The following is an 87,738-nucleotide window of genomic DNA, read 5'->3' as shown; positions in this document are numbered from 1 at the left end:
CGGGGATTGATTCGCTTTCCACCATGGATAAATAGGAAGCCATCATCATAGAAGCCGTTCTCTTTGTTGGAATCAAGAATTACTTTGATGATACGTCTTGCTTCTTTAGTAAGATAAATCATACGGTCACCAGCGGAGGATTTTGTATGCTCCACGGCTTCCCATCTGGCAGGATACCATGATCCGTCTGGGCGTTGCCGTTCCTGCTTCTGAACCATTCGTTGAATATGTAGGTATTTTCCGTCCGGGGAAATGTCTGATTCCTTTATTGCCACAAGCTCTCCCAAGCGTACGCCTAACTGAAAGGCTAGTGGAACGGCAAGGGCAGAAGTACAGCCCCTTTCCTTAAAGTCTAACCATGCTTCACACTCAATCAATGGACGTTCATTGGTGAGAAATACCTGTGTCCCATCTTCTGGCTGTTTAACTTTCTTTAACAGCTTTTTGTCTACAGTAAATTGATTGTAGGGATTTAGGGGGATAAGTTCATGGTCAACGGCATAATCAAGGCATTGGCGGATAATCATGGACATGTTATAATACTGGGTTTTGGTTAGTTCTTTGTCCCTGACCATATTTAATGCCCATTCCTTTAGTGTGGCTTTTGTAAAGGTTCGAATATCCATGTCAATGATAGGGTCGTTAGTATAATAAGCGTTCCAGTCATTGTCTATGCGTCTGATATAGCTTGTGGCGGTTGTTTCTAGACCTTTGATATTCAGCCATAAAGGATAGATATTCCTTACGGTGGATAACCGTCCCTGTTCTTTCTGGCTTTCTTCCTGCTGTTGCTGTTCCAGATAAAAGTTGATGATCTTTCGCTCCAGTTTCTCTTTCGTTGTAGCGGTAACGGGCTTTCGCCCTTTTGGTTTTGTGGAATCAGGAAGATACGAAAGAAAAACTCCTTTGTCATTTGTCCAGATATGGTAAAAGTTTTCAATGTGCTCTTGTAGAATGGCATTCTCTTTTTTAAGTTGTTTTTTCATGTCAATTAATTCGAGAAGCTCTTCTGTACTTAAGTCCATTATATCACATTTAGACAAATATATCCATCTATTTTGTTGTGTTTCATCTAATTTATTGTTAAAAATACACAATTATTATCACCTACTCGGTGCTAAGTAACTAGCAATTTTGTATTTGTTATATTCAAAATTAAAGGCCTTTAAAATTGTTTAATCTAATCTATTCTATGTAAACCCAGGAATTAGGGTAAAATTGAGAAAGTGGAATCGTCATTCCATTTTTCTGTGAAACTGTAGCTTTAATTCTTCCGTTTTTTATTTCATCTATAATTTGTGGGAGTGGTCCCCCGGTTATCTTTGATAATTCAGTCGCAGTTACATATATTTCTTTTATGTTGCAAACCTCCATTCATTTAAAATATTGTAAAAGATTCAGGATCATCAAAAGGATTCTTGAATATTTCCCCTGTTTCAGGGTCCCATTGTGGCTCAAAATCCGTACCTTTACGGCTGGTGTTGATAGGAAACTGCTTGTTTCTTTTTTCTCTTAGGAGATGAATCCTTTCATCAGCATGGACAAAAGTCTCTGGTTGTTCGTCACTTTCATACCATTTTAATAGTACATGCTCATTTTCAAAATCGAAATCTACTTGCTGTTGTGGATCATAGTATCCGCTAACGGTTACTTCTGCCCGGTTAAGGCCTTGTGAAGCATAGTATAAATGGCCTTTAGATTCTATAATTCCGTTATCCATGGATTTTGAAATGTATTTGGTTACATATTTTGCACTGGCTTCTAAATCCCGTATCGGTTCGAGGTTACAGAAGCCGAATTTCTTTCTGTACGCTTCCCAGTCATAAACAGGTTCATTCTTTAGTAGTTTATAGCGTATGTAGTATGGAAGTTGTTCTTCCAGTGTAAATTGCCGTAAGTGCTCTTCTGGTAAGCCCATTAGAAAACCGTGCATATGCCAGTTAATACCGTCTTTATGCTGTTCGGGGACTAGGAGATACTTTACATTTATCTTGTGCCTTTCCCTGTATTTTCGAATGAACCGTGCTAAATCTCTATGAAATATCTTCAATTTAGATCGGTCATATTTTTTCGGGTCAAGGGTAAAAGTAAGAAACCATTCCCAGTTATTGCATAATGCCAATTCATAAATTGTTGACCTGGCACGGGAGAGATTACACGCAAAACGTTGTTTCTTTGCTTCATCGGTAGGGGGCTTGTTGCAGACTGTTTGGGTGCCTGGTGGGTCTGGCCCCGTTTGGGGTGGAGGTGGGGATTTACCAGCCGTATCGGTTTTGGTGCTGTTATCAAAGGCACCATTCAGACCGGATTGTCTTATCCTGTTTTTGCAGACGGTTAGCTTCTTCTTTCTTCCACCGTAATTTTTGACTGTAGCAGAGTAAGGGGCTTTATACTTTTCAGTGTTGTTTAAAATTAATGGGAAAGATGATACTTTTCTCATGTTGATTTCTCCTTTGTAAAATAAACGTGCGTTCGCTAGAACGTTTGTTCTGAAAAAGTGGTATGAGCAGGGGGGTGCTTTATGATACTTAGTCAAGTAGTGAGGGATAAATGCTCATATTATAACGCTGGGGAGTATGGCTCGCCTTACGGCTCACCAGCCAAAACCCTTTCGTGGGGTGGGGCTTATGGCTCCGCCACGCCCCACCCCACGAGGTCTTGGCTGTTAGGTTCCATATTCCACAGCCCTTTTAATGTAAAAATCCATCTTTTCTATGTTCGTGACGGTAGGAACTACGATCTTTCGGAAGTCTGAGCCGTTGGTCAAAATATAACCAGTGCCCAACCCACGGTCATTGTCTATATTTTCGCTAAAGTCACTATATACCATATTAACTACCGTCTTATCAGGATTACCGAGCGTAATAATAGTATTGAAATTTTGGCGAGCCTTTGAGAAATCTTCGGCATATAAAACCTGCTGAGATAATAGAATATGAAAATTGAAGCTCCTACCTAAATTTAATAAAATCGCTAAATTTTTTCGATATTCATCCGCCTGCTTTTTGTCTAAAAAATTTAAAAATGAACTCCATTCATCAAACATCAATAGACGCAATGTCCTACTGGTATCTAATCCTGCTTGCCGATGAAGAAAGCCATTATAAAAGTCATCAAACCCGGTCATACATGCTTCAAATCTGTGATATCGTTCGCAATTCTCGAGGAAAGTGTAAGATTCGTCCCCTTTAAAGTCACAGATGGTAATTTCGGAAGTGGGCAGGTATAGCCCTATTCTGGCTAGTATCTGCTTGACCAGATAGGTCTTACCTGTGCCCGTAACCCCAGAAATTGCCATATGAGGATTTTTTGTGATATCCCAGGGGACATAAATGGAGTGGTGCAGTTTCAACATGTCCTCGTCATACACCAACGGGATAATCTGTATTTCTATCAAAAGTCCTTATCCCTCCTATCCCCCGGCTTCTGTGGTCTGGTACTGGAAAACTGGTTTTTCATATCAGATAAAGCCCAATTTTTAGCACTTTCTGAATTAATGGGCAGTATGAAAAGCTTTAGGAACTGAGAATCCCTTTGATCGATCCTTGCAAGGTAGAGCCAGAAATCTTCTTGGTTAAAACGATTCTGAATTGCTGATTTTAGGTCAGACATTTCAACTGTAGACTGAGCCTTTTTTTCTATGGTATAAATTAGCATAGGTTCAGCTAAGTCGGTAACTCTGATATATTTCTCGGCAGAATAGATGGAATTTATTGTCGTAGGAATGATTCCTAAAGGCATTTTGTATTCCATAAGTATGGGCAGGATAGCCCTTGCTACTCGCTCATAAAGCTCCATGTACCGCATTGTTTCCTCCTGTTGAACCATGTCTTGCTGGTTTTTTTGACCATGGGCATAGTCGATAGCACACCAACCGACAAACAGAGTAATCAACACTATAATTGGAAGGATTTTTATTACTAAGTAATAACCCATAATTCCTCCGCCAACCATGACAGTGGCCATGGCAAGCACTATAAGTACTTTATCCATTAATGAATTGCTATTCCAAAACTCTAATAATTTTTTTATAGCCTTTTCCATAAATAAAATTCCTCCTTTGTTAGTGAGGTGGTCTGCTTTCGGCAAACCACCTATGTAGTTGAGTTAAGCTAACAAATCTTCATCCTCATCATTAACCAAAATTATAGAATCGGAAGAAGCCGTCAACCGATATTCACCGCTCCTGAAGTCTTTGTAGAAGCGAGCGTTAAAGCCTTTGAACGTACAACGGACAGCATTTGCGTCTTGTAAAGCTTCCATACTAATAGCTGGTTTCAAATCGCCTACCTTAACAGATAATTTTTCATAGCCGTTACGATCCAAGACAACTTCATATAAAATGCCAATCTGCCGATCAGTCCGTTTTCGGTTCTCCTTATCATACTCCATAATTGGAGAATAGCCGATGAGAATAGCAGAGTCCGAACCGCCATTCAAAAGCGATAAGTTCAGGCTTAACTTGTCTGGTGTCATGTTTTTACCTCCTTTCATTCAGGCTGGTGTATACACAGCCCATCATTATCTATGTAAAACATCATTTTGAAAGATGATGTGTACTTCTTGATATAGTCAGTTTAACACCTAAAAAGCCAAACTAGAATGCATGCAAAAGCATAGAAATTGCCGAAAAAATGTTTTTCCGGCAATTTCTATCGTAAAATAATTATTCATCTACTGATTTCAGCATGTTACATATTTCATTTCTAAAATCTTCTTGATACGATTCAGGAATATGAGTATTAATTTCTTCATTTATAAGAACTATCAATTTTAAGATGAACTTATATTCTTTTGTATTTTGAACTTCTTTGATATCTTTATCTGTGTCAGCTTTTTTGAACAGATCCGATATTGAAACACCAAAGTATTTGCTAATTTCTTCTAATTTGCAAATACCAATATCTAAGTGACCATTCTCCAAATTCGAGATTGATGATGCTTCCACATAGTGCAGACGCTCCGCCAACTCTGCTTGTGTAAGTTTTTTCGCTTTTCTTAAGCGTCTGATATTACCTCCAACTAAATTTCGGATATCGTTTGTATTATTTTCCTTTGCCATTGTACATTATTGACAAGCGCTTGTTTTTCCTCTCTTGTATGTTTCAGCTGATATAATAATAATAATCTATATATTATGGAAATAAGACATAAAAAAAAGACAACCAAGTCAGTGGTTATCTTTAGGCTATTTTTCCATAACGGTCAGCATGCTTTCCATAAGAGGTGACATTTTTTCCATATATTAATGCATTCATGGAAAAATAAATAATTTTATATATAAATTAATTCTGTTTATGTATAATCATAGCGGTTACTAATTGTTCTTGTTTCTTTAATGCTCTTAAAAGTTCATAAAGATTTTTGCTTTCTATAGCGTATAAGTCTTTATAAGATACATTATTTAAAGTTTCTGTTATTTTTTTCACATGCTCTTGCTTTTCATCAGATATAGTACCATTTTTGATAAAATAAAAAGCGTGGCTCATATCTACATTTGACAATTCGCCTTTGTCAAATTGAGACTTACATTTCGTTAAATATTTTTTAATTTCGTTGGAGCTACGTTTGTACGGAGGGCAATAAGTATCTTGTTTCATTCGCTTAGAAACGAATACTCTAAGGGTATTGCTCATTTCAGTATCATTATTTATGGGTAAAATAAGCCTTTTGCCTAGAAATATATCTTTAGGAATATTTGTTTTATTACTTAATGCTTCAATCGTTTTATAATCAAAATTCCTATTCCTCATGTATTTACCGTCTTGTTCCTTATATATCATTATGTCATGTGCTTTTTCAACTTTAATTCCAAAAAGATTAAAGAAATTCATACCCTTACCATCTCTGCCCTGTGGAAGAGATGAAAAACTTGTTATTTTTGTTTTCTCCGGTTTATTATCATATGTGAGCCTCCAAATTGTGCGTAGAATATGCCAGTTTATACATACTATTTCTTCTTCTTTAAAAGTTTGTCTCATAAGAACATCCTTTCTGTATTTTTAATTGTTTTATATTAGTATTTTATAAACCTCCCTGCCACTAGACAAGGAGACTGTGTTAGCGAAACTCAAATAATTTAGCAACCGGAATATTCAATACTTTTGCGATGGTAAAAATCACATCAAGGGATACTGCACAGTCGTTATTTTCAATACGGGACATATGTGTACGGCTTATATCAACTTTATCGGCAAGTTGCATTTGAGACAGGCCTTGCTCTTTCCGATAGTATGCAATATTTAATCCAAGCTTCTTGTATTCTTCATGATGTTGTCGTTTCATACGCTATTTCACCTCCTGGTATAGCGTATAAAATTTTTCTCATCAAAGCGACAACGTGTAATATAACTTATATTATACTACAAGTTGCAAATAATGCACTATATGTGATATAATCAACTATATATCATAATATTATAGTGTGTTACTATTATAAAGGAGGGAAATAATATGGGAAAACAAGTAAGAAAAGTTTTAATCTTAACGGGTTTAGTGTCATTATCATTATTTGGTGGTGCAATGACTTCTTATGCATCTGGGCCTGTGGAGACAAAAACATCACAGACAACACTGCCAGCGACATACAATCAACAGTCAGTAAAAGCATTAGGGCAATGGGAACCACAATCGAATGGGACCTGGGTCTTCCGACAATTCACTGGTGGGGTGTTGGTAGACTCGTGGATTGAATCGCTAACAGAGCAAGGGGCATACTACTATGTAGGAGCCGATGGAGTTATGTTAATAAACAGTAGAACACCAGATGGGTACAATGTAGATGCTAATGGCCTGTGGAGGGATAAACTAACTTGTACCGCACCAAGCGTATCAGAAAATAGTACAAACTCAAGTAGTAGGACTAACTATAGATACGACGATGAAGTATCCCCAGAAGCACTTGAAATGATGGAAAGAATGGCAGTCAACATGAATCATGGTAACCTGCACTAAACTAAGTACAAGCAAAGGACTGGATATCATTCCAGTCCTTATATAATGGAGGAAATACATATGATATTAAGTAGACCAAGAAATAAACTTAAAAAGATGCTAGCCATAGCAACAATAACAAGTTTATTGACTAGCCTAGTCGCTGGGGTATCCTTTGCTGGAATAGATAACGGCAATGCGAATGGTGGTGGAGCAGTTGATGTAGGAAACGATCCCGTATACGCTCATAAATTTATGGCCTACGTAGACAACCAGGGATATAGACTATCAATAGTTGATAAAGATGGTTTGAGAGTAGCAAACTCAGTAGACAAGCTAGGAAAGGTGAAGAATCTTTCCTAGCCATTTCTATTTTTGGGGTGATTCCTTTTCTGATTCAAGCTGTCAAGGGCAAGCTTTGTTCCTACGGAACCCTTGACAGCTTTTAGTCTGGTGGTCTTTAATTTTTTTAAAAATAAAAGGTCTTCTAAATATTATGGTTACCAAATACGATTGGGATTTTGTTAACGAAAAATACAATATTTACCAGATATTTAAAATTTTGATATATTTATTATAATAGTCTGGATAGTTACTTATTCTTATGATAATATATTTATATAATTTTATATCTGCTTATAGCAATAATAGGGTGCCATAAAAATAGATATTTAAAATGGGAGGGTAAATAATGTTTGCAGGGTTTAATTTAATAATTAATGAATCATTTTTTGATTCACAAGCAAGATCTTTTCAAGAATATCAGAATATTGGTGAAAAACATCTCAAATCACAAAGCAATGCCGTAGAAAACGCATTGAATGAATATATAGACAATAATGTTGTTAATGGATCAAAAATACAAAAGGATTGGTTTCCAGAAGTAAATACTGACATTTTTCTATCACATTCAAGCATTGACAAAAATTTGGTAAATGCAATTGCCGGTTGGCTAAACGATACATTTAGGCTAAAATGCTTTATTGATTCAAATGTTTGGTGTTATGCTGGAGGTATCGCTGACAAACTTAATGATAGATTTAGTAAAAAAAGAAAAGACGGTGATGGTGGCACTATATATGATCACAAAGATTGTCTAAAAGTTTCAGAACATGTGAATACAATGCTAAATATTGCACTTCAAAAAATGATAGATAAAAGTGAAAGTGTTTTTCTAATTAATACTGAAAATTCAATTCACATCAATAATAATGATATAAGTATTGATGTAACATACTCGCCATGGATATATTCTGAATTAGTATGCAGTGAGATAGTACGAAAAAAGCCATTGTATTTGTATAGATACAATAGAGATGTGAGGCATTCATTTAATGAAAGTAAAGAATTCGCTGCAAAGGATGATACATTAACTATATCATATGATGCACCAACACAACATCTGAAAAAAATAAATGAAAATGTCTTGGTAGATTGGAAAAGTAATTATGATGGAAGGCATCCTTTTCCGCTTGATTTATTGTATAAATTTTATTTTGAAGAAGAAGTTACAAAAGTAAAAAATAAATTAAATTATTATTAAGGGGATAATAAGATGAGTGTAGAGAATGACAAAATTTCAATTCAAGAAATTCACAAAGAGATTGATTTGATTCAATCATGCATAACAAGAATGGCTCAAAATTCATTTATGGTTAAAGGTTGGTTTGTATCACTTTATGCAGTTATCTTAGCATTACTTCCTGAAAAGGTTAATATATTTCTATTGTGCGCAGCGTTAGTAGCTATAAATATGATTTTTTGGTATCTAGATGGATTTTTTCTCAGAACTGAAAAAGTTTATAGAAAAATATATGATTGGGTGTTAGAAGTAAGGTCGAAAAATAATAGAGAACTTTTATATCAATTAAATCCATACGCATTTAAAGGGAGGATTAATGAAACGGAATCTGTATGGAAAGTTATGTGGTCGAAAACATTACGTTGGTTTTATTTTATTCCATTATTATTCGTGATAATTATATTGTTGGTCAATTATTTGCCATCTCCATGCTCGTTTTTCAAGTGTTCATGAAATAAAAGGGAAGGTGAAAGGTAATGTTTTCAAAATTTAATTTAGAGATAAGCGAATATTTTTATAATGCAGAACTGAATAGGCATTTGGAAAAGGGAAGAGAGATTTATAATGAATTTGAAGCAAAGGCTAAAAAAAGTTTAAAAGAATTTATTTATGATAACAGACATATTGATGGAACATCAATGAAAGACAATTGGTTTAATATTGGAAAGGCAGACGTTTTTATATCACACTCGCATAAAGATATTTCTAAAGTAAAAGCGTTTGCAGGTTGGCTATACGAGGAGTTTAAATTAACAGCATTTATTGATTCATGTGCATGGGGATATTGTGATAATCTTTTAAAACAAATTGATGATAATCATTGTAAGAAGAGTGACGGAAAAACATATGACTATGATCGTAGAAATTATTCAACAAGCCATGTACATATGATGTTATCAACTGCTTTATCAGAAATGATAGACAATACAGAATGTATTATGTTTTATAATACTCCTAACTCGATTTCATTGGTAGATGATTTAAATACGATAAAAGAAGAAAAGAAAAAGATAACATTATCACCTTGGATATATCATGAGCTATCAATGACATCATTAATAAGACCGCGTAATCCTATAAGAACTATACCCCTACTAGAGAAAGCAATTGAACATAGAGCATTTAGTGAAAAGAATAGTCTTAATATTGAGTATGATGTTGAAAAATATTTAAAAGATATGTTTTTTATATCGTCAAATGATCTTAATTCTTGGAAGAAGCAGTATTCGATATTAACACATAAGATAGATGGAGATTGTATTCCAAATATAATAGGATATGAAGATATATATCCATTAGATGTACTTTACAATGTTCTGATGGCAGCAAAATAAAGAGGTAGGGAAATATGATAAGAAAGAGTTTTGTTTTTCATTATAAAAATAATGTAAATCCAGCAATAGTAGTAAGGAATAGGGTAGCGCAGGGGGCTATATGATGTATATTACCCTCAATTGCAAACTTCCCATTTATTTATTTATTTAAGGAATATATTATAACAGGAAAGAGTTTTCTTAAGCGTTAACATTTTTGTAATAATTACAGTATTTTGTGGATAGGATAAGACCAAGTATTGCTCTAGGGTAAACTTTGACAGTTTCTAGTGCAGAGTTTATAATATGGGGTAGAGTAAGGGGTAGAGTACAGAAGAGCTTCTCTCAAACCTCCTATATTTACTATGCTTTTGGAATGAAGATAGGGTTCGAGTCCCGTCTCGCGCTCTTTTGAAAACGCAGTATTTATGAGGGTTTCCGAATTTCGGGAACTTTTTTTTGTTTAAATAAAAGTAATCAAGTTTATAGTTAAAGCTTTTGAGTGACCACGAAACACATTCCGATACCCTCAAATCATGAGTGTTTATAAGAAATAATCACCTATAGACATTTATCTCATATTCTATATTAGATAAATGAATAAATAGCTTATTCCATTAACTGGTTCTTTATAAGTACATAGTACTTTAAAGCTGAAATTTTAGAACTTTCAATGGAAGGAGTAAATAATATGAATTTATCATCAAAAGCTAATTTTAAGGATGATTATAAAAATAGTAATAAAAGCTGTGACTCATGCGGACAAATTATAAAATGCGGAGAGGTTAGCCAAGCATTATTATTTAATGGTGCGGCTATAGGAACTACTGTACCAGCCGCTACTATGACACTAGATACCTCTAAATTTTGTAACCCATGTATCATATTTGAATTTTCATCAAATGTAATTGGAACACTTTTTCAAGGAACTTTAAATTTTCAATTATATCGGTCTTGTAAAAATCAACTGCCAATTCCTGTTGGCCCACAATACTATTTTACACAACCGATACCGTCAATTTTTGCTAATATGTTTTCATTTTTTGTTTGTGATTGTAATTCATGTTCAAATGAATGCTGCACCTATAGTATTGTTGTTTCGGCCGGTGGATCTACTCCTGTTGTTGGTAATGTTGGCATTTTCGCAGCAAGGCTGGCCGCGATGATTGTAGATAATCCGAACCATGACGATGACTGTTACCCCTGTAATAATCTTTGTTGTAAAGATAACAGGACTATTTTAAAGTGCGGAGCACCAGGCGGTACATCAATAGCACCAGGCGCTTTGTCCGGTACTGCATCTACCATAAGTACTCTTGCTTTAAATACTTCCTGCTTATGCAATCCATGTGTAAAACTTGAATTTACAAGCACGATAGCTTATTCAAGCCCTACCACGATCGATAGCACCGTTGTAAACTTTCAGGTATTTAAACTCTGCGACAATCAGCTTAACCCAATACCAGTTGGACCGCAAGTAGTTTTTTCAGTTCCTTTTACAACTGTAGTTCCGCCAGCAATACCTGGATTTTCTGGTACTTCAACGTTTTCTTTCTTTGTTTGTGATTGTGACAACTGCACCCATGAATGCTGCACCTATTCCGTGGTAGCAACGACTGCTACGACTGATGCCACTGTTACAATTAGCAACGCAAGGCTTTCCGCAATAGCCGCAGAGAATAACTGCAGATGCTGATAATTCAAAATTTGAAAATTTTACTGTTATAAAAGGCTCTGATGATTATCCGGGCCTTTTATTTTATTGGCAAGTCATCCTCAATTTCTACCAATATTAACGTAACATAGTCGTCTCTGTTTTTAGTGCCAATCTCAAATATAAGATACTCCTCATAAACATTTTTTCCGAGGTTTATCTTATGGTCCTTTGCGTACTGCATAATCTCTGTGTACATTTCACTGATCCTTCGGTAACTTCCCTTATAATAAACCTGGAGATACCAACCCTCTTTTCGCACAAGAGTGTTGTTTTTTTTATCAGCATTATTCGTTTTTGTATACAGATAGGAAAAGCTGTCGAATCTTTTATCACGGATATTATCAATGGTAAGCGATGCTCCCAGAAAATCTATCATGCTTGCATTGCTGTTATTACGGAATGCGATCAGCTCTGTTAAAAAATTCGGGTAAGAGTTGTCATTGTCATTATCCATTAAGGTACTGCATAGCGCTTTCATGCTTTTATGATAAGCCGTCCCTATGGTATTATATTCCACGGATAAGGCCTTTTCTGTTAATTCCTTAAGGGAGTCGATCTCACGTTTCGTGTTTTTTAACTTTTTAATTTCCTTAGACACTTCATTTGACTTTTGTTCCAGTAAATCTACCAGCTTTACGGGATTTCTTTCATCCATATACTTTTTGATTTCTTTTAATGGCATTCCCAGCCTTTTTAATGCAGAGATAATAGAAAACGTATCGAATTGGCGGAAAGAGTAATAGCGGTAACCATTTTCTTTTATGATCTCAGGCTGAAAAAGCTTGATCTGATCGTAATGAAATAAAATATGCTTAGGAATTCCGCAGATTTTTGCAAACTCACCAGTTGTTAAATATTCATTTTTATCTTTTGACATTAAATTACCTCAGTTCTATGCTGCATATTACGAATTTCATGTTTGCAGCCGCAGCATTGGCACAAACCTGATTATTTCTTTGACATATATATGTTTTATCTCTACAAAGCAGGTATTAAAAAAGCAGGAAATATCAAACAATAAAGATAAGTGATTTTTTGGAGTTTATTTTTCTTGACTATAAGACAACCTTATAGTTTATAATAGTCAAGCAGCCTTTTCCTGTCAAGGATTGTAGCTGAAATTATATATGTATTTATACAGTAAAGGGAAAGGAGTCATGTTATGAAATTAATGTTAAAATATCTGAAAAGATATCCGAAGCTAATTCTGTTAAACACCATAGGAATCTTTAGTTTCGTAGTAGTACAACTGGGCATTCCCACGGTTATGGCGTGGATGATTGATAACGGAATAGGCAATGGTGATATCGCTTATATTAAGAAAATGGGAGGAATCATGCTGATTGTCTGCATTCTTGGAGGTGCAGGCACCATTTTATTAACTTTCGCTTCATCTAGAATTTCAACCTATATGATCCGGGATATCAGAAACGATGTTTTTGCACAATCGCAGAAATTTTCCCATACAGAATATAATAAATTTGGTGTGTCTTCCATGATTACCCGAACAACGAATGATGCATTTCAGTTAATGCTGTTCTCCAATCTGTTGTTTCGGACTGCACTTTTGGCACCGGTCATGATTATTATCAGTGTTTTTATGACGATCAAAACCAGTATTAATCTCTCTATGGTTATTGGAGGAAGCTTTCCCTTTATAGTGGCGGGCGTCATTATCATTGCCAAATTAACCAATCCGCTTTCCGAGAAACAGCAAAAAGGCATGGACCGGCTGAATCGGATTTCAAGAGAAAACTTAACTGGGGTACGTGTGATCAGAGCTTTTCGAAAAAGTGAATATGAATCAGAACGTTTCGCAGAAACCAATGACGACTATGCCACTAATTCGAAGAAATTATTTAAAATCATGTCATTTACGCAGCCGGCCTTTTTCTTCTTATTGCATCTTGCAATGATGGCCGTGTTTTGGATATCAAGCTTAATGATAGATAAAGGAACGTTACAGGTCGGACAGTTAGTAGCTTTCTTAGAGTACCAGTTTCATGCTATGTTCTCTATCATGCTGTTTTCCATGGTATTTGTAATGTATCCAAGGGCGCAGGTTTCTGCAAACCGCATTCAGGAGTTATTAGATGAAGAGCCGTTAGTAAATAATCCTTCTGAGGGCATTACAGCTGATAATAAAGGTGTGGTTGAATTTGACCATGTTACGTTCCAGTATCCGGATGGTGAGCTCCCGGTGATAAAGGATGTATCTTTTACTGCGAACAAAGGGGAGACCGTAGCATTTATCGGCAGTACGGGCAGCGGAAAGAGCACATTGATTAATTTAATTCCAAGATTTTATGATGTGACAAGCGGTTCCATCAAAATTGATGGTGTGGATACACGTAACTATGATTTAAAGGCGCTCCGTCAAAAGATTGGCTTTATCCCTCAAAAAGCTTTTTTATTTAAAGGAACCATAGAAGATAATCTTAAATTCGGCAACTCCAATGCGACGCAGGAAGAAATAGATCATGCAATTGAAATCGCGCAGGCAAAAGAGTTTATTCAGAATAAGCCGGACAAATTACAGGAATTTATAAGTGAAGGTGCAAAAAATGTATCAGGAGGACAAAAACAAAGGATCTCGATTGCGAGAGCATTGGTTAGAAAGCCTGAAATCTACATTTTTGATGACAGCTTTTCTGCGCTTGACTATAAAACAGATGCTACCTTACGAGCCGCCCTTAAGGATGAAACAAAAGAATCCATTGTATTCATTGTGGCACAAAGAATTAGTACCATCATGAATTCAGATAAAATAATCGTTCTCAATGAGGGCGAAGTGGTAGGTATGGGGACCCATAAAGAATTATTAAAATCGTGCAATGTATATTATGAAATTGCGGATTCACAATTAACAAAGGAGGAATTGGAGCGATGAGAAAATTATATCCATATATAAAACCATACTTGAAATTTTTTATCGTGGCGATTCTCCTTACCATCGCATACTCCGGCTTCTTATCAGCAGCGCCAATGGTGGAGGGTTTCATTACGACCAGACTAAAAGATGATGTTGTGGATATCGCGAACAAAGTTCCTGGGGCCGCCATCAGTTTTTCCTATATTATTAATATCTTAAAACTGCTGCTTGCCATCTATATCGGAAACGTACTTAGCAGCTTTGGCTCCCAGTATTTTTTGACCAATGGTATACAAAATACAATGCGTGATTTAAGAAATGATGTCCAGAGAAAGATTGCAAAGCTGCCAATCAGCTATTTTGATAAACGTTCCGTCGGAGATATTCTCAGTATCATCTCAAATGATATCGATACCATGTCAAATGCGCTGCAGCAGAGTTTATCAAGAATACTGAGTGCTTTCTTATCCATTATTTTAGCAATAGTTCTAATGTTTTATATTAATCCGATGATGGGTACGGTTGCAGTTTTACTGATACCGGGAAGTGCTTTGATTATGAGGTATATCATGAAGCGTTCTTCCGTTATGTTTAGTAAACAGCAGGCTGCACTTGGTGATTTAAATGGTTACATTCAGGAAAGGTATACCGGGTTAACCGAAATCAAACTATATGGAAAGCAGGAAGATTCCATAGAACAGTTTAAGGAGATCAACAATAATCTTTGTGAAAACGGATTTAAGGCACAATTTATATCAGGGTTGATGTCACCGTTAATTTCTTTCATTACGTATCTTGCAATTGTAGCTGTCTGCATATTAGGTGCAACATTTGCAATTACAGGTGCCATAACGGTTGGACAGCTTCAGGCATTTATCCGATATATGTGGCAGTTAAATGAGCCGCTGGAGCAGGTGTCACAATTATCTGCATCCATTCAGTCTGCAATTGCAGCTTCGGGTAGAGTATTTGAGTTTCTTTCTGAAACAGAAGAGGTCCCGGAGGCTTCTGCTCCGGTAAGAATCGAGAACTTAAAGGGAAATGTTGCCTTTGAAGATGTCTCTTTTGGTTACAACAAAGATAAAATGCTCATTGAGCATCTGAATATTAACGTAAAGAGCGGTCAGATGGTAGCAATCGTAGGCCCGACTGGCGCCGGAAAAACCACGCTTATTAACCTCTTAATGCGTTTTTATGACGTAAATAAAGGCGCAATTAAGGTTGACGGTGTGAAAATTAAGGATATGAAACGGGATGATCTTCGCTCTATCTTTGGTATGGTGTTACAGGACACCTGGTTATTTAACGGAACGATCGCAGATAATATAAAATACGGAAAAGAGGATGCAACGCAGCAGGAGATTGAAAATGCAGCAAAAACAGCAAATGTAAATCATTTTATCAAAACACAGCCAGATGGCTACCATATGATATTAAATGAAGAATCCTCAAACGTATCAGTCGGTGAGAAACAGCTTTTAACAATAGCGAGAGCGTTCCTGGCAGACCCTGCTATTTTAATCCTTGATGAAGCGACAAGCTCCGTAGATACAAGACTTGAATTAATGCTTCAGACAGCAATGAAAAATATCATGAAGGGCAGAACAAGCTTTGTTATTGCACACCGTCTTTCTACGATTAGAAATGCGGATTTAATCCTTGTTATGAATAACGGATCAATTATTGAACAGGGAACCCATGATGAATTAATAGCTAAGAAAGGATTTTATGAAAAACTGTATATGAGTCAGTTCCAAAATCAAGCTTAAATATAGTTCATGTTTTTTAAAAGCAGGCTCCCGTAATTGAGAGCCTGCTTTTGGTTTATCTGATATTCAATTCATCCAGTACGTCCAATACGTCAAAAAGCCCGTTTATGGAATAATCCGCAAGACTGCGGTCAAAACCAAACCTGTCATCAATGATGGAGGCAACGGTCATTCCCGCTCCATGACCGGCCATGATCCCATAGGTAGAATCTTCCACCACCAGGCATTCCTTTGGCTCGCGCTTTAAGGTGTCTGCCGTATGGAGATAAATTTCGGGATTAGGCTTGCTTTCCTTAAATTCCTCACCGCTTACAATGTAGTCAAAGTCACCTTTTATTCCGCAGGACGTGAGCACATCTTCGATCCCTGCCCTGCTGGTAGAAGATGCCAGTGCCACCTGATAACCTCTGCGGTGAAGCTCCTTTAAAATCTCCGGGACTTCCTTTCTTAAAATGGAAGGGTAATCCGGGCGGCAATCAGCCCAAAGTCCTGTATATAGCTCTTGGAACGTGAGGGAATTCACATCCTCTCCGATCACGTCACTTACAATCTCCATCGTCCTTTTTGTGGTGGATCCCACCACGGCAAACAGCGCCTCTCTGTTGATCTGGGGGTACTTAAGCTTCAGCTTCTCATACATATGGTCCAAATATATGATCTCGCTGTCGATCAGAACCCCATCCATGTCAAATATAACTGCTTTTATCATTGGTCAAATTCCTTCCTCAAAGTCCTCAGACGCTTCTACCGGCTCATATTTGTATTTTCCGATCTGCGTTTTTCCTATTTCAATCATCTCATCTGCCAGCGTGTCTGCTTCCGGTATCTGGCCCATCATACAGCGCATTGCCAGTTCTACGGTCATGCCCAGGTTCGTTCCGTAAAGTACCTTTATCCGTTCATCCCCAATGCTTAACATTACTGCATTTTTAAAAGGGGAGCCTCCCAGAATATCGCATAGGACAAGAACTTGTTCGCAGTCCTTTAAGCGGTCAAAGGCGGCCTTTAGATTCTCCTTTAGCTGTTCCTCGCTATGCTCCTCCCTAAAATCTACCGGTACGATAAAATCCTGATGGCCGGTGAGAAGTTCCACTGCGCTTGAGATTCCGGTTGCAAATGTTCCATGGCCTGAAATAATGATTCCAATCATAGTTTCCTCTTTCCTGCCCTCGTTTTATGGGCATATAGGTATGACTTCCGGGCATTTCACGATTTATTTCTAATCCCTGTATACGACAAAGTCAAATCGGTGTGTGTTGCCCGGATAAGTTTCAATGCTGTAGTCGATAGGGCGTTCATATTGGTCGTAGGCGATGCTTTCCAGCATGTGCACCGGAGAGCCTTTCTCTATGTGAAACAGGTGAGCCTGTGCCGGGGCGATGATTTCTGCCCGTATGGATCTGACCGCCTTGGCCGGATAGATGCCATACACTTCTCTCATAATGCGGTAAAGAGAGTCTGTTCCGTAATCATAGGCTTCAATTCCTGGAAACAGATCCATGGGAACAAAATTTTCAATAAAAGTAAAAGGACGTTTGTCCGCATAGCGCATGCGCTCCAGATGAAGGCAGTGCTGTTTGGGATCCAAACGCAGTTTCTCGTAAACCGGGACATGGTAAGGGATGATTTCCTTCTTCTTTAAATCGGTTCCAGGCGCCATACCGATCATGGCCAGTTCTTCACGGTAGCTGACAAGCTGCATCAAATAGATTCCCCGGTCTGTATTTGATCTTACAAAGCTTCCGGAGCCACGCTTTCTCACCAGCATTCCAAGTTTGTTTAAATCTCCGTAGGCCTGCCGGACGACAGGGCGGGAGATGCCGAATTTGCGGCATAATTCATCCTCTGTGGGCAGCTTTTGTCCCGGAATCAGGGTTCCGCTTCGGATTGCATTAATCAGGCAGCCCTTTAACTGCTCATACAATGGAACCGGACTATATTTATCAATTCGTATAAATTCAAACTTCATGTATACACCTCCATAACAGGAAATCCCATTAGTACAGTATATCATCGGGAAATTTTACCTGCAATGTTATTTTAACGGATATCCATATAGATGTCCACTCGGTGCTTTTAACGGTATCAGAAGCCGCCTTTTCCATGTGGTTTTTTGCTGCATAACGGAAGGGGCCATACAGGAGACGGTAAATTCTTCCAGCTCTTCCTGTACGGCCCCCGGCAGAATTCGATTTGATTCCTTCCGTGAGTTACATGATTTTAAAGAAAGACAATACGATTGATACAAGGATGATAAGAATAATCAGCATCAGTGTATTAACATGTTTTTTCTTAAACAGCCAGTAAAGGGTAAATACAAACCCTAAAGGCAGTATGTTCGGCATAATGGAATCAAAGATTGCCTGTATGGATACGCCGCCGGGAGCTACCAGCGTTTCGGCAAAATGAAGGGATACGTAGCTTGGGATCAGCCCGCCTACCACCATCATGCCCAGGATGCCTGCTGCCTTTGTAATGGCGCTGGCATTGGAACTGATTAAATCAACGGCCCCCACACCCATGTTATATCCCATACGGCCAAACCACAATCTTGATATGGCGCCTAAAAACCAGATAGCGATATAAAGGATAGGACCCAGTACAGAGCCGCCGCTTGCAAGGGAACAGCAGATGGCTGCTGATATTGGAAGCAGGGTGAACCAGAAGATTGCGTCTCCCAGTCCGGCCAGAGGGCCGAATAGACCGGTTTTAATGCTCTTGATCAGAGCCCTGTCCTGTCCGTTTTCTTCCAGGGAAAGGACAAGACCTTGAAGAAAGGTTGCCATGTGGGGTTCGGTATTGATAAAGTCCATGTTATTTTTCATGGCATCTGAGATTTCTTCCTTCTGGTCACCGTAAATCTTCTTTAATCCGGGAAGCAATCCAAGACAGAAACCGGGAGCCTGCATACGCTCAAAGCTGAAGCAGGACTGTTCTAATATAGAAAGCATGCTCATCTTATTGATATCTTTTTTGTCCAATTTATTTCTAGATACCGTCATCGTCAGCACCTCCTCCTACCGTTAAGGCGTTCTTTTTGATAGTTTCATCATTGAGATAACCAATGAATGCAACGGCGATTCCTGCGATAGCTACCGGAAGGATATTGTCCAGTTTTAAGAAAGTCATGATTAAGAAGCCAATAAAAAGATATGCCACGTTCTGCTTCTTAAGCATTACAACCAGGAGCAGGGTAAGACCGACTGCAGGAAGCAGGCCGCCGGATATTTCGAATCCGTGGATCAGCCATTCCGGGAACATGTTTACAAATCCTGCGATCTGGTTATGTAATGCAAAGGCAGACAGAAACGTGATCAGAGCGTAGATTCCCGCTTTAATTACAAGTCCAAGAAGAACGATCTGTGTAAATTTCTTTGTGTCTGCGTTCTCGCATGCGTGATCCAGGGGACGTAAAAAACCTGCAAAGGTAGTATTGCAGATAATTCCGACCCACTGTGCCAGCAAAGCGAAGGGCAATGAGAGTCCCAGAGCTGTTTCTGCGCTCTGTCCAGTGGTGAATGCGATGACTGTTGTCATCATGCCTGCCATCAGAGGATCAGGCGGAACGGTACCGCCTACGGTCAGCAGTCCCAGATAAGAAAGCTCTGCAACGGCGCCCGCAGCCAGACCGATCTGAACATCACCCAGGATTATTCCGGCGAAGAAGGCGACAACGATGGGACGGAACCAGAAAAAGGCTTCCCAGCAGGCGTCACAGGCACAGATAAAGGCCAGTAAAGCCAGCAAAATCCCCTGGATTAAAGTAATTTGCATAAAAAACCCTCCTTTTATTGAACCGCAGGTTTCTTCCTGCGGTTTTCATCATTATTGCTTATGCGATTCCAGGCATAAAGGTATGCCTGCAGGGTATTTCATCTCATTCTTCCTAAACCTGACGAATAGTTTTACTTCAACTCAAAATCATGCTTTTTATCTCCGGGAGCGATCTGGATATACACATCGATGCCTTTTCCCCGAATCATTCTCAAGTCTTCTAAATCCTGTTCATCCAGATATACATGAGGCTCATTGGACACTTTCTTTCCCGGAGCTACATGCATGTTGCCGATGCATAGCTTATCGATGGGAACTCCTCCCTCTGCCAGGACTCTTGCAGACTGCGGATTTCTTACTACTATAAATATCTTCTGGCTTGGCGCTGCTTTATGGATGACTTCAATTGTTTTTTGAAGCGTAAAGAATCGGATCCCCACGCCGGTGGAATCGGCGGTCATCTTCATCAGAGATTGCTGGACCGGATCACCTGCAGCCTCATCGTCTGCTACTACGATCAGATTACATCCGATGGCTCCCACCCAGGAGCATCCCACCTGACCATGTACCAGCCGGTTATCGATCCTTGTTAATAGAATGTTGGGCATATGTTTGTCACTCCTTTTGAAATTTTGTATCCCCTTGATATTTTGTACTATTTTTCATATTTTCACTCTCTTTTATTAAAAAAGTATAAATAATGTATAAATAAATAATAGTATCATGGGGAAAGTTTGTCAATATGTAATTACAATTATTTGTATGTTTCCGATACATTATTGACTATACTTAGGGATATGATATAATTATTGCACAAAATACTTTCTGACTCATTTTTACTAAAACGAAAAAAGGAGCGGTAACAAAATGAATGAAAAAATAAAAGAAACAATGATGACGTATGTGGAAGAGTCTCCTGAGGTAATGCTTAATAATATTAAAAACCGGAAGAAGCTGGCAGCTCCGCTGATCGCAGAATATGAAAAGGGAGATTACAAAACCGTCTGGATCGTGGCTTCCGGGTCCTCCTATAATGGTTCGTACTGCGCCCGCCAGTTTATGAGGTATTATTTAAAGTCTGAAGTAAAGATCATATCTCCCTTCACCTTTCTTAGCAGTGAACATGATTTTACGGACAGGGACTTTGTTTTTGTTGTTTCACAGAGCGGATACAGCACCAATTCCATAGACGCGCTGAAGATGATCCGCGAGCAGGGGCGCACCTCAATCGGAATTACAGGAAGTATCTCCAGTGATATGAAAGATTATGCGGATGTGCTGATTGATTATGGGGTTGGAGTGGAAACCGTAGGTTATGTGACAAAGGGTGTGACCTCGTTTGCCTTGTTTCTGATGCTGTTTACCCTTGAAGCTGCCGTAAGAAAAGGACTGAAGACAGAGGAAGAGGCAGAATCGGTATGCCGGGATATGGAGAAGGCGGCCCGGATTCATGAGACGGTGCAAAAGGAAACCTTGAAATTCTATGAGGATCATTATAAGGAATTTACCTCCATGGTAAATGCTTATGTGTGCGGATTAGGCGCTAATTACGGCACGGCACTGGAAGGTGCATTAAAGTTAGGTGAGACGGTAAAGATCCCTTCTGCAGCTTATGAGACTGAGGAATTCCTCCATGGACCCAATCTTCAGATGACTCCGGAATATACGGTATTTCTCATTGACGGAGGAAACAGCAGCAGCCGGATCCAGACCATTTTTAAAGCCTGCAGGGAGGTAACTGACAGGGCGTTTTTAATAACCAATCAGCCTGGATACACCGGAGAAGGGATTTTAAACCTTCCGGTGGAGCTGCCGGAGCTTTTAACCCCCTTATGCTTCCTGCCGTTTTTCCAGATCCTTGCATATCAGGCAACGACAGCCCTAAACCGCTGGAAGCAGCATCCTCTGTTAAAGAAGATGAAAGATACTGCCGCATGTAAGACGGAAAATTATGAGAGTCAGGATGAGGAAGATTGATTCTTAAAGGAGACTATTTATGGGGAATATTAAGATCAGCCAGAAAGAACTTGCCGCTTATTTTGACCACACTCAGTTAAGAGCCTGGGCATCCCATCAGGATTTTGTGACGCTCTGCGAGGAAAGCATGGAATATGGCTTTAAGATGGTAGCCATCAACCCGGCGCAGGTGGTCCGCTGCCGGAAGCTTTTAGAAGGCAGCCCTGTCCATGTGGGTGCTGCGGTGGGATTTCCGTTAGGTCAGACAACCATAGAAGATAAGCGGAATGAAGCAAAGACAGCCATTTTAAACGGCTCTGATGAGATCGATTACGTGATCAATATTACTGAGCTAAAAGAGAAAAATTACAGCTTCATAGAAAAGGAAATGGCAGAGATAACGGAAATCTGCAGAAAAAACAAGGTAATTTCTAAGGTGATTTTTGAAAACTGCTATCTTACAGACCAGGAGAAAGAGGAATTGTGCAGGATCGCGCGGAACGTGCATCCGGATTATATTAAGACCTCCACTGGTTTTGGAACTGGCGGGGCGACCTTTGAAGATGTGGCACTGATGAAGCGTATGGTAGGAGATGAAATTAAGATCAAGGCGGCAGGAGGTGTAAGGACCCTGGATACTGCCCTTCAGATGATAGAGCTTGGAGTCAGCAGAATCGGTTCTACGGCAAGTGTTTTTATCGTGGAAGAGCTTAAGAAACGTATGTAAGCCGGAATGCCCCTTGAGAAGTATTTTTTAATCCCTGAAGTGAAAAGCTGTTAAATGACCGATTATGCTCTGCTTAATGGGTTATTTAACGGCTTTTTTAACACCTTTTAATAAGATAATGGGAAACAGGCATTGCTTTTGTCGCGGGAAAATATTATAATACGGAAATGCTAAATTTCTTTACTGATATACCAAGGAGGCACACATGGTTCATGTTAAAAACATATTTAAAATTTTTGCCGGTGATATAAAACGCATTGCGATTAATCCGGTAGCAGTCATTATTGCGCTGGGACTCACACTGATTCCAGCTTTATACGCATGGTTTAACATCGCAGCAAGCTGGGATCCTTATGCCAATACAAAGGGTCTTAAGGTTGCGGTTGTCAACCTGGATAAGGGGGCTTCAATTGACGATATATTTGACACGGATATTGATGATTCTTCCATTAATATTGGTGAAATGATTCTGGATGAGCTTAGAAAGAATGAACAGATAGGCTGGCAGTTCGTCAATAAGGAAGAAGCAATCGATGGAGTGGAATCCGGGAAATATTATGCGGCAGTTATCGTTCCCGAGGATTTCAGCCAGAAGATATCAAGTGTCCTTACCTCTAACATTGAGCGCCCGGTGCTTGAATATTATGTAAATGAGAAGAAAAACGCCATTGCCACAAAGATCACCGGCAAAGGGGTGGAGAGCGTACAGCAGCAAATTAATGAAACCTTTATTAATTCTACCTCAAAGGTGGCTGGGAAGGCATTAAACAAATATTCAACCAACTGGGATACTGACAAGGAAACGGACAGAGACGATGCTGTCAGCACTCTTACGGATGTAAAAACAGATTTGAATCAGCTGGTAGATACCATTACCATGCTCCAGTCCACTCTCCGCACCGTCAACAGCTTAAATGGCGGCATGAAGGGAACTCTCCCGGATGTGAGCAAAATGATCGATTCCGGCGGACAAACGGCTGAAAGCGCAAAAACCCTGATCGATTCCTCCAGAGGATTTTCTGATACAATGACAGGAGGTATTAGAGATACCCTGGATAATATCAACCAGGTACAGGAATCCGTGTATGAGTCTTTTCAGGTAATCGGCAAGCTGACGGACACATCCGCTGACGGAGCAATTGATGCATTAAAAGCCACGGAAAATCTGGTCACAGGAAGCATCAACCAGTGCAATAGCGTAAACAAGGTTTTAGGGACGATTAACCAGAAGCTTCCTATTCCCTTAAAAGATATAACAACTCTTCAGCAAAAGCTTTCAGATACCGTTAAGCAGCAGCAGGAACTGGTCAGGAAGCTGCAGGCTGCACAGCAGACTGTAAAACAGACAAAGCGGCTGCCGGATACCATGGAGAAGGATATCGGAGACACTCTTGACGGGGTCACCAACTCCATATCAGACGTTCTGAACTTTTATACCGGTAAGGTGGAGATTCCTTTAAAAGACAGCCTGGATAAGACTTATGATGCCCTGGGTACTACTGCGGGAGCTTTAGACAGCATTGGAAGCATGGTAGGACAGATCGATACCACCCTTGACAGCGTAACAGCCTCATCCCAGAGTCTGATCGAAGCGTTGGACAGCGCCGTCAGCCTGATGAACAGGAGCCAGAAGCGGGTGGATGATATGATCGACAGCGTGAACAAGCTGGCGGATAATGAGAAGTTAAATAAGATCATGGACATCATGAAGAATGACCCGGATCAGCTCAGTGATTTTATGAAGATGCCTACGGATATGGTTACCAATAAAGTCTACCCGGTAGAAACTTATGGTTCCGCCATGGCCCCGTTCTATACCATTCTGGCCATCTGGGTGGGAGGACTCATTTTGGTGGCTCTGCTAAAAACCAAGGTGGAAGAGAACAGATCCACAGGACTTAAGCTGTATGAAACCTATTTTGGAAGGTATCTTACCTTCATGCTGTTTGGAATCGCCCAGGCGCTTGTGGTGGCTTTGGGAGATTTGTATATGTTAAAGATCCAGTGCCTTTATCCGGGAAAATTTGTGCTGGCAGCTGTGGCAGCCAGTATTATATTCACCAATATCACTTATTCCATGACGGTTTCCTTTGGGGACGTGGGCAAAGCGATCGTAGTAGTCTTTATGGTCATTCAGGTGGCAGGCTCCGGCGGCACGTTTCCCATACAGGTAACTCCCCGGTTTTTCCAGATGGTATACCCATTGCTTCCATTTACTCATCTCATCAATGCAATGAGAGAGTGTGTGGGAGGTACTTATGGGAATGATTATTGGAAAGATATACGAAATGTACTGGTCTATATTCCTATATCACTGTTGGTTGGAATTGTATTGCGGAAGAAGGTGTTAAAACTGAATGAATTTTTTGAAGAAAAACTCAGCCAAACAGGGATCATGTAAGATGAGAAAGGAAAAAAAACCGCCGGGAATCAGACGGCGGCTGGCCTGGGCCGGCGGGGTGGTACTGCTTTTAATCGTTCTCGGTGTTTGGGTATGGAACTATCTTCCGATTCATTATGCAAGATTTTACCTGACCCGTTCGGCACTGCAAACCAGGGGACGGTTATTGGATCTATGGGGCAAAGACAAGGAGGGAGAAGAGGCAGAGGAAGACTCTCTGAAGCTCATAGCGGATGAAGTGGATTGGAATGGCCGTTCTGTGCTGATACTACCGGGAGGGTTTGGCATCAACTGGAAGGAGCAAAGGGATGAAAAACATACCTTTACCCAGGGAAGCCTTGACGTGTATTTTCTTGGGGCCATAAGGGACGGAGTCCATTATTGGGCTGACAGAGATAATGCCGTAATATCCATACCTGGGATGAAAGGACCGACCATAAGAACCAGCCAGGATATGTTAAAAGAGGTTATTGGTTTTTCCATTGTCCCGGAAGAGAGAAATCATTTAAGAGATCAGCTCGAAACCTTAAAAAAGGATACCATCCACATGATGAACCAGAGTCATATGGAATTTGTCAGAAGGGATAAGAGCGGCGTAATCATTAAAGCATCAGCCCCTTCCGGCCTCTTTGACGCCTATTTAAGCAAGATAGGAGAACTGCTTAAAGAGGGGCCGGGAAAAGATATGAAAGAATGGGGACAGATGTTAGAGGAACGGAAGACCCAGGGAGAGACTCAGGAAATACTCTTTACCATTGACAAGGGGCTGCATATCACAGAGATCAAAGTGGAAGGCCTGACTGATATGAGCCTTTTACTGGAGTCTAATGGAGGGCTGTCAGCGGCAGGAAGCGTAATGCTTCGCGAACGGAAGCTTGATATGAGCGCAAAGGTCTATTTTGGCAATGGGAAGGAAGGGAAAAGGGCATTCCAGATCCCTGAGCTGAATATTACATATCATAATGAAAGATTTGAGCTTGGACTGAAGCTGAGCGGAGGATATGAAGGCGGTAAGATCTCTTCTGATGCTCTGGAATATGGGAGACTGTCTGAGACAGCTGAGGAATCCTCCGGTGACGGATTGCAGAAGGCCAAGGACGAGTTTCTAAAAAGAACCGGGCAATTAGGCCTTGACTTTTATAAGTAAATAAAAAAATCTATTGACAAATACAACTGTAACTTTTATAATAACAGTAAAGATACTGAAACTCACAAAGTTACAGTTATCCCAGGCAATCATCCAAAAAGCGGGGATATTTAAGAAAATTATGATAAAACTATAAAAAAGAGCACCGTCAGTTGGAAAACATTGCAGAGGATGTACGGTTCATTATAGGATCGGCGCATTCCCGGATTTTGAGTAATGTAGATAATTATGAATAAAAGGCGCTTTTCGTGAATACACAAAAAGCAAGTCAAGAAGGAGGAACATAATATGGCAGTTTTAACATTAACACAGGAGAATTTTCAAACAGAAGTGGCAGATAACAGCGGCATTGTGCTGGTGGATTTTTGGGCGACCTGGTGCGGTCCCTGTAAGATGTTTGCACCGGTGATAGATGAAATTGCTGAAGGGAATCTTCCCGGTGTTAAGGTAGGCAAGGTAGATGTTGACCAGCAGCCGGACTTAGCAGGACAGTTTAGGGTTATGAGCATTCCAACCCTTGTACTCTTTAAGGATGGAAAGGCGGCAGTCACTTCCGTAGGAGTAAAATCCAAGAAAGAAGTTCTTGAAATGATCGAGAAATTAAGATAAAATACAGCAAAGGCCACGGGTCTTCCGGTTACCGGAACGTCTGGTGGTCTTTTTTTACAATTTTTTACTGCTTCCGGTTGACTTCTTTTTCGTATAAAATAGATAACATAAGTAGTTGTTGACATTCCCCTATACAGGAAGGATTATACTAAGTTAATCAGTACAAATAAACTCGTAATCGAAGAGGGAAACTATTAATGGACACATAGATAAGGCATATGCTTATGGGGGTTTCAATGAAAGAAAAAAAATTGTACTCAATTGGGGAAGTGAGTAAGATCTGCAACATATCTACAAAAGCTTTGAGATTTTATGATAAGATCGGTATCATATCTCCGGATATGATCTGCAAGGAAAACAGCTACCGGTATTATAACAAAGAGTCCCTTCTGACTGTTCCGGTGGTGAAATACTACAAGCAAATGGGATTTAAACTGGAAGAGATGCAGGGGCTTGTCGAAGGAAATAATTATTATTACCTGGAACAGAATTTCCGGAATAAGATTGACCAGTTATGCCTTCAGGAGCAGCAGATCCATAACAGCTATATAGCGGTTAAGGACTGGTATGAGCTGATACAGGAAGCCAAGTTGGTGCTCCAGAATGATGTTAATGATGTTGCCGTAAAGTATATACAGCCTGCGACCTATTGCGGCATGGAGCAGGACTTTGACTACAATTACATGGAGTCCATTATCAATATAGAATGGACCAATCACTTAGAGTCAGCTGAGAATGAGATCACAGGGCCGGTAATTTTAAAATTTGATTCATTTGAGGAAAAGATGGCAGGCAAATGCAGCCGCACCAGAATCATGCAGCAGGCCATTCATCCATGCAGGAACTGCTTGAACCGCCAGGTCTTTGGAGGGTTCATGGCTGCGTCGGTTTATCATATCGGAAAGCATGAAACGATTGATGAAGAGTATGAGAAAATACTTAAATGGGCGGGGAAAAGGGGCTATAAGTGCGGGAAAGAAAGCTTCGAACGGTATGTGGTGGATTACTGGACCACCAGAAACCGGGAAGAGTTTGTTTCAGAGATCATTGTTCCGATATACAGAGAATAAGGGAGCATGTTTTAACGGCCGGCTTCCCTGGATACAGTATTCAGAAATGTGCTGTACCAGGGGGGCCCTTTTTTTGTTTTCCGGGCTGGAAGCGCTTCTCCCAATATTTGGAGCATAAAAAAGTTTAAAAACCTGTTGACATTTCCCCTAGGGGGAAGATTTATACTAAATGCATAGAAAAACACAGAGCGACTACGTAAAATTAGTAACATTAACTGGCGTGATGTGTTTTCTAAACGTTTTCAGCTGAACGTGAAGAAAAAAGCAGAGAAACATGCTAACTTGAATTTTGTGCAGCACCAATTGGGGAAGGAAAACTTAAATGACGGAAGCACGAAAAAAATTTAAAGCAATTGGCGTTACAACAGGTTTGATATCCGGTCTTATGTATGGGTTATATACCACATTCGTTTTGATTGCCGGTTATTACAAGCCTCTTGCCGGAGCGGTTGGGTTGTTTGCTGCTCCCTATGTAACCTCGGGCCTGAATGATCTGTTTGCAGGCATCTGGCTGACCGCTTATAACGTAAAGACCGGAAGAATCCGGGAAATCGGAAGAAGCTTACGCCTGTTCCCGGGAAAAATTATTCTTATCGGCTCTCTGGTGGGCGGACCCATAGCAAGCGGGGCATACCTCATGGGACTTGCCATGGCAGGAGCTTACGCAATACCGATCTCCGCCATGTACATACTCTTTGGAGCATTGTTTGCAAGGATTTTTCTAAAGCAGAAAATCGTGCCGAGAGTAGGCATTGGAATGGTGATCTGTGTGGTTGGAGCGATTGTCATCAACTGGGTAAGGCCGGAAGGCAGCACTAATTTTACCCTTGGGATCATCTGTGCGTTTGTTGCGGCCATCGGCTGGGCTTTGGAAGGTGTATTCGCAGCTTACGGAAGCGCCATGCTGGATACCGATGTGGTAATCAACATCCGCCAGCTATTATCCGGTATTGTGGATTTGATTGTTATTCTGCCGATGGTGGGAGGCATGGGACTTTTAAAAGGCACCCTGTTCTCACTGCCGCCGGTCATGTGGCTGCTGGTTTCCGGACTTTGCGCCGCAATCTCCTATTTGTGCTGGTATAAATCCAACAGTACAATAGGCTGCGCCATGGGAATGTCACTGAATATTACCTACGCGTTCTGGGGTGTGCTGTTTTGTATCCTGTTCTTAAAACAGCCATTGACCCCGACTATCATCATTGGTTCCATTATTATCATTTTGGGCGCGGTTTTAGTATCCGTAGACCCATTTGAATTGCTCATGAAAAAGGAGGAAGTAAGCAATGAAATTTGATGCATTAGGAATGATCGAGACTAAGGGCCTGATCGGTTCAATCGAAGCTGCAGATGCAATGGTAAAGGCAGCAAATGTTACTCTGGTAGGAAAAGAATTTGTCGGCGGCGGTCTTGTTACCATTATGGTAAGAGGTGATGTCGGTGCGGTAAAGGCAGCGACCGATGCAGGTGCTGCTGCAGCCCAGAGAGTTGGAGAACTGGTTTCCGTTCATGTAATTCCTCGTCCTCACGCTGAGGTTGAAACCATTCTTCCGAAAGAGAAAAAGGAGTGTAAATAATGAGTAACCAAGGAATGACATCTGCATCCGCGGATGCAAAAATGGCGGCAGTCAATAAAAAATTCAGGACAACCGGTATGACAACCGGTGCATTATCCGGACTGACATACGGGATCTATACCGTACTTGTCCTGGTGGCCGGATATTATGAACCTCTTGTCAGTGCGGCAGGACTTTTAGCAGGACCATATGTGTGCTCCGGCTTAAACGATCTTTTCGCAGGAATCTGGCTGACTGCTTATAATGCAAAAAGCGGCCGTATCCGTGAGATGGGAAGAAGCCTTAATACATTCCCTGGTAAAATGATTGTCATCGGATCCATTCTCGGAGGTCCCATTGCCAATGGCGCTTATCTGGTAGGTCTTGCCATGGCCGGTGCCTATGCGATTCCGATTTCCGCTTTATGCAGTTTATTCGGAGCAATTTTTGCATGGATCTTCTTAAAACAGAAAATCACCAAGAGAGTCATGATGGGTATGCTGGTATGTGTGGCCGGTGCCATCATCATCAACTGGACAAAGCCGGAAGGCAGCGATAACTTTACACTGGGAATTATCTTCTCCTTTGTCGCAGCTATCTGCTGGGCCCTGGAGGGTGTATTTGCCACTTACGGTGGAGCCATGATCGATACCGATGTTGCAGTAAACTTACGCCAGCTGATTTCAGGTGTTTTGGATTTATTCGTGATCCTTCCTATCGTTGGCGGCCTGGGACTTCTTGGCGGAACACTTATGGCAGGAATACCAGCCATCTGGCTTGTAGTATCCGGCTTAAGTGCCGCAGTATCTTTCCTTTGCTGGTATAAGAGTAATTCCACCGTTGGATGTGCTGTGGGAATGTCCTTAAATGTAACCTATGCGTTCTGGGGAGTTTTCTTCTGTATCCTGTTTTTGGGACAGGCAGTGACACCTACGATTGTAATCGGTTCTTTTGTAATCGTATTTGGTGCGATTCTGGTAACCATGAATCCACTGGATTTATTCAGGAAAGGGGAATAAGGAAATGTTATTACCTGCAAGAACAGCGGTTTTAAATTATTTATATGGAGTAAAAAATGCGGATATTGCCCAGATCATGGAGGCTTTAAAGCCGCTTTACGGCGGAGAGCGCCAGTTTACCAAAGATCGTTACATGGATCATGTCATGTCTTTGGAAGCAAACGGTATGGTCAGCTTATGCAGCTATGACTTAGATCAGAACGGGGAGCTGCGCATGCGTTACGAAATCAATGATGACGGAAGAAGCGCAGTTGACAAATATGTGGATAAGAAATACCGCAAATAGCATAGAGGAGGTTTACAAAGGTGAGATATTACGGCGAAGAAGCTTTAGGCCTGGTAGAGACCGTTGGACTGGTTCCTGCACTGGAAGCAGCAGACAAAATGCTTAAGGCAGCAGATGTAGAATTGATTTCCTATGAAAACGTAGGTTCCACCCTGGTGACCATTATGGTAAAGGGTGATGTGGCAGCAGTACGTTCCTCCGTAGAGGCAGGTGCAGAAGCGGCAGCAGCAATCGGCAAGCTGACAGCAAAGAATGTAATGCCAAGGCCGATCAAAGAAGTCGGAGACATTGTATCCGTACACGATATAGACGCATAGAGAAAGGAAAACAGTATATGGAAAGATATGAAGCCATAGGCTCAATAGAAACATTTGGTCTGGTATTTGTTCTCGAAGCGGCGGATGCAATGTGCAAGGCGGCAGATGTGGAACTCATCGGCTATGAAAATGTAGCTTCCGGTTATATTTCTGTTTTAGTACGGGGAGATGTGGGAGCCTGCAAGACGGCTGTAGAAGCTGGAATTAAGGCAGTAAAGGATATGGGAGCGGATGTTTACAGCTCCGTAGTCATTCCAAGACCTCATCCCCATCTTGAAAAAATCATCAGACGATATGCCTTAAGCATTGCTCCTGAACAGGAATAGCAGGCATCCCGGATGAAGGGAGAATCGAAAATGAATTTTGTAGATAAAGACCTGCTCTCCATACAGGAGGCAAGGATTTTAATGGAAAGTGCACGGGAAGCCAGAGAGACCATGCTTACCTTCCCCCAGGAAAAGCTTGATCTCATTACAGGCACCCTGGCTGCGGCAGCGAAGGAACTGGCGGAGGAACTGGCGGTCATGTCCGCAGAAGAGACCGGATATGGACGTTTCCAGGACAAGTACGTGAAGAACACCTTTGTCTGCAATTTCCTGCCGGAGCGCTTAAAAGATATGAGGTGTGTCGGCATCTTAGAAGAAGACTCACGGCTTAAAACCATGTCAGTAGGCGTTCCGGTTGGTGTGATTGCCGCCCTGACGCCGGCAGTGAGCCCGGTTTCTACCGCGATTTATAACATTTTAATCGCTGTTAAGTCCGGCAATCCCATCGTTATCGCGCCTCATGAAAGGGCAAGGAAGGTAACGGGCAGGCTGATCGACCGGCTGATGGAAGCAGGAAAATGCTGTGGGCTTCCGGAAGGAGCCATCGGGTATCTAAAGACAGTGACAAGGGCAGGAACCCTGGAACTGATCCGCCATCCGGCGGCAGCCATGGTAGTCAACACCGGAGTACCGGAGCTGTGCCGCGAGGCAGCAGAAAGCGGAAAACCTTATATTTACGGCGGTACGGGAAACGGACCGGTCTTTGTGGAACGGACTGCCGATGTAAGACAGGCGGTAGAGGATATCATTGCAAGCCGTACCTTTGACTACGGGATCGTGTCTGCGGCCGAGCAGTATATGGTGGTAGACAGCCTCATTGCAGCAGAAGTAAAAGCCGAGATGCTTAAGAACGGCGCCTACTTTATGAATGGGGAAGAGGAGAAAAAGTTGATCGACCTCCTTTGTCTGGAAAGTGGGAAGGCGGATACGGAAATCATGGGAAGACCTGCAACAGAACTTGCGGTCAGAGCAGGATTTACGGTGCCTGATTCCACAACGGTGCTGGTTTCCGAACAGAAGTATATTTCTGACAGGAATCCGTTTGCAAAGGAGCTTCTGTGCCCCGTACTGGCTTATTACATCGAAAATGACTGGATGCACGCCTGCGAGAAATGCATGAGTCTTCTGGTTAACGAAAGCCATGGACACACCCTGGTAATCCACTCCAGGAATGAAGAAGTAATACGCCAGTTCGCCTTAAAGAAGCCGGTGGGCAGAATTCTTGTCAATACACCTGCCACCCTGGGCAGCATGGGAGCAACTACGAACCTGTTTCCGGCCATGACCCTTGGAAGTATTACGACAGGCGCCGGAATTACGGCTGATAACGTTTCACCCATGAATTTCATCTACATCCGGAACGTGGGATATGGAGTCCGGGATGCGAAAGAATTCCTTGGGCTTACAGGAAACGCTTCGGGCGTACATGGGAAAGCTCCTGAGACAAATGGAGGAAGCGAAGATGCAAAAGCGCTCCTGAAACAAATTTTAGAAACCTTGTCCAGGGAGCTTGATGATAAGTGTTGAAAGAAAAGCGTCTTTCAACCTTGAATTTGTGAATCAACTGGATATGCAAGCATATCCGCTTGATTCATTAGGCGACAAATAATTGAAAGAGAGGGAAACCAGATTGGATATTCGTGAATTTTCAAATAAATTTGTGGAAGCAACGAAGAACATGACACCAGAAGAAAGAGCTTCTCTGATGAAAATGTTTGAAACTGTTTCCGATGAAATCAACAAAAAAGAGCCTGCTTCCCAGGCGGCAGTAAGCTTTGAGGGAGGAATAGAGATACCGGATGGCATTACTCCCAGACTCCAGAATTTAAAGGAAAATTATTTAAAGCATAAACCATCGATTACAACATACCGTGCAAGGGCTATTACCAAGATCGCAAAAGAAAACCCTGGTATGCCAAAGATCATGCTTCGTGCAAAATGCTTCCGTTACTGCTGCGAGACAGCTCCCCTGGTCATTCAGGACAACGAGCTCATCGTAGGTGCTCCCTGCGGCGCTCCCCGTGCAGGCGCATTCTCTCCGGATATCGCATGGAGATGGATGGTAGATGAGATCGACACCATCGGAACACGTCCTCAGGATCCATTCTATATTTCCGAAGAAGACAAGAAAATCATGAAAGAAGAGCTGTTCCCATACTGGTCCGGCAAATCGGTTGATGAGTATTGTGAAGATCAGTACCGTGAGGCAGGCGTTTGGGAATTATCCGGAGAATCCTTTGTATCTGACTGCTCCTATCATGCCATCAACGGCGGCGGAGACTCAAACCCCGGCTATGACGTAATCCTTATGAAGAAGGGTATGCTGGATATTCAGCAGGAAGCCAAGGACCATTTAAATGAACTGGATTATGAGAATCCTGATGATATTGAGAAGATTTATTTCTACAAATCCATTATCGATACCACAGAAGGCGTTATGATCTACGCAAAGAGACTTTCCGATTATGCAGCAGAGCTTGCAGCAAAGGAAACCAATCCAAAGCGTAAGGAAGAACTGTTAAAGATCTCTGAAGTAAATGCTTACGTTCCTGCTCACAAGCCAAGAACCTTCTGGGAGGCAATCCAGGCAGTATGGACCATCGAATCCCTGCTCGTAGTGGAAGAAAACCAGACCGGTATGTCCATCGGACGTGTGGATCAGTATATGTATCCATTCTACAAAGATGATATCGAATCCGGACGTATGAATGATTACCAGGCATTTGAGCTTGCCGGCTGTATGCTGATCAAGATGTCTGAGATGATGTGGATCACCAGTGAAGGCGGTTCCAAATTCTTCGCAGGCTACCAGCCATTCGTAAACATGTGCGTAGGCGGTGTGACCCGCAGCGGACACGATGCCACCAATGAATTAACCTACTTACTTATGGATGCAGTCCGTCATGTAAAGATTTACCAGCCATCACTTGCATGCCGTATCCACAACAAGTCCCCGAAAAAGTACATGAAAAAGATCGTAGATGTGGTTCGTTCCGGTATGGGATTCCCAGCCTGCCATTTTGACGATGCCCACATCAAGATGATGCTTGCAAAAGGCGTATCCATTGAGGATGCTCGTGATTACTGCCTGATGGGCTGTGTAGAGCCTCAGAAATCAGGACGTCTCTATCAGTGGACATCCACTGCTTATACCCAGTGGCCGATCTGTATCGAGCTTGTCTTAAACCATGGAGCTCCCTTATGGTATGGCAAGCAGGTTTGCCCGGATATGGGTAACTTAAGCAGCTTCAAAACTTACGAAGAGTTTGAAGCAGCTGTAAAAGAAGAAATCAAATATATTACAAAGTGGACCGATGTTGCTACCGTAATTTCCCAGCGCGTTCACAGAGACTTAGCTCCAAAGCCACTCATGTCCATCATGTACGAAGGCTGTATGGAAAAAGCCAAGGATGTATCCGCAGGCGGTGCGATGTACAACTTCGGACCTGGCGTGGTATGGTCCGGTCTTGCTACCTATGCAGACTCCATGGCAGCAATCAAGAAGCTTGTATTCGAAGAGAAAAAATATACATTAGAGCAGATAAACGAAGCGTTAAAGGCTGACTTTGTGGGATATGACCAGATCCGCACCGATTGCCTTAATGCTCCAAAATACGGAAATGATGATGATTATGCAGATTTAATTGCAGCTGACCTGGTTGACTTTACAGAGCATGAACACAGAAAATATAAGACCTTATACTCTGTATTAAGCCATGGTACCTTATCCATTTCCAATAACACCCCATTCGGACAGATGACAGGCGCTTCTGCCAACGGCCGTAATGCATGGCTGCCTCTTTCTGACGGAATCAGCCCGACCCAGGGTGCAGACTTCAAAGGCCCGACTGCAATCATCAAGTCCGTATCCAAGATGTCCAATGACAGCATGAACATCGGCATGGTTCATAACTTTAAGATCATGGCTGGCCTTTTGGATACTCAGGAAGGGGAAGAAAGCCTTATCACCCTTCTTCGTACGGCCTGTATGTTAGGAAACGGCGAGATGCAGTTCAACTACCTGGATAACAATACCTTAGTTGAGGCTCAGAAGCATCCGGAGCTGTACCGCGACTTAATCGTCCGCGTAGCCGGCTATAGCGCATTCTTTGTAGAGTTATGCAAGGATGTACAGGATGAGATCATAAGCAGAACCATGCTGACACATTTCTAAAAGAAAGTTGAGATCAATCACAATGGACCATGGAACGACAGGAGAGATTGAGCGTAAAGCGTTTATCTTTAACGTGCAGAAGTACAACATGTATGACGGGCCGGGAATCAGAACCCTGGTATTCTTTAAAGGCTGTCCGCTCCGGTGTAAATGGTGCTCCAATCCAGAAGGAATGGTGCGGAAATTCCAGGTGATGTATAAGCAAAATTCCTGTGTAAACTGCGGGGCGTGCGCTGATGTGTGCCCCGTAGGAATCCATGTGATATCCAAAGATACGGGAAAACATGAAATCCAGCGGGAAAAGGATTGCATTGGATGCATGAAATGCAAGAATGTCTGCCCCAATGCAGCGCTGACCATTGCCGGAGAGGTTAAGACCATTTCAGAGCTGCTTAAAATCGTGGAAGAGGATTCTGCCTTTTATGATATTTCAGGCGGCGGCGTAACTCTTGGCGGCGGTGAAGTGACTGCCCAGCCGGAAGCAGCCTTAAATCTGTTAATGGCCTGCAAGCAGGAAGGGATCAATACGGCAATTGAGACCTGCGGTTATACAAATACGGAAACGATTTTAAAAATTGCAGAGTATGTGGACTTATTCCTGTTTGATATCAAACATATGGATCCTGTCCGACACAATGAACTGGTGGGTGTGAACAACGAACAGATCCTTACCAATTTAAAGGAACTGCTCCACCACCGTTATAATGTGAAAGTCCGCATGCCAATGTTAAAGGGCATCAATGACAGCCGGGAAGAGATCGATGAGGTCATTAAATTCTTAATGCCCTTCCGTGACTACAAAAATTTTAAAGGAATTGATTTACTTCCGTATCATAAGCTGGGCGTTAACAAATACAATCAGCTTGATATGAAATATCCCATTGAAGGGGATCCAAGCTTAAGTCCGGAAGATTTAGACCGGATTGAAAGCTGGATGAAGGAATATCAATTTCCGGTTACTGTGGTGAAGCACTAAGAAAGGGGAAAAGGCCATGAATGAGATGCAGCGTGTCATAGAGGAATCCGTTCCTGGTAAACAGGTGACCATCGCCCATGTGATCGCATCTCCCATTCCGGAGGTGTATGAATGCCTTGGCATCGATGAAATGGGAGCCATCGGAATTCTCACCCTGTCCCCTTTTGAAACCTCAATCATTGCGGCGGATATTGCAGCAAAGGCAGCAGATGTGCAGGTGGGCTTCTTAGACCGCTTCACAGGCTCTGTGATCATTGCCGGCGATGTGGACAGTGTGGAAACCGCTTTGACTGCGGTATGCGATACCTTAAAACGCGGGCTGGGTTATATGGTGCCTGCGGTAACCAAAACATGAGAAAGAAAAGAATCATGATCATCGGCCCCGGCGGCAGCGGGAAAACTTCCCTGGCTCATGCCATAAACGGTTTTACCGGTCCGGCCAGAAGAACCCAGAACATGGTGTATGGGGAGAAAACCTTGGATGTACCGGGGGTTTACTTAGAAAGTCCCTGGATGCATAAGCATATCATTGCGGCTGCACAGGATGCCTCCCATGTACTGATGCTGGTAGACCAGTCCTCATGCCGGGAAAGTTACCCGCCTGGATTTGCAAAAGCGTTCCGGGTTCCCGTCATCGGTGTGATTACGGGAAGCGGAGAAAAACCGGAACATGACGGCTGGTGTATCCGTCAGTTAAAAAAGGCCGGGATTCGGGAGCCCTATTATCATATTAATCTGTCTGAACGGACAGGCCTTCAGGAATTAATGGAGGCATTAAAATAAAAGGAAAGGAGGGAAATGTAACGTGGAGCAATTTGTAATGAATACAAAGGTATATATGGGATCTTCCTGTCTGGATAAGTTAAAGGATCTTCCTGTGACAAAGGCTTATATTATCTGTGACCCCTTTATGGCCCAGTCCGGAAAGGTAGACTGGATTACAGAGCTTTTACAGGAGAAGGGGAGCAGCTATGAAGTGTTTTCTGAGGTAGTGCCCGATCCGACCATTGAAGTCGTTTCAAAAGCCATAGGCGGAATGAAGTGCTTTGGTCCTGATGCAGTGATCGCCCTAGGCGGCGGCTCTGCCATTGATACGGCAAAAGCAGCAAGCCATATCTACAGTCAGATGGGAAATGAAAGACTGTTCTTAATCGCGGTTCCAACAACCAGCGGAACCGGAAGTGAAGTAACTAATTTTTCTGTAATATCCGACCCACAGGCCCAGGCGAAATATCCGCTGCGTTCCGATAGTATGGTGCCGGATGCAGCATTTCTTGATCCCCGTTTTACGGTGTCGGTTCCGCCTCACATTACAGCGGATACGGGGATGGATGTTTTAACCCATGCCCTGGAAGCCTATGTTTCAACCAATGCAGGTGATTTTACCGATGCCTGTGCGGAAAAAGCGGTGAGACTGGTGTGGAACTACCTGACACGTACCGTAGAAGAAGGAAGCGATATGGAAGCCAGAACTCATATGCACAATGCTTCCTGTCTGGCTGGAGTTGCGTTTAACGGAGCTTCCTTAGGGCTTTGCCACAGCATGGCTCATGCTCTGGGAGCGCGCTTTCATATTCCGCACGGAAGAAGCAATGCCATCCTGCTTCCTCATGTCATCAGCTACAACGCTGGCCTGGAAGACGCCAGCGAACAGAACGCCTGCAGCAGGTATGTGGCAATTGCCAATATGCTTGGAATTGCAGCCGGAACAGAAAAAGCCACGGTACACGGCCTGGTGCGTCACATCAAAAATCTGATGAACAAGATCAAAATACCGCAGCAGATTACAGACTTAAAGATTGATAAAGACGAATTTGAGCAGGCCGTACGGGAAATGGCGGAAAAGGCCCTGGCAGATAACTGCACATTGACCAACCCAAGGGTGCCTACGGTAGAAGAGATTGAAACCATCTATCGGAAACTGTGTAAGGGGGGTTATTAATGAAATTCATCACGGAAGATGATTTGAGGATTTTATTCAGAAGAGAACCCTTTACTTCATATGATCTCCCTGCGGGAAGCAGACTGACACCCGGAGCGCGCCAATTCCTGGTGGATAAGAAGATTCTCATAAGTGACGATCCCATGATGGTAAAACGAAAAAATGAGAAACCTGCAGAGAAAAAAGAAGAAGCACCGGAAAAAGAGATCTGCCGGGACCGTTTCTTGTTAAAAAAGAAAACGCTTCAGGCGCAGTTTTTGGAAGTGGGCCTTGAACTGTTAAGCCGGGACGTTCTTCTGGCAGAACAAGTATTTGATCTGGAACGAAAACTTTCCAACCTTAAAAAAGAGGGCAGGGAAGAGGAAACCGGATTGAAACCCTGCACCGGATTTCATGAGGATAATCTGCAGGAACCTTTTGAGGATTGCTTTGAAATAACAGGTTTTCATGCACAGTCAGAAAAAGGGAAAGAAATCCTTCTTCTGCACCGCCTGCGCTGCTGCACTAGAGAGCTGGCGGCTGAAGCAGGAAGCGAAAACTTAAACCCAGTCATTAACCGCTTATCACAGATGATATGTCTGGAATATGGAGGAAAAACATGTCAAAGGAAGTAATAACATTTGATGGCTGCAATGAGCTGGTGAGCCAGTTTGAAGCAGTTGTTAAGCAGCCCCTTAAGGGAAGCTCCTCTATTTACTATACCGGTGTCGATCTGGGAACGGCGTGTGTGGTACTGGCTGTTTTAGATGAGAATTACAAACCTGTGGCAGGCGCTTACCGGTATGCGGATGTGGTCCGGGATGGAATGGTCGTGGATTACATCGGCGCCATCCGGATCGTTCGGGAGCTTAAGAATGAACTGGAAGAAAAGCTTGGCACAGAATTGATTTATTCGGCGGCTGCCATTCCTCCGGGCACCGATTCTCTGGACTGCGGAGCCATTAAGAATGTGGTTCAGGGAGCCGGATTTGAAATAACGGCCCTTCTCGATGAGCCTACGGCGGCAAATGCAGTTTTAAAAATTAAGAATGGTGCAGTCGTGGATATCGGAGGCGGCACCACTGGAATCTCCATTTTAAAAGATGGAAAGGTGGTATATGTAGCGGATGAACCAACAGGTGGAACACATTTTTCCCTGGTGGTCTCCGGTGCTTATCAAATGTCCTTTCAGGAGGCAGAGGTTTATAAGAGGAAAGAAGAACACCATAAAGAACTGCTGCCGGTTTTAAAGCCGGTTGTGGAGAAGGTGGCTTCCATTATAAAACGCCATATTGAAGGACACGATGTTCAGGAAATCTACTTGGTAGGCGGTACCTGCTGCCTGACTGGGATTGAAGCAATCATTGAAAAACAGACAGGAATCAGGACAAGGAAGCCTGAGAATCCAATGTTTGTAACCCCTCTGGGAATCGCATTTTCCTGTACGCAGGAAGAGCTGGCATAAAGGATGTGGACAATATGGAATACCGTATAATTAAATCACCGTCACAGGGAACCATCGATATTTTAAACCGCAGGAAGGGCTCCGGCACTTCCACACCCATAGGACCAGTGGATGCAGTGGGGCTGGTACAGGGAAGGATCATTGAAATGGTTTGTGCCGCAGATGTGGCAGAAAAAGCAGTAGGTGTTACGGTAGAAGACATCAGAGGAAGCTGCCCGCAGAACATGATCATGCTTGCGATTTTTGGAGATACGGCATCGGTAGAGGCAGCTATGGATGAAATTAAGCAAAGAGAGAAGAGAGGGGTGGAAGAATGGTAGCGGCCAGATTGATTGATAACATATGGGCAACCAGAAAAGCGGAGTCCTTAAATGGGTATAAATTTATGCTTGCCGAGATCATTGGAGGCACACGGGAAGGCGAGCGGCTGATCGTAGCAGATATTATCAGCGCGGGAATCGGTGACCGTGTGATCATTTCCACCGGCTCTTCTGCCAGGCGGATGCTGGGAAGCGATGAGATTCCAGTCGATGCCGTAGTAATTGGGATTATTGATGAAGATTGCCAATTTATTTAGAAGGGAAGTGATCATATGAAGCAGTTGATTTGTGCAAAAGATGTAGAAAAGTTAAATGCTGAGGGAAAAAAGGTATTTTACGTGGAAACCGGAAGTATCATCACACCGTCTGCAAAGGATGCAGCAGATTCGTTTGGCATCAAGTTCTGTGATAAGGCTAAAGAGCAGACACAGGCTCCTGCTGCTTTCGCAGCCATGGATATGGACAGCGAGAAAATTTATATGGTACTGAAGACTTTAATGGAAAAGGGTTTTTTAAATGATATTTTAAAACCCTATGAGTCTGAAAGCCATGGAAACGGTCTCAAGGTGGTTCGTGGAAGTTCTGTGAAAATGGATGTATTTGATACAGGCGATCCATCTGTCAAGGCTTACTACCAGGAACTTGTAAGCAAAGACGAATCCCATATCAGTGCAGGTTTCCTTGTGATCGACCATTCCAGTTTTGAATGGGAATTGACCTATGAAGAGATCGATTACGTAATCGAAGGAACCTTAACCGTTACCATTGACGGAAAGACCTATACGGCAAAAGCCGGAGATGTGCTCTTTGTACCGTCAGGCTCCAAGGTAATCTGGGGTTCCCCAGATAAAGCAAGAGTATTTTACGCAACGTATCCGGCAAACTGGGCTGATTTGGTTTAAGGAGGTAAACAATGCAGGCACTTGGCTTTATAGAAACAAAAGGCGTGCTGGCGGCTATTGAGGCGGCAGATGCCATGTTAAAGGCGGCAGACGTGTCTCTTTTGGAAAAGACCAAAGTCGGCGGAGGTCTCGTCGCTGTTACGGTGACCGGCGATGTGGCGGCAGTAAAGGCAGCGGTGGACGCCGGAGCAGCAGCGGTAGAACGCATAAACGAGGCTGCTTTAATAACACGCCATGTTATCGCCAGGCCTCATGATGAGCTGACGGCTGTAATCGGCGGAGGTACTCCTGACGAACCGGAAAAAGAACCAGTTCCGGAAATCGCAGAAGAACCAGCGGCTGAGGTACTTGAAGAGATACCGGCAGAAGAACCAGTTGAAGAATCTTCCAATGAACCGGAAACGGTGGATACCATAAAGCGGGAAACCGTGGACTTGTGGATGAAGCAGGACGGTCTGGAAGAAACCATGAAGATACTTGAAGATATGAAGGTAACAGAGCTTAGGACACTTGCCAGAGAATATCCGGAATTCAGTATAGCTGGACGGGAGATTTCAAAGGCAAATAAAACCCTGCTGCTGGAAGAATTCGGGAAGTATTATGGACAGAATGATTAATATTTTTAGAAAGGGAGAACGGGAACATGGAGAACTTTGATTTTGATTTACGTTCCATCCAGGAAGCAAGGGATTTAGCCAGATGCGGTGAAGCAGCCGCAAAAAAAATTGCCGGATTTACGGCAGAACAAATTGACACCATTCTTAAGAGTATGGCAAAAGCAGGAGAGGAACACGCTCTTTGCCTGGCAGAGATGGCTGTAGAAGAGACTGGTTTTGGAAAGGTCATGGACAAGGCATATAAGAACCATGCAGCTTCCACGCTTTTATATGAAGAAATAAAAGATATGAAGACAAGAGGAATCCTTGCAGAGGATACCGTGAATAAGACCATTGATGTGGCAGAGCCGGTAGGCCTTGTAATGGGTATCATTCCATCAACCAACCCAACCTCAACCGTATTCTTTAAATCCATGATTGCAATTAAATCAGGAAATGCAATTGTATTTTCTCCCCATCCTTCTGCTGCAAAATGCACCTTAAAGGCTGCCGAGGTTATGCGGGACGCTGCAATTGCAGCAGGAGCACCGGAGGGAATCATCGGCTGTGTATCCATGCCTTCCATGGGATCTACCAATGAACTGATGAAGTGTAAGGAAGTCTCCGTTATCATTGCAACCGGCGGCCCGGGTATGGTAAAAGCTGCATACAGCGCAGGAAAGCCAGCCATCGGCGTAGGTGCAGGAAACTCTCCGGCTTACATTGAAAAGACGGCAGATGTGAAGCAGGCGGTAAAGACAATCCTTGCCAGCAAGACGTTTGACTATGGTACCATCTGTGCTTCCGAGCAGTCTATTATCTGCGAGGAGAGCAATCACGCAGAAGTTGTAGCAGAGTTAAAAAGCCAGGGCGGTTACTTCATGACAAAGGAAGAAACTGACAAGGTCTGCGCCCTGTTATTTAAAAACGGCCATAACATGAATGCCAAATTTGTCGGCCGTTCTCCTCAGGTGATTGCTCAGGCAGCCGGAATCCAGATCCCGGAAGACGCCAAGGTGCTCATCGGAAAACAGGAAGGTGTCGGAGAGGGATATCCATTATCCTACGAAAAGCTGACAACCGTACTTGGTTTCTACACAGTAAAGAACTGGGAAGAGGCCTGCGGCTTAAGCATCCGCCTTTTACAGAACGGAATCGGACATACCATGAGCATCCATACCCAGGACAGGGATATGGTTCTTAAGTTCGCTGCAAAGCCTGCTTCCAGAATTCTTGTAAATACAGGCGGAAGCCAGGGTGGAACCGGAATCAGTACAGGTCTTCCAATTTCCTTTACATTAGGATGCGGAACCTGCGGAGGAAGCTCTGTTTCAGAAAACGTGAGCCCGAAACATCTCCTTAATGTGAAAAAGGTTGCTTTTGGTATTAAAGATTGCTCTACTATTGCGGCAGATGATCCAACCTTTACCTGGAAAAACAAAACCCAGGCTGCTTCCTTTAGCCCTGCTGACCTCGTAGCTTCTTTTGATAAAAAAGAAGGTGTGGCCTCTTCTGCCTGCCAGGGAGGAAACGATGACAATGAGAAGCTGGCAGCTCTTGTAAAAGAGATCGTACTGGCCATGAAAGGCCAGTAAAAACAGCAAGGAAGGAGAACAGGAATGGATAAGTATGAAGCGGTAATCAAACTCTTAATGGAAGCCGTGAAATCGGAATCCGGAACAGATGAGTTTCGAATACCAGTTGGCGTTTCCAACCGCCATGTACATTTGTCCCAGGAAGACTTGGAGTCCCTTTTCGGTAATGGATACGAGCTGACCAAGATGAAGGAGTTATCCCAGCCGGGTCAGTATGCATGCAAGGAAACGGTTACCGTATGCGGCCCTAAGGGAGCCATTGAGAAGGTCCGTATATTAGGTCCGGTCAGAAAACAGACTCAGGTCGAGGTTCTGGCAGCAGACTGTTTTAAGCTTGGAAAGAAATCTGAGCCTAAAATGTCCGGTGAATTAGCAGGAACGCCAGGGATCACCCTGGTGGGACCAAAGGGTTCCGTCCAAACAAAAGAGGGCTTAATCATCGCCCAGAGACACATTCATATGACTCCTCAGGATGCCTTGAAGTTCGGCGTTCATGACGGTCAGACAGTAAGCATTCAGACAGAGGGGATACGCGGGGGTATTTTTCATCATACGGCAATCCGCGTAACCGATACATCAAGCCTGGAATGCCATCTTGATACGGAAGAAGCAAATGCCATGGGACTTGGCAGTTCTTCTGGCGTAACCATTGTAAAATAAGTGAACCATTAAAAATTAATTATAAATCAGGAGGATTTAAAAATGAAATATGATGCATTAGGAATGATTGAAACAAAAGGTTTAATTGGATCCGTTGAAGCAGCAGATGCTATGGTAAAGGCAGCAAACGTTACACTGATCGGCAAGGAATTTGTAGGCGGCGGTCTTGTTACCGTCATGGTAAGAGGCGATGTAGGTGCTGTTAAGGCTGCAACTGATGCAGGAGCAGCAGCAGCTCAGCGCGTAGGAGAACTGGTATCTGTACATGTAATCCCACGTCCACATGCAGAAGTTGAAACAATTCTTCCAGGTACAAAAGAAGCATAATTAATAATTTGATAAGGTCTGTTTTTTACGGGTTCTTCCTGCAAAAGACAGGCCTTTTTTCAAGGAATTTTTTACTTGAATCGTGTTAAAAAATAAGTTTTTTGATGTGTCAAGTTAAAATTCCGTATATAATAGACAAAATAAGTTTTTTTAGGTATAATACCAGTTATATGTGCAGGATGCAGAAAGCAGGTGTAATTATGCGGCATAAAAAGAGCGTAATGAGAAGTTTCATGATGGTGACCCAACTGGGGATCAGCGTCATGGTACCTGTATTTGTCTGTATTCTTGCCGGTTACTATATTGACCGGTATGCTGGGACAAAGCTGACATTATTATTTATGGTTCTGGGGTTTCTGGCTGGGGGATCCAATGCTTATAAGCTGGCAAAGGCTACACTGGCCATGAATGAAAGGGAGGAGAGGGTTGAGGATCAGAAAGAGCGCGTGGAGCGGCAAGCGGAGGCTAAACCCAAGGTGCATAAACCGAAGCAGCCAAGCCGCGTGAAAGAACATGATGATGAGAAACTTTCGTAGACAGGAGGACTTGTAATGGGGAAGGAAACAAAGAATCTGATGCTTGAGGTTTCTGCCGGAATTGTTGTTTTCACGGCAGTGGCTATGCTAGGGGCATTATTTATGTATCCAAGTCGTGCTGTATTTGCAGGACTTATTTTGGGAATGGTGTTAGCCCTGGCCATGTTTTTATCCATGGCTATGGTACTTGAACGTTCTATGAAGACGGATGATCCAAAGGCTGTTCAGAAGCAGAGTATTATTAGTTCAGTCCTTCGCTATCTGCTGCTAATTGTCATACTGATAGCAGTTATTGTCCGGTTTTCGAACTGGTTCAATCCGGTCGCAGTAGTAATCGGAGTCCTCGGACTCAAGGTTGGAGCATTTTCTCAGCCTATTATCCACAAGATCGTGGTCAAAAGAACAAAGGGAGAGTAATCTCCTTTGCGGTCAAGTGGGATCTCTTAAGAAAGGAGGCTTAAGCGTATGGTCGTTGCGAGTGCCAATAAAGTAGACTTTATGATCAAAGGCGTTACAAAGTTTCAGGCGTTTGGTCAGGAACTTTGGGTTACAACCACGGAAATAGGCCTTAGCATTGTGACAATCGTAATCCTGATTATCGCAGTGATTGCCAACCGAAAAATGAAGCGGGCGACAGAAGTACCCGGCACCTTCCAGAATATTGTGGAGTTTGTCGTGGAGGCGCTTGATAACCTGGTAAATGATACTATGGGTCATAACGCAAAAAAATTTGTTAATTATATTGGAACGATATTTATTTTCATATTGTTCTGCAATATTGGCGGCTTATTTGGTCTTAGGACGCCAACCGGAGATTTCGGTGTGACATTTATGCTTGGTTTGTTTACCTTCGGCATCGTGCAATACCAGGGAATCAAGAATCACGGGATCGGTCATTTTACAAGTTTATTTCAGCCGTTTCCGATTTTGTTCCCGATTAACGTAATCGGTGAGATTACCAACCCATTATCCCAGGCGCTACGTTTGTTCGGCAATATGATGTCAGGCGTTGTTATTATGGGATTGTGGTATGGGATGATGCCTATCTTTGTAAAGATCGGTATCCCATCGTTTTTACATGTATATTGTGATGTATTCTCAGGCTGTATCCAGACGTATGTGTTCTGTATGCTGACTATGGTGTATGTCAACGATAAAATGGATTAAATTTCAATAATATTAAATTCAGGAGGAATTTTTTTATGAACGGATTTTCAGGACAGGATTTTATCTTAGGCTGCTCAGCAATCGGTGCAGGTCTTGCGATGATCGCAGGTATTGGACCTGGTATTGGACAGGGTATCGCAGCAGGCCATGCAGCAGCTGCCGTTGGACGCAATCCGGGCGCAAAGTCTGATATCACATCTACCATGCTTTTAGGACAGGCCGTTGCCGAGACAACAGGTCTTTATGGTTTCGCTGTTGCTGCGATCCTCATGTTCTTAAAGCCATTCAGCTAAAGGGCAGAGTGGCGGGAGGCATAGGCCTGCCCTCAGAATGGGGAAAGAATAAAGAGCGAAAGGAGGCGAAACCTTGGATCGATTATTGGGATTTGACCCACAGCTGCTTTTCGATTCATTTGTAACAGGCATCAACGTATTCATCCTGTTTTTTGCGTTATCCTATATGCTGTTCAATCCGGTGCGGGAAGTGCTGGAAAAGAGAAAACAGAGGATTGCGGGAGAACTAAAGAACGCTGCCGACGATAAGGAAGCTGCGAGGGCAATGAAGGAAGAATATGAAGCCAGACTTCTTGAAGTTAAGAAAGAGGCAGAAGGAATCTTAGAGGATGCCAGAAAAAGAGCGAAACAGCGTGAGGCAGAGATTATTACAGAAGCCAGGGAAGAAGCGGACCGCATTGTTACGCGGGGCAGCCGTGAGGTGGAACTGGAGAGAAAGAAAGCGCTTGATGATATGAAGGAACAGATCATATCCATCGCTTCTGTTATGGCCGGCAAGGTCGTAGCTGCTTCCATTGACACTACGGTGCAGGATGCCCTGATTGACGAGACATTGAAAGAGATGGGTGAAAGCACATGGCAAAGCTAGTATCAAAGGTATACGGCGATGCATTGTTTGAGGAAGCTCTTAATAAGCAGGAAGTGGACGCTTTGTTTGAGGAAGTGAAGAGCCTGCAGGTGATCTGGCACGAGAATCAGTCATTGGCGGAGCTTCTTAATAATCCGAAGATTGTAAAGGAAGATAAAATCGGCATTATTAAGAATATTTTCGGCGGACGCGTATCGGATGACCTGATGGGTTTTCTGGCAGTCATTGTCGACAAAGGCAGGCAGAAGGAGATTCCGGCAATCTGTGAATACTTCATAAACGCTGTCAAGGATTATAAGAAGATCGGCGTGGCCCATGTGGCCAGCGCTGTTGAATTAAATGCGGGTCAGAAAGCCCGGCTGGTAGAAAAGCTGTTAAATACAACTCAGTACGTAGATTTTGAGATGGATTATCAGGTTGACCCGTCAATCATTGGCGGAATGGTGATCAGGATCGGGGACCGGGTGGTGGATTCCAGCATTAAGACGCAGATTTATGAACTGCGCCGCAGCCTGTTAAAGCTGCAATTGACCTGATTTCCACGTTACCGCTCATGCTTTTTTACATGAAGGTAAACCTGAGTTTAGGAAATCAGTTGTCCGGAGAACCGTTAAGTGAAACGGACACATTATAAACTTAGAAAGAAGGTGCAAACCTTAATGAATTTAAGACCAGAAGAGATCAGTTCTGTCATCAAGGAACAGATTCAAAGATATTCCACGAAACTGGATGTTTCTGATGTCGGTACAGTCATTCAGGTAGCGGACGGTATTGCCCGCATCCATGGCCTTGAGAATGCCATGCAGGGAGAGCTTCTTGAGTTCCCGGGAGAAATCTACGGCATGGTGCTTAACCTGGAAGAGGATAACGTTGGTGCGGTTTTACTTGGTGCCGGTGCTATCAGCGAGGGTGATACCGTTAAGACTACCGGACGAGTGGTGGAAGTACCTGTTGGTGATGCATTGACTGGACGTGTTGTGAATGCTTTAGGACAGCCCATTGATGGAAAAGGACCGGTCCTGACAGACAAATTCCGCAAGATTGAGCGTATGGCTCATGGAGTTATTGACAGAAAATCAGTAGACACTCCCCTTCAGACCGGTATTAAGGCTATTGATGCCATGATTCCTATTGGAAGAGGACAGCGTGAGCTGATCATTGGTGACCGTCAGACAGGAAAGACAGCGATTGCCCTTGATACGATCATTAACCAGAAGGGCCAGGGAGTTCACTGTATTTATGTTGCCATCGGCCAGAAGGCATCTACGGTTGCCAACATTGTTAAAACACTGGAAGAGTACGGCGCCATGGATTATACCACCATCGTCGTATCTACGGCATCAGATTTAGCCCCTCTTCAGTATATTGCCCCATATTCCGGATGTGCCATTGGAGAGGAATGGATGGAAAACGGTGAGGATGTATTAGTTGTTTACGATGATTTAAGTAAACATGCAGCCGCTTACCGTACCTTGTCCCTGCTGCTTAAGAGACCGCCGGGCCGTGAAGCTTACCCGGGCGATGTTTTCTATCTGCATTCCAGACTGCTGGAGAGAGCCTCAAGGCTTTCAGAAGAACTGGGAGGAGGTTCTTTAACAGCCCTTCCGATCATTGAGACACAGGCAGGCGACGTATCTGCGTATATTCCGACGAATGTTATTTCTATTACAGACGGACAGATTTACCTGGAGACAGAGATGTTTAACTCCGGTTTCCGTCCAGCCATCAACGCAGGTCTTTCCGTATCCCGTGTGGGCGGCTCTGCCCAGATCAAGGCTATGAAGAAGATCGCAGCTCCTATCCGTGTGGAACTGGCGCAGTACCGCGAGCTTGCAAGCTTTGCTCAGTTTGGTTCCGAGCTTGATAAGGAGACAGCAGAACAGCTTGCCCAGGGCGAGAGGATCAGAGAGGTATTAAAGCAGGGCCAGTATCAGCCGATTCCGGTTGAATACCAGATCATCATTATCTTTGCGGCGACCAAGAAGCTGCTTTTGGATATCCCTACCGGGAAAATCCTTGATTTTGAAAAGGCTTTGACCAGTTTCATTGACACCAAATATTCTGAAATTCCCGCAAGCATCCGCGAGACAAAGCAGATCACGCCTGAGACAGAAGAATTGCTGGTAAAGGCAATTAACGAATGCAAAGCAGGTGTTTTTTAAAGGCAGGTGAACAATCATGGCATCCATTAGGGATATCAAACGAAGAAGAGACAGTATTTCCAGTACCGAACAGATTACAAAAGCCATGAAGCTCATATCTACCGTTAAGCTGCAGAAGTCCAAAGCTAAGGCAGAGGAATCCAAACCCTATTACGAAATGATGTATGATACCATAGGCTCCATGCTGCGCAAGTCCGGCAGCATAGACCATAAGTATTTAAAGGCAGGCGGTTCTAAGAGGAAGGCAGTCGTTGTCATCACTTCAAACCGTGGACTGGCAGGAGGCTATAACAGCAACATTGCCAAGATGGTTCATGGGGATGAGAGGCTTACGCCGGAACTTACGGATGTGTATGCCGTTGGGAGGAAAGGGAAGGAAGCACTTGGAAGAAAGGGATATACGATCGCCGAGGATTATTCCGAGGTGATCAATGAACCGATCTACCGCGATGCTGCCGATATTACCTTGGAGCTTCTGGATGCATTTGGACAGAACCGGATAGGTGAAATTTATCTGGCTTATACATCCTTTAAGAATACTGTGACCCAAATACCGACTCTTAAAAAGCTTCTCCCGGTTGAAATGGAAAAGGGAAGCGAAAAAACGGATCTGACTTTAATGAATTATGAGCCGGATGAGGATCAGGTATTGGATTCCATTATTCCTAAGTATATGAGCAGCATGATCTATGGCGCTTTGCTGGAAGCCGTTGCAAGTGAAAACGGAGCCAGAATGGCGGCCATGGACTCTGCGACCAATAATGCGGAAGAGATGATAGAAGAACTTGGACTGGCATATAACCGGGCAAGACAGGGGTCTATTACCCAGGAACTTACCGAGATCATAGCCGGGGCCAATGCGATTTCATAAGGCGAATCGAACTTCATTTTAGCAGGAACGAGAGAAATATAAAAGAAGGAGAAACAAGATGGCAGGACAAAATATTGGTAAGATCACTCAGATCATCGGTGCCGTACTGGATATCAAGTTCAGCCAGGGCAAGCTGCCCGATATCAATGAAGCCATTGATATCACTGCAAAGGATGGCAGCAGACTGGTTGTAGAAGTATCCCAGCATCTTGGCGATGATACGGTAAGATGTATCGCCATGGGATCCACCGATGGACTGGTACGTGGTATGGACGCGGCGACTACCGGCGCTCCGATTACCGTACCGGTTGGAGAGGAGACATTGGGACGTATATTTAACGTTCTGGGTGATCCGATCGATAATAAACCGGCACCGGAAGTAAAAGAGCATTTTCCGATTCACAGACCTGCTCCCACCTTTGAGGAGCAGTCCACGGAAATGGAGGTTCTGGAAACCGGTATCAAGGTCGTTGACCTTCTCTGCCCTTACCAAAGGGGTGGTAAGATCGGCCTTTTCGGTGGTGCCGGAGTAGGTAAAACCGTATTAATTCAGGAGCTGATCCGTAACATAGCCACAGAACACGGCGGATATTCCGTATTCACCGGCGTTGGCGAGCGCACCCGTGAAGGAAATGACCTGTATCACGAGATGCAGGAATCAGGCGTTATTAATAAAACAACCATGGTGTTCGGACAGATGAATGAGCCGCCGGGCGCCCGTATGAGGGTAGGTCTTACCGGCCTTACCATGGCTGAGTATTTCCGTGACCAGGGCGGAAAAGATGTACTGTTATTCATTGACAACATTTTCCGTTTCACCCAGGCAGGTTCCGAGGTTTCCGCTCTGCTTGGACGTATGCCTTCCGCAGTAGGCTATCAGCCGACTCTGCAGACCGAGATGGGCGCTCTTCAGGAGAGGATCACTTCCACGAAGAATGGTTCCATTACATCGGTTCAGGCAGTTTACGTTCCGGCCGATGACTTAACGGACCCGGCTCCGGCCAACACATTCGCTCATCTGGATGCAACCACGGTTCTTGACCGTTCCATCGTGGAGCTGGGTATTTATCCGGCGGTTGATCCCCTTGGTTCTACATCCAGAATTCTTGATCCCCGTATCGTAGGTGAGGAACACTACCGTGTTGCCCGCGGGGTTCAGGAAGTGCTTCAGAAGTATAAAGAACTTCAGGATATTATTGCCATGCTGGGTATGGATGAGCTTTCTGAGGAAGATAAGATCACGGTGGCCCGTGCAAGAAAGATCCAGAGATTCTTATCTCAGCCTTTCTTCGTTGCAGGACAGTTCACCGGGCTGGAAGGCCGCTATGTGCCGCTTTCTGATACCATTCAGGGCTTTAAGGAGATTTTGGAAGGTAAGCATGATGATATTCCGGAGAGCTATTTCTTAAATGCAGGCAGCATTGAGGACGTTCTTGCCCGTGTGAAAAAATAGGGGGTGGGAATATGGCTGATTTATTCAAACTGCAGATCATTACTCCGGAAGGTCAGTTTTACGAGGGAGAGGCTTCCATGGTGGAGCTTACTACTACGGAAGGGGATATCGGCGTATACCGGAATCATATCCCCATGACTGCCATTGCTGCCCCGGGAGTCTTAAAGATTCACGAGGAGGGCGGAGTGAAGAATGCGGCCCTGATGTCTGGTTTTATTGAGATTTTACCGGAGAAGATCGTCATTATGGCGGAAGTTGCGGAATGGCCGGAAGAAATCGATACAAGCCGTGCAGAGGAGGCTAAGATCCGTGCAGAGCGCCGCTTAAAAGAACAGAGCGGAAAAATTGATAATGCTAGAGCGGAAGCTGCTCTGAGAAGAGCTCTTATAAGGCTTTCACTTACAAAGTAATGAAAAGGGATTTGGACCTTTTAAAGCAGGTTCAAATCCTTTTTTATTGACCTTAAGGGAAGCGTTATGGTATCATTATTGCGGATAAAACGTCAGGAATTTGGGATAATCCGGCACTTATGGATTAAACATTTCTTTTGTGGTATACTATTAGGCAGATTATACAAACAGGGGGATAGTATTATGAAGAAAACATCATTAGTGATTATGGCGGCGGGCATTGGCAGCCGGTTTGGCGGAGGAATCAAACAACTGGAACCAGTTGGACCAAGCGGTGAGATTATTATGGACTATTCCATATACGATGCACTGAATGCCGGATTTGACAAAGTTGTGTTCATCATAAGAAAGGATCTGGAACAGGATTTTAAAGAGATCATTGGAAAGAGAATCGAAAAGATCGCTCATGTGGAGTACGCTTATCAGGAACTGGATGACCTTCCAAAAGGCTATACAAAGCCGGCCGACAGAACAAAACCATGGGGAACCGGACAGGCGCTTTTATGTGCAAAAGCGGTGATTCAGGAACCTTTTGTCGTGATCAATGCGGATGATTATTATGGAAAAGAAGGTTTTATAAAGATTCATGAATATCTGGTAAATGAGATGGATCCGATGTCAAAGCCTTTTGACATCTGCATGGGAGGATTTGTTCTGGGCAACACCTTAAGCGAAAATGGCGGTGTGACCCGTGGGGTATGCCAGGTAGATGAAAGAGGGATCTTAAAAGGGGTTACAGAGACTTATGAAATCAGACGATGCGAGGACTGGGCAGAAGGCCGCAGTGAGGAAGGAATCCCGGTGAAAATTCCTTTGAACCAAAATGTTTCCATGAATATGTGGGGACTTTCCCCTGCGTTTCTTGAAGAGCTGGAGAGAGGATTCCCGGGATTTTTGGCCGGTTTAAAAGAAGGGGATGTGAAAACGGAATATCTGCTTCCTAAGATCATAGATAGGCTTGTTCAGTCCCAGAAAGCGCAGGTAACGGTGCTTGAAACAAGAGACCGGTGGTTTGGCGTAACCTATAAAGAGGACAAGCCCGCGGTTGCGGCGGCTATCCGAAACCTGGTTTTTGAAGGCGTCTATCCGGAGCGCCTGTTCGATGTGAGGTAATAATAATAAACGGTTTTCTGATCGGCTGTCCATCAGAAAACCGTATTTTCATTTAAGGGGATGTTGCACTTTCCCTTTTTGCTATGCATACTATAGTGTTGTATAAGCAGAAAGCAGGGAGTGATAACAGCCGTGCCGATTAACCCGGATTATACTTATGGAAACAGATTTCAGGAACTGGAGCCATATATGCTTTATGGCGATAGGAGTGCCGCAGAGCGTTCCTTTGAAAGAAAAGATTCCATTGTGCAGGATTTGGAATATCTACAAGGAATGTACCCAGGACATATGAAACATTTGCAGGAATACGTAATTTCAGCGTGTGATCATCTGGATTATAAAAACAGTCCCATGTATGACGAATATCCGGATCGTTTGATGATCAACCAGGTCTGCGATTCCATCTGTGACCAAATACGCAGGGATAGTATCCTTATTGATGAACAGGCAGCAGAACCAGTAGATACAGAACAATCGGCTGCAGAGCAGGAAAGAGCAGAACAAATGGAGTGGGGAGCAGACGAGTTGGATGAATCGGATCTGTTGTCCCAGGACCGTGGTTCGTCATGGGATCGGCCGCCGTGGGGTCCAAGAGGACCAAGAGGCCCAAGAGGACCAAGAGGCCCTAGGGGACCAAAAGGACCGTGGGGGCCAAGAGGACCATGGGGGCCATGCGGACCATGGGGGCCATGTGGACCGAGAGGACCGTGGGGACCATGGGGACCGAGAGGACCTTGGGCCCAGAATCTCGATGATGGCTGGTTAGACGGCGTCGTTAACGTGCTTCTGATTAATGAGATGCACCGCAGGAGATGCCGCAGCGGACTTTGCAGATAGGAAGATGGAAAGCAGCTGTTCTTAGCGGGACGGCTGCTTTTTAAGTTTACCCGGTATGAGATGACAATGTCTTAAGGTATTTCTCAGTAAAAGGTTGATACTTGTTGTTGACCGGTATTAACTGTGAAGCGGAAAATACCGATATTTCTATTATTGTGAATCCTATGCGATCTCATCTGTAAAAAATACGGTGCCAAATTACAAGAAAAAAGCCCTTTTTTGTCAGACATCTTTTTCTGTAATTCCTTATTATAAAAGTATAAATATACATGAAACTTTTATAATAAGGAGGTTCTTATGGAAACGGAGAATAAGAAACTGGGACTTTTGGCACTGACTGCACTGGTAATCAGTTCTTCTATCGGAAGCGGAATATTTGGTATTGCGTCGGACATGGCGGAGGGGACAAGTCCTGGGGCGGCTATTGTGGCGTGGATCATCACCGGCGTGGGAGTTCTCATGCTGTGCCTGGCATTGACCAATATTATTAATAAGCGGCCTGAATTAAGTGGGATTTTCAGTTATGCAACAGAGACATTTGGCCCGTTTGGAGGATTCATCAGCGGATGGGGATACTGGTTATCCGCGTGGCTTGGCAATATTGCTTTTGCCACTATTATGATGAGTGCACTCAGCTATTTTATCCCCGCACTTGGGGACGGAAGCAATCTTCTCTCCATTATTGTGGCAAGTGTGATATTATGGATTATGTGTCTGGTTGTAAACAGGGGGATTGAAAGCGCAGCATTTTTAAATGTTATAATAACTGTCTGCAAATTAGTTCCTCTTTTGCTTTTTTCCATTGTGGCAATTATAGCGTTTAAAACGGACATATTTACTATGGATTTCTGGGGAACTGTTTCAGGAAAATTTTCTTTCAAAGATGTGATGTCTCAGGTAAATTCCAGCATGATGGTGCTCATGTGGGTATTCGTGGGAATTGAGGGCGCGGCAATGATGTCAGATCGTGCGAAAACAAAAAAAACGGCGGGGAAAGCCACCGTACTTGGTCTGGCAGGACTTTTATGTGTCTATCTTCTTTTATCTCTTTTGCCCTATGGATTAATGAGCCGCGGTGAGATATGTGAACTAAAGCAGCCTACCATGGCATATCTCCTTTCTTATATCGTAGGCCCGTGGGGAGCGGCTTTTATCAATATTGCAATGATTATATCAGTCGCGGGCTGTTGGTTGTCATGGACTATGCTTCCTGTTGAAACTACATTGCTGATGGCACAGCAGAATCTTCTACCGAAAAAATTTGGAGAAATAAATGCCAAAAATGTACCAACCTTCTCTCTGGTCTTTATGACTGTTCTTTCCCAGATTTTTATCTTTACCCTGTTATTTACGGATAAAGCCTATAATTTTGCTTATTCTTTATGTACTGCCGCAATCTTTATTACATGGATCCTGGTATGCGTATATCAGATGAAGCTTTCTTATGAAAATCGCGGAAAAAGGGGGGAGGCCGGACAGCTGGCAGTAGGAATTATCGGAACCATCTTTTATGCATGGGCAATTTGGGCTTCCGGAATCGGATATTTTCTGCTTTGCATGCTGGTTTATATTATCGGTATTTTCCTGTACGTGAAAGCAAGAAAAGAAAACGGAGCAGAAAAGGTCTTTTCAAAAAAGGAAGGGATCGTTATACTGTTCATTCTTCTGGGGGCCGCCATTTCTGTTTATATGCTGATAATCGGTGGAATTGCTGTTTGATTACCTGACTGAAAAACACCATTTGGAACTCCTTCGATGATTCTTCTGGATCAGGAGTGAGTCATAGTCTGAACATGGACAGGCAGTCCTTAAGCTGAGGGTACTGCGAAGCGGCCTGGGTTCACCAGTAGTACTACCAGCCGGGGGACTGTGAGCGCCCGGTTTACCTCAAAGAAACATCCAGGATAATGGAGGTTCGAATGAGTACAATAATTTTTATATTTGACATCGTACTGATCATAATTTTTGCCTGTTCCGGTACGCTTAATGTAACTGCATACTACAAACACAAGCATGTCAGGGATTTAGAGACCGGCGTGCTTATGTTCTTTTACTGCCTGAATTCCATGATTATTTTCATGTCTGATTTTCTTCTTAAAGTGCCCCTTTTCGAAGGGGCTTATCATGTGCTGACCTACTTCGGCGTTAAGGTTATCTGCGGAATTGCAATAAGCGCCCTGTATCTGTGTCTGACATCTTCTTTTCTTGAGAAAAAAATCGGGTTCCTTCATGCCATTGTTATGATGCCGCTTATATGTGTTACGGTATATGTAGGGAGCTTAAATGGTTCGGCTACGCAGCACTGGATATTTTACACAATCCGTCAGATATATCTGGCAGGCTATGTTCTTTATTATTTTATCTATTATGCATATTCCAAGGACAGAGAGTATCAGATGCGGATCAGTAAATATCGGTCCCTTTTTCTTGTTGGCGGTATTTTTGCTGTTCTGGTTTTCGTCGAAGACAGTACAGTTATCTTTAATTTTCAGTATGTAGTCAATATTCTTGACTTGAAAGTGTTTACGGAACATAATTTGAGCGAAGATATATTTTTTGCGATTCTGGCAATCATCGGAGTAAAGAATGGATTTTCACAACTGACTCAAAGCATAGAGCAGGCAGAAGCAGCTCCGTGTAAAGCCGGGTCGGAAAAGGAAGTCCCATTGGAAGAGGAGCCTTTTATCACAGCTTATGGACTGAGCAACCGCCAGCGTGATGTGCTGTTTCTGCTGATGAAAGACTGGACCTATCAGAAAATGGCAGAAGAACTGGGACTGTCTGTGGGAACCGTAAAATTTCATGCCCATGGAATTTATGAAAAAACGGATTCCAGGAACAGGTCGGAACTGATTCATAAATATAAGGAATTTTATGAAAGCCGGGGGCAAAATCCATTAACCTGAGTTCTGATTTTTGCTGTTTTCATACAGAACGCATAACTCCTGCCGGGATTTTGTGCCGGTTTTTTTCAGAAGGTTATGGACATGGGATCGGACGGTAAATGCTGAGATAAGAAGTTTGGCGCTGATCTGCTTATCGGTGGCATGGTTTAACAGCTCTGTAAGGATAGTTTGTTCCCGCAGAGTAAGATGATAGGAGTTACAAAAAGAATAATAGAAAGCAGGTTCGTCATTTGGTGAAGTTTCAACCCCCAAATCCGACTCCTGGAAATTCACAGCAGTTTTGCATGCATGCAGAGCTGCTGTTTTTTGCAGGAAAAAACAGATATAGATCAGGGCGGTGGCAGCAAATAAAAAATCAATGGAAAGAATACGGGAGAAGGAAATCATGCCATAAGTGGGAAAAGCAAAAATCCTGATAAAGGTTTCCAATATACCGGAAAGGGAAAAAATGATAAAGGCCTGGAAGACTATGGGATGAAAAACGGATAAAGGTTTCTCTTTCTGAGCAGTACCTGTCTTATTGGCAAGAGCATGAAACGAAAAACTTCTGTAAAGCAGGAAGATGGGGAATAGAGAGTTATAAATAAACAGGGCGCCCTTGCTGCTTTTTAAGGTGGGAACCACCAGCAGAAGAAAAATAAATGGATACAAAGCAATGGATTCATAGAAGGGAACTTTTAAGGTATGATTCAGCAGACAGCTCAATTTTAACAGGCAGATGGAAACGGATATGGAAATAACCGTACTCCAGATGGGCATAGAAATATAAGCATCCTGGTAGATCCGGGTGAATTCGGGAATAAATTCTGCCATAGATACAACAAGCTGATTGGCGAATAAAAAGAAATAGAGTGCAGACAGCCAGGCAGAGATACCGCATCGTTCACTTAAATAGCGGTAGAAAGCCAGAAGGCACACTCCGAAATATAAAATTAAAAGTGTATTGTCATACAAGTAAAGTATCAATTTCATGATTCCTCTTGAAATTTTTTCTTTCAGTATAGCGTGTAAGAAAAATCAAGTCAAGATAAATTGTGAAAAATGTACAAAGTTTATGGAAGGTTTTGTCTAAAATGTAGGGTATTCATAAAAATAGATGAAAAAGTTTATTCCAAACCCTGATTTTTGGTGCTATTCTCTGATGGACGTGAGAGCCGAAGAGCAAAAACGTTGTAAAGGATGCCAATGATAAACAATTGGATGAAGAGAAAACATAAAAGGAGGTTACTGATTATGCAGAGTATTAATGTAAAAAGTGAAATTGGTCGCTTAAAACGAGTATTGCTGCACAGACCAGGAAAGGAATTATTAAATCTGACGCCGGATACATTGGAGAGGCTTCTCTTTGATGATATTCCTTTTTTAGAGGCTGCACAGCAGGAGCATGATGCATTTGCTGAGACATTGAGGAACAATGGGGTAGAGGTGCTTTATCTGGAAGATGTTATGGCTGAGGTGTTGGACTTAAACGATGGAATCAGAGATGAGTTCATAAAACAGTGGATCAATGAGGCCGGAATATCCACCGAATTGTATAAGAAAAAAATTTATGATTATATGATGCAATTTAAGGATGACAGCAAGGCGCTGGTACTTAAATCTATGGAAGGAATTGTTTTAAAGGAACTGAATTATACAAAAAGCGGTTCCCTGGTAGACCTTATGAGTGATTCTTCTAAACTGGTGATCGACCCTATGCCGAATCTGTATTTCACCCGTGACCCATTTGCATGTATTGGGAACGGGGTCAGTTTAAACCGGATGTATTCTGTAACTAGAAACAGGGAAACCATTTATGGAGAGTATATCTTTAAATACCATCCGGATTTTAAAGATAAGGTTGAAAAATATTACGACCGTTACAACGCGTTTCATATTGAAGGCGGGGATATTTTAAATATCAACGATAAAGTTCTTGCTGTGGGAATTTCCCAGAGAACGGAGCCGGATGCACTGGAATTGCTGGCAAAGAATATTTTTGAAAAGGAAAACAGTACAATCAAAACCATTCTTGGATTTAACATCCCAAACAGCCGCGCATTTATGCACCTGGATACGGTGTTCACCCAGATTGATTACGATAAATTTACCATTCATCCGGGAATTCTGGGTCCCCTCCGGGTTTATAAAATTGAAAAAGGAAACTGCGGAAGTGAAATCACGGTAGAAGTCCTTCATTCTGATCTTGAGACGATTCTGGAAGAAAGTCTTGGCGTTGATAAGGTAGAACTGATCAAATGCGGCGGAGAAGATATGATTGCAGCAGAAAGAGAGCAGTGGAACGACGGCTCCAATACCCTTTGTATTTCGCCGGGAACTATAGTTACCTATCAGCGTAACACAAAGACCAATGAATTACTGAGACAGAGGGGGCTGAAGGTCCTTGAAATTCCAAGTGCGGAACTGTCCAGAGGCAGAGGGGGTCCTCGCTGCATGAGTATGCCGCTGGACCGTGAACCCGTTAATTACTAAATATTACCTGAAAATATAACAGAAAAAGGAGATAAAGAGATGGCAGTAAACTTACGAGGCCGCAGCTATTTAAAATTATTGGATTTTACACCGGAGGAGATCCGCTATTTGATTGATCTGGCTAAGAATTTTAAGAACTTAAAGAGAACCAACACTCCCCACAAATATCTTGAAGGAAAAAATATCGTTTTATTATTTGAAAAAACATCCACAAGAACCCGATGCTCTTTTGAAGTGGCGGGCAATGATCTTGGAATGGGAGTTACATATCTTGATCCGGGCGGTTCTCAGATGGGGAAGAAGGAAAGCATTGCGGATACGGCAAGAGTCCTTGGAAGAATGTATGATGGGATTGAATACCGGGGATTCAGCCAGGAACTGGTTACTGAACTAGCACAGTATGCGGGTGTTCCGGTTTGGAACGGATTAACAGATCAGTTTCACCCCACCCAGATGCTTGCAGATCTTCTGACCATTGAAGAGCACTTTGGATTTTTAAAGGGAATCAACTTTACTTTTATGGGAGATGCCAGAAACAATATGGGAAATTCCTTAATGGTGGCATGTGCCAAAATGGGGCTTAATTTTACAGCCTGTGCGCCGAATGATCTGTGGCCGGCCGAAGAACTGGTTGAAGTGTGCCGGGAGATCGCGGCAGAAAACCAGTGTACCATAACGCTGACGGAAGATGTGGAAGAGGGAACTATGGGAGCCGATGTCGTCTATACGGATATCTGGGTTTCCATGGGAGAGCCTGATGATGTATGGGAGACACGCATCAAGCTTTTAAGCCCGTATCAGGTAAATGAAGCGGTTATGGAGAATGCGGGAAACCAGGCCATCTTCATGCACTGCCTCCCATCTTTCCATGACAGAAAAACCACCATTGGAGAAGACATTTATCAGAAATTCGGCCTGGCAGAAATGGAAGTAACAGATCAGGTTTTTGAAGCCAGGTATTCCAAGGTTTTTGATGAGGCAGAAAATCGTATGCATACCATTAAAGCAGTTATGTATGCAACACTTTGCTAGAAAGGTTGACCAGGATGAAAAGAATTGTAATCGCCCTGGGCGGAAATGCGCTGGGCAATACATCGGAAGAACAGTTGGAGCGGGTAAGAATTACGGCGGCGGCAGTTGTAAATATCGTAAAAGCGGGATATGAGGTGGTCGTGTGCCATGGAAACGGTCCCCAGGTAGGAATGATAAACCTTGCTTTTGAAAAGGGTCATGAGGCGGGAATTGTACCGGATATGCAGCTTCCTGAATGTACGGCTATGAGTCAGGGATATATCGGTTATCATCTTCAGCAGGCCATTGATCAGGAGCTTGTTAGAAATCACATTGAAGATACGGTTGTTATTACGATGCTGACGCAGGTGATTGTGGATGAAAGGGATCCGGCTTTTGAGAATCCTACGAAACCCATTGGAAGATATTATGGTGAGGCGGAAGCAAAAAAACTGATGGAGGAAACCGGCCGGAAGTATGTAGAGGATTCCGGACGGGGATACCGCCGGGTGGTGGCGTCTCCGCAGCCGGTAAGCATCTATGAAAGAATTTCATTAAATACGCTGATTAATGCCAATCATGTAGTCATTGCCGGCGGAGGCGGCGGCATCCCTGTAGTCAGAGACGGGGATGGTTCCTACCATGGAGTGGCTGCAGTGGTTGATAAGGATCTGGCAGCTGAAAAACTGGCGGAGCTGGTGGAGGCAGATGTATTTGTCATACTGACCGCAGTGGACCGGGTTTCCATTCACTTTGGAAAACCAAACCAGGAAGATCTTTCTCAGATTACTCTTGCACAGGCTGAGCAGTATATAGAAGAAGGCCATTTTGCTGCAGGCAGCATGCTTCCCAAGGTAAAGGCTGCTATGAAATTCATAGAGCAGAAAAAGGATGGAATATCTATTATCTGTTCTCTGGAAAAAGCAGCAGAGGCTTTAAACGGAACAACTGGAACAAGGATTGTCAGCAGATAAGACGAAAGAAAAGATATCCCCCCCCATTTTATTTACGAGGACAGTGAGCTGGGCGAACATGCGTGCATGTTCAACAGACGGCGCCTCTGTATGCAGATAAAATGGGATATCTTTTCCTGATGTATGAATAAAACTACTTATATTACAGAGAAACGGATGAATATACAATAACTTATAAATGTATTTCGCAAAATCTGGAAGGATTTGACAAGATGAAAGAGTATATTGAGCTGCAGACGCAGTTCTGTTCAAAGATTGATATTAAAAAAATATGCACTTTTGATTACGAAACAATCACGGAAAGAACTTTGCCGTTGTATCACAGAAGTCCAAGATTCATTTTAGTGAGAGAAGGAAAAGGCAGTATTGAGATAGACAGAAAAAGGTATGAATTAAAATCAGGGGTACTGCTTTCCATACTGCCTTGGGAATGTACGCAAGTCGTAGAGGTGAAGGAGTCCTTAAATTTTGAAATTGTTAAATATAATTATGATGTGGTGGCGGAGAATCTAAAATCTTCTTCCTGCATATGGGATCCGGTTTCCGTATTAAAGAGACTGGAAGAATCTCCCTATGCATATCTATCGAATGAAAGGAAAAAAGAGATGGAATACCTCTTTTCTAAAATCAGGGAAGAGGTGGGAATTGAATCTGTAATGGATTTTCGGGAAAGAAGGTCCTATCAGGAAATAAACATTATTATGCTGGTTTCTTCTTTGATTATTGCATTTTGCCGTGTGATAGATAATCGGGATAAAATAATAAGTATGAAAAACGATTTGGAAGACAACCGGATGTTGATTCTGCGTTACATCTACATGCATCTGGGTGAAAAGATCACCTTGGAAAGAATTGCAAAACAGTTTTATTTAAGCAGATCATCGGTCCGGATGTATATCTATGAAAAAACAGGACTTGCGTTTCAAGAACTGGTGAGTGAAATGCGGATTATGAAAATAATCAATTACCTTTTGTATACGGATATGACGTTGGAGGATATTGCGCCTATTCTGGGATATGTAGATGCGGCGCATATATCCAAGGTGTTTTCCAGCCGGATGGAAAATAAGGTCAGTGAGTATCGGAGAACCTATCAAAAAGTTTTGAACATTACTAATATAGAAGAAAAAAGGCTGGCGTACCAACTTGTGGAATATATTACTAAAAACTATCAGGAGGATATTCAGGCACTGGGAACGTCTGAAAAATTCGGCATTTCCATAGAAGAGATGAACCGGCATTTGATTATGCAGGTAGAATGCAATTTTTCTGATTTTATAAACCGGCTCCGGATAGATAAGTCATGTGAAATGCTTCTTGATACGAATAAATCTATTACGGATATTGCCATTGAAGTAGGCTATGGCACGGTAAATACATTTCGCAGGAACTTTATTCAACTCAGACATGTTCTGCCCAATGAGTTCCGGACAACCCAGGCAATGCTTGTCAACTAATGGAGGCACCCTGCGGGTCTGCCTCTATGCAACAAGAGCGTTGCGAAAAAGTGGAAAGGTAAGAGGGAAAAGAATGGAATACCAAAAAGAAGAATATGTAACTTGTGATCATCTGATTAAAATGAAGTTTAAAATAGGGAAAATCGTAAAGTGTACGGAAGTAACCCAGTCAAACCGGCTTTTATGCTTTCAGGTAGAGATCGGGAATAAGATATGCCAGATTCTTTCCGGTCTTAAGGGATATTATAAAACGGAAGAAGTCATTGGAAAAAAGGTAATGGTTCTGGAAAATGTGAAGACCACCAGGCTGGCAGGGATGAAATCAGAAGGCATGCTGATGGTGGCGGAGGACCGGGCGGGGAAACTGGCCCTGATGGTTCCTGACCGGGATATGGAAACTGGAGTTGAAATTCTTTAGGAGATGTAGATAGAAGGGGAATGCCGTGAATGAATTAGAGAAAGATAATATAAAAAGCAGGCGCCAGAAGAAAATCCTTGAACTGATCAGGCGACACCCCATTATGACCCAGACAATGCTTAAGGATTGCTTAAGCCGGGAGGGAATTCATGTGACTCAGGCTACCTTATCCCGGGACATTCGTGAAATGAACCTTATAAAGGGAGTAAATGGAGAAGGATATTTTCAAAGCAGAATCGTTCCCAAGCGCCAGATATCCCACAGGCTTTTTGTACTGTTTTCCATGGCAGTTAAGGCTGTGGAGCAGTCAGGGAATGTGATTGTCATTGCCTGCGAGCCTGGAATGGCTGCCTCGGTCTGTTCCATCATTGATGAACTGGGCTGGAACGAAATCATAGGAACCATTGCCGGGAATGATACCATTTTTGTTATTACAAGGGAAGGTACATCACATCAGCTGGCTGAGCAGTTTAAGAATATTAACAGTTAAGAAGGGATGGAATGTTTATGGACAAGTTTTTAAGTATTTTAACCTCTGAAATGGGCAGGGCATTTGAAGCCTGTGGTTATGAAAGAGAAAAGGCAGCAGTAACCTTGTCTGCTCGTCCGGATTTGTGTGAATACCAGTGCAGCGGCGCCATGGCGCTGGCAAAGAAGGTTCGTAAGGCTCCGTTGGAGATTGCAGGTGAAATTGCGGGAAAATTAAAAGATTCCGGATTGTTTACCAGGATTCAGGTCCTGTCTCCAGGATTTATAAATTTTAACGTATCAGAAAAATTTTTAACTTCTTACCTCAATGAGATGCTGGGTGACAGCCGTATGGGCTGTGAACAGAGCAGAGAAAGAAAAACTATCATAGTGGATTACGGAGGCCCGAATGTGGCAAAGCCTCTTCATGTAGGACATCTCCGTTCTGCTATTATCGGAGAAAGCGTAAAACGGATCGGCCGGTATATGGGACATGAAATGATCGGTGATGTACATATCGGGGATTGGGGACTTCAAATGGGGCTTATTATTACAGAACTGAAGCATAGAATGCCGGATCTGGTTTATTTTGATGATGAGCATATAGGAGAGTATCCTAAAAAAGCGCCGTTTACCATTGCTGATCTGGAAAGTCTTTATACAGCAGCCAGTTCAAGAGCGAAAAAGGATGAGGATTTTAAGGAAGAAGCCAGGCAGGCGACCGTTTTTCTTCAGAGCAGGAAGTCTGGTTATTACGAGCTTTGGAGGCATATCTTAAATATTTCCGTTCAGGATATTCGGAAAATCTATGATCATCTGAACGTACATTTTGAACTGTGGTACGGAGAGTCAGATGCAGAAGCCTACATTCCGGATATGATTGACCGGATGCAGAAAGAAGGATATGCCTATGAGAGCGAAGGAGCACTGGTGGTTGACGTATCCTGCGAGGAAGATGATAAAGAGGTAGTTCCCTGTATTTTGAAAAAATCAGACGGTGCTTCTCTTTATACCACAACGGATCTGGCAACGATTGTCCAGCGGGAAAAGGATTTTCATCCGGATATGATTCTTTATGTTGTGGACAAGCGCCAGGAGATGCATTTTCTTCAGGTATTCCGTTGTGCCAGAAAGACAGGACTGGTTCCGGCTGGTATAAAACTGACGCATCTGGGATTCGGCACTATGAACGGAACGGATGGAAAACCATTTAAGACCCGTGAGGGCGGAGTCATGCGTCTGGAAGTGTTAATGAAAGAAATCACTGGGGAGATGTACCAGAAGATGGAAGAGAATTCCAGAAACAGACCGGAAGGCTTAAAGAAGGAAGAAATACTGAAAACAGCGGAAACGGTCGCTGTAGCCGCATTAAAATACGGGGATTTATCCAACCAGGCATCAAAAGATTATGTGTTTGATATGGAACGGTTTCTCTCTTTTGAAGGAAATTCAGGTCCTTATATTTTATATACCATTGTAAGGATCAAGTCTATTTTAAATAAGTATGAGAAAATGGGGAGAAACCTGGAAAGACCCATGGTTTTAATCCCTCATGACAGAAGTGAGAAAAACCTGATGCTCATTCTGGCAGCTTTCGGAGCAGTAATGGAAGCCGCCTATGAGGAGTTTGCACCTCATAAGATATGTACCTATATCTACGATCTTTCCAATGCATTTAACCGGTTTTACCATGAGACAAAAATCCTTGTCCAGACGGATGAAGAGGTACAGAAATCCCACCTTTCTCTGTTGGTGCTTTGCAAAAGGATTTTGGAAACCTGTATTGATGTTCTTGGATTCTCCGCGCCGGACAGTATGTAATAAAGAAAACTGACCTCAAAATTCTTCTAATTAACGAATGTTTAAGAAAGTTTTCATTGTAGTTTTGGATATTATTGTATACAATAAAGATGACGAGGTTGAAAGAAAAACATCTTTCAACCTTGAGTTTATGAGCCAATTGGATTACAAGCATATCCGCGTGATCATTAGTATACAAAAATGCGAAAACAGAGGAAGTTTGGGATGAATCAGTTAATTAAAAAAGTAGGAATTTTATCTGCGGTTTTCGTTATAGCAATCGCAGTTTATTTTATATGGAACCAGAAAAATGCTGAAAATAACGATGTTATGGTATATACCTCCATGGATGAGGCAGCCTTGCCCGTGGTATATTCCGATATGTACGGAAGAAAGATGAACCTTCTCCATGGATATACCCAGGATATGAAGCAGGGGGTTTCCCGGGAAGCCCTTACCGTTCTTCCTGCGGACAGATCCATGAACATACAGATATCAGACTATAAAGGCAGCATCCAGGGGATTGAGTATGAAGTCCGCAGCATGGACTTAGGACGACTGGTGGAACGGACAAAGATAGATGCGTGGAACAAGGGAGAGGGAGGCGTTACGGCCACGCTTCCGATCCAGAACCTTTTAACAAAGGATAAGGAATACCTTCTCATCCTGACACTGGATACCTCCGGGAATGGGAAGCTGCTTTATTATACCCGCATCATGTGGACGGACAGCACCAATGCAAAGGATATGATCGATTTTGCAGTTGATTTTACGACCCGGACCTTTGATTATGATCAGGCCCGGCAGCTTACCACTTATCTGGAAACCAGCGAGGGAGAGGATAACAGCTCCCTTGGCCATGTGACCATTCGCTCCAGCTTTTCCCAGCTTACATGGGGAGGGCTTACCGTGGAACCGGCAGGAGACATAAGGGTCACTTTAAAAGATTTAGATGGAATCATGTGCAGCGTGAAACTGGACTATGAGGTGACCAGAACCGGAGAAGATGATATTCAGGAGCTTTATGAGGTGGAAGACAGTTATACTATGAAATGGGACAGCAGGCGTATCTACCTTATGGATTTTGAACGGAATACCAATCAGGTATTTTCCGGCCAGAAAGGATTGTTCAACGGTAAACGGATTATACTGGGGATTGCAAACCCGGATGAAATACGGACGGCTAAAAGTCCGTCAGGGGATTGCCTGGCCTATGTGGTAAACCGGGATCTTTGGGCCTTTGACCAGAACCGTGAGCATGCGGTAAAGGTGTTCTCCTTCCGAAGCGGAGAAGACGATGGGCTTCGCAGCGGCTACAACCAGCATGATATTAAGATATTGTCGGTCAAAGATAACGGGGATGTGGATTTTCTGGTTTATGGGTATATGAACCGTGGGATCCACGAAGGAAGCTTAGGGATCGCCATGTATCAGTACAGCAGTCAGGACAACGCCACCACGGAGCGTTTCTTCACTCCTGTGACCCTGTCCTTTGAGATGCTTAAGGAAGACATCGACCAGCTGGCTCATGTGGGAACCAATGGGATGCTTTATCTGATGGCGGACCGGGCGGTTTACGGTATTGATTTAAACAGCAATGAATATATGGTCCTGGCGGACTCCCTGGTTAAGGGCGGATATGCGGTCAGCAGCAGGTCGAGCCGTTTTGCATGGCAGGAGAGCAGTGACCTTTATGGAGCCGGAGTGGTTCATCTCATGGATCTGGATACCGGAGTAAAAAGGGAGATAACCGGAGGCGAGAATAATATTTACAGGCCCCTTGGATTTGTAGGGGATGATTTTATTTACGGAATTGCCCGAAAAGGCGACATATGGGTGCAAAACGGAAGGATAAAGGATGCTCCCATGTACCGGATCGAGATCATGGATCAAAGCGGAAAGATCGTTAAGGAATATGAACATGAGAATGTTTATATCGCAGATGTGTCCGTGGATGACAGCCGGATCCATCTGACTCAGGTGTCAAAATCCGGTGATCAGTCCTATGTTGCTTTTAAGCAGGATACCATTGTCTGCAACCAGGAGCTTGCAGACGGAGAGATGGAAGGCATTGGCTGGTATGCCTCAGAGGACAGGCGAAAGCTGTATTTTGTCCAGTTGGATAAAGAGGCGGTAAGCCGGGACGTAAAAATTGCGGTTCCTAAAAAGGTAGCCTATGAAACCACGGAAGTGGTAGAGCTAAAGGGGAATGCCAGAAACCAGGAAAACCGGTTTTATGCTTATGGGGGAGGCCGTTATCTCGGAGGCAGCCGCAGCTTTACGGATGCCCTTGCCCTTGCGTATGATAAAATGGGAGTTGTGACCGATAAGAATCAGGAAATCATATGGAGCCGGGTGAACCGTCCGCCGGTCCGAAATATGAAGGAACCTCTAAAAACAGGAGCAGCCTTTCTGCGGAACTTGGAAGGGTTTACGGATAACAGCTTCTATGGGGATGGAGTCCTTATGTTAGATGCCAGGGGCTGTACCTTAAGCCAGGTATTGTATTTCATCGGTCATGGATGTCCGGTGGCAGCCTATACCATTCAGGACGGCTATGTGCTCCTTTCGGGCTATGATTCCTATAATGTAACGGTCTATAATCCAGGAACCGGAGAGAGCCAGAAGATGGGCTTAAATGATGCCTCTGCATACTTTGCCGGCCAGGGGAATGACTTTGTCTGCGGAGTATTTACGGAATAGAAAATGCGTTCTCTTTACAAATTCATAAGATATGATATAATCATAAAAGGTTAATGGATGAATTTTAAGAAATTTGTAATAGATAACATGATAATCAGAGGTGTGAAATGGAGCAGTATATTATGAAGGGCGGAAATCCCCTGGTCGGTGAAGTGACCATTGGCGGAGCAAAGAATGCCGCTTTAGGAATTCTGGCAGCAGCGATCATGACAGACGAAGATGTTCTGATCGATAATCTACCTGATGTCAGAGATATAAATGTGTTGCTGGAGGCCATAGAGGAGATCGGTGCCAAGGTAGAACGGATTGACAGGCATACGGTCTGCATCAATGGAAAGACCATCCGGGAAGTTTCGGTAGATGATGATTATATCCGTAAGATCAGGGCTTCCTATTATTTCATAGGAGCCATGCTTGGCAAATACAAAAGCGCCCAGGTTCCCCTTCCGGGAGGCTGCAACATCGGAAGCAGGCCTATTGACCAGCACTTAAAAGGATTCCGCGCTCTTGGAGCTGATGTGAAGATTGAACGGGGGGCCGTCATCGCCCATGCCATTGATCTGGTGGCAAGCCATATCTATCTGGATGTGGTAAGCGTTGGGGCTACCATCAATGTCATGATGGCTGCTACCCTTGCAGAGGGACAAACGATACTGGAAAACGTGGCAAAAGAGCCACATGTAGTTGATGTGGCAAACTTTTTAAACAGTATGGGTGCCAATATCAAGGGCGCCGGCACGGATACCATCCGCATCCGCGGGGTAAGAAAGCTCCATGGAACCGAATACTCCATCATTCCGGATCAGATTGAAGCAGGTACCTTTATGTGTGCTGCTGCCATCACCCGTGGGGATGTAATGGTAAAAAATGTCATCCCTAAGCATTTAGAGGCCATTTCTGCAAAACTTCTGGAGATTGGGTGCGAGGTCGTGGAGTTCGATGATGCGGTCCGTGTAGTAGGGAAGTCCTATCAGAAACATACCGATATCAAAACGCTTCCATATCCGGGATTTCCAACTGATATGCAGCCTCAGATGACAGTGACCCTGGCCCTTGCAAAAGGTGCCAGCGTAGTCACAGAGAGTATTTTTGAAAACCGTTTCCGCTATGTAGATGAACTTTCCCGTATGGGAGCAAATGTCAAAGTAGAAGGAAATGTAGCCGTTATTGACGGAGTCGATGGCTTTAGCGGGGCGTTTGTCAACGCTCCTGATCTACGTGCAGGTGCGGCGCTGGTGATTGCCGGATTAGCTGCGGATGGATATACGGTTGTGGATGAGATCGGATATATCCAGAGGGGCTATGAATGCTTTGAAGAAAAGCTTCAGGGCCTTGGCGCCGTGATCGAAAAGGTAGATTCTGAACATGAAGTAAAGAAATTTAAATTAAAAGTTGGCTAGGCGGGGATATTTCCCGCCTTTTCCTATTTGCCGGGCAACGAGCAGTACTATTGTTTTTCCATACCTTTTTCCGAAAGAGACCGTATGGAGGTGGCATATTCCGACGGCGTCATCCCGGTCAGCTTTTTGAACTGCCTGGAAAAATAGTGGACAGAGGTATAACCCAAACGGTCTGCAATCTCGGTAAAGTTCAACTGGTTGCTGCGGATCAGCTGCTTGGCTGCGTCGATTTTCATGCCTGTAAAGAAATCGATGACCCCGCAGCCATATGCTTTATGGAAAATTTTCTGCAGCTGCGACCGTCCGGTTAAATTATCCCGGCAGATGGTTTCAATGGTAAGGTGTTCCCCGATGTGCTCCTCCATATATCGGATGATGCGGTTGTGTGCATCTCCGTGCATGGGACTTGTGGTGACCCGTCCCGTGGAAATCTGCTCCGGATTTGAAAAGTATCTGCGGTAAAGATGGATGATCAGTTCTTCTAAATAATTTCCGATCAGCTGCTCTGCTCCAAAGGACAGGGAGGGCTGCCTTCGCACCAGTTCCTCCTGGTAGGGGTCGTCAAGCCTTCCTGAAAAGGCATTCCTCGCCTCAATGATGATTTGCGCAAGCAGAGCCATCTCCGTCTCCTGTACGGACAGGACTTCTCCCTCAAAGGATTTCATGAATGGAGAGCTGCATTCAAAGCTTACCACCACCAGATTGGGGGCAACGGTTCCGTTGGTCAGGATATTGTGAAACTCCCCGGGCTTGTGAAAGATGATGTTTCCCCGCTTTAAGGGGATCCGTTTTTCTCCGGCCATTACATCGATGACCCCCTTGTCAACGCACACAAACTCCCAGAAGTCATGGCTTTCCCCTGGAAAGGAGAAATCGCTCATGTATTCAAAATAGTGAATGGTTATAACTTTTTTTACGATCGCTGAGGAACGCAGCTGGGTGCTTTTATATGCCATGGAAACCTCCTTCCGTACAGATGTGAATGTGTTATGGACAGTATACCACATTCCATGGTAAAATGGTGAGAAGAGAACGATAATGCAAATTAAATAATAAATAGTGCAAATATCTTTTGGCCTGCATTCATTATACTGAGGGTAATAGAATTTAGGAGGTAACATCGATGAACAAGAAACCGGTTCTGGTAATTATGGCAGCAGGTATGGGAAGCCGCTACGGTGGTTTAAAGCAGATCGACCCTGTGGATGCCCATGGCAACAAAATCATTGACTTTTCTATCTATGATGCGGTTTGGGCTGGATTTGAAAAGGTTGTCTTTATCATTAAAAAAGACATTGAAAAGGAATTTAAAGAAAACATCGGGAACCGTATGGCGGCTCATGTGCAGGTAGAATATGTATATCAGGAGCTTGATAAGCTTCCGGAAGGCTATGAGATACCGGAGGGAAGAGTAAAGCCCTGGGGAACAGGACATGCAATTTTATGCTGCAAGGACGTGGTAGACGGACCTTTTGCGGTTATTAATGCAGATGATTACTACGGCAGAAGTGCCTTTGTTTCCATTTATAACCAGCTTAACAAGGTTTCTGACGGGGAGAGATACCAGTACACCATGGTCGGCTATCAGCTTTACAACACCCTGACGGAAAACGGTCATGTGGCAAGAGGTGTGTGCAGCACCGATGAAGCGGGAATGCTCGTTGACATTCATGAGCGGACCAGGATCGAAAAGCATGGCGACATGGCGGAATTTACAGAAGATGACGGGAAAACCTGGACAGAACTAGGAGAGGACACCATCGTGTCCATGAACATGTGGGGATTTACAAGCAGCATATTAAAGGAGCTTGAGGAACGGTTTGCCGCATTCTTAGACAGAGAGCTTCCTGTAAATCCGTTGAAGTGTGAATACTTCCTTCCCTTTGTGGTTGATGAGCTGTTAAAGGAAGGCAAGGCAGAGGTTTCAGTACTTAAGAGCGTGGACCGATGGTACGGAGTCACTTACAAAGAAGACAAAGAGACAGTGGTCAATGCCATCAAAGAACTGAAAGAAGCCGGCCTGTATCCGGATAAGCTATGGGAGGAAAAGTAATGGGAGACGCACAGTGCGGAAAAATCAAAGAGGCCATCGGGCTTCTGACCTTTGAGGGAGAGCCACTTTCATGGAACCGCTATGGAAGCGGTCATATTAATGATACATTTCGTCTGATCTGCAAAACAGAAGAAGGGGAAAAACACTACATCATCCAGAGAATCAACCATGACGTCTTTAAGGATCCGGTTTCTCTCATGAGAAATATTGCAGGCGTCACTTCCTTTTTGCGGGAACGGATCCAGGCCCAGGGCGGAGATCCGGCCAGGGAGACGCTTAATATTGTTAAAGCAAAAGATGGTAAGGATTACTGTCAGGACAGTGATGGGAATTATTGGAGAGGCTATCTTTTTATTGGAGGGGCAACCACCTATGATAAGGTAAGGCAACCGGAGGATTTCTACCGGAGCGGCAAGGCCTTCGGGCGGTTTAAACGCCTGCTGGCAGAATATCCGGCAGATGAACTGGCGGAAACCATCCCTGATTTCCACAACACCCCGGTTCGTATGGAAGCCTTTAAGGCGGCTGTGAAAGCCGATACCTGCGGCCGTGCCCATCTGGTAGAGGCTGAAATAAAATTCGCCCTTGACCGGGAGAAAGAGGCAGCCATTGCCATGGATATGTTAAAGGAAGGCAGGCTCCCTCTCTGTGTTACCCACAATGATACAAAGCTTAATAACATCATGATCGATGATGAAACCGGAGAAGCCCTGTGCGTGATTGACCTGGATACGATTATGCCAGGCCTGTCCATCTTTGATTTTGGCGATTCCATCCGTTTTGGGGCCAATACGGCAGAAGAGGATGAGCCTGATGTAAGCAAGGTATCCTTGTCCCTGCCTCTGTTTGAGACTTATACCAGAGGATATTTAGAGGGGTGCAAGGGAAGTCTGACGACGGAGGAAAAGGAGATGCTTCCTATGGGAGCAAAGCTGATGACCTTTGAGTGCGGCGTCCGCTTCTTAACAGATTTCCTTCAGGGAGATACTTATTTCCACACAAGCAGAGAAAATCACAATCTGGACCGTGCCAGGACCCAGTTTGCCCTTGTAGCCGATATGGAGAAGAAATGGGAAGAAATGAAAGAAATCGTCCGCAAGAGTGAAAAATGATCCACTTGAGTCATTCGTAAGTAAAATATGAAAAAGAAAGAGGAGAGAATATGAGAATATTGGTAACCGGAGGCGCCGGATATATCGGCAGCCATACATGCATTGAGCTTTTGGAACAAGGTCATGAAGTTGTAGTAGTGGATAACCTTTGCAACTCCTCCAGGGTATCTCTGGAGCGGGTAGAAGCCATTACCGGGAAAACGGTGACCTTCTATGAAGCAGATCTTTTGGACCGGGCTGCATTAGATGAGATATTTGATTATGAGATAATCGATGCTGTCATCCATTTTGCCGGGTTAAAGGCTGTGGGAGAGTCCGTTGCCAAACCTTTGGAATATTACCACAACAACATCACCGGGACTCTGATTCTGTGTGATGTTATGAGGGAGCATAAGGTAAAGAACATCATATTCAGCTCCTCAGCAACCGTATACGGAGATCCGGCATTTGTACCGATCACAGAAGAATGCCCCAAAGGTGCTATTACCAATCCTTACGGGCAGACAAAGGGCATGCTGGAGCAGATCCTCACAGACCTTCATACCGCTGATCCGGAATGGAGTGTGATCATTCTTCGCTATTTCAATCCTGTTGGCGCTCATAAGAGCGGTTTAATCGGTGAAGATCCTGCAGGAATCCCCAATAACTTAACACCCTACATTACCCAGGTTGCAGTAGGCAAGCTGAAGGAAGTAGGTGTATTTGGAAATGACTATGACACGCCTGATGGAACCGGAGTCAGGGATTATATCCATGTGGTAGATCTGGCCGTTGGGCATGTAAAGGCCCTTGAAAAGCTGGCCTCCTCAGAGCCGTTGGTACGTATCTATAATCTGGGAACCGGGCAGGGCTTTAGCGTGCTTCAGATGATCGAAGCGTTTTCAAAGGCATGCGGAAAAAATATCCCATATTCCATCAAGCCCCGCCGCCTAGGCGATATTGCAGAATGCTATGCAGATGCAGCTCTGGCTAAAAAGGAGCTTGGCTGGGAAGCGAAACGCGGAATTGACGAGATGTGTGAAGACTCCTGGAGATGGCAGTCCGGGAATCCTAACGGATACAGGTAAAGGCTTAGGACCTTTGCCTGCATGATGCACCGGCTGGTCTGAGTGTTGGCCAGCCGGGAGCAGATGCTCTATAATTTCCTTTCAATCCATCAAACAGCAATTATTTCAGATTACCGTTGAACTTTAATACTGATAAAATATGAATTTATTTTGGGGTAAAGATGAAGATAAAAAAGATGTTGAAACAGATCAGGAATAATTATGTCATTGGACAGGTGAGAAACATTAATATTCCAGAATTTGAACCGGATAAGATCATGCGGTATCATATTATTTTTTCGGGAAGAGTACAACGCGTTGGTTTTCGTCTGGAAATAGAGCAGCTGGCATTAAGACTAAAATTAACTGGATGGATAAAGAACCTTGAGAGCGGGAATGTAGAAATGGAAATTCAGGGAATGAAAAATAAAATAGACTTCTTATTAGAGTTTATGAATTCACTGAAACGTATTAAAATAAGCCAAATGCAGAAAGATATAAGAACTGTTTTAAACCAGGAAGAGGAGTTTAAGATAATTTAATTACGTAGTTATTTACTATCGTGAAGATTAAAACTGATTGTTTCCGTTGTCAAAGTATCTATCCTTAGGATTTTTATTCCATGGACGGATGCTTTTTTCTTTTATAGGGTTACTTCCGTTTGAAAAATCAGTTTTGTAATTTACTATAGCATTTCATATTTCTTCCCCTGATACCTTTCCCGACGCATTTCCATGAAATAATCAATGAGACGTATCCAACAACATTTTCTCTGATTGAGAAACTGTATAGAGCATACCAAGGATAGAGATAATGCCAAAAGTAATACAAAGAATCCAGGCATAATTGTAGCTTCCCGTGAAATCATAGATGGAGGCTAATAATGGAGTGCCAACGGCAAGCCCAAAACGAAAAAAGTTGATATGTCAAATTAAAAGTAATAAAACTTCGAAAACTGTCGATTGTTTGTTTGGAATTCATAAAAATAATTGATTTTTTTGGTAAAAATAACCATTGTAATTCTTGGGAAAAAGAAATAACATAAAAAGTAAACAACATACAGATCGATTGAAGATTTCGGGAGAGACCGTACATGCAGGATATAATGTCTGGATGATACGGCGCCGAAGGGGAACTGCGTGAGAAACTCTCAGGTAAAAGGACCGAAATTGGACGAATACTCTGGAAAGTGGCTGATGATGATGATGTTACCAGCCCGCCGAAGAAGCAACTTCTCATAGGAACTTTTGAGAAAGAATCTTTCAGGTTACAGGACGGAGGCGCACCTTAAGGGTGTGTCTCCGTTTTTTTGCGCGAGTAAGGAGTCAAATGAATATGCCGGCATATTCACTGGACGAATGCCGCGTCAGCCAGGAAAAGCTCGCAAAAAGTATTTTACCTGGTTATTATACTGGATTTGCATCCCAGGCAGCAAATCCGGAAAAGACGTTTGTAGGTTCTTTTGCCAGTAACAGCAAAGAACAACCTGCAGTTTAGCAGAATAAAACAGGAAAGGAAGAGGAACAAGTGGGATTAAAAACACCTTTGTACGATTGCCATGTAGCTGGGGGAGGTAAAATCGTTCCGTTTGCAGGATACCTCCTGCCGGTACAGTATTCCGGTGTGATTGCGGAGCATATGGCAGTCAGAAAGCAGGCTGGATTATTTGATGTTTCCCATATGGGAGAAGTCATCATATCCGGACCGGATGCGCTACAGTCCTATGTGCAACGAAGAGGGGGGAGTTGTGGATGATCTGATTGTCTACCGGATGGCGGCAGATAAGTATTTCGTGGTAGTAAATGCCTCTAACCGTCACAAAGATGTAGCATGGATGAAGGCGCATCTGATCGTACACGAAGTCCTGATGGCGGAACCAACGGAAACAGAAAGTAAAGCAACGTTGGATGAAGCGGAAGGCATTGCCATTCATATAGCGCCCAGACGAAAATAATGAGGAGGAATTAAGAAGCATGGTAAACGAAATTATGAATTATCTTACCCAGTATGATCAGGAGGTGGGAAAAGCCGTTGAAGCAGAATGCCGCCGCCAGCGCCGGAACTTAGAGCTGATTGCTTCAGAAAATATCGTATCGGAGCAGGTACTGGTTTCAATGGCCAATGTTCTGACCAATAAATACGCGGAAGGATATCCGTCGAAACGCTATTACGGCGGCTGCGAATGTGTGGATGTGGTAGAGGAGATCGCCATGAAACGGGCATGTGAACTGTTTGGAGCGGAATACGCCAATGTCCAGCCCCATTCAGGAGCTCAGGCCAATACGGCGGTTTATTTCGCACTGTTGAATCCCGGTGATACCGTACTGGGAATGAACTTAAACCACGGCGGACATTTAACCCATGGAAGTCCTGTGAACTTATCTGGAAAGTACTATAATTTTGTGCCTTACAGCGTCGATGAGGATACTCAGACCATCAATTACGATACGCTGAGGGAGCTGGCAAGAAAGCATCAGCCAAAGATGATTGTGGCCGGAGCATCGGCATATGCCAGGGAAATCCGGTTTGATATCTTTGCAGATATTGCCAAAGAAGTCGGGGCATATCTGTTTGTTGATATGGCTCATATTGCCGGTCTGGTTGCGGCTGGACTTCATCAGAGCCCCATTCCTTATGCTGACGTTGTTACGACAACGACTCATAAGACCCTGCGTGGCCCGCGGGGCGGTATGATTCTTTGCAGGGATGGAGAGTTTGGCAAACAATTTAATAAAGCCATTTTCCCGGGAATTCAGGGAGGCCCGCTGATGCATATTATTGCGGCCAAGGCGGTGTGCTTCGGAGAGGCATTAAAGCCGGAGTTTAAAGAATACCAGAAACAGGTGGTAAAAAATGCGGCATATCTGGCTGAGTGTCTGGTGAAGGAAGGATTTAACTTACTGACCGGGGGCACGGACAATCATCTGATGCTGGTAGATTTAAGAAATATGAATCTGACCGGGAAAGAAATGCAGCGTCGTCTGGATGAAGTATATATTACCGTCAATAAGAATACCATTCCAAATGATCCGCAAAGTCCTTTTGTAACCAGCGGTATCCGAATCGGTACGCCAGCTGTTACGACCAGAGGCATGAAAGAGCCGGAGATGGAGGTAATTGCCAGGCTGATCAAGATGACGGCAACAGAATTTGAAACAAAACAGGAAGAAATCAAACGCGGAGTAGAAGGAATTTGCGATAAATTTCTGCTGTACGAATCCTGATGATGCATACATATAAGTTGGAAAAGCAGACAATGAAGAAACAGATTAAGGAAAGAGGCGTCAGCTGACTGGCGCCTGTATTCCTATAAACCGTTTGATAAAGGGGTGAGAGCGAGGCATATGCTGTTTGTAGAAAATAATAACCGGGATCCTTATCAGAATCATGCCCTGGAAGAGTGGCTGATGGATCATGTGGATCAGGACTGTTTTATGCTGTGGAGAAATGAGAAAGCAATTCTGCTGGGGAAAAACCAGAATGCTTATAGTGAAATCAACATGCCTTATGCAATGGAAAATGGAATTAAAATTGTCAGGAGAATTACCGGAGGTGGAACCGTATTTACAGATGAAGGAAATGTGATGTTTACGTTTATCAGCTGTAATGGAAGGAAAGATTTTTCGGATTTTCTCATGTTCACAAAGCCAGTGCTTCATGCACTGCACAGAATGGGAATTCCAGCAGAATTTACAGGCAGAAATGATCTGACTATTGACGGAAAAAAGTTCTCCGGCAATGCCCAGTCCCGTTACAAGGATAAGTTGCTGCATCATGGAACTCTCATGTATGCAGCAAATACGGAGGAATTGGCAAAAGCCTTGAATGTCAGGGAAATCAAACTGAAAAGCAAAGGGGTATCATCAGTAAAAAGCCGGGTTACCAACATCAGTGATTATCTTACAGATAAGATGGATATTGAGGAATTCCGCAGAAAGATGTTTTATATGGTAATGGAAGAAATACCGGGTGCGGAGTTCTTTCGCTTAACACCTAAACAGTGGCAGGAGGTCAGGCAGCGTGCTTTGGAAGGCCATGCAACAAAAGAATGGATCTATGGCAGCAATCCATCTTTTGATATAAGAAGAGAAACAAAGCTGACTGGAGGTATTGTTGAGGTGTTTTTAAACATTGAAAAAGGGAAAATATCCCAAGCCAGAATCTATGGAGATTTCTTTGGTGATGGAGATATTCGTGAAGTGGAGCAGCATTTAAGCGGAGTTTTCTATGAAAAAGAGGCGATCCGGAATGTACTGGCAGAGTTTGCGGCCGGAACTTATTTTGGAGCAATAGGAAGTGAAGAACTGACAACAGCCTTTATATCGATTTAGAAAGGAAACCTTTACGCCCGGAAAAATGGGCAGTATAAGATGAGAGGAACAAGCGGCATGGAATATCTTAGAAAACCAGAGTGGTTAAAAGTGGAAAAGGGAAGAGGACAATGCGGCAAGGTCAGCAGGATCCTAAAGAGCCATCAGTTAAACAGTGTCTGTTCTGAAGCTGGCTGTCCAAATCGGGGTGAATGCTTCCAAAGTGGAACAGCAACTTTCATGCTTCTGGGAAAATACTGTACCCGTAACTGCACGTTTTGCCAGGTAGCAAAAGGCAATCCAGAGCCAGTTGATGAAAGCGAACCGGATCATGTGGCAGAGGCAGCCCGGGAAATGGGACTTACCCATGTGGTAATTACTTCTGTTACCAGAGATGATCTTCCGGATGGAGGCGCCGAACATTTTGCCAGGACGATCCGGGCAGTGCGCAGAGAAGTGCCGCAGGGTACCATTGAAGTTTTAATTCCTGATTTTAATGGGGAGGAAGCAGCCCTTAAAACGGTTATGGCGGAAAAACCAGATATTTTAAATCACAATGTGGAAACGGTGCCGGAGCTTTATGAAAAGGTACGGCCGAAAGCCATATTTGAACGATCTGTAGAGCTGCTGAGCCGTGCAAAAAAGATGGACAAAGCCATCTGCACAAAATCAGGGTTTATGGTAGGATTGGGAGAGACGGACGAACAAGTTTTTAAACTGCTGGAAACACTGCACCAGGCAGGCTGTGATATGGTGACGATCGGACAGTATCTTCAGCCATCCCGAGATCATTACCAGGTAAAGAAATACGTTCATCCGGATGTTTTTGACCGGTATCGTGAAAACGCATATCAGATAGGAATTTCCTGTGTGGCGAGCGGACCGCTGGTGCGGAGTTCTTACCATGCACAGGAGGATTATTTAAAATTAAAGTAGCCGCTCATTCAATTATAAGAGAGCGCATTCGTTTAATCGGAAAGCGTTTGGCAGAAGCGCTTCCAACGGAAGGCGCTGTTGCTCCGGCAGATGATTCAATCTGCCGGAGCAATAACCCCTTTATTACTCCCAAATCAACTGATGAACCGCTTCATGTATTTTTTTTGCTATGTAAGGATTGTTCATTGTATAAAGATGAATGCCATTGACGCCGTGTACAACTAGATCAACAATTTGATCAATTGCATAAGCGATGCCTGCCTCACGCATTGCATCCGGATTATTTTCGTACCGGTTCATCATCGCAATAAATTTTGAGGGCAGTTCTACATGGCAGAGTGATACCATGCGTTCGATCTGCTTTTTATTGATCACCGGCATAATGCCTGCCTCAATCGGAACATGGATCCCCGCAAGGGTACAACGCTCCTGGAATCGATAAAGATAGTCATTATGAAAGAAAAGCTGTGTAATTAACTGATCCGCACCTGAATCCACTTTTTTCTTCAAATTACGGATGTCTTCAATGAGATTTTTTGTTTCCGTATGCCCTTCAGGATAGCAGGCCGCTGTTATGTCAAAATCTCCATGTTCCTTAATAAATGCAATCATATCACTGGCATAGGGAAAGTCACCTCTGGGCTCCTTGGAATCCAAAATATCTCCACGGAGCGCAAGGATATTTTCGATTCCGTTTTGCTTAAAATCCTCCAACTGAGAAAGCAAATCTTCTTTCGAGAGGCCGGCACAAGTTAAATGGGCCAAACTTTCAATTTTATATTGATTCTTAATCGTGGATGCAATTTCACAGGTTGCGTGACTGCTGCCGTTGCCGCCAGCTCCATAGGTTACGCTGATAAAGTCGGGATTCAGTTCATGCAAAGCGTCAAGCGTATTGTAAATTGTCTGGATAGAGTCGGTTCTTTTGGGTGGAAAAACCTCAAAAGATAACGTCGCCTGATTTTTTAGGATATTAGATAGTTTCATTTCTCAACCGCCTTGCCGCCTGAACCATGTTTTCAAGACTGGGTATTGTTTCTGCATATTGCCGTGTTTTTAAACCGCAGTCCGGATTTACCCATAATTTTTCTTTGGGCAGCCTTTTAAGTATTTCATTCAGAGCCGATTCTATTTCTTCCACAGACGGAACTCTTGGTGAGTGAATATCATAAACGCCAGGACCTGCCTCTGTCTTAAGATGATTTTCTTTTAAAGAATCCAGAATCATCAAATCCGAACGTGATGCCTCAAAGGTGATCACATCAGCATCCATATGATCAATCGCAGGAATAATATCGGTAAATTCACTATAGCACATATGGGTATGGATTTGCGTATCAGGTTTTACGCCACTGTGGACCAAACGAAACGCGGGAATTGCCCAGCTTAAGTATTCGCTGTCCCAGTCGGATTTTCTTATAGGAAGTTTTTCCCTGAGTGCGGCTTCATCAACCTGAATGATCCTGATGCCGTTTGACTCAAGGTCAAGCACTTCATCGCGAATGGCCAGCGCGATTTGGTATGCAATTTCTTTCAGCGAAATATCCTCCCGAGGGAAAGACCAGTTCAGGATTGTAACCGGCCCTGTGAGCATACCCTTCATAGGCTTTTTGGTAAGATTCTGTGCATAAACAGACCATTCAACAGTCATGGGCTTTTCCCTGGAAATATCTCCCCAAACCACCGGAGGCTTTACGCAGCGGGTACCGTAAGACTGCACCCATGCTTTTTCCATAAACAGATACCCATGGAGGGATTCGCCAAAATATTCCACCATATCGTTTCGTTCAAACTCACCATGCACCAAAACATCCAGTCCAATCTCCTCCTGGATCTTGACGCATTCGGAGATTTTTACCTTAATAAAATCACGGTATTGTTCTTCTGTTATATTGCCCTTTCTATAGGCGGTGCGGTTGGCTTTTACATCTGCTGTTTGCGGAAAGGAACCAATCGTTGTGGTTGGAAGATACGGAAAGCCGAACTTCTTTTTTTGGACCGCCTCACGGACCGAAAACTCCGGAAGCCGTGTAAATTCACTTTCCTTTATATCTGTTACCCTTTGCTGCACCTTTTCATTGCTGCACTTTCTGTCTTCGCTCAATAAATTGACATTTCTTCTGTATTCCACTGTTTCAATGGGAGTTTGAGATAAGCAAATTTCTTTTAATTCGCTGAGTTCCCCAAGTTTTTCTACGGCGAATGAAAAATAGCGCTTTTGCTGCTCAGGGAGTTTTGTTTCATTCTGCAAGGTATAGGGAACATGTAAAAGCGAGCAGGAGGTCCCGAGTACAACACTGCGGCAATGTTTCTGCAACTCAGTGATAATCTGGAAAGATTTAGCGTAGTTATTTTTCCAGATGTTTTTGCCGTTTACAATGCCTGCAAACAGTGTTTTGCCAGAGGGGAATCCGTTTGCCTTTACAAGCTCCAGAGATTTCTTACCCTCAATAAAATCCATTCCGATCCCGTCAAAATCCAGTTCAGCAATTTCCTGATAACAGTCACGTATGTCACCAAAATAGGTCTGTAAAAGTACATTTACTGTTCCTTTTGCAGATAGGATGGTGCCGTAAAGCCGTTTAAATAAGAGAATGTCTTCATCGGTAAGATCTTGTACAAGGCATGGTTCGTCAAACTGGAGCCATTCTGCTCCTGTTTCACTGAATCTTGTAAGTAATTCCTGATAAGCCGCTATGATAGCCTCTGTAAAGTCATTCACACGCTTTTCACCCGTAAATCTTGCAAGCTTCAAAAAAGTAAATGCTCCGGTCAAAACAGGTTTCGTTTTAATTCCCAGCTGCTGTGCCTCTTTAAATTCATCAAATGGCTTATTTCCTGCAAGCTGTATGATTGCATTATCATCAATTTCTGGAACTATGTAATGATAATTTGTATTAAACCATTTTTTCATGGCAAGTGCTTTCACATCACCGTTTGAACCTTGATATCCTCTTGCCATTGCAAAATAAGTATCTAAAGGCGATAATGCCAGATCGCGGTATCGGGCCGGAATCACATTTAGCAGAACCGCAGTGTCAAGAACATTGTCATAAAGAGAAAAGTCGTTACTTGGAATAAAGTCGGTCCTATGATTCTCCTGCGTGTTCCAATGGATAGTTCTTAAATTTTTTGCCGCTGCCTGCAATTCATCTGCGGATATTTCTTTTCTAAAATATTTTTCACATGCAAATTTTAATTCTCTTAAAGCTCCCACTCTTGGGTAGCCAATAACAGATGTTTTCATGTAGCAAAATCCCTTCCGTTTATTTTACTACAAATAATAACACGGGAATGCGGTTATCACGTAATACCAAATAAATATAGATACCTATAGATAAAAACTATGACACATACTCCGCAATAAGACAAACTGGCCGGCAATATGCTCAAAGAACTCGGGCAAGGGCCTAAAGGCTTGTATCACGCTTTATATTTTTCTCAGACAGCTTTTTTATAGAGGTGGCATACTCCGAAGGAGTCATTCCGGTCAAATGCTTAAATTGTCTGGAAAAATAGTGGACCGAGGTATATCCCAGCTGATTGGCGATCTGGGTAAAATTAAGCTGCCGGTTCCGGATAAGCTGCTTGGCCGCATCGATTTTCATGCTGTTAAAATATTCAATGACGCCGGTGTTCCCCTTTTCAGAGAAAAGTTTTTTTAACTGGGAAGTGCTGATTAAATTATCCCGGCTGATCTGATCAATGGTCAGCTGGTTACAGATGTTCTTTTCGAAATAACAAAGGATGGTTTCATAGATGTCTTCTGCGGAAGGGGTGTCCTTAAGGAGGGCGGGAGCCTGTCTGGCTGAAAAGGAATGGCGGTATATCTGTATCAGGAACTGTTCCAGATAAATCTTTATCATCTGCTCTGCCGCAAAGGGCCCGTGGTCCTTTCGCACCAGCACTTCCTGATAGGGGTTGTCAAGCCTTCCTTCAAAGCACAGGCGTGCTTCTGCAATGATCCGCGCCAGAAGCTCCTGCTCCTCTTGCCCCACCTTTAAGATCTGCTCCTTAAAAAAGGCCATATGAGGCGATTGGCAGTCAAATCCAATGACCACAAGGTTGGGTGCAATGACTCCATTGGCTAAAACCCTGTGGAATTCATTTGGCTGATGGAAAATAACCTCTCCTTTTTGAAGCGTCAGCCGTTCATGATCAGCCACCACATCCACTTCTCCCTTATCAACACAAAGCAGTTCCCAAAAATTATGAGATTCCCCCGCAAAGGTGAAGTCGCTCATATATTCAAAATAATGGATGCTGATTATCCGGTGTATTGTCACCTCTTCTGTTAACTCCGTATACTTATATTTCATACAATCCCCCCTGGTTTCATAGACTAGATGCTTCTGTTTTTAAAATGTAATGTTGTGCAAATAGTATATAATTTATCTGTATTTTAACTTCTAATTATGAAAAAAGCAAATGAAAAAATCTAAATTGTTAAAAATGATGACCTTTTGTACAAAGCTTTTTGTCAAAAAGTATAATAATATAGAAATCACCAAGAACATCTGACAAAAAAGTCGGATAACAAAGGGAGGTAAAATTATGAAAAGACGTTTTATGAGTATTATGCTAAGTGCGGTCATGACTGCCGGTCTTCTGGCAGGATGTGCAGGAGGGGCTGCCACTGCTACCACAGCTGCGCCGGCTGGCGGAGCGGCCACGGATGCACCGAAGGAAACGGCTGCAGGCGGCGGGGAAGGACTTATCTACTGGTCCATGTGGGAAGCAACGGAGCCTCAGGGCCAGGCGATCCAGATGGCAATTGACAAATTCACTGCAGATACAGGAGTGAAGGTTGATGTTCAGTTTAAGGGACGTACGGGAATCCGTGAAGGTCTGCAGCCGGCTTTGGATGCGGGAACCAACATTGACTTATTTGACGAGGATATTGACCGTGTAAATACCACATGGGGACAGTATTTAATGGATCTGGAGGATTTAGTAAAGACTACCGGCTATGAAGCCAATGCCAATGCAGGCTTAATGAGTGCTTGCCGGGAAGTGGGAGATGGAACATTAAAATCCATTCCTTACCAGCCCAATGTATTTGCATTTTTCTATAATCAGACTATTTTCGATGAGGCAGGAATCAAGGAAGTACCAAAGACCTGGGAAGAGCTTGACGCAGCATGCCAGAAGATCAAGGATGCGGGCTATACTCCCATTACCTGTGATGACGCTTACATAACAGCCATGTTTGGCTATCATATGTCCAGACTATTAGGCGAACCGGAAACAGAGGCTGTTGTAAAGGAAGGCAAGTGGGATGACCCGGCAGTCCTTAAAACAGCTCAGGATTATGAAGATTTTGCACAGAAAGGGTATTTTTCAGAAACCATTGCTTCTAACGTATGGCCTGCTGGACAGAACCAGGAGCTTGCTCTTGGAACGGCAGCCATGTATTTGAACGGCTCCTGGCTTCCCAATGAAGTAAAGGATATGGCAGGAGAAGACTTTAAATGGGGCTGCTTCAGCTATCCGGCAGTGGAAGGCGGAAAAGACGGCACCAATGCCTCCAATTACGGCGCTCAGGTTTTGGCGATCAACAAGAATTCCCAAAATGGGGAAAATGCATTTAAGCTGATTGAATACATCACCCAGGGAGAATTTGACAAGAAGATGTCCGAAATGTCAATGGGTATTCCGGCAGATTCCAGAAATGCAGAGTGGCCGGCACAGCTTGCCAGTGTGAAGCCGGTTATGGAGAGCTTAAGCGTACGTTATCCCTGGGCAGCCGGAGCGGAAGCCAATGCAGACTTAACACCGATTATTAAAGAGAACTTTATGAAGCTTTGCGGAGGTTCCATTACAGCGACTGGGTTCGTGGATGCTCTTAAAGCAGCAGGCAAATAATCCGGATCAATAGAATTTTATGGTGGCACCGCCTTGGCGGTGTCACCCTGTAATTAAGGAAAGCCGGGGGAGGTATTTAACGTGAAGAAGAATAAGACAATGATTGCCGTATTTCTAACACCGGCAGTTTTAATGTTTGTCCTTGTGTTCCTTTATCCCATTGTCAGGACAATTATAATGAGCTTCTTTAAAATTGAAGGAATCACGGACTCTATGACCAAGTGGCAGTTTACCGGATTAGCCAATTACAGCAAGCTTGCATCGACCAGTTTATTCCGTATTTCCATGTGGAATCTGTTCCGCATCTGGTTAATAGGCGGACTGGTTGTTATGTCTCTCGCTCTTTTGTTTGCGGTGATCCTCACCAGCGGGATACGCTTTAAAAGCTTTTTCAGGGCAATGATCTATCTTCCCAACGTAGTCAGTGCGGTCGCCCTTGCGACCATGTGGCTTCAGTATGTATACAGCCCTAAGTTCGGTCTCCTTAAAAATGTATTTTCCGCCATGGGGCTTAACTATTTATCCAAAGTCCAGTGGCTTGACAATGATCATAAATTCATGGCCCTGCTGGTTGCCTATTGCTTTGGCATGGTGGGATATCATATGCTGATATTTGCAAGCGGGATCGAGCGGATCGGAGAGGACTACTATGAGGCGGCCACTCTGGATGGAGCAAATAAGGTAAACCAGTTCCGCTATATCACCCTTCCCCTGTTAAAAGGGGTATTTAAAACCAATATCACCATGTGGAGCGTTACATCGGTGGGCTTCTTCGTCTGGTCCCAGCTGTTTTCAACGGTTACGGCGGATACCCAGACCATTACCCCCATGGTTTATATGTATATGATGATTTTTGGTGCCGGCAACAGCATGACCGAGCGGAATGCAGGCCTGGGTGCGGCAATCGGTGTCCTTTTAAGCATCTGTGTGGTTGCGGTATTCCTGCTATGCAATAAACTGATAAAAGAGGATGATCTGGAATTCTAAGGAGGGGGATCTATGGCTAAAAAGAAAAGGTTTATGGAGCCATTTAACTGGAAAAGAGAGCTAAAGCTTTTTCCGGGATATCTGCTCCTTAGTGTTTGGATATTATTTACCATTGTATTGCTGGGCTGGGTGGTAGCTGCCAGTTTTTCTACGACAAAGGCCATTTTTTCAGGCCATATTCTGTCCCAGGGAATTCATTTTGAGAACTATGTAAAGGCCTGGACCAATTCCAATGTGTCCGCTATTTTCTTTAATTCCCTGATGTATTCTGTTATTTCATGCACGCTTCTTGTTTTGATCTGTGCGCCTGCCGCGTACGTATTGTCCCGCTTTCGCTTTGCAGGGAATAAAATGATCCAGACCAGCCTCGTGTCTGCTATGGGAGTGCCTGTGGTCATGATCGTTCTTCCCCTGTTCAGCCTGATCGCGGGTATGAACGTGTTAAACAACTATGTTGCAAACAAGGCGGTGCTGATATTTCTTTATGTGGGGATCAATGTTCCTTATACAACGATTTTTCTTCTCACATTTTTTGCCAATATCTCCAGAGCCTACGAGGAAGCGGCAGCCATTGACGGCTGTCCTCCCATGAGGGCTTTCTGGCTGATCATGTTTCCTATGGCTCAGTCCGGGATCATAACGGTTACTATTTTCAATTTTATCAATATATGGAATGAGTATTTTATTTCCCTGATTTTCGCCAACTCCGACAGAGTACGGCCAGTTGCGGTGGGACTTTATTCCATGATCAATTCCATGAAATATACGGGGGACTGGTCAGGTATGTTCGCATCCGTTATCATCGTATTTCTTCCTACCTTTATCCTTTATATCTTTTTGTCGGAGAAGATCATTGCCGGCATTACCGGAGGCGGAGTCAAAGGTTAATGGCTTTGCTGGAAAAAATAAAAACCTCCTGCTTTACGTGGAATGCAAGATAATTCATTTATTATAGAAGAATTATTTCTTGCGGCCCAGGTAAGGCGGGAGGTTTTTATTTTGTTATTTATCTATGACCGGAATCGGCGTTTCGTCCCTTTCATCTAAGTGGCTCAGATAATACTTTGTATCTTTTGCCACAACGCCCGATAAAAGCAGAACAGCCACAAGATTGGGAATCGCCATCAGTGCGTTTAGGATGTCTGAAATCGTCCATACCAGATCCAGAGACAGCACAGGACCGACAACCACGATTGACACGAAGATGATTTTATAGGGCAGCATCCCCCTGGCGCCAAATAAATACTCGCAGCATCGTTCCCCGTAATAAGACCAGCCTAGAATGGTGGAATAAGCAAAAGTAATGATTCCAACAACCAGGATCACCGGCCCAAGCACAGGAATCTGACTGAAAGCAGCAGTGGTCATCTGTCCGCCGTTTTGTATCATATCCATGTTGATGTCCGGGTTTTTCATTATGGTCGTAACAAGGACCAGACCGGTCATAAGGCAGACTACAACCGTATCCCAGAAGGTTCCGGTTGAGGAAACCAGCGCCTGACGCACCGGATTACGTGTTTGCGCAGCCGAAGCAACCAGTGGTGCGGAGCCCATACCGGACTCATTGGAAAATAAACCGCGGGCAATGCCATACTGCATGGCAAGCATAATACCCCGGCCAACCAGCCCGCCTGCAACCGCACCGGGTTTAAAGGCCAGGGTCACAATCGCCCTCAGTGCAGGAAGGATGAAGTCAGCATTAATACTAAGAATGATCAGGCAGCCTGCCACATAGAATGCCGCCATAAATGGTACAAGTTTCTCGCACACCGTTGCGATGGACTTGATGCCGCCGATAATAACCACAGCGGTAATCACGCCGAAGATAAGGCCAATTGCAATGCGCGGGATCGGCAGCGGTACGTTGTTTTCAATAATTTCAGCAATGGCGTTGATCTGAGTCCCGCTTCCAATGCCAAAGGAAGCAAACAGGGCGAACAGTGCAAAGAGTACGCCCAGCCACTTTAAGCCCAGTGCGCGCTCCAGTGCATACATGGCGCCTCCCTGCATTCGTCCATCTTTCGTCTGCACACGATATTTAACTGCAATCAGGGATTCTGAATATTTGGTAGCAATGCC

The 87,738-nt window shown here is 43.5% G+C and carries 90 protein-coding genes, 1 pseudogene and 2 riboswitches; of the genes and pseudogenes, 70 read left to right on the top strand and 21 right to left on the bottom strand.

Annotated features, from left to right (window positions below; translation table 11 throughout):
- From RT269_RS07685 to RT269_RS07650, 8 genes are all read right to left on the bottom strand, one after another.
- The coding region (locus RT269_RS07685; protein WP_313181658.1) for an integrase at positions 1–1,043 on the bottom strand (1,043 nt) is incomplete at its 3' end.
- 335 nt (positions 1,044–1,378) lie between these two features.
- Positions 1,379–2,440: a rolling circle replication-associated protein gene (locus RT269_RS07680; protein WP_313181657.1), complete on the bottom strand. Its 1,062-nt coding sequence runs from the start codon at positions 2,438–2,440 to the stop codon at positions 1,379–1,381.
- Positions 2,441–2,665: 225 nt separating this feature from the next.
- Positions 2,666–3,397, bottom strand: a complete 732-nt coding sequence (locus RT269_RS07675; RefSeq protein WP_313181656.1) for a helicase HerA domain-containing protein — start codon at positions 3,395–3,397, stop codon at positions 2,666–2,668.
- Entirely contained in the window at positions 3,394–4,044 is a 651-nt protein-coding gene (locus tag RT269_RS07670) for a hypothetical protein (RefSeq protein WP_313181654.1), read from the bottom strand. The genes RT269_RS07675 and RT269_RS07670 overlap by 4 nt, the downstream gene beginning before the upstream one ends.
- Positions 4,045–4,107: 63 nt before the next feature.
- Entirely contained in the window at positions 4,108–4,476 is a 369-nt protein-coding gene (locus RT269_RS07665; protein ID WP_313181652.1) for a hypothetical protein, read from the bottom strand.
- A gap of 190 nt (positions 4,477–4,666) precedes the next feature.
- The gene (locus RT269_RS07660) at positions 4,667–5,062 is read right to left on the bottom strand and encodes a helix-turn-helix domain-containing protein (RefSeq protein ID WP_313181651.1); all 396 of its coding nucleotides are present in this window, start codon (positions 5,060–5,062) and stop codon (positions 4,667–4,669) included.
- A gap of 223 nt (positions 5,063–5,285) precedes the next feature.
- Complete coding sequence (locus RT269_RS07655) at positions 5,286–5,981, bottom strand: hypothetical protein (RefSeq protein WP_313181649.1); 696 nt, start codon at positions 5,979–5,981, stop codon at positions 5,286–5,288.
- A 79-nt stretch (positions 5,982–6,060) separates the two neighbouring features.
- Positions 6,061–6,285: a helix-turn-helix domain-containing protein gene (locus RT269_RS07650; RefSeq protein WP_313181648.1), complete on the bottom strand. Its 225-nt coding sequence runs from the start codon at positions 6,283–6,285 to the stop codon at positions 6,061–6,063.
- 168 nt (positions 6,286–6,453) lie between these two features.
- Between RT269_RS07650 and RT269_RS07645 the strand changes: the two genes are divergently transcribed.
- The 6 genes from RT269_RS07645 to RT269_RS07620 all read left to right on the top strand — a co-directional run bounded on the left by RT269_RS07645 (position 6,454) and on the right by RT269_RS07620 (position 11,524).
- The gene (locus RT269_RS07645; protein ID WP_313181646.1) at positions 6,454–6,954 is read left to right on the top strand and encodes a hypothetical protein; all 501 of its coding nucleotides are present in this window, start codon (positions 6,454–6,456) and stop codon (positions 6,952–6,954) included.
- A 60-nt stretch (positions 6,955–7,014) separates the two neighbouring features.
- Complete coding sequence (locus RT269_RS07640) at positions 7,015–7,296, top strand: hypothetical protein (protein WP_313181644.1); 282 nt, start codon at positions 7,015–7,017, stop codon at positions 7,294–7,296.
- A gap of 328 nt (positions 7,297–7,624) precedes the next feature.
- The gene (locus RT269_RS07635; protein ID WP_313181643.1) at positions 7,625–8,476 is read left to right on the top strand and encodes a hypothetical protein; all 852 of its coding nucleotides are present in this window, start codon (positions 7,625–7,627) and stop codon (positions 8,474–8,476) included.
- Positions 8,477–8,488: 12 nt separating this feature from the next.
- Complete coding sequence (locus RT269_RS07630) at positions 8,489–8,968, top strand: hypothetical protein (RefSeq protein ID WP_313181642.1); 480 nt, start codon at positions 8,489–8,491, stop codon at positions 8,966–8,968.
- Positions 8,969–8,991: 23 nt separating this feature from the next.
- Positions 8,992–9,849, top strand: coding sequence for a hypothetical protein (locus RT269_RS07625; protein ID WP_313181640.1), 858 nt, complete (start codon positions 8,992–8,994; stop codon positions 9,847–9,849).
- 670 nt (positions 9,850–10,519) lie between these two features.
- A complete protein-coding gene (locus RT269_RS07620) occupies positions 10,520–11,524 on the top strand; it encodes a DUF4489 domain-containing protein (RefSeq protein ID WP_313181639.1) in 1,005 nt (334 codons plus the stop codon).
- Positions 11,525–11,582: 58 nt separating this feature from the next.
- Here RT269_RS07620 and RT269_RS07615 read toward each other — a convergent pair whose 3' ends face one another.
- Positions 11,583–12,422 (bottom strand): MerR family transcriptional regulator, encoded by an 840-nt coding sequence (locus tag RT269_RS07615; RefSeq protein ID WP_313181638.1) that lies wholly within the window; start codon positions 12,420–12,422, stop codon positions 11,583–11,585.
- A gap of 285 nt (positions 12,423–12,707) precedes the next feature.
- On the opposite strand from RT269_RS07615, the gene RT269_RS07610 reads away from it, so the two are divergent.
- A complete protein-coding gene (locus RT269_RS07610; protein ID WP_313181636.1) occupies positions 12,708–14,435 on the top strand; it encodes an ABC transporter ATP-binding protein in 1,728 nt (575 codons plus the stop codon).
- The gene (locus RT269_RS07605) at positions 14,432–16,186 is read left to right on the top strand and encodes an ABC transporter ATP-binding protein (protein ID WP_313181635.1); all 1,755 of its coding nucleotides are present in this window, start codon (positions 14,432–14,434) and stop codon (positions 16,184–16,186) included. The genes RT269_RS07610 and RT269_RS07605 overlap by 4 nt, the downstream gene beginning before the upstream one ends.
- A 55-nt stretch (positions 16,187–16,241) precedes the next feature.
- On the opposite strand, the gene RT269_RS07600 is transcribed toward RT269_RS07605, so the two are convergent.
- From RT269_RS07600 to agaB, 6 genes are all read right to left on the bottom strand, one after another.
- The gene (locus RT269_RS07600; RefSeq protein ID WP_313181634.1) at positions 16,242–16,895 is read right to left on the bottom strand and encodes an HAD family hydrolase; all 654 of its coding nucleotides are present in this window, start codon (positions 16,893–16,895) and stop codon (positions 16,242–16,244) included.
- A 3-nt stretch (positions 16,896–16,898) separates the two neighbouring features.
- Complete coding sequence (locus RT269_RS07595; protein WP_313181633.1) at positions 16,899–17,336, bottom strand: PTS sugar transporter subunit IIA; 438 nt, start codon at positions 17,334–17,336, stop codon at positions 16,899–16,901.
- 69 nt (positions 17,337–17,405) lie between these two features.
- The gene (locus RT269_RS07590) at positions 17,406–18,155 is read right to left on the bottom strand and encodes a GntR family transcriptional regulator (RefSeq protein WP_313181632.1); all 750 of its coding nucleotides are present in this window, start codon (positions 18,153–18,155) and stop codon (positions 17,406–17,408) included.
- 241 nt (positions 18,156–18,396) lie between these two features.
- The gene (locus tag RT269_RS07585) at positions 18,397–19,188 is read right to left on the bottom strand and encodes a PTS system mannose/fructose/sorbose family transporter subunit IID (RefSeq protein WP_025230299.1); all 792 of its coding nucleotides are present in this window, start codon (positions 19,186–19,188) and stop codon (positions 18,397–18,399) included.
- A complete protein-coding gene (locus RT269_RS07580) occupies positions 19,175–19,960 on the bottom strand; it encodes a PTS mannose/fructose/sorbose/N-acetylgalactosamine transporter subunit IIC (protein WP_313181631.1) in 786 nt (261 codons plus the stop codon). The genes RT269_RS07585 and RT269_RS07580 overlap by 14 nt, the downstream gene beginning before the upstream one ends.
- Positions 19,961–20,091: 131 nt before the next feature.
- Positions 20,092–20,568, bottom strand: a complete 477-nt coding sequence (gene agaB / locus RT269_RS07575; protein WP_313181629.1) for a PTS galactosamine transporter subunit IIB — start codon at positions 20,566–20,568, stop codon at positions 20,092–20,094.
- Between the two features lie 259 nt (positions 20,569–20,827).
- Between agaB and RT269_RS07570 the strand changes: the two genes are divergently transcribed.
- From RT269_RS07570 to RT269_RS07370, 41 genes are all read left to right on the top strand, one after another.
- The gene (locus RT269_RS07570) at positions 20,828–21,937 is read left to right on the top strand and encodes an SIS domain-containing protein (protein ID WP_313181628.1); all 1,110 of its coding nucleotides are present in this window, start codon (positions 20,828–20,830) and stop codon (positions 21,935–21,937) included.
- Between the two features lie 19 nt (positions 21,938–21,956).
- Positions 21,957–22,643, top strand: coding sequence for a deoxyribose-phosphate aldolase (gene deoC, locus RT269_RS07565; protein ID WP_313181626.1), 687 nt, complete (start codon positions 21,957–21,959; stop codon positions 22,641–22,643).
- Between the two features lie 205 nt (positions 22,644–22,848).
- A complete protein-coding gene (locus RT269_RS07560; protein WP_313181625.1) occupies positions 22,849–25,044 on the top strand; it encodes a YhgE/Pip domain-containing protein in 2,196 nt (731 codons plus the stop codon).
- Position 25,045: 1 nt separating this feature from the next.
- Positions 25,046–26,191, top strand: a complete 1,146-nt coding sequence (locus RT269_RS07555; protein WP_313181623.1) for a hypothetical protein — start codon at positions 25,046–25,048, stop codon at positions 26,189–26,191.
- Between the two features lie 288 nt (positions 26,192–26,479).
- Positions 26,480–26,800, top strand: a complete 321-nt coding sequence (trxA, locus tag RT269_RS07550; protein ID WP_025230293.1) for a thioredoxin — start codon at positions 26,480–26,482, stop codon at positions 26,798–26,800.
- 236 nt (positions 26,801–27,036) lie between these two features.
- Entirely contained in the window at positions 27,037–27,870 is an 834-nt protein-coding gene (locus RT269_RS07545; RefSeq protein WP_313181622.1) for a MerR family transcriptional regulator, read from the top strand.
- A gap of 322 nt (positions 27,871–28,192) precedes the next feature.
- On the top strand, positions 28,193–29,167 hold the full coding sequence (locus tag RT269_RS07540; RefSeq protein ID WP_313181621.1) for a DMT family transporter: 975 nt from the start codon (positions 28,193–28,195) through the stop codon (positions 29,165–29,167).
- Positions 29,157–29,447 carry an ethanolamine utilization microcompartment protein EutM gene (gene eutM / locus RT269_RS07535; RefSeq protein ID WP_025230290.1) on the top strand — a complete coding sequence of 97 codons (291 nt, stop codon included), beginning with the start codon at positions 29,157–29,159 and terminating at the stop codon, positions 29,445–29,447. Before RT269_RS07540 ends, eutM (RT269_RS07535) begins: the two co-directional genes overlap by 11 nt.
- Positions 29,447–30,445: a DMT family transporter gene (locus RT269_RS07530; RefSeq protein ID WP_313181620.1), complete on the top strand. Its 999-nt coding sequence runs from the start codon at positions 29,447–29,449 to the stop codon at positions 30,443–30,445. Before eutM (RT269_RS07535) ends, RT269_RS07530 begins: the two co-directional genes overlap by 1 nt.
- A gap of 4 nt (positions 30,446–30,449) precedes the next feature.
- Positions 30,450–30,731, top strand: coding sequence for a hypothetical protein (locus RT269_RS07525; protein WP_313181619.1), 282 nt, complete (start codon positions 30,450–30,452; stop codon positions 30,729–30,731).
- 20 nt (positions 30,732–30,751) lie between these two features.
- A complete protein-coding gene (locus RT269_RS07520; RefSeq protein WP_025230287.1) occupies positions 30,752–31,048 on the top strand; it encodes a BMC domain-containing protein in 297 nt (98 codons plus the stop codon).
- A 17-nt stretch (positions 31,049–31,065) separates the two neighbouring features.
- The gene (locus RT269_RS07515; protein WP_038284016.1) at positions 31,066–31,374 is read left to right on the top strand and encodes a BMC domain-containing protein; all 309 of its coding nucleotides are present in this window, start codon (positions 31,066–31,068) and stop codon (positions 31,372–31,374) included.
- Between the two features lie 30 nt (positions 31,375–31,404).
- Positions 31,405–32,901 carry an aldehyde dehydrogenase family protein gene (locus RT269_RS07510; RefSeq protein ID WP_313181618.1) on the top strand — a complete coding sequence of 499 codons (1,497 nt, stop codon included), beginning with the start codon at positions 31,405–31,407 and terminating at the stop codon, positions 32,899–32,901.
- An 82-nt stretch (positions 32,902–32,983) separates the two neighbouring features.
- Complete coding sequence (cutC, locus tag RT269_RS07505; RefSeq protein ID WP_331664102.1) at positions 32,984–35,548, top strand: choline trimethylamine-lyase; 2,565 nt, start codon at positions 32,984–32,986, stop codon at positions 35,546–35,548.
- Positions 35,549–35,570: 22 nt separating this feature from the next.
- Complete coding sequence (gene cutD / locus RT269_RS07500; protein WP_313181617.1) at positions 35,571–36,524, top strand: choline TMA-lyase-activating enzyme; 954 nt, start codon at positions 35,571–35,573, stop codon at positions 36,522–36,524.
- A 16-nt stretch (positions 36,525–36,540) separates the two neighbouring features.
- Complete coding sequence (locus RT269_RS07495) at positions 36,541–36,879, top strand: BMC domain-containing protein (protein ID WP_313181616.1); 339 nt, start codon at positions 36,541–36,543, stop codon at positions 36,877–36,879.
- On the top strand, positions 36,876–37,307 hold the full coding sequence (locus tag RT269_RS07490) for a EutP/PduV family microcompartment system protein (protein ID WP_313181614.1): 432 nt from the start codon (positions 36,876–36,878) through the stop codon (positions 37,305–37,307). The genes RT269_RS07495 and RT269_RS07490 overlap by 4 nt, the downstream gene beginning before the upstream one ends.
- Before the next feature lie 22 nt (positions 37,308–37,329).
- Positions 37,330–38,466, top strand: a complete 1,137-nt coding sequence (locus RT269_RS07485) for a 1-propanol dehydrogenase PduQ (RefSeq protein ID WP_313181613.1) — start codon at positions 37,330–37,332, stop codon at positions 38,464–38,466.
- The gene (locus RT269_RS07480; RefSeq protein ID WP_313181612.1) at positions 38,466–39,080 is read left to right on the top strand and encodes a hypothetical protein; all 615 of its coding nucleotides are present in this window, start codon (positions 38,466–38,468) and stop codon (positions 39,078–39,080) included. The genes RT269_RS07485 and RT269_RS07480 overlap by 1 nt, the downstream gene beginning before the upstream one ends.
- Positions 39,065–39,910 carry an ethanolamine utilization protein EutJ gene (gene eutJ / locus RT269_RS07475; RefSeq protein ID WP_313181611.1) on the top strand — a complete coding sequence of 282 codons (846 nt, stop codon included), beginning with the start codon at positions 39,065–39,067 and terminating at the stop codon, positions 39,908–39,910. The genes RT269_RS07480 and eutJ overlap by 16 nt, the downstream gene beginning before the upstream one ends.
- Before the next feature lie 14 nt (positions 39,911–39,924).
- A complete protein-coding gene (locus RT269_RS07470) occupies positions 39,925–40,230 on the top strand; it encodes a BMC domain-containing protein (RefSeq protein WP_100306944.1) in 306 nt (101 codons plus the stop codon).
- On the top strand, positions 40,224–40,487 hold the full coding sequence (locus RT269_RS07465; RefSeq protein WP_025230276.1) for a EutN/CcmL family microcompartment protein: 264 nt from the start codon (positions 40,224–40,226) through the stop codon (positions 40,485–40,487). The genes RT269_RS07470 and RT269_RS07465 overlap by 7 nt, the downstream gene beginning before the upstream one ends.
- A 15-nt stretch (positions 40,488–40,502) precedes the next feature.
- Positions 40,503–41,132, top strand: a complete 630-nt coding sequence (locus tag RT269_RS07460) for a cupin domain-containing protein (RefSeq protein ID WP_313181610.1) — start codon at positions 40,503–40,505, stop codon at positions 41,130–41,132.
- 11 nt (positions 41,133–41,143) lie between these two features.
- On the top strand, positions 41,144–41,749 hold the full coding sequence (locus RT269_RS30350; protein WP_313181608.1) for a BMC domain-containing protein: 606 nt from the start codon (positions 41,144–41,146) through the stop codon (positions 41,747–41,749).
- A gap of 26 nt (positions 41,750–41,775) precedes the next feature.
- Complete coding sequence (locus RT269_RS07450; protein ID WP_313181606.1) at positions 41,776–43,323, top strand: acetaldehyde dehydrogenase (acetylating); 1,548 nt, start codon at positions 41,776–41,778, stop codon at positions 43,321–43,323.
- Between the two features lie 24 nt (positions 43,324–43,347).
- Complete coding sequence (locus RT269_RS07445; protein WP_313181605.1) at positions 43,348–43,983, top strand: phosphate propanoyltransferase; 636 nt, start codon at positions 43,348–43,350, stop codon at positions 43,981–43,983.
- 42 nt (positions 43,984–44,025) lie between these two features.
- Positions 44,026–44,310 carry an ethanolamine utilization microcompartment protein EutM gene (gene eutM / locus RT269_RS07440; protein ID WP_025230271.1) on the top strand — a complete coding sequence of 95 codons (285 nt, stop codon included), beginning with the start codon at positions 44,026–44,028 and terminating at the stop codon, positions 44,308–44,310.
- A 200-nt stretch (positions 44,311–44,510) separates the two neighbouring features.
- Positions 44,511–44,846 (top strand): AtpZ/AtpI family protein, encoded by a 336-nt coding sequence (locus RT269_RS07435; RefSeq protein WP_313181604.1) that lies wholly within the window; start codon positions 44,511–44,513, stop codon positions 44,844–44,846.
- Between the two features lie 15 nt (positions 44,847–44,861).
- The gene (locus tag RT269_RS07430; RefSeq protein ID WP_313181602.1) at positions 44,862–45,263 is read left to right on the top strand and encodes an ATP synthase subunit I; all 402 of its coding nucleotides are present in this window, start codon (positions 44,862–44,864) and stop codon (positions 45,261–45,263) included.
- 48 nt (positions 45,264–45,311) lie between these two features.
- The gene (gene atpB, locus RT269_RS07425) at positions 45,312–46,013 is read left to right on the top strand and encodes a F0F1 ATP synthase subunit A (protein ID WP_313181601.1); all 702 of its coding nucleotides are present in this window, start codon (positions 45,312–45,314) and stop codon (positions 46,011–46,013) included.
- 35 nt (positions 46,014–46,048) lie between these two features.
- A complete protein-coding gene (gene atpE / locus RT269_RS07420; protein WP_013274565.1) occupies positions 46,049–46,306 on the top strand; it encodes an ATP synthase F0 subunit C in 258 nt (85 codons plus the stop codon).
- 73 nt (positions 46,307–46,379) lie between these two features.
- Positions 46,380–46,895, top strand: a complete 516-nt coding sequence (atpF, locus tag RT269_RS07415; RefSeq protein ID WP_313181599.1) for a F0F1 ATP synthase subunit B — start codon at positions 46,380–46,382, stop codon at positions 46,893–46,895.
- Positions 46,883–47,431: an ATP synthase F1 subunit delta gene (atpH, locus tag RT269_RS07410; protein WP_313181598.1), complete on the top strand. Its 549-nt coding sequence runs from the start codon at positions 46,883–46,885 to the stop codon at positions 47,429–47,431. Before atpF ends, atpH begins: the two co-directional genes overlap by 13 nt.
- Positions 47,432–47,554: 123 nt before the next feature.
- Positions 47,555–49,057 carry a F0F1 ATP synthase subunit alpha gene (gene atpA, locus RT269_RS07405; RefSeq protein ID WP_313181596.1) on the top strand — a complete coding sequence of 501 codons (1,503 nt, stop codon included), beginning with the start codon at positions 47,555–47,557 and terminating at the stop codon, positions 49,055–49,057.
- A 16-nt stretch (positions 49,058–49,073) separates the two neighbouring features.
- A complete protein-coding gene (gene atpG, locus RT269_RS07400; protein ID WP_313181595.1) occupies positions 49,074–49,928 on the top strand; it encodes an ATP synthase F1 subunit gamma in 855 nt (284 codons plus the stop codon).
- 58 nt (positions 49,929–49,986) lie between these two features.
- Positions 49,987–51,381, top strand: a complete 1,395-nt coding sequence (gene atpD, locus RT269_RS07395; RefSeq protein ID WP_313181594.1) for a F0F1 ATP synthase subunit beta — start codon at positions 49,987–49,989, stop codon at positions 51,379–51,381.
- Between the two features lie 11 nt (positions 51,382–51,392).
- Entirely contained in the window at positions 51,393–51,791 is a 399-nt protein-coding gene (gene atpC, locus RT269_RS07390) for an ATP synthase F1 subunit epsilon (protein ID WP_313181593.1), read from the top strand.
- Between the two features lie 183 nt (positions 51,792–51,974).
- Positions 51,975–52,904 carry a nucleotidyltransferase family protein gene (locus tag RT269_RS07385; protein ID WP_313181592.1) on the top strand — a complete coding sequence of 310 codons (930 nt, stop codon included), beginning with the start codon at positions 51,975–51,977 and terminating at the stop codon, positions 52,902–52,904.
- 120 nt (positions 52,905–53,024) lie between these two features.
- Entirely contained in the window at positions 53,025–53,741 is a 717-nt protein-coding gene (locus RT269_RS07380) for a hypothetical protein (protein ID WP_313181590.1), read from the top strand.
- A 297-nt stretch (positions 53,742–54,038) separates the two neighbouring features.
- The gene (gene arcD / locus RT269_RS07375; protein WP_313181588.1) at positions 54,039–55,460 is read left to right on the top strand and encodes an arginine-ornithine antiporter; all 1,422 of its coding nucleotides are present in this window, start codon (positions 54,039–54,041) and stop codon (positions 55,458–55,460) included.
- A 200-nt stretch (positions 55,461–55,660) separates the two neighbouring features.
- Positions 55,661–56,647, top strand: coding sequence for a helix-turn-helix transcriptional regulator (locus RT269_RS07370; RefSeq protein WP_313181587.1), 987 nt, complete (start codon positions 55,661–55,663; stop codon positions 56,645–56,647).
- Here the strand turns inward: RT269_RS07370 and RT269_RS07365 are convergent.
- On the bottom strand, positions 56,639–57,619 hold the full coding sequence (locus RT269_RS07365; protein ID WP_313181585.1) for a helix-turn-helix domain-containing protein: 981 nt from the start codon (positions 57,617–57,619) through the stop codon (positions 56,639–56,641). The two genes, RT269_RS07370 and RT269_RS07365, sit on opposite strands and share 9 nt — an antisense overlap.
- A 261-nt stretch (positions 57,620–57,880) precedes the next feature.
- Here RT269_RS07365 and arcA point away from each other — a divergent pair, with 261 nt between their 5' ends.
- From arcA to RT269_RS07320, 9 genes are all read left to right on the top strand, one after another.
- Positions 57,881–59,119 (top strand): arginine deiminase, encoded by a 1,239-nt coding sequence (gene arcA / locus RT269_RS07360; protein ID WP_312441106.1) that lies wholly within the window; start codon positions 57,881–57,883, stop codon positions 59,117–59,119.
- A gap of 39 nt (positions 59,120–59,158) precedes the next feature.
- Positions 59,159–60,151, top strand: a complete 993-nt coding sequence (gene argF, locus RT269_RS07355) for an ornithine carbamoyltransferase (protein ID WP_312441107.1) — start codon at positions 59,159–59,161, stop codon at positions 60,149–60,151.
- A 14-nt stretch (positions 60,152–60,165) separates the two neighbouring features.
- Positions 60,166–61,104, top strand: a complete 939-nt coding sequence (arcC, locus tag RT269_RS07350) for a carbamate kinase (protein WP_313181584.1) — start codon at positions 60,166–60,168, stop codon at positions 61,102–61,104.
- Between the two features lie 212 nt (positions 61,105–61,316).
- Entirely contained in the window at positions 61,317–62,561 is a 1,245-nt protein-coding gene (locus tag RT269_RS07345; RefSeq protein ID WP_313181583.1) for an AraC family transcriptional regulator, read from the top strand.
- 73 nt (positions 62,562–62,634) lie between these two features.
- Entirely contained in the window at positions 62,635–62,979 is a 345-nt protein-coding gene (locus RT269_RS07340) for a hypothetical protein (protein WP_313181582.1), read from the top strand.
- Positions 62,980–63,004: 25 nt separating this feature from the next.
- A complete protein-coding gene (locus tag RT269_RS07335) occupies positions 63,005–63,469 on the top strand; it encodes an arginine repressor (protein WP_312441112.1) in 465 nt (154 codons plus the stop codon).
- 17 nt (positions 63,470–63,486) lie between these two features.
- Positions 63,487–65,268 (top strand): arginine--tRNA ligase, encoded by a 1,782-nt coding sequence (gene argS / locus RT269_RS07330; protein ID WP_313181581.1) that lies wholly within the window; start codon positions 63,487–63,489, stop codon positions 65,266–65,268.
- A 204-nt stretch (positions 65,269–65,472) separates the two neighbouring features.
- Complete coding sequence (locus RT269_RS07325; RefSeq protein ID WP_313181580.1) at positions 65,473–67,950, top strand: hypothetical protein; 2,478 nt, start codon at positions 65,473–65,475, stop codon at positions 67,948–67,950.
- A 107-nt stretch (positions 67,951–68,057) separates the two neighbouring features.
- Positions 68,058–69,350, top strand: a complete 1,293-nt coding sequence (locus RT269_RS07320) for a UDP-N-acetylglucosamine 1-carboxyvinyltransferase (RefSeq protein WP_313181579.1) — start codon at positions 68,058–68,060, stop codon at positions 69,348–69,350.
- A gap of 47 nt (positions 69,351–69,397) precedes the next feature.
- Here RT269_RS07320 and RT269_RS07315 read toward each other — a convergent pair whose 3' ends face one another.
- Positions 69,398–70,306: an AraC family transcriptional regulator gene (locus RT269_RS07315; RefSeq protein ID WP_313181578.1), complete on the bottom strand. Its 909-nt coding sequence runs from the start codon at positions 70,304–70,306 to the stop codon at positions 69,398–69,400.
- A gap of 167 nt (positions 70,307–70,473) precedes the next feature.
- Between RT269_RS07315 and RT269_RS07310 the strand changes: the two genes are divergently transcribed.
- The 9 genes and pseudogenes from RT269_RS07310 to lipA all read left to right on the top strand — a co-directional run bounded on the left by RT269_RS07310 (position 70,474) and on the right by lipA (position 78,807).
- Positions 70,474–71,403 (top strand): nucleotidyltransferase family protein, encoded by a 930-nt coding sequence (locus RT269_RS07310; protein ID WP_313181576.1) that lies wholly within the window; start codon positions 70,474–70,476, stop codon positions 71,401–71,403.
- Positions 71,403–72,515: a phosphotransferase enzyme family protein gene (locus RT269_RS07305; RefSeq protein WP_313181575.1), complete on the top strand. Its 1,113-nt coding sequence runs from the start codon at positions 71,403–71,405 to the stop codon at positions 72,513–72,515. Before RT269_RS07310 ends, RT269_RS07305 begins: the two co-directional genes overlap by 1 nt.
- Positions 72,516–72,565: 50 nt before the next feature.
- Entirely contained in the window at positions 72,566–73,582 is a 1,017-nt protein-coding gene (gene galE, locus RT269_RS07300) for a UDP-glucose 4-epimerase GalE (protein ID WP_313181574.1), read from the top strand.
- Positions 73,583–73,743: 161 nt separating this feature from the next.
- A complete protein-coding gene (locus tag RT269_RS07295; RefSeq protein WP_313181573.1) occupies positions 73,744–74,103 on the top strand; it encodes an acylphosphatase in 360 nt (119 codons plus the stop codon).
- 526 nt (positions 74,104–74,629) lie between these two features.
- Positions 74,630–74,737: riboswitch (glycine riboswitch) on the top strand.
- Between the two features lie 4 nt (positions 74,738–74,741).
- Positions 74,742–74,841: riboswitch (glycine riboswitch) on the top strand.
- Positions 74,842–74,896: 55 nt separating this feature from the next.
- Positions 74,897–75,058: a hypothetical protein gene (locus tag RT269_RS07290; RefSeq protein ID WP_313181572.1), complete on the top strand. Its 162-nt coding sequence runs from the start codon at positions 74,897–74,899 to the stop codon at positions 75,056–75,058.
- Positions 75,059–75,088: 30 nt separating this feature from the next.
- A pseudogene (locus tag RT269_RS07285) lies at positions 75,089–75,407 on the top strand (glycine cleavage system aminomethyltransferase GcvT); the annotation flags it as partial.
- A gap of 127 nt (positions 75,408–75,534) precedes the next feature.
- Entirely contained in the window at positions 75,535–76,785 is a 1,251-nt protein-coding gene (glyA, locus tag RT269_RS07280; protein ID WP_313181571.1) for a serine hydroxymethyltransferase, read from the top strand.
- Between the two features lie 120 nt (positions 76,786–76,905).
- Positions 76,906–77,892, top strand: coding sequence for a lipoate--protein ligase (locus RT269_RS07275; RefSeq protein ID WP_313181570.1), 987 nt, complete (start codon positions 76,906–76,908; stop codon positions 77,890–77,892).
- A gap of 57 nt (positions 77,893–77,949) precedes the next feature.
- Positions 77,950–78,807, top strand: coding sequence for a lipoyl synthase (gene lipA / locus RT269_RS07270; protein ID WP_313181569.1), 858 nt, complete (start codon positions 77,950–77,952; stop codon positions 78,805–78,807).
- Between the two features lie 123 nt (positions 78,808–78,930).
- Here the strand turns inward: lipA and metF are convergent, their stop codons facing one another.
- The 3 genes from metF to RT269_RS07255 all read right to left on the bottom strand — a co-directional run bounded on the left by metF (position 78,931) and on the right by RT269_RS07255 (position 83,126).
- On the bottom strand, positions 78,931–79,794 hold the full coding sequence (gene metF, locus RT269_RS07265) for a methylenetetrahydrofolate reductase [NAD(P)H] (protein ID WP_313181567.1): 864 nt from the start codon (positions 79,792–79,794) through the stop codon (positions 78,931–78,933).
- Positions 79,781–82,054: a 5-methyltetrahydropteroyltriglutamate--homocysteine S-methyltransferase gene (metE, locus tag RT269_RS07260; RefSeq protein WP_313181565.1), complete on the bottom strand. Its 2,274-nt coding sequence runs from the start codon at positions 82,052–82,054 to the stop codon at positions 79,781–79,783. Before metE ends, metF begins: the two co-directional genes overlap by 14 nt.
- 163 nt (positions 82,055–82,217) lie before the next feature.
- Positions 82,218–83,126, bottom strand: a complete 909-nt coding sequence (locus tag RT269_RS07255; protein WP_313181564.1) for an AraC family transcriptional regulator — start codon at positions 83,124–83,126, stop codon at positions 82,218–82,220.
- Between the two features lie 235 nt (positions 83,127–83,361).
- Between RT269_RS07255 and RT269_RS07250 the strand changes: the two genes are divergently transcribed.
- The 3 genes from RT269_RS07250 (at position 83,362) to RT269_RS07240 (ending at position 86,547) form a co-directional block, all read left to right on the top strand.
- The gene (locus tag RT269_RS07250) at positions 83,362–84,672 is read left to right on the top strand and encodes an ABC transporter substrate-binding protein (RefSeq protein WP_331664101.1); all 1,311 of its coding nucleotides are present in this window, start codon (positions 83,362–83,364) and stop codon (positions 84,670–84,672) included.
- Between the two features lie 81 nt (positions 84,673–84,753).
- Complete coding sequence (locus RT269_RS07245; RefSeq protein WP_313181563.1) at positions 84,754–85,659, top strand: carbohydrate ABC transporter permease; 906 nt, start codon at positions 84,754–84,756, stop codon at positions 85,657–85,659.
- Between the two features lie 12 nt (positions 85,660–85,671).
- Entirely contained in the window at positions 85,672–86,547 is an 876-nt protein-coding gene (locus RT269_RS07240; protein ID WP_313181562.1) for a carbohydrate ABC transporter permease, read from the top strand.
- Positions 86,548–86,661: 114 nt separating this feature from the next.
- On the opposite strand, the gene RT269_RS07235 is transcribed toward RT269_RS07240, so the two are convergent.
- Positions 86,662–87,738 (bottom strand): alanine/glycine:cation symporter family protein (locus RT269_RS07235; RefSeq protein WP_313181561.1); only part of this gene is annotated, 1,077 nt, incomplete at its 5' end.

The sequence above is a fragment of the Lacrimispora sp. genome, from assembly GCF_032078915.1.
In the GTDB taxonomy this organism is placed as follows: domain Bacteria; phylum Bacillota; class Clostridia; order Lachnospirales; family Lachnospiraceae; genus Lacrimispora.
The sequence above is the reverse complement of the archived record's forward strand: the minus strand, read 5'-3'. Positions and strand labels throughout refer to the sequence as shown.

Bases quoted from the DNA above. Each gene is read 5' to 3' on its own strand.
- RT269_RS07480 (WP_313181612.1), top strand. From the start codon at position 38,466: ATGAAATTCATCACGGAAGATGATTTGAGGATTTTATTCAGAAGAGAA.
- RT269_RS07665 (WP_313181652.1), bottom strand. From the start codon at position 4,476: ATGACACCAGACAAGTTAAGCCTGAACTTATCGCTTTTGAATGGCGGT.
- RT269_RS07495 (WP_313181616.1), top strand. From the start codon at position 36,541: ATGAATGAGATGCAGCGTGTCATAGAGGAATCCGTTCCTGGTAAACAG.
- RT269_RS07320 (WP_313181579.1), top strand. From the start codon at position 68,058: ATGGAGCAGTATATTATGAAGGGCGGAAATCCCCTGGTCGGTGAAGTG.
- RT269_RS30350 (WP_313181608.1), top strand. From the start codon at position 41,144: ATGCAGGCACTTGGCTTTATAGAAACAAAAGGCGTGCTGGCGGCTATT.
- RT269_RS07560 (WP_313181625.1), top strand. From the start codon at position 22,849: ATGGTTCATGTTAAAAACATATTTAAAATTTTTGCCGGTGATATAAAA.
- RT269_RS07600 (WP_313181634.1), bottom strand. From the start codon at position 16,895: ATGATAAAAGCAGTTATATTTGACATGGATGGGGTTCTGATCGACAGC.
- trxA (WP_025230293.1), top strand. From the start codon at position 26,480: ATGGCAGTTTTAACATTAACACAGGAGAATTTTCAAACAGAAGTGGCA.
- RT269_RS07645 (WP_313181646.1), top strand. From the start codon at position 6,454: ATGGGAAAACAAGTAAGAAAAGTTTTAATCTTAACGGGTTTAGTGTCA.
- RT269_RS07660 (WP_313181651.1), bottom strand. From the start codon at position 5,062: ATGGCAAAGGAAAATAATACAAACGATATCCGAAATTTAGTTGGAGGT.
- RT269_RS07250 (WP_331664101.1), top strand. From the start codon at position 83,362: ATGAAAAGACGTTTTATGAGTATTATGCTAAGTGCGGTCATGACTGCC.
- RT269_RS07490 (WP_313181614.1), top strand. From the start codon at position 36,876: ATGAGAAAGAAAAGAATCATGATCATCGGCCCCGGCGGCAGCGGGAAA.
- RT269_RS07290 (WP_313181572.1), top strand. From the start codon at position 74,897: ATGCCGGCATATTCACTGGACGAATGCCGCGTCAGCCAGGAAAAGCTC.
- RT269_RS07545 (WP_313181622.1), top strand. From the start codon at position 27,037: ATGAAAGAAAAAAAATTGTACTCAATTGGGGAAGTGAGTAAGATCTGC.
- RT269_RS07445 (WP_313181605.1), top strand. From the start codon at position 43,348: ATGGATAAGTATGAAGCGGTAATCAAACTCTTAATGGAAGCCGTGAAA.
- RT269_RS07305 (WP_313181575.1), top strand. From the start codon at position 71,403: ATGGGAGACGCACAGTGCGGAAAAATCAAAGAGGCCATCGGGCTTCTG.
- RT269_RS07680 (WP_313181657.1), bottom strand. From the start codon at position 2,440: ATGAGAAAAGTATCATCTTTCCCATTAATTTTAAACAACACTGAAAAG.
- cutD (WP_313181617.1), top strand. From the start codon at position 35,571: ATGGACCATGGAACGACAGGAGAGATTGAGCGTAAAGCGTTTATCTTT.
- agaB (WP_313181629.1), bottom strand. From the start codon at position 20,568: ATGCCCAACATTCTATTAACAAGGATCGATAACCGGCTGGTACATGGT.
- galE (WP_313181574.1), top strand. From the start codon at position 72,566: ATGAGAATATTGGTAACCGGAGGCGCCGGATATATCGGCAGCCATACA.
- atpA (WP_313181596.1), top strand. From the start codon at position 47,555: ATGAATTTAAGACCAGAAGAGATCAGTTCTGTCATCAAGGAACAGATT.
- RT269_RS07460 (WP_313181610.1), top strand. From the start codon at position 40,503: ATGAAGCAGTTGATTTGTGCAAAAGATGTAGAAAAGTTAAATGCTGAG.
- RT269_RS07510 (WP_313181618.1), top strand. From the start codon at position 31,405: ATGAATTTTGTAGATAAAGACCTGCTCTCCATACAGGAGGCAAGGATT.
- eutM (WP_025230290.1), top strand. From the start codon at position 29,157: ATGAAATTTGATGCATTAGGAATGATCGAGACTAAGGGCCTGATCGGT.
- RT269_RS07540 (WP_313181621.1), top strand. From the start codon at position 28,193: ATGACGGAAGCACGAAAAAAATTTAAAGCAATTGGCGTTACAACAGGT.
- RT269_RS07610 (WP_313181636.1), top strand. From the start codon at position 12,708: ATGAAATTAATGTTAAAATATCTGAAAAGATATCCGAAGCTAATTCTG.
- RT269_RS07620 (WP_313181639.1), top strand. From the start codon at position 10,520: ATGAATTTATCATCAAAAGCTAATTTTAAGGATGATTATAAAAATAGT.
- RT269_RS07240 (WP_313181562.1), top strand. From the start codon at position 85,672: ATGGCTAAAAAGAAAAGGTTTATGGAGCCATTTAACTGGAAAAGAGAG.
- RT269_RS07310 (WP_313181576.1), top strand. From the start codon at position 70,474: ATGAACAAGAAACCGGTTCTGGTAATTATGGCAGCAGGTATGGGAAGC.
- RT269_RS07625 (WP_313181640.1), top strand. From the start codon at position 8,992: ATGTTTTCAAAATTTAATTTAGAGATAAGCGAATATTTTTATAATGCA.
- deoC (WP_313181626.1), top strand. From the start codon at position 21,957: ATGGGGAATATTAAGATCAGCCAGAAAGAACTTGCCGCTTATTTTGAC.
- RT269_RS07635 (WP_313181643.1), top strand. From the start codon at position 7,625: ATGTTTGCAGGGTTTAATTTAATAATTAATGAATCATTTTTTGATTCA.
- eutM (WP_025230271.1), top strand. From the start codon at position 44,026: ATGAAATATGATGCATTAGGAATGATTGAAACAAAAGGTTTAATTGGA.
- arcC (WP_313181584.1), top strand. From the start codon at position 60,166: ATGAAAAGAATTGTAATCGCCCTGGGCGGAAATGCGCTGGGCAATACA.
- atpE (WP_013274565.1), top strand. From the start codon at position 46,049: ATGAACGGATTTTCAGGACAGGATTTTATCTTAGGCTGCTCAGCAATC.
- lipA (WP_313181569.1), top strand. From the start codon at position 77,950: ATGGAATATCTTAGAAAACCAGAGTGGTTAAAAGTGGAAAAGGGAAGA.
- RT269_RS07345 (WP_313181583.1), top strand. From the start codon at position 61,317: ATGAAAGAGTATATTGAGCTGCAGACGCAGTTCTGTTCAAAGATTGAT.
- RT269_RS07295 (WP_313181573.1), top strand. From the start codon at position 73,744: ATGAAGATAAAAAAGATGTTGAAACAGATCAGGAATAATTATGTCATT.
- RT269_RS07585 (WP_025230299.1), bottom strand. From the start codon at position 19,188: ATGACGGTATCTAGAAATAAATTGGACAAAAAAGATATCAATAAGATG.
- argF (WP_312441107.1), top strand. From the start codon at position 59,159: ATGGCAGTAAACTTACGAGGCCGCAGCTATTTAAAATTATTGGATTTT.
- atpG (WP_313181595.1), top strand. From the start codon at position 49,074: ATGGCATCCATTAGGGATATCAAACGAAGAAGAGACAGTATTTCCAGT.
- RT269_RS07580 (WP_313181631.1), bottom strand. From the start codon at position 19,960: ATGCAAATTACTTTAATCCAGGGGATTTTGCTGGCTTTACTGGCCTTT.
- RT269_RS07470 (WP_100306944.1), top strand. From the start codon at position 39,925: ATGGAATACCGTATAATTAAATCACCGTCACAGGGAACCATCGATATT.
- atpC (WP_313181593.1), top strand. From the start codon at position 51,393: ATGGCTGATTTATTCAAACTGCAGATCATTACTCCGGAAGGTCAGTTT.
- RT269_RS07590 (WP_313181632.1), bottom strand. From the start codon at position 18,155: ATGAAGTTTGAATTTATACGAATTGATAAATATAGTCCGGTTCCATTG.
- RT269_RS07630 (WP_313181642.1), top strand. From the start codon at position 8,489: ATGAGTGTAGAGAATGACAAAATTTCAATTCAAGAAATTCACAAAGAG.
- RT269_RS07570 (WP_313181628.1), top strand. From the start codon at position 20,828: ATGAATGAAAAAATAAAAGAAACAATGATGACGTATGTGGAAGAGTCT.
- RT269_RS07255 (WP_313181564.1), bottom strand. From the start codon at position 83,126: ATGAAATATAAGTATACGGAGTTAACAGAAGAGGTGACAATACACCGG.
- RT269_RS07370 (WP_313181587.1), top strand. From the start codon at position 55,661: ATGAGTACAATAATTTTTATATTTGACATCGTACTGATCATAATTTTT.
- RT269_RS07435 (WP_313181604.1), top strand. From the start codon at position 44,511: ATGCGGCATAAAAAGAGCGTAATGAGAAGTTTCATGATGGTGACCCAA.
- RT269_RS07340 (WP_313181582.1), top strand. From the start codon at position 62,635: ATGGAATACCAAAAAGAAGAATATGTAACTTGTGATCATCTGATTAAA.
- RT269_RS07365 (WP_313181585.1), bottom strand. From the start codon at position 57,619: ATGAAATTGATACTTTACTTGTATGACAATACACTTTTAATTTTATAT.
- RT269_RS07605 (WP_313181635.1), top strand. From the start codon at position 14,432: ATGAGAAAATTATATCCATATATAAAACCATACTTGAAATTTTTTATC.
- atpD (WP_313181594.1), top strand. From the start codon at position 49,987: ATGGCAGGACAAAATATTGGTAAGATCACTCAGATCATCGGTGCCGTA.
- RT269_RS07275 (WP_313181570.1), top strand. From the start codon at position 76,906: ATGCTGTTTGTAGAAAATAATAACCGGGATCCTTATCAGAATCATGCC.
- RT269_RS07640 (WP_313181644.1), top strand. From the start codon at position 7,015: ATGATATTAAGTAGACCAAGAAATAAACTTAAAAAGATGCTAGCCATA.
- RT269_RS07650 (WP_313181648.1), bottom strand. From the start codon at position 6,285: ATGAAACGACAACATCATGAAGAATACAAGAAGCTTGGATTAAATATT.
- RT269_RS07385 (WP_313181592.1), top strand. From the start codon at position 51,975: ATGAAGAAAACATCATTAGTGATTATGGCGGCGGGCATTGGCAGCCGG.
- RT269_RS07530 (WP_313181620.1), top strand. From the start codon at position 29,447: ATGAGTAACCAAGGAATGACATCTGCATCCGCGGATGCAAAAATGGCG.
- RT269_RS07515 (WP_038284016.1), top strand. From the start codon at position 31,066: ATGGAAAGATATGAAGCCATAGGCTCAATAGAAACATTTGGTCTGGTA.
- RT269_RS07655 (WP_313181649.1), bottom strand. From the start codon at position 5,981: ATGAGACAAACTTTTAAAGAAGAAGAAATAGTATGTATAAACTGGCAT.
- glyA (WP_313181571.1), top strand. From the start codon at position 75,535: ATGGTAAACGAAATTATGAATTATCTTACCCAGTATGATCAGGAGGTG.
- RT269_RS07325 (WP_313181580.1), top strand. From the start codon at position 65,473: ATGAATCAGTTAATTAAAAAAGTAGGAATTTTATCTGCGGTTTTCGTT.
- metE (WP_313181565.1), bottom strand. From the start codon at position 82,054: ATGAAAACATCTGTTATTGGCTACCCAAGAGTGGGAGCTTTAAGAGAA.
- eutJ (WP_313181611.1), top strand. From the start codon at position 39,065: ATGTCAAAGGAAGTAATAACATTTGATGGCTGCAATGAGCTGGTGAGC.
- RT269_RS07670 (WP_313181654.1), bottom strand. From the start codon at position 4,044: ATGGAAAAGGCTATAAAAAAATTATTAGAGTTTTGGAATAGCAATTCA.
- RT269_RS07615 (WP_313181638.1), bottom strand. From the start codon at position 12,422: ATGTCAAAAGATAAAAATGAATATTTAACAACTGGTGAGTTTGCAAAA.
- RT269_RS07450 (WP_313181606.1), top strand. From the start codon at position 41,776: ATGGAGAACTTTGATTTTGATTTACGTTCCATCCAGGAAGCAAGGGAT.
- atpB (WP_313181601.1), top strand. From the start codon at position 45,312: ATGGTCGTTGCGAGTGCCAATAAAGTAGACTTTATGATCAAAGGCGTT.
- RT269_RS07430 (WP_313181602.1), top strand. From the start codon at position 44,862: ATGGGGAAGGAAACAAAGAATCTGATGCTTGAGGTTTCTGCCGGAATT.
- metF (WP_313181567.1), bottom strand. From the start codon at position 79,794: ATGAAACTATCTAATATCCTAAAAAATCAGGCGACGTTATCTTTTGAG.
- atpH (WP_313181598.1), top strand. From the start codon at position 46,883: ATGGCAAAGCTAGTATCAAAGGTATACGGCGATGCATTGTTTGAGGAA.
- argS (WP_313181581.1), top strand. From the start codon at position 63,487: ATGGACAAGTTTTTAAGTATTTTAACCTCTGAAATGGGCAGGGCATTT.
- RT269_RS07465 (WP_025230276.1), top strand. From the start codon at position 40,224: ATGGTAGCGGCCAGATTGATTGATAACATATGGGCAACCAGAAAAGCG.
- RT269_RS07525 (WP_313181619.1), top strand. From the start codon at position 30,450: ATGTTATTACCTGCAAGAACAGCGGTTTTAAATTATTTATATGGAGTA.
- arcA (WP_312441106.1), top strand. From the start codon at position 57,881: ATGCAGAGTATTAATGTAAAAAGTGAAATTGGTCGCTTAAAACGAGTA.
- RT269_RS07595 (WP_313181633.1), bottom strand. From the start codon at position 17,336: ATGATTGGAATCATTATTTCAGGCCATGGAACATTTGCAACCGGAATC.
- RT269_RS07555 (WP_313181623.1), top strand. From the start codon at position 25,046: ATGAGAAAGGAAAAAAAACCGCCGGGAATCAGACGGCGGCTGGCCTGG.
- arcD (WP_313181588.1), top strand. From the start codon at position 54,039: ATGGAAACGGAGAATAAGAAACTGGGACTTTTGGCACTGACTGCACTG.
- RT269_RS07315 (WP_313181578.1), bottom strand. From the start codon at position 70,306: ATGGCATATAAAAGCACCCAGCTGCGTTCCTCAGCGATCGTAAAAAAA.